Here is a 115,343-nt window from a genome sequence, read left to right as displayed (position 1 = left end):
CAAATGATGTTAAACCAAGCCTTGTTGAAACTAATAGTATTTCAATCAGTGACTTTAAACTTCTGTTTGTTTTGTTTTGATCCACTAAAGTATTCCTCCTATTTAAGTTCATAAGCTTTCTTTCCGGCTTCCATAAATATTTCCTTTTTCAGTGGTCGAATAAATAATTTTCTTATTTTCCCATCGACGTTTCGTTCCTCATTTATTAAAAGTCCATCAGATTCCATTGTGTATAAAGTACCTGAATTGACGGTTTATCCATGTCATTTCAGTTCTTAGAACATCCAAAGACCAAAATCGATTATCTATAATGAAGTATACTATTTATAAATATTTAGTTTCTAATTCCAACAATTAATTTACACACACTTAATATTTGCTCAACCTAACATTATTTATCAAAAAATGGAAACATTTATCGACCTTAATGTTTAGGTAAATCCATAATGAAGTTCATTACCGGAAGCTGATCAGCAGCTTCTTTTCTTTTGGAGAAAAAAAGCAGTATTTAAAAAGATGAGGTATTTAACACTTAGCGTACTACTTTTTTTAAGTGAGACGGTTAGCTAAGATCAATATGGGAAATACTAAGAGAATGAAATTCTTACCGAATTTTCAGAAAAATACATTGACGGGAAATTAAGGTTGTTATATATTATTAATAAGTTAAATTTATTGTTATATAACAGAAGGAGGGATCTAGATGATGAACATTTATGATAAAGCTTATGAAAGTTATTTAAAGATTTGTGAAAGGTATGAAATCGAGTCGATAAACATTGACCATTTCATCAAAAATTTAACTAAAGATCAGTTGGATGAATACAGTAAATTAGCCGTTTAAACGAAAGGAAGTGATTGCAAAGATGGACCTCCCGGTTGATGTAGATGTAGAAGCCAGTTAGAAACCCCACCAGTTGCTATGGGAACAGGTGGGGTTTTGTCATATGTTTTAAGATCTTATTTTTAATAGGATAACTCGGCATGTTGCACAGATGTTGTTGGCAATTTATACTCACGATGGCCCTCTTTATTTGTTGTTGAGCACTTTAATGGCTCGCCCGATGACAAAGGTAACTATCAATATGTTCATCGTATTCATGGTCATGTTTGTGAAAGAACCTTCTATTGTTCGGGGACGTGTATAGGGTAAAGCCGGTATGATTAATAGGTAGCTTGCAATTGCTGGTGTTTTATTAGTTCATCTGATCTTATAAAAATCAAAGCAATAAAATATCAATTACTATTACATTACTAGTAAAAGAGAAAGGCTGTGTCATAAACTTTAGGGGGGGAAGGATGTAAAATTCAGAATTTTCTTGAAAGTGATTCATGCACATGTTAGAATTCATTTCAGGTAGGAATATTATAAATAAGATGATTTTGATTTCTCGTTGAAACTAGGTTTCTTAATAAGCAACGAAAACCGATAATGAAGGGACTAAAGAATCTATCTAGGAAATAAAGTCTATGGCGACGCCTTCTTGCCTAGTACCTTAAAACAAAAAATCAGTACAATGATTGTTATACAGTTCGACATAACTAATCATTCTTTTTATACAAAATTTTTTGGTTATAGAAAGGAACAGTGTTGCTTATTAGGAAACTAGAAGTGTTGATTAAACATCTTCAGTTTTAATATTCTTCAAGGCTATTTATAAGGGGGGAGAAAGATGATTTGAAGTGCTTCATTGGACAGGAAATAATAGGTAATAAAATTAGTTTACAGCACCGATAAAAGTTATGGCGATGTATGTTAATGATTTATTTTGTGGAATGGAAGAAATGTAAGCGCTTGTATAAAGGTTATCAGTTGGTAATGTACCGTGTTTTTACTGTAACACCGTAACTAGTTTAGAAAAGGCACAACTTTACATGATGGAAATGAAATCATTCAGGAGGTTGTTGTTTAATGAACAAACAACTGCAGCTGAAAAAGAAATCTAAATGGAAAGTTCGTTATACTGTCTTATTCGTATTATGGTTATGTTGGCTGTTTTCTTTCCTGGACCGAATGGTAATCACTATTGCATTGCCATATATTGGTGAAGATCTTAATCTTACGGCAACAGCTCAAGGGTTACTGTTAAGTATTTTCTTTGCGGGGTATGCACTGTTCCAAATTCCGGGCGGGATGTTATCAGATAAATTTGGCTTTCGTCGTGTGATGAGCATTGCGATTGTTTGGTGGTCAATTTTCACATCATTGACTGGTTTTATTTTTTCTTATCCACTTATGTTACTTATTCGATTCGTTTTCGGTTTAGGAGAGGCATGTTTACCAGGTGCTGCTTATAAAGGAATAGCTAATTACTTTCCCAGTAAACAACGAGGAACAGCTACTGGAATTCAGTCAACAGTTAATACTTTAGGACCGGCTATTGCTGCTATTGCTGCTGCAGCAATTATTGGGGCATTTGGATGGCGTACCGTTTTTATCGTAATGGGTATTCCGGGCATTATACTCGGTCTGTATATCTGGTTTAAATTCAAAGATAATCCGAAAGATCATCCTAAAATGACGAAAGAAGAGCTTGCAGAATTAGAGGAAGACATTGAGAATGAAAAATCGAATGAAGAAAAAAACTCAGGAGTTTCCTTTAAGGAACTATTTAAAAAACCGATTTTATGGCAAATGGCGTTCATTTGGTTCTTCTTTGATATTACTTTCTGGGGCTTCACTTCTGGCTTCCATCTTATCTGATAAATGTTAGAGGGCTTTCTTTAATGGATACTGGCATTTTCAGTGCCTTACCGTATTTAGTAGGTACAGTCTCCATTATTCTTGGTGGGTACTTGTCAGATAAAGTAAAAGGAAAGAGGAAATGGGTGTTTATCCCTAATGCTGTAATTAGTGGGCTGGCATTATTATTAATGCTTCAATCTACTTCCACTGCAGTGGTCATTACGTATCAATGTGTTGCTGCATTCTTCATGTTCTTAGCTCAAGGAGCATTCTGGGGACTGGTTGTTGACACGCTTCCTGCGAAAATAATGGCTGCAGGTTCATCTACTGTTAACTGTTTCGGATCAATTGCAGGATTTATCTCCCCGTTATTAATGGGTTATATGATTGAAAGCAGCGGTGGTTCGTACAATTCAACTTTCATATTAATGATTGCAGCCATCATTGTAGCAGCAATTATTGCCCTTACGATTGGCAATAATACCGAAAAAGAAAATTCATTAAAGTCAGAAACAATAGTGGAAGCCTAATTTGAATTTTCAATTTAGTAAGTAAATGGATTCATTTATCTTTGTTAAATGTTTTTTTACGTGGTAATAGCATTATATTTAGAATACCCTTGTTGAAAAGAGGCTGTCAGATGCCGAATCCTGTACATTGAAATACAGACGCTTTTTTTCAGATAGTGGGTAAGAAAGAGGGGGAAATGTTGGCTTTCAGAAAAGTATTTAAAATTAAAAGGGAACACTGTTGCTTATTAGGTAACATAAAGGGCGCGAATGAACGAAATAAGTTAAATCATCTTTTTTTAGGGAGTTTGAATGAATGAAAGTAAATTTAAAACCAAACAATGTCAGTTCATTAACAAAGGTACTTGCAGTAGCTACGCAAAATCAATTTGCTGTCGGTTCGTTTACTCCTAGAGCTACAAAGATGGTAGCTCCTATACTTAGAGCTGCCCAAGAAAAGAAATCTGCGGTTATTGTTCAAACTTCTGAGAGGGAGCAGGAACGATATGGAATTAATTTAGCGGAATTTAGCCGAGAGTTTTATCGTGTGATCCAAGAGGAGAATATTACGATCCCTGCTGTGTTACATTTAGACCATACGAAGGATTTCAATGTAATTGCAGAAGCCATCGAAGTTGGTTTTACATCCGTTATGATTGATGCATCAGAGCAACCATTCAATAAAAATATTGAGATAACAAAAAAGGTTGTTGAGTATGCACATTCAAAAGGCGTAACTGTAGAAGCTGAATTAGGCAAGATAGGGACAACCGACTTTATTGAAACCGACGTTGATGAAGAACTATTTACAGAGCCTGAAGAAGCAAAACAGTTTGTTGAAGAGACCTGTATTGATGCATTAGCGATTTCTGTCGGAACTTCACATGGGGTTTATCTCGTTAAAGATCCAAAAATTGATATTGATCGTTTAATGGAAATTCGTGCATTAACATCTGTACCTTTAGTGTTACATGGCGGTTCAGGCACTCCTTCAGAGATGATAAAGAATGCAATTCAAATTCCTAATGGTGGAATCAGTAAAGTGAATATTGCAACAGATTTAGAACATATGATGATAAAAACCCTTAATCGAGAAATTCATGTTACAGAAAAAGAGTGGTCGGAACTACCGACTGAAACATTGACTTTAGTCCAAAACGCAGTTCAGAACGTAGTAAAAGAAAAAATTGAAAACTTTTTAATAAGTAGTGATAGTGCTTCTTACTATGTTTAAGGAGTAATATGATACGAACCTTTGAACAGTACCCCATATTTTTAGACACATGGATAAACCCTTTAACCACATAATTTATGGCTATACTGCTTATCGTTGAAGATAACTTTTTTAGAAGAATTGCTAAGGTAATAGGAGGAAAAATAATATGTCTATAGAAAGATCAAGTATAGTAACATTTGCTGGCAATCCAGTTACGCTGATTGGGAGTGAAATTCGTGTTGGGGATAAAGCGCCAAATTTTGAAGTGTTAGCAAACGATCTCTCAAAAGTTACACTTGAAGATTCAAAAGGGAAAGTCCGCCTTATCTCATGTGTTCCCTCTCTTGATACAGGAGTATGCGACGCACAAACACGGCAATTTAACCAATCAGCTAGCAATCTAGGAAATGATGTAGAAGTGTTAACAATTAGTGTAGATCTTCCATTTGCACAAAAAAGATGGTGTGGAGCAGCAGGAATAGAACAAGCCCAAACCCTTTCCGATCATTTTAAGATGTCATTTGGAACAGCTTATGGCACATATATAAAGGAACATCGTTTAGAATGCCGTGCAGTATTCGTTGTAGATGAAAATGATATCGTACAGTATGTTGAATACGTTCCGGAAATTACGGAACATCCGAACTATGAAGCAGCTATAAAAGCAATTAAATCATTATAAAAGTTAAAAAGTGATATAAGTAAGCAATATACCATGTTTAAAGATCCTAAGAAGTAAAATGTTACTGCATTAAAATCTTTTTTTCTCAGTAGATAGGCTGCCTTTCAAAAGGTCAGCCTCTTCTCCTATATGGTTATTAATAATGGGGTGGTGAGGTGCAAAAGTTGTTATTACCTTAAAGGAATAGGTTTAAGTAAAAAAATTGCATCCTGCTAGAATAGTATTTATTTTATGTTAATAAGGAGATGGCAATATTCTGAATTTTGCATTTTTTTGTTGAAAAACTAAATTAGTGGTGATAGTATAAAAAATGCGAAATATAGAATAAAATGTTATATTTTACTCACTTATTGAAACAATGTTGCTTATTGAGGGACAGGAAGGGCGGCTAGTTCTTTTGAGATTTGGCAATGTTCTTTGAAAACAGACAGATTGAAGCATTTTAAACAACTTAATTTAAATGATCAGGTTTATAAAATTTAGTACAATCATTCAGTTTAAATTTTTTTACCCAGTATTGTATACAATAATGCATTCAATTTTGAATTCTTCATTGAGGGGAGGTATAAAGTGTTGAATAGTTTAGAAATGGATATCTATAAAAAAATCAAGCAAGCTATTATCCAGCAAAAGCTTCGGCCAAATATGCAACTCATAGAAAAGGATCTTGCTGAATCGTTTGGCGTAAGCCGTACCCCTGTTCGAAATGTTCTGCGCAGATTGGAATATGAAAAATTAGTGAAAATTAAAGAGCATAAAGGTACTTTTGTCTCCTGTTCAACAATTGAAGAAGCAAAAGAAGTATTTGAAATGAGGAGAATCTTAGAAGGGGAAGCAGTGCGAAGAGCATGCAGACTCCATAATGAGGAACAATTAAAAGAACTAGAGACTCTGGTAGAAGAAGAACGACATATTTATGGTAGTCTGGATTTTTATGAATCTTTAAAAGTCTCTGGGGATTTTCATTTGAAAATAGCTGAAATCGCAGGGAATTCGTATTTTTATCAATATCTGGAAGACTTGATTTCCCTGACTTATGTGATTATAGCAATCTATGGAAGAGGTAAAATGGAAACATGTGGTTCTCACGATCATTTGCAAATTTTTAATGCCATTAAGCAAAGGGACGGTGATCTTGCAGAACGCTTATCTCTCATTCATCTTAGTGAAATTGAGTCGAATCTGCATTTTAATGAGGAATTACAGATTTCTTCTTCCTTGTCAGATATATTTCTTTAAATGTAATTTGATATACAATTATTGAAAGCGCTTACCATCTGGGTTTTTAAGGAGGTGATACAGTCCTTCGAAAGCATTTTCAAATTTAAAGTGTTGTCATGTGTTTTTTTTGCAACTTTAAAGAAACAATGTTGCTTAATACACAACAAGTAATCGGGTAATCGATGGGAAATAGTACTAAAACAAATTCGCATTTTAATTCCTGTGAATGATGAACGGAAAAGACCACTTAGAAGGTAGTTTGTAACATATCATAGCTTGGCAAACATCTAAGACCTAACTTGTTAACCAATGCATTAAAATGCGGCAAACAATAAAAAAAGGGGTTGGATGTATCATGTCTACAAATTTAGAAAGTTACGTTCCACAAGAAACGCAGATCCAACATGATACGGGTGTGGATGAATCACTTAATCCGAAAACCGAGGAAGGTAGGACGGTAAGTCCGGTAGACTATATTTTCATGTGGGTTGGTGACGGTGTTAATCTAGGTAATATGACGCTTGGAGCCAGTATGATTGTAGCGGGAATCGCTACGTTAAACATCTTTCAGACATTTGCCGCAGCTATCATGGCAATTGGTATCATTTCAACTGTTTTTGCTTTAAATGATAGGCTCGGATACAGAACGGGTATCCCATATGTTGTACAGCTTAGAATGTCCTTTGGCCTGAAAGGTTCCGTAATATCATCACTGATGCGCGGTATTCCCGCCATCGTTTGGTACGGTTTTCAAAGTTGGATTGGCGGTACTGCCTTAAATGAAATTGCGAAGATTATGACGGGCGGCGCCTTTGATAATGTTGCTATTTGCTTTATCGTGCTGCAGTTGGTGCAAATTGGGCTTTCGCTGTATGGATTCCATGCCATTAAATGGGTGGAAACGCTTGCGTCTATTGTTATTGTACTTGCGCTTCTCTATGTATTTGGCGTTCTACTAACCTCCTATAGCGATGTTATTGCAGAAAAATGGGTTCATGCAGAAGGATCATGGGGCTTACCTTTCTTTGCATTGATCATGATGTTTATGGGGAATTATGCGGCTATCTTTTTAAGTGCAGCGGACTATTCAAGAGAGCTAAAAACCGGTATTAGCGACAAAAAACGCGGGTTTTTGTACTTTCTTCCTATTTTAACAGCGTACGGCTTGACACTTACAATCGGTGGTATGCTTGCTTCCGCAACCGGCATCAACAATCCTGTAAAAGCATTTGCGGTCGTGGTGGATAACTCGTATATTACCCTCTTTGTATCCGCATTTATTGTTTTGGGTGCGGTGGCAGTAAACATGGTTGCCAATATCATTCCGCCAACCTATGTTATTACATTGCTTACAAAAATGAAATATAAACCTGCAGTTACCATAACCGGACTGCTTGCATTTTGTTCATTCCCTTGGGTTCTTGTGCAGGATTCTTCGGCAAAGGGTCTTGGAATCTTCATTCTTATATATTCCGCATTTTTAGGACCGATTGTTTCTATATTATTAGTCGAATATTATATATTAAGAAAGCAGAAGGTGAATGTTGCAGATTTGTATAAGGAAGACGGTCCATTTGCCGGGTATAATCCAGCAGCGGTGCTTGCATTGCTAATCGGCGCCGGTGCAGCATGTTTGAAAGTGGAGCTGGCATGGATTATCGGCGTTGTTGTGGGAGGCAGTGCATATTTGCTTTTGATGAAATTTGCATTTAAAGATTCAAAATTCAAAAAGGGTACAATTTTTGAAAAGTAGACTTGTATTTCTATGTTTCAGGGGGCTATTCTCTCTGTCTATTTATAATGGATTGATGCAATCTGAGGAGGAAATGAACAAGGCAATTGTATAATGTCAATATACTGAAAATTGCAAAAAAGGAGTTGGGAGAATGAAGTTTGATTTAGTTATAAAGAACGGAAATGTAGTAATTGAAAATACAGTGGAACAACTAGATATCGGTATACTTCACGGTAAGATTGCAGAAATTTCAAAAGAAATAACCGGAGAATCTGCTGAAATCATAGATGCTGCTCATCAATATGTCATGCCTGGGATGATAGATGCCCATGTCCATATTTGCGAGCCAGGCAGAACGGAGTGGGAAGGGTTTGTAACAGGAACTCAAGCACTGGCTGCAGGAGGGACAACATCATTTGTAGATATGCCATTAAACGCTTTGCCGGCAACGACTACAAAGAGTTCACTGCATTTAAAAATAAGATCTGCTGAAAATAAGGCGTATGTTGATTATGCTTTGTATGGTGGATTAGTTCCTGATAATCTCCAAGATTTAGAGGACCTTTCTAACGAAGGTGTTGTGGCTTTCAAATGTTTTATGGCAACATGTGGCAGTGAGGAAATTGGAGATTTTAAAAATGTCGATGATTTTACTTTATATCAAGGAATGAAAAAACTATCGGAATTGGGGCATATTTTATCTATACATGCTGAGAATGCAGAGCTTACTGATAAACTGGCAATTGAAAAGAAAAAACAAGGGAAAACAACAGCAAGAGATTATGTAGAGTCCCGCCCCATTTTTACTGAGGTTGATGCTGTAAAACGTGCTTTGTTATTGGGGAAAGAGACTGGATGCAAATTGCATTTTGTTCATATTAGCAGTGAAGAGGCTGTGGAAGAAATCCTTAACGCACGTAAACTAGGCCAAGAGGTTACGATAGAATCGTGTCCTCACTATTTCACGTTGGATATGGAAACCTTTGAAAGGATAGGACCTGTTGCGAAATGCGCCCCGCCGCTTCGTACTAAAGCAGAACAAGATAAATTATGGGAAGCACTTAAGGAAGGGAAAATTGATATCCTGGCCTCAGACCATTCCCCATGTCCACCAGAAATGAAGCAGAGCAACACCAATAATATGTTTGAAGTGTGGGGAGGGATTAGTGGCTGCCAAAATAATGTTGATTTAATGTTTGACGAGGCTGTTAAGAAACGTGGGGTTTCTGTAAGTAATTTTTCAAAGATGATTGCGACAAAACCTGCAGAAATATTTAACTTAAGAAATAAAGGAAGCATTAAAGTTTCCTATGATGCTGATATCATTCTTCTTGATCCAAATAAATCATACACCATTCAGCCAGAAGATTTGTATTACCGTCATCAACAAAGCCCTTATGTTGGGAGAAAGATTAACTGTCGAGTGACGAAAACGTTTGTAAGAGGACAACTAGTATTTGATTTTGAAAAAGGGATTGTAAGTCATCCAATTGGGAAGTTCATTTCGGCAAAAAGTAGTTTCGTACAAGCATAAAGTTATGTAAAGAAGGTTGACCCAAAAGGGCACTTTAGTTGCCCTTAATGGCGTCATACCTTCTTTTTTTGGGTTATTTTTTGACTGGTATTATGTCTGGGTATTGCTCTTGTGGTAATATAAAGAAACAGGATCAGTAATATAGGATTTAATCGGAGGTTAATATAAATGGTTAAGTCAGTAGATAGGGCATTAACAATTATTTCATTAGTGAGCAAGCGTAAAGAAGGGATTGGGGTTACTGAGCTGGCCTCCAACCTAGATTTAAATAAAAGCTCTATATTCAGATTATTAAGTACTCTTGTAGATCATGGATTCATCGAACAAAATCCTGAAACTAAAAAATATAGATTAGGCTATAAATATTTAGAATTAAGTTCGATGCTGCTTGAATCTATTGACTTGAGAACTCAAGCTAAACCATTTCTGGAAGAGTTAGAATCACATATTAATGAAGTGATCCACTTGACCGTATATGATCAAGGAGAGGTAATCTATATTGAAAAACTTGAGGGAAGTGAAACCCTTAGAACACATTCCCAAGTAGGGAGACGTGCCCCAATGCATTGTACGGCAGTTGGGAAGGTAATCTTGGCCCATCTGCCATTAAATGAGATCGTAGATATAATTGACAAGCATGGTTTACCAAAACATACTGAACAGACGATTACCGATAAAGAATCCTTTTTTAAAGAATTGGGAAAAATAAGGAATGAAGGTATTGGTAGGGAAATTGAAGAAAATGAACAAGGAATCACCTGTATTGCAGCGCCAATTTTTGATAATCGTAAGAAAATTACAGCTGCTGTTAGTATATCAGGACCAAGCATCCGAATGACTGAAGAAAGATTAACTGAAATTAAACCAATTATAATGGATATTGGTAAAAAGATTTCCAAGAGGCTTGGTTACACAGATAATTAAATCATGTGAAAAAGAATTGGTATAATGCCAATTCTTTTTTTGTGAACAAAAGGGGTTCGGGATTTTTTCCTTCCTTATCAAATTTATCAGGTGGAAAAGGCTTCTTTCCATGGGTTTGTCCAATCCTTGATTTAATTCATTTGAAGGCATCCTACCTCTTAATACAAACCTTTCACCAAGTCATAAATGAAAGTGAAATCAATGGCAGCCTCCATTTTACGACTAATGGTTCGGTGGCACCAGTTAATCTAAATAATCATTTCAAGTTGATCTCGCTGAATAGAATCATGTTTGGAAAGCATCCTCATCACCTCAGGTATTAATACTTCTATTTTAAAACAAATATGACTCTAGGCAAAAGTGTTCTATCTAAAAGGTAAGACAAAGTTGATTGGAGCGGGTGTTCGAGACTCCTGCGGGAAAAGCGCGTCTAGGGGAGACCCCGCAGGCGAAAGCCGAGGGCCGACCGCCCGCGGAAAGCGAGTGCCCTACGTTCCAATAAACGTCAAATTGTACAAGCCAAAAAAATAGACAAACTCAATTTTCATCGAGTTTGTCTACAGTCTGAAAGAATTGGTTTAAGACCAATTCTTTTTTTTTTAGACAAAAGAGGTTCTAAAAAGGAACGGAGGGTGCGATACTTCTGCTGGAAAAGCGAGTGCCCGGAGAGGAGAACGTTCAAATTGTCTACAGTCTGAAAGAATGTATAAGACCAATTCTTTTTTTGTGGAAATTTATTGAATCAAGTTTATCTTTGAATAGGAACTTTGGTGTTTTGCCCTACGAAAATTTTTATAAAAAATTTAATGGTAAAATACTTGAAATATTCAAAAAACGGTGATAATATCAAAATAAGAAACAAGGTTAGTTAATAAGCAACAAATTACTTATTCTTATTTTTTTAACCATTTAATGAAACGACGTTGCTTATTGTGCGACTAAAAGGAGGAGTAAATAGTGGATTTTTCTAAAGAGAAAGGCGAATTTTATAATAATCTAACGAAAACGATTCGCCGGCACATAGTTAAAATGACGAACCATGCTGGAAGTGGTCATCCTGGTGGTTCTTTATCGGCAACTGAATTAATGTCCGTCCTATTTTTTGAACACATGAATGTTGATCCTGACAACCCAGATTGGCAAGACCGAGATTGTTTCTTCTTATCTAAGGGGCATTGTACACCTGTATTTTATTCAGTATTAGCTGAAAAAGGTTTCTTCCCGGTTGAAGAATTAATGACATTCAGGGATGTTGACGGTAGGTTACATGGACATCCATGTGGAGAGCATATTCCAGGTGTAGACATATCTTCAGGATCACTTGGTCAAGGATTATCGGTAGCTAATGGTGTTGGATTAATTGCAAAACTGGATGGCAGCAATAGAAGATCATATTGCATGATAGGTGATGGAGAATTACAAGAAGGTCAAGTTTGGGAAGCGGCAATGACAACTGCACATTACAATCTTGATAACGTTTGTGCGATTATCGACTGGAACAAAATTCAACTTGATGATTTTGTTGAAAATGTAAAAGGTGTAAAAAATCTTGGTGATAAATTTAGAGCTTTCGGTTGGCACGTTGTTGAAATTGATGGTCATGATATTCATGCAGTTAATGAAGCGTATAAAGAAGCTAAACGCACTAAAGGCAGACCTACTGCAATTCTGGCTCATACGGTTAAAGGCAAGGGAGTTTCATTTATGGAAGACACCCATGATTGGCATGGAATGGCTCCGAATGATGAGCAATTAGAAATCGCTTTAAAGGAGTTGGCTTAAGATGGCAAATCAAGAAGCACCACGTAAAGGTTTTGCTGATGCACTAATTAGACTTGGAGAAAAACATGACAATTTAGTGGTACTTGACGCGGACTGCGCAAAATCGAATATGACAAATCTATATAAAAATAGATTTCCAGAACGCTTTTTCAACATCGGTATTTCTGAATGTGATTTAGTAGGTACCGCAGCCGGTATGGCAGTGGCGGGTAAAGTACCATTTGCCAATGCTTATGCAAACTTCCTTACTGGGCGGGCATTTGATCAAATGAGGATTTCAGTATGTTATTCAAATAACAATGTGAAAATTGTCGGTCATAACGCTGGTACATCAGCTGCTCAAGAAGGTGCAACACATTTACCGCTTGAAGATATTTCTTTAATGCGCTCACTTCCACGTATGACGGTAATTGTTCCAGCTGATGCGGTTGAAATGGAAAAAGCAGTAGAAGCTGCATATTACCATGAAGGACCAATTTACCTCCGTGTTGGCAAATTGCCAGTACCGATCGTTACCAAAAAAGAAGAACCATTCAAAATAGGTAAAGCAATTAAATACCGTGAAGGATCAGATATAACAATCATCAGTACTGGGATAATGCTTGATGAATCACTAAAAGCAGCAGGTGAATTGGAAAAGCAAGGTGTAAGCGCCGAACTTTTACACATCCATACAATTAAACCTATTGATAAAGAAGCCATTATTGCATCTGCTGCGAAAACAAAACATGTCATCACAGTTGAAGAGCATTCAATTATAGGCGGATTAGGCAGTGCTGTTGCTGAAGTATTATCGGAAAACCAACCAGCTAAATTAAGAAGAATCGGTACAAATGACCGTTTTGGGGTTTCTGGAAAAATGGATGAATTACTTGATTTATTTGAATTAAGAGCACACCGTATTATTTCTACTGCAAATGAATTATTAGGGCACAGAGTAACTAGCTAATCACATTTTTAGATAATGAAAGGGGGAGGGTTTTTGTCAAACGCAACCCAATATCTAAGTTTAAAGGATACTTTAGACCTCTTCTCTAAATCGGATGACAGCCTTCGTGGTGAAATCAAAGCTCATTTAAATCAAACAAAACATAAGTTTATCGTTTTAGATGATGATCCAACCGGTGTCCAAACGGTACATGATATTTTTGTCATCACGGACTGGGGAAAAGACTGGATTAAAAAAGGATTATCTGATGAGAGAAGTGTACTTTATATTTTAACAAACACAAGAAGTCATAATGCAGAAAAGACGGAAAACATCAATAGGGAGATTGTCCAAAACATTGTTGACGTTACTAAGGAAATGGGAATCAATTATTCAATTATCAGTAGAAGTGACTCAACATTAAGAGGGCATTATCCACTTGAAATTAATGTGCTCCAAGATGAATTATTAAAAACTGCTGATGTACAAATTTCAGGTCATTTAATCATTCCGGCTTTTTTTGAAGCACATCGTTATACCATAGATAATATTCATTATTTAGGTGTGGACGGCCAGCTTGTCCCAGTAAATGAAACAGAATTTGCGAATGATTCCGTATTCGGTTTCAAAACCGCTAATTTGCCAAAATGGATTGAAGAAAAGACAAATGGAAGCGTAGCTTCAGAGTCAGCATTGATCATTTCACTGGAAGATATTCATGATGGCGGCATTGATAGAGTTTATGAGATTTTACTATCTGCTAACAATAATGCCCCTATTATAGTAAATGCTAAATCTTATTATGATTTGGACATCGTATCATTAGCTGTCCTTAAAGCAATTGATTCTGGCAAGCAATTCTTGTTTAGAACTGCAGCATCTATTGTAAAATCGATTGCGGGAATTCAGGATCGTCCATATTTATCAGCTAATGAGATTGTTTCAAATGATGAAAGCCAAAACAATGGTGGCTTTATTATAGTAGGTTCTCACACGAATAAAACTACGGAACAAATTAAGGAACTAATGAGTAAATATCCGATTGAACAAATCGAAATGAGTGTTGTGAAAGTTCTAAATGAAGAAACAAGAATTGAAGAGCTAACACGAGTATGTCAATTAGTAGATCAAAATATTTCTTCTAATCGCGATACGCTTGTATATACGAGTAGAGATTTAATTAGTGCGAAAGATAAGGAAGAAAACTTAAAGATTAGTCAAACTGTTTCAAGTTCTTTAGTTAAAGTTATTCGCTCACTAAAAGTAAAGCCGAAATTCATCATTGCAAAAGGTGGTATAACTTCGAGTGATGTGGCAACTGACGGCTTAGATATTAAATATGCAAAAATTTTAGGGCAAGCGATCGCCGGTGTTCCAGTATGGTTAACCGGAAGTGAAGCTAAGTTCAAAGATACACCTTATATCGTATTTCCGGGCAACGTTGGGGTTAAAGATTCAATTGCTCAAATCTTTGAAAATATAAAAAAGGATCAAAAGGGAGAGATATAAATGGCTAAACAAAAAATGACAGCTGCTGAGTTAATTGCCTTGTATTTAGAAAAAAGAGGGGTGAAACATGTTTATGGTGTACCGGGAGCTGCGATTTTACCATTCTATGATGCAGTAAAAGAATTAACTAAAATTGAATCATATATTGTTCGTCACGAACAAACGGGTGCTTTCATGGCTGATGGTTATTCAAGAGCAACTGGTGAAGTAGGCGTATGTGCTGCCACATCAGGTCCTGGCGGAACTAACTTCTTAACTGGCCTTTACGGTGCATGGATGGATTCCATTCCAATGATAGCCATTACCGGTCAACAAAAAAATAGTTTAATTGGAACCATGCAATTCCAAGAAGCGCCTATCGTTGAAATGGCAAAGCCTGTAACGAAAGCTGCATACCGCTTAACTGACGGTTCGAAAGCTGCTGAATTTATCCATGAAGCATGGGTAACAGCTACTACTGGCAGAAAAGGTCCAGTTCTTCTTGATTTACCAGTTGATCAACAAAAAGTTGAAATAGAAGTCGACTTAGATGTGCTTATCGGTTCTACTCCAGTCGATAACTTACCACAAGCTTCTGACGCTGATATAGAGAAAACATTGGAATTATTAAAAGATGCTAAAAGACCGGTCTTACTGTCTGGTGGAGGGGTCAACATTGCAAACGCTACCATTGAATTGAAAGCGTTAGCTGAAGAACTGCAAATCCCTGTAGTAACTTCTGGCATGGGGATGGATACTTTCCCTAACGATCACCCTTTATTCGCTGGACGTATGGGAACGATGCTTGATACTCCATTCGGTAACAAAACAATTGTTGAAGCTGACTTAGTAATCAACCTTGCCGGACGTTTCGCTGATCGTTCAACTGGTAATGTTTCTGTATTCACACAAAACGGTAAGAAAATTATCCACGTTAATCTTGATAATAAGGAAATTGGTAAAGTAGTACCAACGATTTTAGGTATCGTTTCTGATGTTAAAACATTCATGGTTAAACTTGCAGAAGCCCATAAAGCACTCGGTGCTCAAGTAGCTGCAACTGCCGAAGTAGGTACTAGGGTTAACTTAACTGAAGAGCGTAAGAAATGGGCACGAAAAACGGATTACACAACACTTCCAATCAGACAAGAACGTGCATTGCGAGAACTTCGTGAATTCTTAGATCGCGATGCCTTCGTATCACATGACTGCGGTATCAGCCAAATCTGGTCTTCTCAATTATTTGAAACGTATGTACCAAGAACCTACTTATTAACTGGTGGTGCGGGGACAATGGGTTGGGGCCTTGGTGCAGCAATGGCAGCGAAACTTGCATTTCCTGAAAGACAAAGTGTAAACATCCTTGGTGATGGAAGCTTGGGGATGTCATTACAAGATATTGCTACAGCTGCAAAGCATGATATTCCGGTCATTATTTTCTGTATGAATAACTCATTAATGGGATTAATTCGTCAACAACAAAACTGGTTCTATAATGGACGTCAAATTTCTACGGACTTAATTTACAAAAATGAATTATGTGATAATGAAGAGCGAGGAATCGACTTTGTTAAAACGGCTGAAGGTATGGGTGTTCGTGGTGAGCTTGTTACACATTATGATGATATCAAACCAGCTCTGCAACGTGCAGTTGACTCAGGTAAACCATATTTAATCGAAGTTATAGTTGATCCAGATCCTAAGAACGCATGCGAATTCTCTAATAACGGTGCACTTAACGGCTTCAAATACTCAGAAAAGATTGATTATTCTAAATAATCATCACTCTTGATGGAAGTGTTTTTTGAAGCAATGGGATATAACCTATTGCTTCAAAAAACATATTAGTAATGAAAAGCAGTCTTGACTGTACTTAAATAATGAGTTCATTAAAGGAGGGAAGCCGAAAAATCGGCGAAACAATGTCAGCAAATCTTCATAATTCTATGAAAGTCGGAATTGTTCACTTCATGGCTTATCCGGAAACGATGGGTGGAGATGGCCCAGCTGTTGAAACAATTAAGAAAATTGTACAAGATGATTTTTTCTCTGGAATTGAAATTACATCTATTAACAATCCTGAAGAACGTAAAGAGGCTGCTCAAATTTTACAATCCGGTGGAATGAATGTAGGATTTGGTGCACAACCGATTCTATTAAGAAACAAAGGAAACCTTAATTCTTTTGATGAAGCTGAGCGTAGAAGGGCTATCGATTTAGTAAAAGGCGGAATTGACCAGGCTTACGAAGTAAATGCTGCTAAACTTGGTTTCTTAAGTGGGGCTAAACCAGATACTCAACAAGATGTTGCCTTACAATTACTAACGAATTCTATCAAAGAATTATGCGATTATGCAAAATCTAAAGGTGATTTAGTACTCTCACTTGAAACATTTGATGATGAGACTGATAAGAAATGTTTAATCGGTTCGAATAAACTTGCTGTTGAAGTTGCAAAAGAAGTTCGTAAAGTAGATCCCACTTTCGGTTTAATGCTTGATTTAAGTCATTTACCAATGCAGCGTGAAACGTCTCATGATGCATTAACGTTAGCTCGTGATTATATTAACCATGCCCATATCGGAAATTGCTATATTAAAGATGCTTCTGATCCTGCTTACGGCGATCAGCATCCGCGTTTCGGATATCCAGGAAGTGAAGTTGATGTTCCTGAATTAGCGGAGTATTTACGATCTCTATTAGAAATTGGTTACATCGGTGAAGGTATAAAGAATATAGTCGCTTTTGAAGTAAAACCTGTCGGTACAGAATCATCTGATATTGTAATTGCACAGTCAAAACGTACTCTCGTTGATGCATGGTCATTATTACATTCAAAAAAAGGGCGTTTAGTTAGTTAACCTATATATATGTACGATATGTATTGAACGGTGACAAGTGCTTTTGCTTGTCACCGTTTAATCTAACTTTTAATTAGCTTATCATGCAGAATTCCTATTGAGCAAAGACTAAATAAAGTGTTAATATGACTTTGCATATTAAGTAACTGGATTTAAATAACAAAAATTTTACTTAGAGATTAAATTGGCAGGGAAGTGATCGATTGGTTAAACTTCAGAAGGATGTTGATGCTATAAGAATCAACACTAGAACCGAAGAACTTGCTGCTTGTTCATCCACAACTGTTGGTGTCACTAGACTACCTTTCACAGTGGAAAGTTTAAAAGCAGAAAGTCTAGTTGAAGAGTGGATGAAAGCAGCTGGGATGACGGTAAGAAAAGATGCTCTTAATAATATAATCGGACGTTATGAAGGGAAAGATCCCACAGCTCCAGTTTTAATGATTGGTTCACATTTAGATAGCGTGATTGAAGCAGGTAAATATGATGGGATTCTAGGAGTTATAACTGGAATAGAAGTTGTTCAAACTCTTAAGGATAATGGCATTATATTATACAATCCAATCGAAGTGGTAGGTTTTTGTGATGAGGAAGGAGTAAGGTTTCACTCAACTTTCCTTGGTAGTAAAGCGATTGCAGGAACTTTTACTGCTGAAGATTTAGAAAGAGCAGATGAGCAAGGAATAACAATTGCTGAAGCGTTAAAAGGAATTGGTATGGCTGACCCATATGCTTATAAAGACGCTAGTCGTACTCCAGAAGAACTTCTCGCTTATTTGGAACTTCATATCGAACAGGGGCCTGTGCTTGAGAAGGAGAATGAACCTGTCGGCATAGTTCGTGGGATTGCTGGTGCTACAAGATTTTATTTTGAAATTATCGGGAAACCTGGACATGCAGGGACAGTTCCTGTTGCCCTTAGACAAGATGCGCTTTTAGGAGCTAGTGATCTCATTTCCTACATTGAGAACATCGCTATCCAAAATGAACCATTAGTGGCGACCATCGGAAAACTTACTGTAAGTCCGGGTGCTAGTAATGTAATACCTGGCCTTGTAACAGGAACGCTGGATATCCGTGATTTAAATGTGGATCGTAAGAAAAAAGCCATTGATGCCATATTAACTGAAGGTGAAAGAGTAGCAAAAGCTAGAGGACTCCAAATTCATTTTGAACAGGTCATGGAAGCTGATCCTGTATACTGTGATGAACAATTGATTAAAGTAATCGAGGAGACCATTAGCGAATTGGATGGCAGTCCTATCAGTCTTGTAAGCGGTGCTGGTCACGATGCAATGGCCATGGCGGATGTAACGAATGTTGCAATGATTTTCGTTCGTTGTAAAGATGGTCTCAGTCATCACCCAGATGAATTCGTGACTGTAGAAGATATGGGTGCAGGAGCTAGAGTCCTTTACTCTACAGTGATTAAGATAGCCACAAAACAATATTGAGGAACTTATAAGTTTTAGCTATCAACTAAAAGAGAACTTACAAAAAAACTCGTGATCCGACTGTATCGGAACACGAGTTTTTTCAAAATGAATACATTTCAATTATAGGACAAAGATCCTTCATTCGATGAAACAGTCATGCGTATCGACAATGATCCAATGTAATTTAAAAAAGCCACTGAAATTCCTGGATTCCTCCATAATCCAAGACACTTCCAGAAAATAAAGTCGAGATTTACTCTTTATATTGATCTCTGTCTGCGTGGAGCAGTTTACCTTCAGTCAATATCTGCTTTAGTAGTGATTACAATAACTTATTAATCACTATTACCCCTGAAAATTGAACTCATGAGTAAAGCTATACGTAAATGAAGTGAGTTTTTTGCATCATGAACGGAATAATTCAACATGTCCTCACATTTGGCAATTCGGTATTTAACGGTATTACGGTGAACAAACAGTTTCCTGGATGTAATAGCAAGTTCGCAATTATTATCCAAATATACCAATAAGGTATTAACTAAGTCTTTTTCATCTTTATTTTTCGGGTAGGATAAAGAACGTAAAGTATTTTCATAAAATTTTTTTAAATCTTTTTCGGGAATTAACCGAATCAGTTCGATTAATTGCTTGGTCTCGTAAAAGTTGATAAATTTATTTTGAAACAGTTCAGCCCCATTTGTCCATGCCTCCACTGCCTCTTCGTATGTAAGGTGGATATAGGTAAGGTCATTAGAAAAGTTACCAACTCCAAACGACAACGAAATTTTTAGATTTGAATAAGCCTCATTCTGGAACTCCTTCAGCCGTTCTTCTATTATGCTTTTAATCGAATCATTAATATTCAGAGGAGCTTGCATCAAAATAACAAAATATCCATCTTTCATAAAAACGATGTTGTTAGTATCTATTTTTAAAAATGATTTATGTAAAAATTTATATAAATAGTCGTATAATCTATTCATTATGTCTGCACTTTTTTGTAAAGCGTTTTGTTTATCATCATCAATCTTACATACAATGCATACATATTTCATATTGTCGATTAAGCCATGCTGTTTTCCCCTATGAATAATTTCTTGTTTGTTAGAAATCTTTCCATCAACAAGGGAAGCAAAAAAGTTATTTTCTAACAAACGACTGTTTTCTCTAATAGCCTCGTTTTTAAGCAGCGTGAATGAAATGACTGTTGATGCTTGTTCTATAGCTAATTGTGAAGATGGATATGAAAGCTTCTCAGGGTGAAGAATTAATAGAAAATAGGGATAGGGACGCATTGTTTTCACCCGAAACATTTTTATAGAAATGTCCGTATTTTGGATGTCGATAGTAAGCTGGTTTTTCTCTAGGTATGTTTCTATATCACGTTTAATTTGTTCTTGAACATTTTTCATAACGATTTTCATATTTCCTGTACGAAAGTGATGAGAAAAGGATGTCACATCACCAATAGGATCAAGTAGGAGAACAGGACATTTTAATAGGGAGCCAAGATTTTCAATTAAAGAATTCAGACTGTAGCCTTTTATCATCATATTGGTAAATTCCTTGTGAATATGCATCGCATAGAATAACTCTTCAATTTGGTTATCCCATATAAAGCTTAATAATTGATGAGCAACCGCACCTAATGTTAATGTCTCTGGAATTTGAATAATTGGAAATTCTAATGAATCGGCCAATTCGATTACATCCTGGGGGATCTCATCAATGAATCTTTTAAGTTTAATGGCAATCCCTGCACATGGAAGTTCATTAATTTGGGAAATGAGATTGCATAATGCATGGGGGTCGTTTTTAAAAGCGTATCCTGTTGTCAATAATAGGGAGTTCTTAGCTAAAAAATTGATGGCATCTGGTGTTTCTGAAATCTCAATTGATTCTACTTTCCTTTTAAGTCCGGCATGTCCAGCAATAATTTTGGCTTCTTGAAACACATCAACGATAAATAAATCTTCTACCTTTTTCATCATACACCTTCTAATTCTACATTTTGTCAGTTTTTATTACTAGAAAGGGAAGCAAACGAATCTTGTTAAATTTGGACAAAAATTTAAATGGAAATTGTTTACATCGCATAATGATTTTGTGAATGAATCCGCTTATAATCAATTGTATAGAGGATTGAAGGTTAATGAAACTGTTTTCAAGATTTTTTTTTACATTCCATAAATCCCAAGTTCTTATTATATTTAGAAACTATATTTATATTTTGAAGCGTATACAATCCGCCAGTTCTCTATCATTTTTCTCAGGTACGATGCTCGCATTCGTTCATCTATATTGTTTTTGTTTAAGGCTGTTTTCGCATACTTTGTTGCTATTTACGAAGTAGTGCAGTGTGGTTGATTTCCCCTCCAGGTGCTCGCTTTCCGCGGGGCGGGCGGTGAGCCTCCTCGGCGTAAACGCCTGTGGGGTCTCACCTGTCCCGCTGCTCCCGCAGGAGTCTTGCACTTCCGCTCCAATCAACCTAAAATAGTTTCGTTTTAAAAACAACAATCTTTACAAAAAGAGCCTTGTTTAAAAAGCGCAACAGAAACGAGAGGATGTGGTTAAAGGGGCTTAATTGATGGAAACGTGAAATAGTCAGGAAAAGAGTCCGAATATTTAAAAAATGGATCAGTGTTGACGGCCTTTGTGAGGGTGCCGTACAAAACCAGATAACAGCCAAGGCTGCGCATCTCGCTTCCTGTCTTCATAAAGGTGGATGCGATTAAGTTGGGGAGATGGATTGTGAGTTTCATTCCAAAATTGCTTGATAGAAGTTTTAGCGGAATCTACTAAATCTCAAAACGATGTTCAGAATGTAATAGTTGTATTTAATTCCGAATACGATTTCAGCTGCCCAAAGCAAGATGTTCGTTTCTTCATTATGCAACTTGTAAAAGAGGATTCTCCTTAAAAGTTTTTATAAAATTTGATTTCCCACAGAAAGGAATGAACCTATGGCTACATATGATTTACTCATTAGAAATGGAAATCTTGTAATGTTTGATTCGATTGTTCAAGGAGATATTGCAATTAAGGAAGGGAAAATTAAAGAAGTGACTATCGGAAAAAACATTGATGCTTTAGCAACAAGAGAAATTAATGCTGAGGGGCAGCACATCCTCCCAGGATTAATTGATACTCATGTTCATTTCAACGAGCCAGGCAGAACTGAGTGGGAAGGTGTTCAAACTGGTAGCAGAAGTTTAGCGGCAGGTGGGGTGACAACCTATTTTGATATGCCATTGAACAGTACACCACCAACCATCAATAAAGAATATTTGGCATTAAAGAGAGCTTGCTCCGAAGAAAAGTCGGTAGTCAATTGCCGCTTTTGGGGTGGACTTATACCGGAAAATATTGAGAATATTAAGGAACTTGATGAAAATGGAGTAATTGGATTTAAAGCTTTTATGTCACCGAGCGGAATTGTCGATTTCAATCATGTCGATGATAGTACGATTTTTAAAGGGATGAGAGAAATTGCCTCTGTAGGTTCACTTTTAGCCGTTCATGCTGAAAGTACAGTGATTTGTGATCAGCTTGCACAAGAAAAACAAAGACAAAAAAAGACGACTGCAAAAGACTTCGTCGAATCAAGACCGATAATTTCCGAAATTGAAGCGGTAAGAAGAATAATTTCATATGCAGAAGCTACAGGGTGTAAACTGCATATTGTTCATGCGAGCAGCCGCAAAGTAGTGGAAGTCATCAATCAGGCAAAACAAAGAGGCCTGGATATTACGGTAGAAACATGCCCTCATTATTTATCTTTGACATTAAAAGACTTAGAGGAAAAAGGCGGATTGGCAAAATGCTGCCCTCCACTGCGTGATGATGAAGAAGTAGAACAATTATGGGAAGCTGTAGCAAACGGTGAAATTGACGTAATAGCATCCGACCATTCACCAGCACCTGCCTCTATGAAAGAAGTAATAAATGATGACTTTTTCAGTGCCTGGGGTGGGATTTCCGGTGCCCAATCTACGCTCAATATTATGTTGACAGAGGGGCATTTCAACCGTAATCTTCCTCTGGGGAAAATTGTTGAATTAACATCAACGAATCCAGCTAAGCTATTTGGCCTTTATCCCCATAAAGGGATAATAGCCGTTGATAGCGATGCTGATCTGGCGATAGTTAATCTGAACAAAAGCTTCGAGCTGAAAAAGGAAGATTTGTTCTACCGCCATCAGCAGTCGCCTTATGTTGGCAGGACATTCAAAGGGCAAGTAACAACAACGATCGTCAATGGGGATATTGTTTTTGAAAATGGAAGCATTACCACTGTGGAAAAAATTAAAATCTAGGATTGTTAAGCATAAAGGACTGGAGAAAATCTTTTTATCTATAATGAACAAAAATATAAAACGTTTTTATCAATTAGGCATAAAGACTAATTAAATGAAAGCGGTTAATATTTATATAAGGGACTTAATTGTTTCTAACACAAGCTAATAATATATGAAAAGAAGCTACAATTATAAGTTTATTAATAGCGGGAAATGGGCACACCATGAGTCACATATTTCAAATAAAATACGATTAAAAGGAGAGTTTAAAAGATGGGTTATCCTAAAGATTTATTAGCAAGCAGATCAATAATTGAGCACGGTAAATATGCGTTAATTGCACCTGAAGGATTGGTTAATAATGTTATTCCGGGATTTGAGAATTGTATCATTTCCATTTTGGGTTCTCCAAAGCTTGGAGCAAGCTTTGTCGATTACATTGTGACAATGCAAAAGGATGGAAAGAACAGCGAGGGGTTTGGTGGACAAGAAGATGTTGAGACATTTGTCTATGTTATTGAAGGGAAAATAAAAGCTGCTGCGGGTGAACAGGAGTTTGTCCTCGATGAAAGCGGTTATTTATATTGTCCGCCCGGAACAAAGATGTATTTAGAAAACCAATCTGATGGAGATTCTAAACTTTTCCTATATAAGCAAAAGTATCGTCCGCTTGAAGGACGGAGGCCATGGGTTCATTCAAACCATGCGAACAACATCGAATTCAGGATTTATGATGATATGCATAATGTCCATCTCAAGGATCTTTTGCCTGCTGATATAGATTTTGATATGAATTTTCATATTCTTTCCTTTGATCCTGCTGCATCTCATCCATTCATCGAAACACATGTGCAAGAACATGGAGCCTACTTACTCTCGGGAGAAGGGATGTATAATCTGGATAATCAGTGGGTTCCTGTAAAGAAAGGAGATTACATTTTTATGGGTCCATATGTACATCAAGCAGCCTATGCGGTAGGCAGAGAAAGTTTAACATATGTTTACTCTAAAGATTGTAATCGTGATGCATCCTTGTAAAAGGTCACATCATATAGAAGAAATGAGTAGATGACAACTTCAAGAGATTTAATGCGGGCAGAATTGTATTTTAGGGAGATCCGGTAAGTGTAATTCAAAACCATTAAATATAAAAGAGGTGCTGAGGTATGGACCAGAATGTAATTTTGAACAAAAAGTCGATAATAGAGGAAAGAGTTTTTGAAATCGATAAAATAGCAAAATTCGATTCTAATGCACCACAAAAAAATTATTTCTATGAAACGGATAAAACTGTTGGGGCAGTTTGGTGTCTTGAACCTGAGCAGGAAGTATATTTACATTCCCATTCGAATGTTGATGATATTTGGGTCTGCATTGAGGGGGAAGGAACATACTTCCCTGACCTCGAGAATGAGATCACGATCAGAAAAGGAATGGTAGTATTGGCCAAGCCTAATCAAATTCATGGAATGCGAAATACAGGAAACAGCCGATTCATGTTTGTAGGCTTTGCTGCAGGGGCATTGCCTATGGATATAACAAGATATTAAAAAAATGCTAAGTTTATTAAACTTTACAAAATAATTTAAGTTTCTTCTTTAAAAAAACAAAAAAGTGATTAAGGCGAAGCGATTGTTATGAAGACAGCGCTTCGCTTATATTTTTATTTATAAAAAGTGATGATTTTGTAATTTCTACGATTGGCTTCCTTAAAAACTAGCAAACAGATTTTATAAAAATCCAGAAATCGGAAATGGTGATGATTAAGATGAAACAGCAAGGAGTTACTGTAACATTATTCTCCTCTTTACAGTGGCTTTTTTTTATTTTTGCCAATACGGTTGTCGTACCAATTTCTGTAGGAGCAGCATTCCAGCTTCCTACAGAAACAATTGAAATGACGATAAGGTGCTCCTTTATCTTTACCGGAATATCCTGTATTCTGCAGGCATGGGTTGGGCATCGTTATCCATTATTGGACAGCCATTCAGGGCTAATGTGGGGTCTGATGATAAATATGGGCATCTCTGCATCTGCACTCGGATTGGATTTTGCAACCGTAGGGGGAGGTATTGCAACAGGTATTTTGCTGGCTGGAGCTGTAACCGTATTGCTAGCGGCATTTAACCTGATTTATATCATACAAAAAGTAATTAAGCCGATGGTGATAAGTGTTTATATATTTTTACTGACCTTTCAGCTCATCTTTATTTTCTTCAAAGGCATGTTTAAAATAACCGAAAGTGGAACAATTGATCTCCCTGTCAGTTTGTTTTCAATCTTGATTGTCATCTTCGTCGGCTTTTTAAAGATTAAAGGAGGGAAAATACTAGGCAATTTTTCAATCCTGATCGGAATTATCGTAGGTTGGTCATTATATCGAATTATTTTCCCTTCAGATCTTCCGACGGCTAGCTCTTCAGGTATGGCATTCACTTTCTTTCCCCTTGGAACTCCAAATTTGAATATTGGTATTATTTTTGTTTCCTTTTTTGCTGTCCTTCTGAATTTAACGAATTCTTTCGCTTCTATTCAAGCAGTTGCCGATGTTTACAAGGAAAAGGTGGAACATAGTCAATACAGGAGATCTATTTTTGTAACAGGTATTTTTGCGTTTATCACTTCGATTTTTGGCTTGGTCCCTTTTACACCATTTACATCTACGATAGGTTTTTTACAAAGTACCAATTTATTCAAACGAAAGCCATTCATTATAAGCGGATTTTTGTTTACTCTCCTTGGAGTTATTCCGCCATTAGGGAGATTCTTAGGAACAATGCCATTAACAATAGGTAACGCTGTTTTATTTGTCGCATACCTTCAATTGTTCGGGACCGCATTAAACAGTCTGAAAGGAACGTTATTCAACTCTGAAACGATACTCCGTTTAGCAGGGCCGGTCCTAGTTGGAGTTAGCATTATGAACATCCCGCCAGCATTATTCGGCAGTATACCTGTCCTCTTGCAGCCTTTCATTACAAATGGTCTCATTATGGGTGTCATTATATCGATCTTTTTGGAGAAATTCATTAATTGGAATAAATTAATGAATAAGTTGGAGGTCGGGCAGTAACCGATCTATCTACCTGAAGATGGAAAAGTAAAGTGATTATTTTAAAAAAAATGGGCTTTCATTTTGCGAGTGAAGAAAAAAGGTGTTTATACCATACTGACTATATTTGACATCTCTAACGATAAACTTGAAATTGATTATAAGAAAACAAAACAATAAATTTGAGAACTTGAAATCGAAAACAAACTAAGTATTGAACCCGTTCAAAGGGAGGAGAGATTACCTGGTTTAAGAAAATTATCTCGGCGTATACCGGGAGTCAAACTAATTTTAGAGGAGGAATACATCATGGGAGAATATGTGAAAGTAGGTAATCTTCAAGTGGCTTCGATACTTTTTGAATTTATCAATAAAGATGGGCTGCCTGGAAGCGGACTGAATCAGGAACAATTTTGGGATGATTTTGAAAAATTGGTACATGACATGTCTCCAAAAAACAAAAAATTATTAGCTCGTCGTGATGAAATTCAAACCAAAATCAATACATGGCACAGGGAAAATAACGAGATGGACTTTGCTGAATATAAAACATTTTTACAAGAAATTGGCTATCTCGAACCTGAAGGAGAAGACTTTCATATTACCACAGAAGGGGTAGATGATGAAATTGCCTTCCAAGCCGGTCCGCAGCTAGTTGTCCCGGTTGATAATGCTCGTTATGCTATTAACGCTTCAAATGCAAGGTGGGGAAGCCTTTATAATGCCCTATATGGTACAGATGTTATTAGCGAAAAAGAAGGAGCCTACCGAGAAGGGAGCTACAATGAAGTACGCGGTGGAGAAGTCATTTCATTTGCAAAGGATTTTCTTGATCAAGTAACTCCTTTAAAGGATCATTCACATAAAGACGCTGTGAAATATACAGTAGTAGATGGGAAATTAGCTGTTACACTCAAAAATGGAGAAATTACGAGTTTAGTAGAGGAATCTAAGCTAGTTGGCAATCAAGGTGAATACGGAAAGCCATCGGCGATATTATTAAAAAATAATGGGTTGCATTTTGAAATTCAGATTGATAGAAGTCATCCGATCGGTAAAATAGATAAAGCAGGCGTTAAGGACATTCTAATGGAATCTACTCTTACGACCATTATGGATTGTGAGGATTCTGTTGCGGCAGTGGATGCTGATGATAAAGTCCTGGTCTATCGAAATTGGTTAGGTCTTATGAGGGGGGATCTGGCTGTAACTTTCAAAAAGGATAATAAATTGATGACACGTACAATGAACCCGGATCGTTTATACAGAGCTCCAAATGGAGAAGAATTCTCTTTACCTGGCCGTTCACTTATGTTTGTCCGTAACGTGGGACATTTAATGACCACAAACGCAGTCCTGGATGAAAATGGTGAGGAGATTCCTGAAGGGATTATGGATACAGTCATGACTAGTTTACTTGCCAAACATTCCTTGTTGGGGAATGGTAAATATCAAAATTCATCTAAAGGATCAGTTTATATCGTTAAGCCAAAAATGCATGGATCCGAAGAGGTGGCTTTTGCAAATGAGCTCTTTGATCGTGTGGAAGACATGCTTGGTCTACAGCGAAATACACTGAAAATTGGTGTTATGGACGAAGAACGTCGAACTTCATTGAACTTGAAAGCTTGTATCCGCCAAGTTAAAGAAAGAGTGGCATTTATTAATACAGGGTTCTTAGATCGAACGGGAGACGAAATTCATACTTCTATGGAAGCTGGACCTATGATCCTCAAAAATAACATGAAAGGATCAAAATGGCTACAAGGTTATGAAAAATCGAATGTCAATGTAGGTCTAGCAACCGGTTTTCAAGGTCGAGCTCAAATTGGTAAGGGAATGTGGGCAATACCTGACATGATGGCGGAAATGCTAACGCAAAAGATTGGCCATCTGAAAGCGGGGGCGAATACAGCATGGGTGCCTTCACCGACTGCAGCGACATTGCATGCTCTTCATTATCATCAAGTGGATGTAAAAAAGGTGCAAGATGAGTTGAAAAAGAATCCAGTAAATTTACGTGATGATATTTTGGAAATCCCGGTGGCTCAAAACCCCGAATGGAGTCCGGAAGAAATTCAGCAAGAGCTGGATAACAATGCCCAAGGTATCCTCGGTTATGTTGTACGTTGGGTAGAACAAGGAATTGGTTGTTCCAAAGTACCAGATATCAATAATGTAGGGTTGATGGAAGACCGTGCCACACTAAGAATTTCGAGTCAGCATATCGCTAACTGGCTTCACCACGGAATTTGTACAAAAGGACAGGTTTTGGAGACTTTACAACGAATGGCTAAAGTAGTGGATGAACAAAACAGTGGAGATTCAGCCTATCAATGTATCGCGGATAATTACGACAGCTCAGTGGCGTTCCAAGCTGCATGCGACCTAGTGTTTCAAGGCTATAACCAACCAAGTGGGTATACTGAGCCTATCCTGCATCGACGACGCATTGAAGCGAAGGAAAATAAGTGTAAACATTAAGTGATTTCTGGGGCATCAGACCAACCAGATGCAATGTTATTAAATACATGAGGCTTAGCATAGTGTCAGATCTTAACTTCTACCAGTAATTCATACGGGGCTTCGGATAAAAATGAGTGAGTATTCGATAAAATGGGGAACAAGTAATCACGATTACTTGTTCCCCATTTTGGTCTAATTCTTTATAAAAAGAAAAAGCAAATAAAACATATGTGAATTAGATGTAACAAAGATTAGACATCATCTTTTTAGGTTTGCAGTCCATCAAAAGTTAATTTGGCCGGCATAAGTGGAACTAGCATCTCAATTAACCAAAAAAACCATTTAATATGATGAGGAGCTGCCTGTAATAAAAGTTCTCATAGAAATCTGTATATATACACATTATTGGTTGTCTTTCAGTTGGTTATTTTGCACAAAAAAACACCGAAATACTAACAAAATTGTCAATGAAGTTAAATGCGAAAGCAAGTAAAATAATAGATGATATAAATTTTGTGCATGTTCATGACATCAAAGGCTATTGCGAAGGGAAGCGATATGATGGGCAATCAAAATGAAAAATTAATAGATGAAAAGGATGATGTTGCGTTCGATGATAGAATGGTTGGCATTTTTCGGGGCAACAGAGAGTAATGGGGTGACACGGATATTATATTCCAAGGAAAGGATGAGCGCTCAGCAGGCAATGAAAGCTGAGGATGGGAAAAAACTTATTATATATTTTGTTAGTGTATGATTTAGGGGGTCCCTCCGGTGGAATCATTCCGACCAGTTCCCATATGGAAACGGACAAGGATGGGGCGTCACCGCCTTTATACGGTGAAAATCATTAAGAGTGATCATGCGGGCACCACTCCCATTGGATACAGGAAGGATGCTGTCTTCTGGCTTCGGAATTCAATGTTCCGAATGGCATCGGAGAGGAAGAGGTTTTTGAAAGGTTTTGTAAGGACATTTTCGACTCTCGATTCCCTGGCAAAGAAAGCGGAAATGAGGCTGGGGTGGGGTTTCACAATGGATGGGTGTCAAACCTGTTGCGATGGATATGGATAAGGGAATCGGATTTTTGAATGAAATACTTTATAAAATAGCCTTTTGAAGGAGTTGGTAAAAATGGCATATTCAGAATTGAATGCACCGATGAGAACGATCATGACACCAGGACCGGTCGAAGTTGACCCGCGTGTTTTAAGGGCGATGAGCACACCGATATTGGGGCAATTCGATCCTGCATTCACCACTATCATGAATGAAGTGATGGAAATGCTGCGTTTGGTTTTTCAAACTAAAAATAAATGGGCGTTCCCGATAGATGGCACCTCAAGATCCGGTAATGAAGCGATTCTATGCAGCATCATTGAGCCGGGGGATAAGGTACTGGTTCCTATATTCGGAAGGTTCGGTCATTTATTGGTGGAAATCTGTGAGCGATACGGAGCTGAAGTCCATACGATGGAATGTCCTTGGGGAGAAGTGTTCGAACCGCAAGCAGTCATTGCGGAAATCAAGAAAGTCTCCCCAAAAATAACAGCAATCGTGCATGGGGAAACCTCCACTGGTTGTATGCAGCCTTTGAAGGAAATCGGGCGGGCCTGCCGTGAATTGGGTGTCCTGCTTGTTGTGGATGCGGTTGCCTCCATCGGGGGCACAGATGTTAAGGTGGATGAATGGTGTATTGATGGATTGATAGGAGGGACACAAAAATGCTTGTCCGTTCCTTCCGGTATGGCACCGATTACGTATAATGAGCGAATAGAAGAAATCATCCAGTCCCGCAAAAAGGTGGAACGTGGTATTGCCACGGATGAAGACAACCAACAGGTTTCGCTCAGCCTTCCGATCGCCAGTAATTATTTCGATTTAAGCATGCTGCAGGATTATTGGGGACCGCGTCGTTTGAATCATCATACAGAAGCAACTTCCATGATTTATGCGTTACGTGAAGGATTGCGCCTTGTGCTCGAAGAAGGTCTGGAAACGCGCTTTGCCCGTCATGAACTCCACGAAGCTGCTCTCGTTGAAGGGATCAAGGCAATGGGACTAATGTTATTCGGGGATGGGAAAAACAAACTTCCATGTGTAACTTGCATTGAAATTCCAAAAGGAATCGATGGTGAAGCTGTAAGAGACATGCTGTTGAATGAATTTGGCATCGAAATCGCTTCCTCATTTGGTCCGCTTCACGGGAAAATCTGGAGAATCGGGACTATGGGATTCAGTTGCAGGAAAGAAAACATCCTGTTTGTATTGGCCTCTTTGGAAGCTGTCCTTTTGCGCCAAGGGTTCCAAGTTAATCGGGGAGAGGCTTTGCAGGCTGCGCTTGATGTATATGTAGGAAAGAAGGAGAAAATGGTAGCATCACAAGGGTCTCTTTGATTAATGGATGTCCATGTCCATTTCAGCAATCCTGGCAATGATCATCGAAAAGGCATGGAGGGAAAATCGCTAATCAGACGGATGGGATAAGTGAACGGGAGTGCGGGGAGTCGTTAATAGTGATAGATTCCAGTATTGCGGTCAATAACCAGAAGAAGGGTGATAAAATAGGGGAGGGGGGATTCCAATCGGGAATCCCCCTTTTTTTCTATGCTTACGTATCCTTGGAAAATCAAGGGAGAGGAAACCGGACAAATGGATTGCTTGTCCGGTTTCAAACGTTACTTATTCAACTTGGTCAACGAAATATTGATTTTTCCTGAATACCATCGCTTCCATGGTTGCAATCAATTCCCTTTCATTTAACACGTCTATTTTATACCAGGCCAGTTTATGGTTTTTCTTGATCTCTTCCGCTCTGGCAGTTAAAGTTTCACCCCGTTTGCCAGCTGATAAGAAATTGATGTTGTTTGAAACGCCAACCGCTATTTTGCCATATGAATTGCTGGCTGCTGCGAACACGTAATCAGCAAGTGAAAAGATAATGGCACCATGAACCGTTCCGTGGCTATTTAGCATGTGGTCACTTGGAATCAATTCTGCTTCCGCTGTGCCGGGACCGAGTTTCGTCAATCTCATTCCTAGAAAAGAAGCATATGGTTCGTCGACCAGTACTTGTTTGATTTGATCGTAATGCAATTCGTGAATATCCTTATCTAAATGTGCGGTCATGGAAATCCCCCTTTTTAATGGTCTTTTGCTGAACTTATCCCATATCCGGTGTTTGATTTGAACAGTACTTCAGCAAAACTGTTTTCCTCATCTTTTGCTTTTGACAAGATTGTGCCTAAATAAGCTCCAATAAAGCCGAGCGGCACGGTGAAAATGGTCGGGTTGCTCATCGTGAAGAGGGGATCGCCTGTGAAATCCCCATTCCAGGTTCCGGGTTCCATACATTGGGGCTAAGCATGACCAGTATGATGGAGCTGAGTAACCCGAATGACATTCCTGTGATCGCTCCGGTTGAGTTGAAGCGTTTCCAATATATTGTGCAAAGGATGATCGGTAAATTGGCACTGGCAGCAATCCCAAGCGCGAGGACTGAAAGAAAAGCGACATTCATTGATTGTGCGAATAAAGCAAGTAGAATCGAAATGACCGCTAAGAGACAGAAGCCAATCGGGCAACGAGTACTTGCTGTACTCCCGTAATATTTCCATCCTTGATGATTTCACCATATATATCATGTGCAAAAGCGGATGCCGATGTTAAAACAAGACCGGATACAACCGCTAAAATCGTGGCAAATGCTACCGCAGAAACGAATGCGAATAAAAATTCACCTCCAATGGTTAATGCAAGAAGAGGAGCGGCCATGTTTCCAGCCGGGTTTGCATCGACAATCCGCTCAAACCCGACGAAAGATGCAGCGCCGAAACCAAGGAAAATCGTCATGATGAAAAATACCCCTATAAACCATGTGGAATATACGACGGATTTCCTTGCAGCAGCTGCGTCCTTTACTGTAAAGAAGCGGACGAGTAAATGCGGAAGGCCGGCTGCTCCAAGGACAAGCGACATATTGAATGAAATCATGTCGAGTCCATCGGTGTATTTATTTCCTGGATTCAAAAAATCCTTTCCGAGCGGTGTTGCAGTTTGGACATGTTAAAACGCGAAAATACGATGAACGTCAACACGGCAGAACCGCCTAGCAAGAGAACCGCCTTGGTGATCTGCACCCAGCTTGTCGCTGTCATCCCTCCGAAAATCACATAAATCGTCATCAGTACACCGACAAGCAGTACGGATAGCCAATAATCGATGCCGAGCAAGTGTTTAATTAATCCTCCTGCACCGACAAGTTGGGCAATCATGTAAAAGATTGAAATGACAAGTGTGTTAGCCGCAGCTATCCCTCGCACTTTTTTTGATTTGAAGCGTGCTGAAATCATATCTGCCAGCGTAAACTTACCTAGATTGCGTAGTGGTTCCGACACTAGATACAATAAGACAAGAAAGGCAACAAGGTTCCCGATGCTCATGTAAAAGCCATCAAAACCAATCAGTGCGATTGCACCCGTAATTCCGAGGAAAGATGCGGCTGACATAAAGTCACCTGCCACGGCCAATCCATTCTGCCATGCTGTCAATCCGCCGCCGGCCGTATAAAAATCACTGGCATTTTTCGTCTTATTAGAAGAGTAATAGGTTATAGTAAGCGTTAACAAGATGATGCCCAAAAAAAGCGTGAGGGATAAAATGCTCATTCGCCAAGCTCCTTCTCATATTTATTCAAGATTTTTTTTGCCATTTTGTCGTACTTCGCTGCTTTTTTTATATAGACGATTCCCCCTATCCATACGACGGCAAATTGGAGGAGTGCGTATACCCAAGCCCAAGTAATATGGAAGAAGGCTTCGCCTTTCAACACTTCGCTATAAACAGCTAAAATTGGCAGAACAAAATAAAAAGCAAGAAAGAAGAGAGTGACAGGTACGATAAAAGCTTTTTTCCTTTAGATTAGTTCCTTGAATTCTTCCGTTTCAATTAATTGACGATACTTATTTCCTCTGTCATGTCCTGATGGTGAATGCCCATTTTTAGCCTGTGATTCCATGGTAAGCCCCCTTTTAAGTAGTACGTTTTTAAAACGAGTGTTTGATAAAATGATATATCATTGTTAAAACTAACATAGTCTGAAAATTTAGTAAATTAGTATTTTGTCTATTCAGTCATTTTGTCTGAATTATAAAAACATGATTGACAACGTAGAAATGACGTATTAATCTTGAACTAAATCATAACAATAATTTATTCTCCGTTTTATTACTGTTATGAATGTCGGTGGGACAATAGTAAAATTGAGGGGGACTGAAAAAATGTACAATCCGGAAGTTGAAACGGCTTCGCGTGCTGAAATGGAAAGTTTACAAATGGCACGCCTTAAAAAAACGATTAGCCATGTTTATGAAAATGTACCTTATTACAGAGAAAAGTTTAGGGAGATGGGCCTGGAACCAGAAGATATTCAAACTCTAAACGATGTGATAAAGCTTCCCTTTACAAAAAAACAGACGCTTCGTGATCAGTATCCATTCGGTTTATTTGCCGTTCCGATGGAGGATGTAACACGCATTCATGGTTCATCCGGAACGAGCGGAAAGCCTACAATTGTCGGGTATACGAAAAATGATTTGGAAAACTGGGCAACTATCGTCGCACGTGGAATTGTAGCTGCAGGAGGCCGCAAGTCAGATATTTTCCATAACGCATATGGATATGGTCTGTTTACAGGGGGGCTGGGCTTGCATTGTGGGGCAGAAAAGCTAGGAGTTGCGACAGTACCCATTTCAGGGGGGAATACCGATAGGCAGATTACGATCATCAATGACTTTAAACCGCGAGGCATTTGCGGAACCCCTACTTATATTTTGAATATCGCTGAAAAGATGGAAGAGATGGGAATTGATCCTGCTGATAATGGGCTTGAGTACGGGATTTTCGGAGCTGAGCCATGGTCGGAGGCAATGAGGGCAACACTTGAGAGGAAACTGAAATTGAAAGCCATCGATATTTACGGATTGAGTGAAATCATGGGGCCGGGAGTTGCGATTGAATGTCATGAAGCACAGGATGGACTCCATATCGCAGAAGACCATTTTCTTGTCGAGGTCATTAACCCGGACACGCTTGAACCGGTTGAGGACGGCGAAGATGGGGAACTTGTATTCACCAGCCTTACAAAGGAAGCGCTTCCAATCATTCGTTATCGTACAGGGGACATCGCCTCAATTACACATGAACCGTGTAAATGCGGGCGTACGACAACTAGAATGTCCCGTGTTAAGGGCAGAACGGATGATATGATCATAGTCAGGGGAGTGAATGTATTTCCATCTGAAATAGAGCGTGTGTTATTCCAAATGGAGGGAATTGTGCCGCACTATCAGATTCATCTCGTTAAGAAGGGAAATATGGATGGTGTTGAATTGCACATTGAAATTGAAAGCGGTTTCTACAAAGAGATTGAAGAAGACTTAACGCATGGGAATGTAGAGAGATTAAGGAAAACGATTCAGCATCATTTGAAATCCGCATGTCTTGTCACGATGGATATTGTTGTCAACATCCCAAAAAGCATTCCCCGTTCAGAAGGAAAAGCGATTCGTGTCGTTGATAAGCGGAAGGATGAAGTCATTCGTTTGTAAATTCCATGCTCATGAATATGGATGTTAAACCGGACGATTCTGTCGTTCAGTTCTTTCCAGCTGAAGTATCGATTGGAATAAGTGGAGCTGAAGAAATCGAACAAGTAAACGCCATACATAAAGCGGATGCAATCGTGTTTAAATATGGGTTTATCTCTTAATGGAAGAGAAGATGGAGCCAATCATTAAATGGAGAAGGAGGAGGGCCTCTTGTCAAAATATACAGTTGTGGATCAAGAAACCTGCATTGCATGCGGTGCCGCTGCACCTGAAATCTTTGATTCCAATGATGAGGGAGTGGCATTTGTCATCCTGGATGAAAATGAAGGAACTGCAGAGGTCGCGGAAGGTTTATTTGATGATCTGGATGATGCGGCGGAGGGTTGTCCGACAGATTCTATCAAAGTGGAAACTTCGCCCTTTAAAGTTTTAGTGGATTAAAAGATTTAAAGAAAACCAGAAAATTTCCTTTTACTTTAAAAAAGACAGAATAGTCTTGCATTAAGTATAACAGTAAAATATAATAACGTTATATAAACGTTATATTTTAAAAAAAGAGGTGATTTGGATGAACGTTCTTTTAAATGATATGGCAGGAGAAGAAAAGCTAAATCAATTCATTGCCAGAATCGAAGCGGGAGAAAAGATAGAGGCGGATGATTGGATGCCGGAAGAATACCGGGGCACTTTAATCAAATTAATATCAATGCATGGAATCAGTGAAATCATGGGGGCGCTTCCAGAAAAGGAATGGGTACCTAAAGCCCCGACTTTAAATAGGAAACTTGGAATCATGGCAAAGGTGCAGGATGAAATGGGGCATGGGCAATTATTGCTTCGCGTCGCCGAGGATTTGCTAAAGCCTTACAGTAAAAAACGGGATGACCTCATGCAAGATTTGTTTAAAGGAGATTTAAAGTTTCATAATGTTTTCCATATGGAAGCCAAATCCTGGGGCGATGCTGGATTGATTGGCTGGCTGGTTGATGGTGCAGCCATCATTTCCCAGACGAACATGCTTGGCGCCTCATACGGGCCTTATGCCCGGGCATTACAGAGGATTTGCGCGGAAGAAGTTTTTCACGCGCAGCATGGTGAAGCGATAATCATGGCTTTGGCTGAAGGGACGGAAGAACAAAGGAAATTGGTTCAAGACTCCATCAATTATTGGTGGGAATCCTTATTACTTTTCTTTGGACCTCCCAGTAAGAAAGAAGTGGGCACATCCAAACAGGATATAACGATTAAGTACAAAATCAGAACCAGTACGAATGAAGAACTTCGACAAGCTTTTTTTTCAAAATATGTGAAGCGGATCCTTTCACTTGGCTTTAGCATTCCAGATGAAACGCTTAGGTTTGACAAAGAGTCTGAAACCTGGATTTACCAACAACCCGATTGGGGGAAATTGAAGGTGTTCGCAAGGAATGAAGGTCCCCGTTCGCAGGATCGCTTAAGTCTTCGAAGAAATTCTTATGAAAAAAATAAATGGGTACGCGAGGCATTGGCTCCAAAGATCATTTAAGGGAGGGGGAAGGACGATATGGAAACTAGACAAGGAAATTACTTTGAAGAATTTGAAGTATTCAGCCGTAAAACGCAATCATCACCCATTCAATACCACTTCAGCCTGCTCGCCCCGAATGAAGATATCGCCATCATGATGGCACAAGAAAATTTCATGAGACGTGAAGCGGTTGATGATATCTGGGTCGTGAAGAGACGGAATATACGGAAAATGACGGCCGAGGAAAAGAAAACGCTTCAACGTATCGATAATAAAGACTACAGGACCACAAAAGGGTACGGGTATTTAAAGAAAAAATGGCGGAAGTATGAGCAGGGAATGCTCGATGAAAAAGAGATAATGTCTTGGGCTGGAGGTGTGAAAAATGAGGAATGAATCATTGAAGGACATCGCAATCAAGGAGTTGCTGCTTCAACTGGCGGACGATGACTTCATCCATTCATACCGTGGTGCAGAATGGTTGGGACTCGCACCGCATATCGAAGAAGATGTTGCATCCGCCTCGATATCCCAAGACACGATGGGGCATGCAGCCATTTATTATAAGTTACTTGATGAACTCGGTGAAGGGGATGCGGATAAGCTGGCTCATGACCGTCCGGCCAAGGAACGGCGCAATGCGATCATTCTCGAATTGGTCAATGGTCCTGGTCACTATATGAAAGACCCGGATTATGATTGGGCGTTTGCGGTAGTGCGGAATTATTTTTATACCCAAGCCAAAGCAATTAAGGTTCAATCCCTTCATTCATGTTCATATGAACCGCTTGCTGAAGTGGCACAAAAGGTACAGATGGAACTTTACTATCATTTGATGCACTGGAAAACCTGGTTCGTCCAATTGCTGGGATCTGGTCACTTGGAAGCGGTTTCGAGAATGAAAGCGGCGATCGGGAAAACAATGCCCGATTTTGCTGGCGTATTTTCACTTGGACAATATGGAGAGGAAATGGTGGAGCTCGGCTTGATAGAGGGCGAAGCTGTTTTACAGAAAAAATGGATCGAGGCCATCACACCAATTTTTGAAAGTGTCGGCTTGGCAGCAACGATTCAAATAGGGATGGCAAGAGGTGATGGCCGTAATGGCCAGCATACGGAAGATTTGGAAAAGGCGCTAAAAACGTTAAGCGAAGTTTACGCAAGCGATAAAGCAGCTTCATGGTGAATCAATAGAAAGGGGAGGGGTACCATGGCGACCGTACAGTTAAACACAGAAGAAATATATAGGCTCCTGGAAGACGTTAAAGATCCCGAAATCGATACAGTAAGTATTCTGGATTTAGGGATGGTCCAAGACGTGACGGTTTCGGGCCAGGACGTTTCGGTAAAAATGCTGCCAACTTTTCTTGGGTGCCCGGCATTGTCGATCATTCAAAAAAATGTGGAAACAGCCCTTAAACAGCTGCCTGCCGTAAAAAATGTATGTGTGGAATTTTTACGTTCCCCTTCCTGGACATCCGATCGAATTACGGAAAAGGGGAAAGCTGGATTGAAGGTTTTCGGAATCTCCCCTCCTCCTCGACAAATGAAAAGTGATGGATCATGGCATGTGGATTGCCCATATTGTGAATCGACATATGTCACGATGGAAAATATCTTCGGTCCCACGGCCTGCCGCAGCATTTTATATTGTAAGGCATGCAAAAATCCGTTCGAAGCGATGAAACCGATGATAAAAATAATCTAATAAAATGGAGGTTTTCTAAAATGGTAAAACTAATCGCCCTTTATAAACAACCTGAAAACAAGGAAGAATTCGATGAGCACTACTTCAATGTACATGGTCCGATAACGGAAAAAATTCCTGGTCTTCAAAAAATGGAGGTCACTAAAATTGTAGGGACCCCAATGGGCAAAGACTCTGAGTACTACATTCTTTGTGAAATGTATTATGAAGACCATGATGCATTGCAACAAGGAATGCGTTCCCCGGAAGGAAAAGCATCAGGGAAAGACCTAATGGGCTTTGCCGGGAAACTTGTAACGATGATGATCGGTGAAGAGATAAAATGAATGCGCTTCAATTCATCGAAACGTCAATCTCGGATGGAATTGGTTATATCTCTTTAAATCGGCCTAAGCAACTTAATGCCCTTAACAGGATAATGGTTAGGGAAATTGTTTCAAACATGGAAGAATTCGACCGGGACCCGCAAGTGAAGGTGATTTTGCTATCGGGCAATGGAAAAGCATTTTCCGCTGGAGCTGATATTGACGAGATGGTGAACGATGATCCAATCAGTATGGAGTTAACGAACCAATTTGCCGATTGGGACCGAATAAGCCTAGTCAAGAAGCCTGTGATTGGTGCGGTGAAAAGTTTTGTATTCGGCGGTGGTTTTGAACTTGCTTTATCCTGTGATTTCCTGATTGCCGCCAGCGATACCCAGTTTTCCTTTCCTGAAGTGACACTAGGGGTCATGCCTGGTGCAGGAGGAACCCAAAGATTGACGAAATTGGTAGGCAAGACGAAGGCGCTTGAATGGATATTGACGGCTGAAAGGATAAAGGCAAAGACAGCCCTGCAATATGGTTTCATTAATAAGATCGTGGCACCTGAATTGTTAATGGAAGAATCGGTTGATTTTGCTAGAAAGATAGCAAAGCAACCCCCGTTAGCTGTAAGGCTGATCAAAGAATCCATCAATAAGGCCGTTGATTATCCATTAAATGAGGGCATGCAATTTGAACGGAAGAATTTCTATATCCTTTTCGCATCAGAGGACCAAAAAGAAGGAATGAAAGCATTTGTTGAAAAAAGGGAGCCAAAATTCACAGGCGGATAAGGGGTGCTCTATGTACGAAACGATCAAATATAGGGTTGAAAATGGAGTTGCTTGGCTTACTTTGAACCGTCCTGATAAACTAAATGCCTTTACGTCCCAAATGAATAAGGAAATACAGAAAGCGATCAAAATATCCGCAGGGGCAGATGAAGTCCGGGCCATTATCATTACTGGGGAAGGCAGGGCATTTTGTTCGGGGCAGGATTTATCGGATGTTGATGAGGGCATGAATTTAGGCCAGAAGCTGCGTGAGGATTACGGTCCGATGATGGAGCAAATAGCAAACTGTGAAAAACCGATCATTGCAGGAGTCAATGGGGTGGCTGCAGGTGCTGGCTTCAGCCTGGCGTTGGCATGCGATTTTCGGCTTGTTTCTGAAAAAGCCAGTTTTTTAAATGCCTTTGTCAATATTGGATTGATTCCTGATTCGGGGAATCTGTATTACCTTTCGCGAATCGTTGGTCATGCGAAAGCCCTGGAATTATCATTATTGGGCGAAAAGGTTACGGCTGGCGAGGCGAAAAATATCGGGCTCGCTACAAAAGTGATCGGTGTGGATGAGTGGAACGAGCAATTGAAAGCCTTTGCAGAGAATATCGCAAACAAACCAACGAAGGCAATCGGATTAATCAAAAGATACTTAGAGGCGTCCTATCATCTTTCATTGGAAGAATACTTAAAAGAAGAAGCGGAGGGTCAGCGCATTGCTGGCTTAACGAAGGATTATGCAGAAGGTGTGACAGCATTCACTGAAAAAAGGAAAGCTCAATTCATAGGTAAGTAATATAGAAAAGGGAGTGGGATTACATGGTTAGAGTACAAGAGGCGGCATTTGAAAAAGCGGAAATGAAGCGTGATTATTATCATCTGATCATTAATGGAGAAAGAGTGGAAAGCTCGGATGGTTCCACGATTGATGCGTACAATCCTGCGACTGGTGAAATCATTGCCAAGGTTGCAAAGGCGACCAAGGAAGATGCGGAAAAGGCTGTTCAAGCTGCACGTGAAGCATTTGATAACGGGAAATGGAAGAGGACTCCGATTAACAAACGGTCTCGTGTTTTGAACAAAATTGCAGCGATCATGCGTTCACGCTTTAATGAATTGGTTGAATTGGAAGTCCTGAACAGCGGCAAATCCATTTCTGCAGCGCAAGGCCAAGTCATGCAGGCAATTGAAGATTTCGAATTTTATGCAGGAGCGTTAGTTGCACACCGCGGATCTGTGAATAATGTGCCTGGTCAATTCCATAACTATACGGAAAAAGAGCCAGTAGGCGTTTGTGCCCAAATCATCCCATGGAATTACCCTATGATGATGGCAGCGTGGAAAATTGCACCTGCAATCGCGGTTGGCTGTTCGGTGATCGTTAAGCCAGCCTCGTTAACGCCGCTGACGGCCCTTGTTTTAGGGGAAATCTGTTTAGAAGCAGGTGTTCCTTCAGGCGTGGTCAATATCATTCCAGGTCCTGGATCGGACGTAGGGAATTACCTTGTTCAGCATCCGAAAGTGAATAAGGTGGCCTTTACGGGTTCTACGCCAATCGGCAGAGATCTTATGGGCAAGGCTTCTCAGACATTAAAAAGGGTCACATTGGAGCTTGGCGGTAAGTCCCCTAATATTGTTTTTGAAGATGCAGACCTTGAAGCAGCCATCGATGGATCATTATATGGAATTTTCTATAATACTGGGCAGTCTTGCGAAGCTAGATCCCGTTTATACGTTCACGAAGACATATACGATGAGTTCGTTGCCAGATTCGTAGAAAAGACGAAAAAATTGAAATTGGGCAATCCGCTCGACAAAGAAACACACATCGGTGCAGTCATAGATCAAGGGCAATTGGATGTCATCGACAATTATGTCCAATCTGCCATTACTGATGGAGCGAAGATCCTGACGGGAGGAAAGCCAGCGGTCATTGAAGGCTTCGAAAACGGTTATTGGTATGAGCCGACGGTAATAGCGAATGTCAATCATGAAATGGATGTAGTGAAAGAGGAAATATTCGGGCCGGTCGTTGTCATAATGAAATTCAAAGATGAAAAAGAAGCTGTGAGGCTCGCGAATGATACGGAATTCGGTTTGGGTTCAGCCCTTTGGACAAAAGATGGCGGGCGTGCGACTAGAGTGGCCAATCAAATAGAAGCGGGAATCGTCATGGTGAATTGCCCATTCTCCGCATTTCCTGGAACACCTTTCGGAGGGTATAAACAGTCAGGATTCGGCCGGGAACTTTGCATTGAGACACTTGATCTTTATACAGAAACGAAAAGCATCATTTCCTATCATGGAAGCCGTCCCTTAAATCCATTTGGAATTCAATAAAACAAAAAAATAGACGGCTGGCTAAACGGTATGTCGGAAAAGTAATTCAGGTATGGTTGAATGCTGATCTGATTCATCCGAGCCAGCCCTATTTATTTTTGAAGGAGGAATGAACGAATGATTAGTAATCTAGTGGTCGTCGGTTCTGGTGTCATGGGCAGGGGAATAGCTTATGTAGGAGCAATTGGGGGCTTTAATGTAATATTGGTGGATGTGAATCAGGATGCTTTGGAAAGTGCAAGAAACGAAATCGATTCCATTTTTGAAAAGGGTTTGCGCTACCAAAAGATTACCGAGGAAGAAGCGGCAGCTGCAAAAAGCAGATTTACCTATTCTGCCAATCTGAAAGAATCAGCAGCATATGCCGACTTGATCATAGAGGCAGTTCCGGAAAAGGCGGAAATCAAGAGGGCAGTCTTCGAAACGATTGAAGTCCATGCAAAAGAAGATTGTTACTTTGCAACCAATACTTCCACGATGAGTCCGACGGAAATTGGTTCTTATGGAAAGCGTCCCGAAAAAACGATTGCCATGCATTTTTTCAATCCTGTACAAAAAATGCCGCTCGTTGAAATTGTACGTGGTCTTGAAACAAGTGATGAAACGGCAGCCATAATAAAAGAGGTAGCCGAAAAAATGGGGAAAGAGACCGTGGTCATAAATGAATTCCCTGGGTTTGTTACAAGCAGGATCAGCTGTTTGGTAGGTAATGAAGCGTTCTTTATGCTTCAAGAAGGCTTAGGAACACCAGAAGAAATCGATAAGGCAATAAAGTTAGGGCTGAATTACCCAATGGGACCATTTGAGCTAGGAGATTTGGTGGGATTGGATGCCCGCTTGAATAATTTAAAATATTTACATAGTAAACTGGGTGAGAAATACCGCCCGGCTCCCCTCCTTGAACAATATGTTAAAGCTGGCAGGCTCGGCCGTAAGTCTGGTAAAGGTGTGTACGATTATACAAAAGATGGCGAGCTGGTGAGGAAATGAAGGATGTTGTGATCATTGATGCTGTGAGAACACCAATCGGAAGATATAAAGGCGCATTGAAAAGCGTTCGCCCGGATGACCTCGGCGCAATTGTAATCAAGGCGCTGATAGATCGCAATCCAGAGCTGCCGCCTGATCAAATTGAGGATGTCATCTTCGGGAATGCAAATCAAGCGGGAGAGGATAATCGCGATGTGGCCCGGATGTCCGCCCTCTTAGCTGGTCTTCCGGTAAATGTAGCTGGAACGACAATAAATCGTTTATGTGGATCCGGATTGGATGCCGTCATGTATGCAGCGCGCTCCATTGCAGTCGGTGAAGGCGATATTTATATCGCAGGGGGTACTGAAAGCATGACAAGGGCGCCGTACGTCATGGCGAAACCTGAGAGTGAATTTCCGCGGGGTTCAATGGAGCTTCAGGATACAACGATCGGATGGCGTTTCACGAATGAGAAACTTAAAGAAATGTATGGTGCGGATTCCATGCCTCAAACGGCTGAAAACGTCGCCCTGCGTTTTTCTGTTTCAAGGGAGGACCAAGATCAATTCGCTTATCAAAGCCAGCAAAGGGCGAAAAACGCAGTGGAAAATGAGCGTTTCATTAATGAAATCGTACCTGTTCGATATACGGATCGAAAAGGGAATGAGGTCATTATCGAGAAGGATGAACACCCTCGTCCTGACACGACCATTGAAAAGCTTGAAAAACTCAAACCGATCTTTAAAGGCGGCACTGTAACCGCCGGTAATGCTTCAGGTGTAAATGATGGAGCCTCGGCACTGCTTTTGATGAGTGCAGAAAAAGCACGGGAGCTTGGATTGAAGCCTCTGGCCAAATATGTTGTAGGGGCGGTAGCGGGCTTGGAACCGTCCATTATGGGCCTTGGCCCTATTCATGCCACTAAAAAAGCATTGGAGAGGGCAAGTTTGACGATTGAAGACATCGGGCTGGTGGAATTGAATGAAGCATTCGCTTCCCAATCCTTGGAGTGCATCCGCCAATTGAAATTGGATCAGGAGAAAGTGAATGTCAACGGCGGGGCAATAGCTTTTGGCCATCCGCTAGGTGCAAGCGGGGCGCGTATTTTAACAACACTCGTCCACGAAATGAAAAAGCGGAAAGTACGTTATGGCCTTGCGACGATGTGTGTAGGCGTCGGCCAAGGCATATCCGCCATTATAGAAAATATCGATAAAGAATGATTAAGCGTATGGCCCTTATTAATTTTATCTGCATAAGGGTCATTTTTTCAAAAAGGGGAGGAGACTCATGTCCAAGGTTATTTATAAAGTGATAAATCAAATCGGCTATATAACAGTGAATCGGCCCGACGTATTGAACTGCTTCGACTATGAGACACTTTGTGAACTGCAGCAAGTCATCGATGCCGTTTATTATGACGGCGATATCCGTGTCGTCATTTTCACCGGTGCAGGGGAAAAAGCATTCAGCGCGGGAGCGGATTTGAAAGAAAGGAAGTCTTTGAATGATGCCGAAGTAAGAAGGAACGTTAAAGCGATTCGCGATGTTTTTAATAGTATCGCAGGGCTTCCGCAGCCGACAATTGCTGCCGTCAATGGGTATGCATTGGGGGGAGGATTTGAATGGCTGCTTTCATGTGACTTTGCAATTGCTGCGGAAGGTGTTTCTTTGGGGCTCACTGAAACTAGCTGGGCCATTATTCCGGGAGCAGGCGGTACACAGCGGCTGCCGAGATTGATTGGGGAAATGAAGGCGAAGGAATTGATCTTCACCGCTAAAAAATTGACTGCAGAAGAAGCATGTCAATTAGGGATCCTTTTGAAGGTCGTGCCAAGGGATCGTCTAATGTCAGCCTGTGAGGAATTGGCAGCCAATATCATGAAGAATGGGCCGATTGCAGTCAAACAAGCCAAATATGCGATTGACCAAGGAATGAATACGGATTTGCAAACGGGAATGGCTATAGAAGGAAAAGCCTATGAATTGACCATTCCGACTCAAGATAGATCGGAAGCGCTCCTGGCATTTAGTGAACGAAGAAAAGCGCGATTTACTGGTGAATAATATTGCGCTTTCATGTTAAAAAGATATAATAATTATTATGTCTTCCGTGTGAAAATAGTAACAATGTTAGGACGAGGTGAGAAAGATAGGTACTAATACACAATCCATGATTTTTACGATATACGGCGATTATATCCGTAACTATGGAAGTAAAATCTGGATAGGCAGTTTAATTCGTTTGTTAAAGGAATTCGGCCATAATGAGCAGGGCGTTCGTGTAGCCGTTTCACGAATGGTCAAGCAAGGGTGGATTCAGTCAGAGAAGCAGGGAAATAAAAGCTATTATTTTTTGACTGATCGCGGTGTGCAGAGAATGGATGAAGCGGCCAATCGCATATATAAGATGAAACCGAATGAATGGGACGGTAAATGGCGCATCTTAATGTACACGATCCCTGAAGATAAGCGGCAATTACGGGATGATCTCCGCAAAGAATTATTATGGAGCGGATTTGGCAGTTTTTCAAGTGGTTGCTGGATTTCCCCCAATGATTTGGAGAAGCAAATCAATCGCTTGATCGAGAAATATGACATAGATGAATATGTTGATTTTTTCATCTCGGAGTACAAAGGTCCAAAAGAAAACCAATCGCTTGTAGAAAAGAGCTGGCAATTAGAAGAGATTGAAAATAAATATGAAGAATTCATCGAGAAATACAGTAAACAATTCATCGTTCATCAAAGCATCATTAGCAGGGGTGAAATGTCCGATGCAGATTGTTTTGTGGAACGAACGAACTTGGTGCATGAATACCGTAAATTTTTATTCATCGATCCGGGCCTGCCAAAGGAACTTCTGCCTTCTAAGTGGAATGGGAATCATGCTGCTCTTTTATTTAGCCAATATTATCAAGTCTTGGCTGAACCAGCAAGCCGTTTCTTTGAAAGCGTATTTCAGGAAAACAATGATCTATGCCGGAAAGATGAAACCTATGATGCCAAGGACCATCCACTCATCATTAAGTGAAAAAGAGCTTCAGCCAGTCGTTAACAACGACTGGCTGAAGCTCTTTTCAAATTCCTTGCAATAATTAATCGAGTATCCCTTTGAAGTCTTTCCCTTTTTGAACATATGTATCGATGGAAAGTTGGATTAATTCAAGATCTTTATCATTCAATCTGCGAACCACTTTCCCTGGGGAACCAATGACCAGTGAACGTGGAGGTATGATTTTGCCAGAGGAAATCAATGTGTTCGCTCCGACGATGCATTCTTCGCCGATCTCTACATTATCCAATATCGTTGATCCCATACCGATAATGGAGCGTTTACCTATTTTACAGCCATGCAGGATGACATTGTGACCGACCGTCACTTCATCTTCAATGACAACCGGGCATCCTTCAAATAAATGAATGGTGGAGTTATCCTGAATACTGCATTTTTCTCCTATTGTAATTGAATCTTCATCACCGCGCAGTACGGAATTAAACCAAATGGTCGAGTCTTTCCCAATCGAAACATCGCCGATTAAATGAGCACCGGGTGCCACGAAAACGGTATCATCAATGGATGGTTTTTTATTATTGTACGGAATAATCATAGTCTCGCTCCTTTTTTCAAAAAGTCAGAATTGTTTTTCTAATGAATATAGTATAACATTAAATTGACTGGGAGGGATGAAAGTGAAATATATTTGTGAACTTTTTGAGATAAAATATCCAATTATTCAAGGCGGCATGGGGAATATAAGCAATGCAAGTCTTGCGGCTGCAGTATCCAATGCAGGGGGCCTGGGAACAATAGGGTGCGGCACCATGACCCCTGAACAGGTAGAAGCCATCATTCTCGAAACCAAAGATAAAACCAATTACAATTTTGCGTTGAACATTCCAATAAACGTTAGTCCATATACAGATGAGTTAGTGAATCTTGTCCTGAAGCATGATATACCTGTAGTTTCCTTATCTGCAGGTAATCCTGCCCCTTTCATTCCACTATTGCAAAAAAAGAATATAAAAGTGATTGCCATCGTTGCGTCAGTCAAGCACGCACAAAAAGCGCAAGATGCAGGGGCAGATGTGCTGGTCGCGGAAGGGTTTGAAGCCGCCGGCATCAACTCGAACCTGGAAATGACGACGTTTACACTCATTCCGCAAATCAGCAAGCATGTGACGCTTCCCGTTCTGGCCGCTGGCGGAATAGGCAATGGGCAGGGATTGGCAGCTGCATTGATGCTGGGGGCTTCAGGCGTCCAATTGGGAACCAGGCTGATTGCTACACAAGAAGCACCGTTCCATCCATCATATAAGCAGAAAATAATCGAAGCGATGGGCAATGATACAGTAATTTTGGGCAGATCATTTGGACAGGTCAGAAGGGTATTGAAGGACCCATATACCGAGAAAGTGCTGGATCTGGAGAAGCAGGGTCTGTCTCCTGTGAATTATCGTGAAATGACCTCTGAAGTCCATCATATTAATGGAGCGATGAACGGGGATGTTACCAATGGTTTTATGAACAGCGGCCAGGTTGCCGGATTGATTGACGATATACCCACGGTAAAGGAATTACTTGATGGCATGATGAAAGATGCGAAAAAACAAATGGAGGATGGATTGAGCAGGCTCTCTGCCCCTTTTATGATTTGAGTGCGGAAGGTACCTAATTTGCCAAACGTTCATGCCTAGAAGAAACATCTAAAAGTTTATAGATCCTTCCTAATATTATGTAAAAAAAGTTTGAAGAGGGAAAGCCTCTTTGGAATAGTAAAAACAAAAACTAAAAAGTCAATCCATTACAAAAAAGGCGCCATGATCAGGCGCCTTTTTGATTTATGTCATTATTAGCAGCATCCGCCGAAGCCGCCGCCGAATCCCCAACTGCATCCAATGATGATCAGCAAGATGAATAATACGATCAGCAATGCGAATCCGTTATCGAAACCGACGCCACAACATTCGTTACCATTTCCACCCATTTGATTTCCTCCTCATATATATTATGAATAACATACCTAGCAAAACATCTTTACCGGGAATACTTCATACTATGTATTCTAGGCCGAAGTGTTTGCTTATTCATAAAAAATGGGCGTGGGCAAACCAAGGGATTAAGCCCGAATATTTTTTTGATTTCGTTTTGAATGTTATAATATACCATGTGGATTGTGGAGGAAGGGAGCTGAATTAAGTCATGAAAGTTGCCATTATAACGGATGTGCATGGTAATGCTTCAGCGTTAAAAGCCGTCCTTAGGGATATTGATCAAAGGGAAAAAATAGATCGTCTCTATTGTTTGGGAGATATGGTTGGGATTGGCCCGGATACAAATGAAGTCCTTGAACTTTTATTTTCAAGAAATGATTTAACGATGATAACTGGAAATCATGATGAAGCTGTCCTGGCCATCATTAACGGGGAGCCGCATCCGGACGGTCATATTCATGTTAAGGAGCATCATGAATGGATAGCTGAAAGGATGCAGCGGAAATTCATAAATGAATTGGAAAAATTGCCTCGAACCATACATCATATCATTAATGATCACTCCGTTTACTTCACCCATTATCACATGGAATCGAAGAAATTGGATGAGCACATAAGCCAAAATCCATATAGTAAAATCGTTGAACCGAGTTTAAATAACTTGGAAATGCTTTTCAAAGATCAGCATCACGATTTAATAGGATTCGGACATCATCATCCTATCCACCTTTATAAAAATGACCGAACGATATTCCTGAACCCTGGTTCTCTTGGCTGTAATGGTGAACCAGTTGCTCCTTATGCCATTGTTTCAATTGAAAATGCGGGTATTCAGGTAAAGCTTGAAAAAGTGGCCTATGATAATACATCGTTCCTATCATCGTACCAAAGCTTACAAGTTCCAGAGCGTGAATTCATTATACGTGCCTTCCATGGCGGGCAGCAGGCCTAAGACGTTTATAAAAGATGAAGGTTGGGGAAATGTTGAGCATAAAGGTACATGCCTGCGGATACGCTAATAGGCAAACAATATGAAGCTGGAGGTAGGTCATGAAGGAAAATGAACAGGTAATTCAAGAGCAGGAAGAGATGGAACGGCATAGTCTTGTCTGTAATGATGAATTGTTTAATAAGGATCTGTATGCCATTGTCGATGATACGATGCAAGAGGAAAAATAAACGGGGAAAACGCTGCAGGAAATGTCTGTAGCGTTTATTTTTACTTTGAATTGGTTGAAGTCCGATTTTTATTTTTAGTAAAAAATCACTTCCTGCCCGTTTGATCGCTCTTTTTGCAGCCAGTGAATCCCTGAAGTGAATCATTTGAAACCAATCTGGATTTATCCCATACTATATATAAGTTTCAAATCGAGAGGAGGGATGGCATGGGACATCATCATGGTCACTCCCATGATCATGGGCACGGACACCACCATTCTAACAATAAAAAAGCATTGTTGGCATCTTTCTTATTAATCTCCACATTTATGATAGTAGAGGTCATTGGGGGATTCTTGACAAATAGTCTGGCTTTACTGTCGGATGCAGGTCACATGCTTAGCGATGCGGCAGCATTAGGGCTTAGTTATACAGCGATAAGGTTGGGGGAAAGGAAATCGACATCGTCCAAATCGTTTGGGTATAAACGGTTTGAGATCATTGCTGCTTGCTTGAATGGATTGACATTGATCGTCATATCCGTATTCATTTTCTTTGAGGCAATTAAGAGGTTCCTGGATCCTCCTGAGGTTCAAAGCATGGGAATGCTAATGATTTCAATTATCGGCTTACTTGTTAATGTCATTGCCGCCTGGATTTTAATGAGCGGAGATAAGGAAGACAATCTGAATGTGCGAAGTGCTTTTTTACATGTCATTGGTGATATGCTTGGATCTGTGGGTGCCATTGCGGCCGCACTCTTGATTTATTTTTTCGATTGGGGAATTGCAGATCCGATTGCGAGCGTCATAGTCGCGATTTTAATTATTATCAGCGGTTTTAGGGTAGTAAGGGATTCTTTCCATATCTTGATGGAGGGCACACCAGATCAAGTCGATATGGATGAAGTGAAAGCATCCCTGGTAAAATTGGACGGTGTATCCGATGTCCATGATCTCCATATCTGGACGATCACTTCTGGTTTTTTGACAATGAGCTGCCATGTTGTCATAGATGAGAACGGTAATCACGATTCAGTTTTAGCAGAAGCGCAAAAACTACTTCATGATCAGTTTGGAATTGAACATAGTACGATCCAAGTGGAAAGGCAGGAAGCGGGCTGTCCAAATCCACACGAGACATGTAATTGAAAAGGCTGGCTCAGTTTAGAGCCAGCCTCTTTAGAGTGTAATGAGGAGCTCATGGTTTTTCTGTATGATTTTTACGATCACATAGCGGCATTCCTGTTAAAATGAATCGAGATCACTTATACAAAGTTACGAAGTGAAAACACCGGTTAATATTACTGCGAACATAATCCTGACACATAAAAAGGGTAAAATCGAGGGAAAAGGCTTGGTGTTTTTTTATAAATAGCATATACAAAATAATTCCACTATAATTCAGGAAGGAGGAATCCATATATGAAGAAAATTCTTGTAGTAGAAGATGAAATTGCCATATCGATGGTATTGAAAGCATATTTGGAGCGGGAAGGTTTCGATGTAGTCCAAGTTTACGATGGGCTAAAGGCCATTCCGGTGTTTGAAGAAACGAAGCCAGACCTTGTCCTGCTTGATGTCATGTTGCCGGGTAAGGAAGGCTGGGATATATTGAAGGAAATTCGGGAGGACGATACATGTCCGGTTATCATGTTGACTGCACTGACAGATGTCGATTACAGATTATCGGGATTTAAGTCAGGTGCGGATGATTACATCTCCAAACCCTTCGTTGCTGAAGAAGTCGTGGCCCGGGTGCATGCCGTTTTAAGAAGATCATCATCGGTTGTTACGGAAGATGGTCATGTACACGAGTTTGGGAGTTTAATCATCGATGATCTGTCATATATGGTGCATTTGAATGGGGAAGAGATAAACTTGACGCCGCGTGATTTGTCTCTTCTCGTTTTTTTCGCTAAGCACCCTAATCAAATTTTCACGAGGGAACAGCTGCTCGACCAGGTGTGGGGCATGGATTATGACGGCAGTGACCGTGCGGTGGACCTGGCGATCAAACGTATCAGGAAGGCGATAGATGCATGGCCGGTAACTGAGGGGGAAATAAAAACATTGCGTGGATTGGGGTATCAATTGAGTGTCTATGAAAACTAAAAAAAGAACCACTTTACAACGCTATTGGACAAAGAGATACGTATTGACCTTGATTTCCGGTTTGATATTATTGTCTGTTTTTTCCTTATGGTGGATGGAAAAAACGGCTTTGGAATATAGGCTCAGCCTTCTAAAGTACTTAGCGGATGAAACATCCGATCGGGCGATAAAGGAAAATGGCCAGATTGTCGTTGGCCCGATCCTTTCGGAAATTGTTGAGGAACGGGAGAAAATCCTCCATCTGAATCAACAGCCAATCATCTATATCGTCGATCCCGATGCCACCATCATATATACGATGCCGCAGTTGTATATCGATCCGGATGAAAATAAACTCCCGGACGTCATCATGAAAAATACGGAGTTGGTCCAGAAGGTCAAGATTTCCGACAACAAAGTATATGTCGTCAAATCCCCCATTACGTTCAATGATGAGACGAGAGGCTGGGTGGTCATTGCCCAGGAAGAAGGGGCATTGAAGGAAATCAACCAAGATCATGGTTTGTTGGCGATAATGATTGGAGGACTTCTGATTCTCGGAACGGGCGTCATTTATTTTCTTTCCAGGCAGATTTCGCGCCCCATCCAAGACGTAGCTAACGCCGCGGTCCAGGTTCGTGAAGGCAACTATGATATCCATTTCAAAGAGGAAGAGGAAATCAAGGAAGAAGAAATCTATGAACTGATAGAATCATTTAAGGAAATGACCAATCGATTGAAGGTCATGGAGAAGTTGCGGGCGGAATTGCTCGCGGGCGTAACCCATGATTTGAAAACGCCAGTCACTTCCATTAGCGGACTGATACAAGCGGTGAAAGATGATGTCGTCAAGGGAGAGCAAAGTAAGGAATTCCTCGATATTTCATTAAAGGAAACTCAGCGTTTACAAGGTATGATAGAGGATTTACTCAATTATAATGCCATATCGGCAGGCGCTTTTAAAATCCGGTTGCAAAAAGAGAATATCAATATATTCATCAAGGAAATCGCTTATCGCTGGCAGGTGACCCAAGATGATGATCAAGCGTTCGCTTTGGAGATAAACGTTCCTGATGAACCGGTCTTTGGTCAAATTGATTCTTTGCGAATGCAGCAAATCGTCATTAACCTTTTGAATAATGCCAGACATGCACTTGACGGCAAAGGCAAAATAGCGATTCATCTATATGAAAAGGATGAAGAACGAATCTGCATTGATGTTCTGGACAGCGGGCGGGGGATTCCAAAGCATGAACAACAATATGTGTTCGAACCATTTTATCGAGGCGAAAACAAAAAGTTAAAGGTACGCGGTTTAGGTTTGGGACTGCCATTCAGTAAGATGCTCGCAAAAGCGCAAAAGGGAGATCTTGTGCTTAAGGATAGCAATGAACAAGGCACCATCTTCACGATTGTCATAGAAAATGCGGATCAAATATAAAAAAGGGTTGTCCTGGGAATGGACAACCCTCTTATTATGCAGAATGCTAACTAATTAAGCTAATTGGCTGATTGCCCGCCATAATTGTACATGACGGACCTTCCTTGGAAGGAAGCGTCCCATTTCCTCTTCATTATATCCTGCATGCAAGTTCTTATGATCGAAAATGATTGGCCGGCGAAGTAAATCCGGGTTATCTTGAATAAGTTTGCAAAGATCATTAAGCGGTGTATTATTTATATCGATATTGAGGCTTTTGAATTTTTTGGAACGGGTTGAGATGATTTCATCTGTCCCGCCTTCCGTTTTACGTAAAATCTCTTTTATTTCTTCTATGGAAAGAGGTTGGGAATATAGGTTACGTTCATTAAAGGAAATTTCGTTCTTCTTAAGCCAAGCTTTTGCTTTACGACAGGCTAAACTGCTTGGAGTAGTATAAATTGTTACCATTAAAATCGACTCCTTCAAAGTTTTCAAGTTTATTGGAATGAAATAATTTTTATATTTGTGATACTCTTACTTTAACGTTTCTTTGTGTCAGCAAGATGTCAAGAAAAATAAACTTAAATGTTATTTAAAAGGAAAGGGAGAAAATGAAATGAAATCTGCCTTTAATGAAAAAGAAACGGTTTGGGTAATGAAACCGAATAAGGACCTGCATATGCCGATATTTAATAGTGGTGCAGAAGTATCATGACAGGGGATTTTTGGTCACCAGTCAGGCTATCGATACAAGTAGCGGGACTAGCGGGTATCCTTGTTTTCATTTTAGGAATTTTCCTTGCGCGAATGATGGCTAAAAAGCAATTCAGGGGAAGAGTCCTGTTGGAAACAGCGTTTTTATTGCCGCTTGTTTTGCCGCCGTCCGTCATTGGTTTTTTATTGATCGTGATTTTTGGCAAGAATGGACTGCCGGGACAATTCATTGAAAGGGTTTTTGACCAGCCCTTGATGTTCACCTGGTGGGCTGCGGTCATTGCATCTACCGTGGTAGCTTTTCCGCTAATGTACCAATCCGCTAAAACGGGCTTTGAAGGTATAGATGAAGAAATTGAAAATGCAGCAAGGGTTGACGGGGCCGGGGAGTGGAGGTTATTCCTGTTTGTAACCCTCCCATTGGCGGTCAAATCGATCGTCACAGGTACCATCTTGAGTTCTGCGCGTGCGTTGGGGGAATTCGGGGCCACACTCATGTTTGCCGGAAACATTCCCGGACAGACACAAACCATACCGACAGCAATTTATATCGCCATGGACTCCGGGAATATGACATTGGCCTGGCTATGGGTTGCCGTAATCATTGTCATTTCATTCATTATGCTTTTTATCGTGACATACATAAAATGAATGCTGTTTTTCGTAAATGCTTATGGATAGGCGAGGTGCGGCTTCTACGTCCTCTTTATGGGTGAATCCGTTTTTTTCGTAAAGGTTTCGTGCTGGAAGGTTCATTTTACCGGTCGAAACGGAAATTTTTTCCCAGTCGACATGTAATTGAAGAGCATGCAACAATGCGTCCGCAATACCCTGCCGAAAATAATCAGGATGGACGACCATTCGGCAAATTAGCATTTGGCCATTCTCTTTAGTAAAAGATATGGCACCAGCTAAGGCATCACCCTTTAAATAGCATAAAAACGTTTCATGGCAATGTATGAATTGTTCATATGTTTCCAATAGAGGAGGTATATCGGCAAAACCGATCATTTCCGCTTCCACCTTATAGGCTTCTTTCTGCAGTTTAAATAGCTGCTGGCCATAGTCTGATTCCAGGTCCCGAATTCTCATGATCAAATCCTATCACTCCTTTTCATTACATTATAATGGAAGAGGGGGATTATTGTTTCTAATCAGTCTGTGTTATAATCGACAAACAATATGAACTAATGAAATGAGGAAGAAATTTGTTAACATTTGAAGAAAAATTGAGCATCATTGAAACTTTTCCGGAATTACAGCGAAAAGACGTTTCATTGGGACGTGTGAACTTCCATTATCCAGGTAGCGTCCAGGAGAAAAAGATCGTCGTTCAGCACTTGCATCCCAATGGAAATGGGTTCGTTTACGCAGGGCATATGAGAAAAAAAGACACTGACCGTAAAGGGTTTATCAATATACGTGACTATAATGAAGCCGAATTAAAAGAATTGATCCAAAGAAGCGTGGATTACTTATCTGAACCCCCGGCTGAAATCGAAGAAGAGGAAAACGAGTTCGCTAGGTTGGAAGGGGCATGGATTGGCCCTGAAAAGCAAGAGCTTACACTTCAAAAGGAAGACCTGCTTTGGAATGTTTATTCAGGGTCGAATCTTGAGGAATGTTTCGAAAGTCCGGTTGAGGCGGAGCGCTACTTATTGGACGAAGGCTTCCGACAAAGCAAGAAGAGGAATATGTAGAATTTTAGGATAATTTGTCGGTTGATTTACGGCGATAATCTTGTTTTTTTAGGATTTTCCATGATATAATATGAGTAATTATTTTTGTTCGGAAAAGTTTGATAGAAGGATTTACTGTAATAGGATTCCTCTTGAAACATTATCCAGAACCAAAAATAGTAATAAAATGGATTTTTCCAAACACAGGAGGAACTATCATGGTACAAGGTAAAGTAAAATGGTTTAACGCAGAAAAAGGTTTCGGTTTCATCGAAGTTGAAGGCCAAGACGATGTATTCGTACATTTCTCAGCTATCCAAGGTGAAGGCTTCAAAACGCTTGAAGAAGGCCAAGAAGTTTCTTTCGAAATCGAGCAAGGCGCTCGTGGACCACAAGCTGCTAACGTTCAAAAATAATTGAACGCATATAAAAAAAAGACTCCGATTTTGGAGTCTTTTTATTTTTCCTTTTTTTCGGCGATTTCCTTTAATGCTTTGTCCAATTTTTCTTCGATCCGTTTAGTACGATTAAAATGCCCTGACAGGAAAAATACGATGAATATAACGAATGCGACAAGCACTAGCATGAAAAGGACAGGCAGGAACTGGGTTATATTCTCAGTCAATGGATATCATCTTCTTTTTTCTTCCATTATACTTCATGCTTACCGTTGCTATGATTAAGGGAGCCGAGTTTTTAAAAAAACACTGAAAGGGGATATGCGAAAACGCATATCCCCTTTCAGTCAGTTCTGGAATAGCGAGGCGAACTTTTGAAGTCTGTGCAGGTCTGATTCTTGATACATCTGTTCTATCTTCAATGTCACCAATAACTGGCTCTTGGCAAATAGCATGTCCCGGAACTGATCGACCGCCCCACAAAAATGATTATAGTTGGTTTCGCCAGTGCCGAAGACTCCCGTTTTCAGGCGAGCAATAGGCAACTGTTCCAGTTCTTTATAAAAGGCAGCTGATTTAGCGGGAAGCTCCCCATTGCCCCATGTATAGGTGCCGACGATCAAGGCATCGTAATCCGGCAATGTACGTAAATCGAATTCATTCATTCGATATAGAAAAGCCTCAGGTAAAAGGGCAGCGAGGGCTTCGGCAAGCGCTTTTGTATTGCCGCCGGCAGAATGATAGACAATGGCAATTTTACAGCTCATCGAACCCATTGCTGGCATTTACTTGACTGTAAGTCCTTGACTTCTGTTCGAAGAAATCGGTTTTGGTAAGGCCGATGGATTCATCATCGAACGTTTTGATCCATGGCATCGGGTTCTCGCCATACTCTTTATACAAGTTTTCAAGGCCTAGCATCCGTAACCGTTTGTTGGCGATATATTCGATGTACTCATTGAATTCTTCCAAATCGAGATCGGCTTTCGTTTGGATATCTTCGAGCATATATTCAGACCATTCCTTTTCGAGTTCGACTGCCTTTTCAATCGTTGTATAGATGAACTTCGTGTTTTCTTCATTATTTAACTCAGGATATTCATACATCAAGATTTGAACGAGCATGCCAATGAAATCGAAATGGACCATTTCATCACGATGAATATAGGATATCATCGTAGCTGAACCGGTCATTAAATTTTGGCGTCCTAGATTATAATAAAAGGCGAAAGCCAGATAGAAATAAATCCCTTCAAGGTTCGTTGAATGGATCAGTGCCTTGAATAAATGCTGAGGGCTGGGGTCGTCCACGAACGTTTGATAAGCATCAACGATCGGTTGGTTACGCTTAATCACTTCAGGATGTTCTTTGATGCGGTCGAAAAGCTGTTTTTGCTTGCCTACTGGAATCAAGGAAGCAAGGATATAGGAATAAGACTCATTATGGATCGATTCCTGCTGGGCCATGTTGGCCAGGATAGCTTTTGCCGCCGGATCTTTGATGTACCGAAGGATTTCTACTAAAGTGGGCGTTTGAAGACTGTCCATTCCGGCAATCATCGTAAGGATATCGAGAAAAGCGTCCTGGATATCTTCATCCAATTCGCCCCACTGCTTTTTATCCTGAATCATGTTCACGCTCGAAGGCTTCCAAAAGTTATTGATGAGCTGTGTATAGGTATCATAGAATTTTTCATACTGTATATCGTTCCAAAGGAGGAAGCCTGAAGCTTCTCCTTTGAAAACACCGGTTGCCTTTGTTGGATGCGTCGGTTCGAGCATCCGAATTTTTTTTATATGATTGGTCATTCGGGAAAACTCCTTTAAGAATAGATTACTGGGTCATGATTGACATTAACTTGAACAGCTTTCGCAGGCATTGTCATATTCGGAAGACGTCGAACGAACATAATACGTTGATTTCAACCCGCTTTCCCATGCCGTTAAATGGATATCCAACAGGACCTTCGCTTTGATTGTATTGTGAACATACAGATTAAAGCTGATTGCTTGGTCAATATGGCGTTGGCGGGCTGCGTTCTGTCTGATGCTTTCCAGTTGATCCAAATTGAATCGCGTCTTTTTATAATATTCATACGTATTTGGCGTCAAGCCTGGTGCGGTCACCTTGAATTTGAAGTTTTTCTTTTCTTCGTAAAATTCAATTTCATACAAAGGATCGATTCCATCCGTGGAATTACCGATTTTGGCTGTCGATGAATTGGGGGCAATCGCCATTAAATAGCCATTACGGGTACCGTGCTCCTGCACGTCTGCTTTTAATTCCAGCCATTTTTGATCTGTATAGTCACGCAGTTCGAAATAGTCCCCTGTATGCCAATCAGAACCTTCAAAATATGGGTAAGATCCTTTTTCCTTGGCCAATTCGTTGGATGCCTTGATAGTTAAGTAAGCGATCTTTTCGTATAAAGCATCTGCATAGTGAACAGCCTCATCGGATTCCCAATAAATATTCTGTGTGGCAAGTAAATGATGCCATCCAAACGTTCCTAAACCAATTGCCCGGTACCGTTTGTTCGAGATGGATGCTTGTTTGACAGGAAGATTATTCACATCAATGACATTGTCCAGCATACGGATCTGAATGGGAATCAATCTTTCCAGAACATCGCTGGCCACCGCTCGGGGCAAGTTAATGGACGAAAGGTTGCAGACAACGAAATCCCCGCTTTTACGAACCACAACAACATCTCCATCTTCTGTTTCATATTCATCCGTGATCGTCGAAGGGCTTAGGTTTTGGGCAATCTCCGTGCAAAGGTTAGAACAATAAATCATACCTTTATGTTTATTCGGATTCTTCCGATTCACTTCATCGCGGTAGAACATATACGGTACGCCTTCTTCTAATTGAGAAATCATGATGCTTTTCATGATGTCCATCGCATTGATTTTTTCAAAGCTATAGTTTGGAAGCGTGCCATTTTCTGCGGCCTCGACAGCAAGTGCATAATGATTCCTGAAGCTTCCTTCGCCTTTCTTTTCGTCATAAAGATCTTCAAGTGAAAATCCAAGGGTTTGCTTAACGGTATGCGGATCGAAAAGATACCATTCTTTTCTGTCGCGTACAGCCTCCATGAATAAATCCGGTATGCATACACCTGTAAAAATATCATGTGCTTTTAATCGGTCATCCCCGTTTTGAGTCTTCAAATCGAGGAAGCTCATGATATCTTTATGCCAGGCATCCAAGTAAATCGCGATGGCACCTTTACGTTGACCCAATTGATCGACACTTACAGCTGTCTGGTTGAATAGTCGAATCCAGGGCGTCGTGCCGGAACTGTTTCCAGAGAAACCGCGGATATCGGAACCAAGCGAGCGAACCTTACCTACGTAAAGACCGACACCGCCGCCGAATTTAGATACTTTTGCCGCATCGTAGTTTGATAGGTAAATTCCGTCAATGGAATCTTCAATTGCGTCGATAAAGCAGGAGCTTAACTGTCCATGTGTTTTACCTGCATTGGAGAGTGTAGGAGTCGCAACGGTCATATAAAGGTTGGACATGGCCCAGTATGCTTCTTTTATCAGTTGCAGGCGGTGCTCCGTTTTTTCCATTCGCATGATTTCCATCGCGATGATCATGAAACGTTCTTGCGGCAGTTCGAAGACCTTGTCCTTTTTTGGGCGGGCCAGATAACGGTCATTCAATAAGTAGATGCCTATGTAAGAGAATAATTTATCTTTTTCCGGGTCGATCACCGACCCCAATTCCTCAATTTCCGCTTTTGTATATGAAGATAGCAGTTCTGGTTTATAAATGGGATAACGCTGACCTTCCGATAGCTGGGAGAGTTCTGTGATCAGCTCATAGAATGGGCCATAACTCTTGCCTTCATAACCTCGATTGGCTTGTGCATCCCTATACATTGTATTCAATAGTTCTGCTGCAGCAACGAAAGTCCAATCCGGAGCATCGATATCCACGCCTTCAAGAGCGAGCTGAATCAGTTTTTTTGATGCCTGTTCTTCGGTTGAGTCACTTTTGCGATCAAGCCATTTTGTAAAACGCTTTTTGAACTTTTCCATATCGAGACGGCCTTCGAATTCCTTCGATAACATCTCAAGCTGGATGGATTTCGCTTCTGTGCCATTTTCACTTATGGTAGAGTTATATGTTTGAGTCATTAATAATCCTCCTTGTTAACTTCCGCTAAAATAAAAAAACCGCCCAAAGAATTGAGCGGATCAAACGATAGAATAAAAGAGGCATGAAAAAATAGCCGTTATACTATCGTTTCATCATCTCAATCCCCGAAGAATAAGAAACGTGAAAAATTCAAGGTAGGTCTCCTGACTCATGATCATCCTACTTTGAGTCCTTCCCGTATAGAGAGCTATACAGTGGTTTTCTCATTTCGTCACATTTACAGTTGCGGGGACAGTTCCGGGTTTACACCGGATTCCCTTTTCAGCCATCACTGGCACCTTGGATTATAAAAATTCTATATATAGTTATTGGAATTGTTTATGTAATCAATATCTAGTATTTCTGCTTATATTATCGTAAGCCATATACGATGATAATTCAACTAATATATTTGAAAAAAACCAACCCTTATCTATTGACAAAGTGATGGAAGAGGGTGGGCGAATGAAAGATTTTATGGGGGAATGGATAAATCAAGCGCTGATTTTACGGGATTTTGTGTTAAAATAAAGTGTCTAGTAAAGGTGGCTCTCCGTTATTGCACTGAGGGGATTCGCGGAAAAAATATTTATGAAAAAGGGGATAAAATCTTGGAAAAAGTATTAGTTTTTGGACATAAAAATCCGGATACAGACACAATCTGTTCAGCAATCGCTTATGCAGATCTTAAAAAACAGCTAGGTATCAACGCTGAACCAGTTCGTCTGGGTGAAGTGAATGGTGAAACTCAATATGCATTGGACCAATTCAAATTCGATGCTCCCCGTCTTGTGGAAAAAGTTGCAGGGGAAGCTGATGGCGTAATCCTGGTCGATCATAACGAACGCCAGCAAAGCGCTGAAGACATTGACCAAGTCCGTGTGTTGGAAGTTATCGACCATCACCGTATCGCTAACTTTGAAACAAGCGATCCATTATATTACCGTGCGGAACCAGTTGGCTGTACGGCAACCATTTTAAATAAAATTTATAAAGAAAACGGCATTGAAGTCCCTAAAGCAATCGCAGGTCTTATGCTGTCTGCCATCATTTCCGATTCTTTATTGTTCAAATCCCCGACTTGCACGGAGCAGGACGTTGCAGCAGCAATGGAACTGGCTGCCATTGCGGGAGTCGACGCAGAAAAATATGGCTTGGAAATGTTAAAAGCAGGAGCTGACTTGAGCGACAAAACGATTGCCCAGCTCATCACTCTTGATGCCAAGGAATTCTCCATGGGAATGGCTAAAGTGGAAATAGCACAGGTCAATGCTGTTGACCCGAACGAAGTCCTTGCTAAGCAAGCTGAATTGGAAGCAGCGATTGAAGCGGTCATCGCAGTGAAGGAATTGGACTTGTTCCTATTCGTCGTAACGGATATCCTGACTAATGATTCCGTTGCCTTGGCCCTTGGTAAAGCGGCATATGCGGTTGAAAAGGCATATGACGTTTCATTAAACAATAACATCGCCGTCTTGGAAGGCGTTGTATCGCGTAAAAAACAAATCGTGCCGGTCTTAACCGACGTATTCAGCAAATAATACAGGAAAAGGGTTGCTCATTAAAAACATGGGCACCCTTTTTCTGTACATTCAAAAAAAGACTCAACCATCCCATTAAGGGTGTTTGAGTCTTTTTTCTTAATTTAAAGATTCCTTTTCTTTTTCATAGGCGATGACAATCAATTCTTTATTGGCTTCCTCGCCAAGTTTGCTTTCAAAGCTTTTCAGTTCATTCAATAAATCCGGTGACAGATTTGCTGCCGTATAATCCTGCTCAGGTGTCATGCTTTTCGCTCCTTTCAAAAGGAAATGATTCATGTTATCTATTTTGTCGGTTTGAAAAGTTTCTATTCAGCAGAATTTTACTTCTTTAAGATATTTTACTTTCTGAGGTGGCGAGTTTTTCAAGCAATTTCGAACTTTCTTCATCGAGTCCTTGGACTTGGACAGGTATTCCCAAGAGCTGATATTTAAGAATAACCGTATCGACAGCACCGACTGCCGAAGCATCCCAGATCTTGGAATGGGAGAAGTCGATGACGATTGCATCGGCTTTTTCCTTGAAGTCGAACTTTGAAATAAAGTCCTGGACAGAAGCGAAAAATATTTGTCCGCTGATACGGTAAGTGATTTTCTTAGCCTGGATGTCTGCCGTTTTCTCTACTGCCACTTTAGAAATTTTAGCCGAGAAGAAAATCATGCTCAAAAGCACTCCGGCAAATACCCCTTTTGATAAGTCATGTGTATAAAGGACAATGAGGACCGTCACGATCATCACGGCTGCATCCGACTTAGGAGCTCTAGTGAGCCTCTTTAGGGAAGACCAGTCAAATGTCCCGATTGAAACCATGATCATGACTGCGACAAGTGCAGCCATCGGTATTTTGATAAGGACATCATTCAATACCACGATTAATACCATAAGGAATGCGCCCGCTACAAATGTCGAGAGCCGGCCCCTTCCACCAGATTTAATGTTGATACCGGATTGGCCGATCATCGCACATCCTGCCATGCCGCCAAAACATCCGGCGATGATATTCGCAATCCCCTGACCTTTGGCTTCCTTATTCTTATTACTGTCCGTGTCAGTCATCTCATCGACAATTTGAGCCGTCAATAACGATTCAAGCAGTCCAACAAACGCAAGGGCAATGGAATAAGGGAAAATGACCGTCAAAGTTTCGAAGGTCAAAGGGATGTCTGGAAGCATGAACATCGGAAGCGCTTCGGTCAATTGCCCCATATCCCCAACCGTCCGCACCGTAGCCCCCGTGGTAACTGCAACGATCGTCATGAATATGATGGCGACAAGTGGTGAAGGTATGACTTTCGTGATCAGCGGAAAAAGATAAATGATAGCTAATGAAACGGCTGTCATGACATACATGATCCATGTTTCGCCCACGAAATGGGTGAGCTGTGCCGTGAAAATCAAGATGGCTAAAGAATTCACAAAACCAGTCATGACCGGCTTCGGAATGAACTTCATTAATTTCCCGATTTTTAAAACCCCTAGTAAAATTTGCAGCAAACCAGTCAATATTGTAGCAGCAAGTAAATAGTTCAAGCCATGATCTTTAACAAGCCCGACCATGACGAGTGCCATTGCGCCAGTGGCAGCCGATATCATTCCCGGCCTTCCGCCGACAAAGGAGATGACGATGGCAATGCAGAATGAGGCATATAGACCAACCATTGGGTCAACGCCAGCAATGATCGAAAAGGCAATCGCCTCCGGAATCAATGCCAAGGCAACGACAATTCCCGATAGAACATCTCCTCTAACGTTGCCGAACCATTCCTTTTTGTATGCAGATGTATTCAAAGAAACATTCCTTCTTTCTTTTATATGTGTTCATTTCTTTTTTAACGCACTAAATTATAGCATGAGTCCTTTATTCTATCTATATGGATAATATAAACGACAAATCGAGGGCTATTCATTTCTTATCGTACGTAGGAAAAATGCTTTAAGAGAGAAGAATTGGTGCAAAAGGTGATTGAGCTATCATGTGAGGGAAGTCACTTATATGGAGGTAGGCGAATGCATACAGGTCATGCTTGTAATAAAGTCAGTCGAATTGGATTTCCGTTAATGGCTGGCCAGTTTTGACGTAAGGGGCTCCTATAGGCTTTTGTAAAATTCCCGCTAAGGGAGAGTGGAGTAAAACGGTAGAGATCAATTTCATAATTATAAATCAAAATAACATGGATTTCCCTTTCCTGCTAGCTTTACACCACCGGTTGGAACCGATTAATGACATTCTAGAAATGGGTTTTAGAACTATCGAAACGCCGATTCAATCAAATGATTACTTCATGATTTATATCTTATCGAGCCCGTTATAGGTTGACCGTACATTTACCATTCGTATAATGAAAAAAAATCGTGCTTAAACTGTGTCAATATGTGGGCAGGAGGTAAGAGAGTTTTTTTATATATATGGAAGTGGTGAGGATGGAAAGGCCAGCTCTATCAAAGTTTAGGAGTATGAACCGTCCTTGTGTTAAGAGGCTATTCCTCATCGATGATACTGGATTTACATAAAGGACATGTTACTTCTTTATAATGCTTGAACCTGATCTTTCGAAGGTCGCTTCTGGATAACATTGCGAATGCATTATATCTTGTGCCGCATGCACAAGTATTTTTATCTTTAACTATGTGTCTCTCATCCGTAGTAGCTGAATAAATGGTTGGAAAGAACATATATAACCCTCCTTGTATTAATTTTAGGCAAATTAAAAAGGGGCAAGAAATTAATTATAAAGTGATCCATTCAAGAAAAATCTTGGCAACCCGGCTGCCGTGACAACTAAGTTATTGGTTTAGGCCCGTGGCTTTGCGTCTTTTACTTTCATAAAATTTGCCTGAATTAATCTTAACATAAAGTTCGATGGGTTATGAAGTGCTGGAAAAATACTTATCAGTTTGTGGGTGTGTCATAAGGGTTGGTGGACTTTACGGATAAGCATGAACGTGACCCCTTCAAATCTTCTGCCTTGATTTCTCTTCGATCATTTCCCATATACAAAAGGCTCCAGAAGCATCCAGCACACTACAGCTGTATGAGCATTAAACGGGAAAAGCCTGCTTAAAGATGGAAGCAGGCTTTCTTGCCAAAAATGTGATTAATGTGATCTGGCCAACTCCGGATTGCGGTGCATCGCGAAATAGAGGACAAGTCCGGCTATGAGGAGTAACGTGCTGGTCGTGATGAAGACGGCAGAGAATCCGTAGAAACCAGCAACCATTCCGCCCATTGCGGGTCCGATGATATTGCCTAAAAAGCGCAGGCTCGTATTGTACCCAAGCACTTCCCCCTGCATTGCGACAGGCGCTTCTTGGCGAATGTAGGCAATCCTTACAGGGATGATGCCGCCTATTGCCATGCCTAGTATGAAACGTACAAAGACAAGCTGCCAAAAATGATTGATGAAGGCACCGGGCAAGTAGACAAGAGCTGTCAGAAAAAGAAGCAGCACAAGAATCTTCACATGTCCATGCCGATCACCAATCTTGCCCCAGTGACGCGCCATCAATAAATTCCCCAGGCCTGCTGCAGAAAAGGCGATTCCTGAATAAAAACCAAGATTGGAAGTTCCATGCAGCTCACCAACGTATAAAGAAAGAATGGGCTGGATGCTGAAGTGGGCAACTTGGACAAGCGTGGAGATGAGCATGACATTCACCAAGATGGGATTCCTTATGATATGTGAGAGAACCTCCCTGCTTGTATAGCTCGACTTCGTTCCCTCCTGCCGCTCCATTCGGTACTCCTTGGTTGCAAAAACAAGAAGACCAGAGATGAAAATGGTGATGGAGGTGAATTTAAAGGCGGTTGAATAGCCTAGTGTGTCTGCAAGCACGCCGCCAAGCAATGGTCCGAAAAGGGAACCGGTTATATTTCCCGTTTGTAAGGTTCCCAGTACACGTCCGGCAATTTCTTTTGGTGTCTGTGTTGATATGAAGGCCTGGGACATGGAAATGAAGCCAGTGAATATTCCTGTGAACATCCTTAGGACGAATAGCTGCCAAACATTTTCGACGAATCCCATCAGGAAGATGGACAGGCCCATCCCAAAGGCGCAGGCAATCAAGATTTTCTTTCTGCCATACCGGTCACCAATCCGTCCCCAAATGGGTGAAAATAAAAAGGCTGTCACGAAAGTGATTCCAAAAGTCCATCCGGACCAATGCTGGATATATTGAGTCGAATAATCTCCGAATGTACCAATGTATAAGGATATGAAAGGGAGAACCATCGTCATGCTCCCGCCTATGAAGAAATTGGCGAACCACATGATGAAAAGATTCCGTTTTGCTATTTTATGAGCGTTCATTTTACATACAACACTTCTTTCCTCCGAAAAAAACTTCGGGTTCCTAAATAATAGTATACAGAAATTAACTAATTTATTAAACGAATTTGTTTAACAGGTTTTTTAATGAATGGGCAAATGGTATAATGTGAAAATACTGATTTTTCAGAAAAGTCAAATAAACAAAAGGTATACATTTTCCAATTAAAGGAGTTTTAAACATGTTGACGATTTTAGGGTTTTGTATGATTTTAACGTTTCTGGTCTTGGTCATCACGAAGCGTTTATCAGTGGTTGTCGCTTTTATCTTCACGGCGATAGCTTTTGGTCTGATTGGTGGGTTTGCTTCGGAAATGGGAGATATGATGGTTGCGGGTATTTTAAAGGTGACACCGACAGCAGTCATGATCGTTTTTGCTATTCTGTATTTTGGTTTAATGATTGACGTTGGTTTATTCGAGCCCATGATCGCTAAAATACTGAGTTTTGTAAAAGGAGATCCGCTAAAGGTTGTCATGGCAACCGCCATTATAACCATATTGGTAGGTTTGGACGGAGACGGTTCTTCTACATTCATGATCACTGTTTCGGCCATGCTGCCGCTTTATATCAAATTAGGGATGAACAGGCTCGTATTGGCATGTGTCGTTGGTTTGGCCGCTGGCGTCATGAACATGATTCCATGGGGCGGTCCTTTGGTCAGGGCGGCCGCGAGCCTTCAGGTTGAAGTATCGGAGTTATTCATTCCTCTTATTCCGGTCATGGTTTGCGGTCTTTTATGGACGCTTTTTTCGGCATATGTACTTGGCAAAAAGGAAAGGGAGAGATTGGGAGTCAGCTCCTTGGAGACGAACATCCAACCTGGTATGGGCGAGCAGGCTGCAGCTGTTGAATCCGCACCTCAAGGAACATCCAGGCTTTTTTGGTTTAATTGGTTCTTGACGATTTTACTGATGGTATTGCTGGTGATGGAAGTGCTGCCGATCCAAATCTTATTTGCCTCCGCTTTTGCGATTGCACTATTCGTTAACTTTCCTAACCCAAAAGAACAGCAGGAAAGGATTTTAAGTCATGCCAATAGTTTCGTGATGATTTGTACACTCATTTTCGCAGCTGGGATTTTTACGGGTGTATTCACGGAAACAAAGATGATGGACTCGATGGCTGCTTCAATCGTAACTGTCATTCCGGAGTGGCTCGGGGCACATTTGCCACTGGTGGTAGCGCTGACGAGCATACCGATGGGGTTCATTTTTTCACCTGATGCCTATTATTTTGGCATTTTGCCAATCATAAGTGAAACGGCGTCGAACTTCGGCATTGCCCCTGTAGAAATCGGAAGGGCGGCATTATTAGGTCATTCGACTGCAGGGTTCCCCTTATCGCCATTGGTGCCTGCAACATTCATATTGATTGGCCTTGTAGGCGTGGATTTTGGGGATCATCAAAAATTCCTGTTTAAATGGGCGTTTGGGACAACGATCATCATGACGATCGCAGCCATTACTTTCGGGGTCATCACTTTGTAAAAATGTGAGCCCAATAAGCTATATTGTAAAATCCTTGTCTGTGAATTTAGTAAGGTATTCACTCTCATTGGTGTAATCTTTTTTCCTATTTATGACGCTATTTGTTTATTCTTCCATAATAGTGGAAAGTAATAAGAGGAAGATACATATAAGAGAGTGGAGGGAAGTTATCATGAACTATAAACAAAAACTTATACTGCCTATGTGTGCTGCCTTTTTACTGTATGGATGCAATTCAGCGGATGATTCAAATGAGGCCGGTAATGATGCCGAGGACATGACTACAGTGGGACAAGGAACAGATACAGAGGTTGATCCGCAGGTGAAAGCGGAAGTTAAAGATGTAGAAGGTAAAACACTTGGGACGGTGAACTTTACCGCTGAAGAGAATTCTGTAGTGATCGAGACCGCTTTGGAAGGTCTTGAGCCAGGCTATCATGGATTCCATGTTCACGAGAACGCAGCATGTGAGCCGGATGCCAAGGATGGCCCTTTCACTACAGCGGGAGGGCACTTCAACCCAACTGATGAAACGCATTCTAAACACGCAGGTGATATGCCCCCTTTATATGTAAAAGAAGATGGGACAGCAAAATATACGGCAACATTGGATAACATGACAATAGACCAACTGAAGAAAGAAGAGCTGGCTGTAATCGTTCATGCTAATCCAGACAACTTTGCCAATATTCCTGACCGCTATGAAGCCAATGGAGAAAAAGGGCCGGATGCAGATACTTTGAAAACTGGTGATGCAGGCGATAGACAAGCTTGCGGGATTGTTGTAAGTGCAGAGGCAAAATAACATGAGAAGAGCGATTCCCCTAAAGAGGAATCGCTCTTTTTATGTAGGTAAGACTGGTGACCGCTAAAATCTTAAAGCGGAAACCATTCTTTTTACGTTTTAAGAAGGTTTTTTCTATTGTGATATAGAAGTAAGAATGGAAGTAATATTGCAGTAAAAGCAGATGGCATTAAAAGATCATATTTAATTCTTGCAGTGGAATGGAAGTCCAAGGCATAGGTTTAATATAGGAAAATAAGATTTGGTTTCGATAAAAAAACCCGAACAGGGATCATGTCCACTGATTCGGGTTTGCTAAAAATCATTTTGCCGTAATGGAATCTTCGATTAGCTGTAATCTCTCAGCCACTTCTTCTTCAGAAAGGTTATGCTCGACTACATAGCGATTACGCGGATGCACTCGGCATTCATGGGTACAGCTGCGCATATGTTTGTGTTCGTTCTCTTCGCTGCAAAGGATTTTCTTGTTGCATTCAGGATTAGCGCAATTGACATAGCGTTCACAAGGTTCGCCGGAATAAATATCGCGTCCGACAATGACATGTTCCTTTTGATTGATAGGTACGGCAATCCTTTCATCGAAAACATACATTTGGCCATCCCATAGCTCACCTTGGACTTCGGGATCCTTCCCGTATGTTGCGATGCCGCCATGCAGCTGGCTTACATCTTCAAAGCCTTCTTCGACAAGCCAGCCGGAGAATTTCTCACAGCGGATACCGCCGGTGCAATACGTTAGGATTTTTTTGCCTTCGAACATTTCTTTATTTTCCCGTACCCATTCCGGAAGTTCACGGAAATTCGTGATTTCTGGCTTGATTGCACCCCTGAAATGTCCTAAATCAAATTCATAGTCATTTCTGGCATCAAGGACGATGGTGTTTTCATCTTGCATTTGCTCGAAGAACTCCTTCGGGCTCAAGTATTTGCCTGTCGTCTTGTTCGGGTTGATGTCGTCTTCCAAGCGAAGCGTTACAAGTTCATTGCGTGGACGAACATGCATTTTTTTGAAAGCATGGCCTTCAGCTTCATCTATTTTAAACACGATATCGGCAAAGCGGGGATCGCTTTTCATCATGTCCATATATTTTTCGGTTTGTTCGATCGTACCTGAAACCGTTCCGTTGATACCTTCTGAAGCCACCAAGATACGGCCTTTCAATTCAAGGGCTTTACATGCCGCTAGATGCTCGGCTGCGAATTCTTCGTGATTCTCGATAGGTACATACAAATAATAAAGTAATACTCTATATGGTTTTGTTTCCATTTTTTATTTACCACCTATGTTTTATATTTGCAAGATATAAAGGGTGATCATTTAGACACTTTTCTCTTACAGATAATCATTATACCAAGAAAACGTAAAAATGATAAGGGCATGAAGAAAAATCAAGAGGAGTTGTATCGAATGTTGAAAGAGTTAATGAGATATCCAATCATTCAGGCACCGATGGCAGGAGGGGCTTCCACTCCAGAGCTTGCGGCTTCAGTATCCAATGCAGGAGGATTGGGCTTTCTCGCAGCTGGCTATAAGACTGCGGAAGAGATGAAGGACGAGATAGGGCAGACCCGTCAGTTGACTGAACGCCCTTTTGGCGTGAATGTATTTGTGCCAGGCAACGAGCCGGTGGATGAAAATATATTATCTGGCTATCGTGATAAGATCGAAACAGAGGCCGAGAGCGTTGGGGCTGAGATTGGAAAAGCCGATAGTGATGACGATGATTGGGGAAATAAACTAGATGTATTGAAGGGGGCTGGGGTCGCGGTCGTCAGTTTTACGTTTGGATGCCCAACGGAATATGTAATAAGGGAGCTCCAAGATGTCGGTTCCCTTATAGCCGTGACAGTAACCAACCTTCAGGAAGCAAAAAAGGCGGCGGGGGCAGGTGCGGACGTTCTATGTGTGCAGGGGTTTGAAGCAGGGGGGCACAGGGCCAGCTTTGATAACTGCACAGAAGATGATTACGGCCTTTTAGTATTGATTCGGATGATAGGGGCTGAGCTGGACTTACCGATCATTGCTGCAGGCGGACTGATGCATGGAAAGGATATCGCAGCCGTGCTCGAAGCGGGAGCAACAGCGGCGCAATTGGGTACCGCTTTCCTTCGCTGTCCCGAAAGCGGGGCAAGTCCGGTCCATAAGGCGGCGCTGGGAAATCCCCGATTTACCAAGACTGCTGTTACCCGAGCCTTCAGCGGCCGGAGGGCACGCGGGTTGGTGAATCACTTTTTAACGGAATATGATAGTGTTGCACCGGTCGCCTATCCTTATGTCCACCACATGACCAAACAAATGCGAAAAGCAGCCGGACAAAAGAACAATCCTGAATTGATGGCTTTGTGGGCAGGACAGGGTTATAAGTTGAGCAGGGAACTTCCTGCATCGGAATTGGTTGAACTGCTTGTAGATGAATTAAACTGAGGAGGGTTTGGATGCTGATGGAGATAAGGGAATTATTCTTGGAGGAGCCACCCCCGATGCATTTATTGCTTTTGGCAGATCCTTCAAGGAAATTGGTCGAGGAATATTTGGGAAGCGGAACGTGCTTTGTTGCCGTGAGTGATAAACGGATGATCGGCGTTTGTGTTTTACTGCAAAAAGGCCCGGAACTGATAGAGATAATGAACATAGCGGTCGATGAACAGTACCATGGAAGAGGAATCGGCAGGCAATTGATCGAACATGCGATAGGCCATGCAAGGGAACAGGGATATAAAATGATTGAAATCGGAACGGGGAATTCGGGGATAGGGCAGCTTGCCCTTTACCAAAAATGCGGTTTTAGAATAACTGGGGTCGATCGGGATTTTTTTACTAGAAACTATTCCGAGGCCATTTATGAAAATGGGATTCAGTGCCAGGATATGATTCGCTTGTCACAAAGCTTGGACTAAGCAAGGATCATCCAAGTCTGACGGAAAAGCTTTACTGACAAAAGGGTGCTAGGGGGTAATGAACTTGTTCTTTGGTGATATGATTTATCTTCTTTTTGCTTTACTAATGCCATTTTTATTTGCGATTGGTGTTTTCATATTCATTCGATCAACGAAAAGGCAAAAGGATTCTTTATCGGAAATTCGTGAAGTCTCACATGAATAATAGCAGCAAGAGAAAAGAGTGCAAAAAAACGGCACTCTTTTTCTCATTTTCACCTTTCTAAAAAAGCTTCCAAATTCCTTTTCACACTGGGCCATTCATGCTCGAGAATACTATAGACCACCGTGTTCCTGATCCTCCCATCTTGCAGTTTTTTCTCCATCCTCAAAATGCCTTCTTCAAGGGCGCCGAGCCTGGTTATTGCGGCACGCGATCTTTTGTTGCATTCGTCCGTCCTGAATTCAACCCGTTTCATTTGCCACTTTTCAAAAGCATGCTGCAATAACAAGTACTTACATTCAGTGTTAATGGCTGTACGCCATTTGTCGGGATGATACCAAGTCGCGCCGATTTCCAGCGATTGATTATGAAAGTGAATATTCCTTAAGCTCGTGCTCCCAACTACCGAATCAACTGTCCGATCGATAACGACAAATGGATGATGAAGTTCCTGTTCCCTTGCTCGAATGCCTTCCTTTACATAGGAGATCGCCTCTTCATATGACAAAATCTTTGTTGCACTCCATTTCCATATTTCAGATGGCAGGGAAGCGGCGTAAAGCGGTTCGATATGATGTTCCATCATCGGGGTGAGTATCACGTGTTTACCGTATAATTCGAAATGCTCCATAGTTTCCTCCTATTGATTGATATCTTCATTATAAAAATATTCTGGTTCTGCAATAAGGACCAATGCTGATATAATTTATGGAACCAGTTTGAAGGAGGACCAAATGTTTGAAATCACTCTAACCCTAGATAAAACGAACAAAGAAGCTTTATATGTGCAATTGTATAAATACTTTATAAAGGAAATCCAGAATGGACAAATAAAGGCCGGAATGAAACTGCCTTCTAAACGAAAACTGGCCTTGCATTTAGGGATAGGCCTGAATACAGTTGATACGGCTTATCAGCAGTTGATGGCAGAAGGATATGTGGAAAGTCAATTAAGGAAAGGTTACTACGTAGCCGATTTAGAACCGATTTCAGCTTTGAATGAGCCATTGCCTGTTACAGAAGGGATAATGGACCCTCTCAATGAAAGAAATGAGATAGATTACAATCATGGCCGGGTGGACGTGGATTCTTTCCCGCATGCCGTATGGAAAAAATGCTTGAATAATACGTTGTATCTACACGAAAGGGAAATGTTCATGAGCGGTGATCCACAAGGGGAATGGGGGCTTAGGGCTGAGATTTCATCCTATCTATTCCAATCAAGAGGAGTTCGCTGCGGGGCTGATCAAATCATCATTGGGGCAGGTACCCAGTATTTCATCCATCTTCTGCGGTTACTACTTGGAAATGAGCGGGTATTTGGGTTAGAAGATCCTGGCTTTCATCGGGTAAGGGAGGTACTGAGGATGGAGGGGGCTGTTACGGAATTCATACCTTTGGATGAAAGTGGAATGAGTGTGGACTCATTGAAAGAGAGTACAGCGGATGTAGCCTATGTAACGCCTTCCCATCAATTTCCTTCCGGTATGATCATGCCGGTAACTAGACGGGTGGAATTATTGAATTGGGCGGTGGAAAAAAAAGGTTATGTTATTGAGGATGATTATGACGGGGAATTCCGACATGCAGGCAAACCGATTCCGTCGTTGCAGGGGTTGGACACAAATGGAAGGGTCGTCTACCTAGGCACGTTTTCAAAGTCGTTCATCCCATCGATCAGGGTGGGATTTATGGTGTTACCCATGGAGTTGTCTTGCCGATTTCAGCAGAAGTTAATCGGATATAAACAGACCGTTTCCAGACTGATTCAGGAAACGCTCTGTCTTTTTATGAAAAATGGACATTGGGAACGCCATCTGAATAAAATGCGAACGATTTATCGTAAAAAGAATAAGGTGCTGTTGAACGCAATGGAAGAGAGCTTCCATGATCGTGTAGCCATAATCGGTGAAAAGTCAGGATTGCACGTTCTTTTAAACGTAAAAAACGGCAGCAGTGAGACAGAGCTCATCCAAAGGGCTGCCAGTGTTGGGGTTAAAGTCCACCCAACATCGGTTTATCATTCAAAGAAAGTGAAAGATCCGACTATTTTGATTGGGTACGGTGGTTTAACCGAAAGGGAAATCGAAGCTGGAATCCGGCTTTTAAAAAAGGCATGGCTATAGCTTGGTGTGAAAGTGAGGAAATTCCTTGCTTCACACTTATTCTAAAATGATACAAGCTATCCATTTTAGTTTCTTATATTATTGAGGATTTTAAGGACCGTCTGGAAAAATACTTCCTGTTCTTCTTCAGTAATGCCTTCCAAGGCCTTTCCTTCGATTTTTTCTGCAATCTTAAGACATTTTGTATGTACCTCTTTGCCCCGGGGGGTCAGTTCTATTCGTTTTTCCTGTTCATCTTTACCAGGAACTTGTTTAATCATATTATTCTGTTCCATGCTGTTGACCGAACGTGTGATGATCACACTGTCTACATCCAGGTAACTGCAAATATCGGGGATTGTGGAATAGCCACAGTTCTTTAAGTAATTCAGGATTGTCCACTGATTATGGTAAATTTCAAGGGCTGTAATTTGTTCATTCATTTTGCTGACTAATGATCTCGATACTTGTAAATATTGATGAAATAATTGAGTAGGGTTCGTCATATGATTCTCCTTTATAATGGTCGACCAGTCCATTATATTCTTTAATTCTTAAAAGTCTATTGTAAAGAATCATTTATTTCAGTCAATGTTTATTTTTGGAAGCAAAGCGGGGAAGGGTAAAATTCTGGCAATATGAATGAATTGATTGAAAGCTCAGTCTTCCCAAATCTCAAACAACAAAGGGGGAAGCATCTGTACAATCACAAGAAGAACCTTAATCATGATGGAATATATTTCAGCCTAGAGACAAATTCGAGAATTCATGTTTGCCTACAGTTTTTTTGTGGTTTCTCCATTTGGGCATTTATTTCCGTTCCAGGCACTCGCTTTCCGCGGGCGGTCCGGGGAGCCTCCTCGGCTTGCACCTGCGGGATCTCCCTTGGACACGCTTTTCCCGCAGGAGTCTCGAACACCCGCTCCAATCAACTTTGTTATAACATTTAGTTAGAAACCATACCTGAGGAGTTGAAGGTGCTGCCGGTACATCAATTAAAGATAGTTACACTTTCCGGACCCCTTTTAGCTACTGCTTGTAATATATGATGGGAAGAATATATTACTCTTTGAAATGGTCCATAAGTGCCGACGAAATTGGTAAAAGTATAAAACGCACTGAATGCAGTATATCCTGCAAACAAAAACCAGCCTCTAAAAAGTGGCTGGTTTTTGTTTAAAACTTCTCGCTGGTGGAGCGGTGCTTTGTTTCTTTTTTATTTCGTTCTTCTTGATGCTCATATTTAATTTCATCAATTGGTAAATCATCAATGGGCATGACCACTTGATCACGTTCCAGCTGTTTCTCCTGATTTTTCTTGAAGGCCTTGGATTTATCATTACGCTCCTCAAGATACTTTTCTTTATCTTTATTATCCAATGTGAATCCCTCCATCTCTTTGTATCTCTTTTTCCCCTTATTGAGAAAATAAAACGTATAAGCGAAATATATGTGTCCCCGTTTCATAAATATAAGGAGAACAGGAAGGTGCAAGGAGGGTTTGTTCAGTGAATGTCGCTGTCTTTTTTCGCTGGTTTTGGAGGGGAATACTCCTTCTAGTCATATTAATCGTCATTCCCTATTCATGGGCGTTGATTTTAGCGCTGCTCACCGCCATTCTTTTGGATGGGTTGGTCCGCATGATTGGTGAAACGGCAAAGATGCATCGTTTTTGGGCAGTATTGATTTCATTTGTTTTATATGTAGGTGGGCTTATGAGCATCACTTATTATTCTTTTTCAGTATTAATCAAGAAGGTCATTGTCTATTCGGAAGAATTTCCCGGTTTCATACGTGAAGTGTATTTGACGGCTATATTGCCAGTCATTAGGCAATGGGAACGGTATTCGCAAACTTTGCCGACAAACCTCATTCAATCGGTAGAGCAGACGATGGAAAAGGGAGTCATGGCTCTGGAGGGGTTCACAGAGGGCTTTGTTCAGGATATGGTCCAGTTCGTTACACTCATTCCGGGATTTTTCATTGACTTTTTAATTTACTTAATCGCTTTATTCTTATTCAGTCTTGAATTGCCTAAATTAAGAAAAAAGGCAGCCCTTTATTTAAAGACATCCACCTATCAAAAAATTTCGCTAGTTTATCAAGATTTAAGGATGGCAGCCGTAGGCTTCATAAAGGCACAAATCCTGTTGAGTTTAATAACGTTCATCATGGCTTATGGAGGACTATGGTTGTTAAATGTGAAGTATATGATTCCATTGGCAATGTTAATAGTGGTGGTGGACATTCTTCCTATCTTGGGGACGGGATCTGTGCTGGTTCCTTGGGCAGCGATTGTTTGGGCTCAAGGAAATCATCATCTTGGTGTTGGCCTCATCATTCTATTTCTGGTCATTACCATCATAAGAAGGACAATCGAACCAAAAATCTATTCAGCAAATATGGGGTTGAGCCCATTGGCATCGTTGGTCAGTCTTTATTTAGGGTTTAAGATGCTTGGTTTCCTTGGGCTTTTCCTTGGACCTTCGATACTGATTGTTTATGATACGCTAAAGAGGGCAGGTGTCATTAAAACCAACTTCAAAATATGAAAGATTATTAGATGTTTTTGGCCTGATTTCTTAAATTTGACATATCTTTTACGGCTTTACCTTGACCGTTGCAATGATTGCAGTCCCGGGAAAAGAATTGAAGATAACGGGTTTTCCCTTTCCCTTTGCAGTGCTGGCAAATGGTTATGAGTTTCATGATTCTTCACTCCTTCAAAAAGTATCGCTTTTTTATCAGTATGAAACAATAAAGGTAGAACTATACTTCATGTAATCATCCAATGCTAAATGAAGCAGGTTTTATATAATATGTATTTATTTTATTTCATGTACCAGTTGAAAAAAATAACCCCCGCTCCTATTGTTTTAGGAACGGGGGTTATTATCATGAAACGATTTCGGTTTGTGATATGATCGGGAATTCTTTCACTTCGCTTACGACTTTTGCTTGTTTAAATATTTCAATATAACGAATATGGTGATCTTCCATTTCCTTTATCCTGAAGTTATAGGGACCATAAGTCAGGATATCACCTTGTTTGGCCTCATAATCCTCCGTAAGGATCCATCCGCCCATCGTATCAATATCTTCATCATTGATATCCAATCCAAGTAAATCATTCACTTCACTTACTAATACCTTGGCATCGATGATGTAGTGATCTTCTTTTAATTTGCGGACATCGGGAACTTCATCCAGGTCGAATTCATCGCGGATATCGCCAACGATTTCTTCAAGGATATCTTCAACGGTAACCAAACCTGACGTACCGCCGTATTCATCCATGAGGATGGCCATGTGGATCCGTTCCTTTTGCATTTTTAAAAGTAAATCGTGAATCGGGATACTGTCAATGACACGGATGATTGGACGAACATATCGGTCGATCGTTGACGCTGCCTGATTGTTTCTGTCTATCATTTCAGTGAATAGCTCTTTGATATTGACCATTCCGATAACATGATCCTTATCACCATCAATGACAGGATATCGCGTAAAATTCTCTTCCGCCATTACGGTGAAAAACTGCTGGATCGTATCATCTTTGGATACCGTTGCAATTTCTGTACGTGGAACCATGATTTCTTTTGCGATCCGATCATCGAATTCAAAAATCTTATTCACATATTTAAACTCTGATTGGTTAATTTCGCCACTTTTGTAGCTTTCGGAAACAATGATTCGAAGCTCTTCTTCTGTATGAGCCAAATCATGTTCGGAAACCGCTTTTAATCCTAGCATTCTTGTAAGCGTCCTTGCAGAGCCATTCAGTACCCAGATGAATGGATACATGACTTTGTTAAAGGCAATTAAAGGTTTCGAAACCAATAATGTTACTTGCTCCGCTTTTTGAATCGCCAATGTTTTCGGTGCCAATTCTCCAACAACGACATGTATGAACGTAATGAAAGAAAAGGCAATTGCAACCGAGAGTGCATGTGAAGCTGAATTTGGAAGATTCAATTGATTCAAGAGTGGGTGCAAAATGCTTTCAACTGTCGGTTCCCCAAGGAATCCAAGCCCTAGAGCTGTAACGGTAATTCCGAGCTGACAAGTTGAGAGGTATTCATCCAGGTTGGAGATGACCTTCTTTGCTGAAATGGCATTCCTCGTTCCTTCTTCAATTAATTGATCGACCCTCGTGCTTCTCACTTTAACAATCGCAAACTCCGTAGCTACAAAAAATGCTGTTAAAGCAATTAAAATGGCAATAAGAACCAAGTTTATTATGTCCAAATAGTCTCCCTTAACTCGCCTTCGAGACGAATAAGGAGTACACCTCCTACATTTTTAAAATATACAAGTATATTTTTTTTGCCGTGCTGAATATTTTCGGGATTGCTTCAAAAAGGCCTGTGGCCATGGATGTGCAGCCGCTTGAACTCCCATTTCTTTTAGTGATGAAGAGAATAATAGTATATGCCGATTAGCGATGCGTAGACGGGAAATAGAAGAATTTCTGTCTGAAGGAGTGCAGCCATTTTCCAAAAGGATGCACATATCCGTTACGCAAAGCAGCGCCTGTCCGTCAAAACGAACATTCTTTAATGCCCCATCAAATCACCTCAATCTAATTAATTTAAATACTTTCATTATAGAAAGAGTTAATCATTCAGTCAAACAGCTTACGGCACCATAAATCCGGTAAATTGCTTGTAAAGGATCAGTTTGAGCTAATAATTAGCTGTTTTTGACTGTTTTCTCTACTTTATTGTAACATATTATAGAATATTCAGAAAACTAAGGGCCGTTTCATAAAAAATTGTTCAGTTTCATTATTTTTTTGATGGTACAAACATATTCTATAGAAACCAAGACAAGTTTTAAATGCAAGAATTAAAGGGGGTGGCAGCCATGAAAATCATGGAACGGATGGCAGCGATCATTGCCGGCAGCATGCTTGTAGGTGTGGGAATCAATTTTTTTCTGATACCTTATCATTTATTGGATGGAGGCATGATAGGGATTGGGCTGATTTTTCATTACTATATAGGACTTCCGACAGGACTGGGTGTGATTTTGAGCAGCATTCCATTATATATATATGCTTGGTACTTTGAAAAAAAATTATTCCTGAACAGCTTGCATGGCTTGCTTTTTTCCTCTTTATGCATCGATATTTTTTCCGACGCTGTCACAGGATGGAACCTCCCCATTTATGTAAGTGCGATAATCGGGGGAGGGTTGATTGGACTTGGAATCGGTTTAATGCTCCGGTATGGGACCTCTACAGGCGGAACCGATATGTTGGCACAGATCCTTTCCAGGAAAAGTGGACTCAATGTAGGTCTGCTGATTTTTTTCATTGATGGGTGTGTACTGCTTTGCGGATTGAGCGTTGTGGGGACTTCAATCTTTTTATATTCATTTTTAACGATCATCGCGGTAGCCATGCTGACTTCAGTCACCGTAATGCGAACCATTTGATGTAAAATTATGTATAAAAATCTGAAAAAAGGAAAGGATGGGCAATATGAAGAGGACAGATTTTTAGTCTAATAAATAGTAAAGGGAAGTTCATATGAAAAAACTTTATATGTGTACTGCGTTGTTAGTTATGCTGGCAGGGTGTCAAGAGTCTGAAATGCCAGAGGATAAGGAAGTGAACAGTGCTGTTCCAGAATCGATGGATGCATCAATTGTCATTAAAGGGAAGGTGGAGCCTGGAAAAGAAGTCATTCTTGAAACGACAGTGAAACAGGGAAGCCAATTGGTGAATGAAGCTGATGAGGTGCTGTTTGAAGTGAGAAAGTCCGGACAGGATAAACGGGAAATGCTTGAAGCAAAGAATACTGGAAGTGGCATGTATCAAGTGATGCATACTTTTGACGAACAAGGCAAATATATTGTAGTGTCCCATGTAACGGCTGAAGGCCTTCATGTAATGCCTGAAAAAGAAGTTGTCGTTCCAGGACATGAAAGTGAAGGTGCATCGGTTCATCCTAGTACGGATGTATCTATCGGGTTTCAAAGTAACCCTGTAAAGGCAGGAAACAGTTCGAACTTTGAAGCGACGGTTGAATTGAATGGGAAGCCGCTGACAAATGCAGATGTGAATTTCGAGGTGTGGAAGGAAGGCAGCGAAGAGAGTCATTTCACCAAAGCTGAAGAAGATGGGAATGGAACATATCTAAATAAGGTATCTTTCGAAGAAGCGGGAACCTATAAGGTCCAGGTCCATGTTGAAAAAGACGAAGTGCATGAACACCAACTGCAAACCATTCATGTCAATTGATTGTTTTTTGGATCGAATCGATTAAACAGGTTTTATTACTTCGTTAAATGGGAAGTTAAAGGATAACGGTACAGCAGAAAAGGAGGGTAAGCATGAATAATCAAATAATCAACAAGTATAAAGATCTCGGGATTCATATTGAAAAAACGAAATCACGGCAGGAGATTTTCACTAATGTTTCACAAAATGATTCATCCTTACTCACTACCGCTGTTTTTTCTCAAATTTCCCAAAAAGGGGAGCTAAAAGAATATTGATGTAAAGAGACCGGAGTACATAGCAGCTGGTCTTTTTTTGTGCAATCCTGAATGTGGTGCCTTGTGAAACTGGATATGAAAAATCGAATAGAACGTTATGAGCTGAATAGGATAGAAGGACAAACAATTTGAAATTAGCGGTAAGGGGAGTCCGATAGCATGATATCACAGCTTATTATGACGATATTGAATTGGTTTGCGGAAATGGGCTATATGGGGATTTTATTGGGGCTGATGGTTGAAATCATCCCGAGTGAGCTTGTTCTTGGATACGGTGGTTATGTGGTCGGTCTGGGGAAAATGAATTTTTGGGGAGCTGTTCTTGCCGGTGTGGCAGGCGGGACGATGGCACAATTATTTCTCTATTGGGCGGGGTATTATGGAGGAAGGCCCTTTCTCTTGAAATATGGAAAATATATTCTAATTAAAGAAAATCATATTGTACATGCTGAAGAGTGGTTTAAGCGGTATGGCGTGGGCGTGGTTTTTACGGCTCGATTCATTCCGGTTGTTCGTCATGCCATTTCCATCCCTGCCGGAATTGCGAGGATGTCAGTATGGAAGTTTATATTTTATACGGTTGCGGCTGTCATACCTTGGACCATATTGTTCCTGACCTTAGGAAGGATCCTCGGCGAGAATTGGCAGCAAATCCGGGAAATAACTGAACCCTATCTAATACCGGCTGCTGGTTTTTCCTTTATCCTCATCATGCTGTATATCTTATGGAAAAAAAAGAGCACACCTCCAATTGTAACGGTCAAAAAAATGGGACGGTTTCCCGATAAATGAACAAATCGTTAAAAAAACAGCCACGTAAAATAACCTTTTACGTGGCTGTTTTTGATCATTAACCTTGGGTAAGATCCTCTTCAAGAGGAAGATGTACGACCTTTTTTGTAACCTCGATGGAACGGATGGCGTGATCTTCCATTTCAATCACTTTAAAGCAGAATCCGTCTTTTTCCATGATGTCCCCTACCTTCACATCATAGTTTTCAGTAAGGACCCATCCGCCTATAGTATCGACATCATCTTCTTCCAAGTGAATGCCAAGGAGATCATTCACTTCCTTTACAAGAAGTTTAGAGTCCAAAATATAATGTCCTTCTTTAATTTTCCTGATTGAGGCAACTTCATCGATATCGAATTCATCACGAATTTCCCCAACGATTTCCTCGAGGATATCCTCGACTGTGACAAGTCCGGAAGTTCCGCCGTATTCATCCATCAAAATAGCCATATGAATGCGTTCTTTTTGCATTTTTAACAACAAATCGTGAATTGGTATATTTTCCATTACCCGAATGATCGGACGAGCGTAATTTTCAATCGCTTTGATATGGATTTCCCGGTTCTTGATAAGATCCGAGAAAACTTCCTTTAAGTTCACTAGGCCGATGACATGGTCTTTATCACCTTCGACAACAGGATATCTAGTGTATTTTTCCAATTTGGCCACATCGACGAATTCCTGTACCGTTTCATCCTTGGATATGGTCATGATTTCTGTCCGTGGAACCATGATTTCCTTGGCAACTCGATCATCGAATTCAAAGATGTTATTTACATATTTAAATTCCGACTGGTTAATCTCCCCGCTTTTATAGCTATCTGAAAGGATGAAACGCAATTCTTCTTCCGTATGGGCTATTTCGCTTTCGGATGCTGGCTTAAAGCCAAATAATCCGACAACGAATCGGGAAGAATGATTCAAGGCCCAGATGAAGGGAAAGGCTATCTTATGGAAAAAAATCAGCGGGCCGGCAATTGCCAAGGTCACTTGCTCAGCCTTTTGGATGGCAACCGTCTTTGGAGCCAATTCACCTACAACCACATTCAGGAACGTAATCAGGGAAAATGAAATGACAAATGTCAGAATGCTTGTAACTTCTGGTGGGATATTCAAGGCATTGAATAAGGGCCCAACCAATTTGAGGACGGTCGGTTGTCCTAGCCACCCCAGTCCAAGGGCAGTAACGGTAATTCCTAGCTGTGTCGCGGATAGGTATTCATCAAGATCGGATGTGACCTTTTTTGCCGCAATGGCTTTTTTGTTTCCTTCTTCAATCAGTTGATCGATCCTGGAGCTGCGAACCCTTATGATCGAAAATTCCGAAGCTACAAAAAAGGCTGTTAAAGCAATTAAAATAATGACAAATAAAAAACTTAATATGTCCAATTAGTGTGGGACTTTATTGAATCGCCAGATGTGCCGAACGATTTAATTATCCCAGTCACCTCCCAAAACCAATAATGAATGAAATGATATCAGTATATAAAATGTTAGATGGAAAAATAATTCGCTATCTTGTATGAAATCTGGTTTTTATTTTCAATCTATAGGATCATTCACCTCGATCAGTAGTGGAACCTTCCTATTAGTATAAGTAACTGGACGTCAATCAGTCAAAAATTTCACACTAAAACCCTAAGGAAAAAAGGATATTTATCCATTATTTAGTTTTTAATTGTATGGAAAAGGTTGTTAGGAAATCGGTAGAGTGACAGGATAATGTTCCTTGATGCTTTAAAACGATTTCTTTACAGACGAATAATCCCAATCCCGTTCCTCTTTTTTTTGTGGTGATGAATGGCTCAAAAATATTCGGCAGGACGTCGTCAGGTATCTTCGGCCCATTATTCGATATATTTAAAGTAAGAATGCCGGGTGGCGATTCAGAGCCTGAAATGTAAATGGATGGGGAAGGCATCCCTGCAACCACATCAAGAGCATTTAATATAATATTTAGTAAAACTTGACGGAATTCTTCTTTAGAACCCGAAATTACGGCATCCTCGGCAATATTGCATGTAATGGAAGCATTAACTTCCAAAATGCTGGGATATAAAAATTCGATCACCTCATTCACAAGCTGAGCAATGGAAAATAGATCAGCTTGTGTTGTTGAAGTCTCCTTTTTGGAAATATTAAGAAATTGCGTGATCCGGTAATTGAGCTGATCCAATTCCTTTGAAATGATATCAAGGTACTTTATCTCAGGTTGTTCTGCCTGTAATAATTGTATGAACCCCATGATGGAAGTCAGTGGATTTCTGAATTCATGGACAAAGCTTGAGGTCATTTGGCCAAGGAGCGTCAAACGGTCTTTATGGTTTGGGCTTATGAATTGATAGCGTTCTTCAAGTTCCATCGTTTTCAATTCGGTATAATGGGATAATGCAAAATGAATGAGTTTATCGAAGTAAACGTTTACCCGTTTTATTAGAGCCGATATTTCTTCTTTGTGTGCGCCGGAATTCAAAATGTGCTCTATGATGACGGATCTCCCGATGGTTACAGTGGAAAAGAAATTTTCCATATCCAATTGCTTAGTAACGCGATCAGCCGCAATTTTTTCCCCTACGACCTTCAGTACATCGTCTATGTCAGTATCCGATTTTCCAACCTGATCCATTAGAAAATTAAAAATATTTTCCACTTCTCCTTTGAAATACCCCAGATATCCGTCCGGTAAATGCAGCAACTCATCTTTCCATTTGGAAATGATACTGTTTTTTTGAGAAGATAAAAAGTGAATGGTCATTTCTCGATTAGATACCATTTTGCCCTCCATACTATAGGAAAATGAATTTACTTTTGAACCAGAAAGTACTTTATTTGAATGAAATTACAAAATATCAAAATAATTACAACTTGTTTTCATGATAACAGATTACTGTTCCTTTAACATGTGTCAATTGGATAAATATTCGGCAATCAATCAATAAATACCTTTTTTTGACACAGTTTTATTACAGTAATTACAGGAATAAATAACAAAAAAAGGTATCCGTAAAGTTAATGACGGTTACCTTTTTTATGAAATGCATATGGTTCGATGTGTACGATCACATGCTGGATATTATATTCCTTCAAAAGATTTTCTTCGATTCTAACTGTAATATCATGACCTTGGATGACGGTCAAAAGAGGGTTGACATGAACGGTAGTTTCGAGCAGGATTTCACTTCCGTGCATCCGTGCTTTAATTTCACTCATGTCTTTAACACCCTCTGTCAATATAATGGTTTGTCCGATCTTTTGCAGGAGCTGCTCGTCGAAACCATCGGTTAAAGAGATGGACGCATCACGAAAGATATCCCAGGCCGTTTTGCATATAATGACCCCAACGACTGCTGCAGCTATCGCATCCAGCCAAGGGATTCCCAACTTAGTACCGATGATTCCAATGAAAGCACCAACACTGACAAGGGCATCGGAACGATTATCCTGAGCAACGGCATAGATGGAAGAGCTGTTGATTTTTTTACTTAATGTAAGGTTATAACGGTAGGTTCCGTACATGAAGATGGCAGAGAATAGAGCGACATAACCGGTCAGCATACTGGGTACGGTTGTTGAATCTTGGTGAAAGAAGGATTCAATGGCACTGTATATAACCTGAAGGCCCACAGTGATCATGATGAAGGCAGCTACCAATGACGCTACGGTTTCCGCCCGTAAATGACCATATGAATGATTATCATCAGGAGGTCTCTTTGAAATTTTCAAACCAATCAAAACGGCTATGGAAGCGATGATGTCGGTCGTATTATTTAAACCATCAGCCCAAAGCCCTTTAGAATCACCGAAATAACCAAATGACAATTTAAGAGCAGACAAGAATATGTAAGCGGCAATGCTTATGTAGGCGCCTTTTTCAGCTGATATCGAATGTTTATCCATGTCCATTCCCTCCCCAATGTAAATTAGGCTTAATAAAATCAAACCTTAGTGAGTCTATAGAAAAATTGTCGTATTCTAACTTGGTTATCAGCAGGTGTATTGAAAGTCTGTAAAGAAGTTGGATAAACGAAATGATATTTACATGAAATGGTAAAAGGGTGAGTTTCGATGACATGTACAGTTTTTCTTTAATTGGCATTTAAAGAAACTAATAGATATTCTAACCGATGATCGAAAATTAAATACTTCCATAAGGGGAGCCTAAAGGCTGAGGGTGAACGGTTCTGGTTCAGCCATTTTGAACCTGATAGTCAGCACTGATGCAGGATGTGGTTTTGGGCAGCAATTAGCAACCCGGTGTCTTTAGGCTGCTCCGAATGTAATACTGAAAAAATCCGAAAAAGGCCGGATTCTATATGAATCCGGCCTTTTTCGGAGAATGTATGACTCGAACCAATAGGGAAAAACCCGCTCATTCTTCATTTTGCAATGAATACCGAACATGGTGCGTTTTTCGCAATGGAACTACTTGTACTGCCAAGGAAGAATTTTTCCAAACCGCTTTTATCGCTATTGCCGACAACGATAAGATCAGCTGAATTTCTCGCTGCAAAGTCACATACGCTATCTGGCGCATATCCTTCCAATAGTTCGAATTTCCCCGTCACTTGACATTCACTTAACAATCTCAACGTATTACTTTCTGCGTTCTGAATACTATTCTCGAGGGCGGAGGGGGTGTCATTTACCTTTTGATTTCTTGGCTGGTCAACTTCAACAACAGGATGTGTCTGGACTGGATCCACATAAAATCCGGCAGAGGGCACGAACCCCGGCGCGGAGGCGTTACCCATGATACGCTGTTCAACCTTATCATTTAGGACATGAACGACGGTCAACTCAGCTTTTGGAAAGGCCTTTTTCAATGTTGCTCCATATTCGACGGCCCGTTTACTTTCTTCATTTCCATCAAAAGCGACGACAATATGTTTTAAGTCTTTCATTACTATCATCTCTCCCCTTTATAAGACCTTAATAGTGTTATACCCGCTTTTAAATGGCTTCACGCCTTTAATCGGTATATAGATTGCCTTTTACGGGTAAAGGATAGATACGAGCATTGTTAAAATGGTAGGATGAAAATGCTCCTTCAGTTAATTGGCATACTCAGACGATGAAGGGATATCATCGGCAAGGATGCGATTCACGTGTAAAGTGCTACAAGAAATGAGCGCCTTTTATTCAATCGACGATTTTTCTTTAACAAAAAGGGTAAAATATTTTTAATGAAACATGTCGCAGATGGGAAAATGGGGGTACAAATGAGAGGGTTAGTGAAATTAGGTCTAATTATAATATTGGCGATTGTGGTTTTAGGCGCCGGTTCACTATTGTATTTCAGGCAGGGTGCTGATATAAGTCATCTTGAAAATAGTCTTCAGCAACCGACAGGGATCTATGATCTGGATGGGAATCTGGCCAGTACGATCACGGCAAATAAATCCGAGGGCGTTGCGATAGATGAAATACCGGAACATATGAAACAAGCGGTGGTTTCCATTGAGGATCACCGTTTTTATGAACATCACGGCATAGATTATCAAGGGATCATGCGGGCTTTGGTTAAAAATGCGAAGGCTGGAAGTGTTGTTGAAGGCGGGAGCACGCTCACCCAGCAGCTTGTGAAAATCACGATGCTGGAATCAGATCGAACACTGAAGAGGAAGATAGAAGAGTTTTTTCTAGCCCAGGAAGTTGAAAATAAATATACAAAAGATGAAATCCTGGAAATGTATTTGAATCAAGTTTATTTTGGCCATGGGGCATGGGGAATCAAAAAGGCTGCAAATATTTATTTTTCCAAAGAGGTCTCTGAATTGACCGTTGCCGAGGGAGCTTTGCTGGCGGGAGTCATTAACTTGCCATCCAAACTTGATCCATACAAGAATTTGGATGGTGCAGTGAATCGGCGTGATTTGGTTCTTTCGCGAATGGCGGAACATGGTTATTTGACGAAAGATGAAGAAGCGGCCGCAAAAAAAGATTCGGTGACACTTCTTATGGGGGGAGAGGGAGCCGATCCATTAAGAGGTAAGTATCCTTATTATGTCGATCATGTTTTATCGGAAGCATCGAGTAAATATGGAATTAAGCTTGAGGAGCTGCTTTCAAAGGGGTATAAAATTTACACGACCCTGGACCAGTCCATGCAGCAGGCTACAGAAAGCGTGTATGAGAATTCAGCCAATTTTCCGGTTGGAACGAGTACAGAGGAACTGGTTCAAAGCGGGTCTGTCCTTCTTGATCCTGAAACAGGCGGCATAAAAGCACTTGTCGGCGGGAGGGGTGAACACCAATTCATGGGATATAACCGGGCAACCCAACTGACAAGGTCTCCTGGTTCATCCATTAAACCGCTTGTCGTTTACACGCCGGCTGTTGAAGAGGGATATGATATCACTGACCCTTTAAAGGATGAAAAAATGAGCTTCGGTGAATATGAGCCAACAAACCTGAGTGGTCAATATAAAGGAGAAGTCCCCATGTATGAAGCGGTGATGAATTCCTTGAATGTACCGACGGTTTGGCTATTGAATGAGATTGGCATCGATAGGGGGCTTGATTCACTTAAGCGGTTTGGGATTCCATATGACAAGGATGATCGAAACCTGTCTATCGCTTTAGGAGGGATGAAAAAAGGTGTGTCCCCGCTGCAGATGGCAGGAGCCTTTTCTGCTTTCGCCAACGAAGGAGAACGGATGGAAACCCACGCCATTGTAAGGATAGAAAATGCCGATGGAAAAGAGGTTGCCGCCTGGAAAGAGAAAAGCACCAAAGTGACCTCTGTAGGCGCCGTCGACAAAATGAATGCCATGCTGCTTGGAACAGTGGAATATGGCACAGCGAAAAACGCGGCTGTTTCCGGTTATGAAATAGCAGGTAAAACAGGATCTACACAAGTTCCCATCGAAGGAGTATCAGGGGTTAAAGATCAATGGTTCATCGGTTATTCACCTTCGCTGGTCGGTGCTGTTTGGGCGGGATATGATAAGACGGACGCAAAACATTATCTAACGACACACAGCAGTCAGGGAAGTGCACTCATCTTTCAAAAAATAATGTCGAAAGCCTTACAGAATCAAGCTGCTCAATCTTTTAAAGCTCAAGATATCGGTCCGCTTATAGCAGAACAACAGGCACTTATAGCTGAGCAACAGGAGAAGGAAGAAGAGGAGAAGAGGAGACAATATTGGATAGACAAAGGAAATGAAATACGGGAAGGCTTGAATAAATGGAGGGACTGGGAGGTTCCGTGGTGATTCCCAGGTCCGGAAGCATGATCAAGCCTTTCTAAATCAAATCAACAAAAAAGACTGTCAATAATTGACAGTCTTTCATCATTCTTAAAAAATGAGATTTGCTATTATGCCGATTACGACGATTGCGCCTATCACCATTAAAATGGTTCTCATATAAATACACCCTCTTCAAACGTAGTTGGAATCATTTAAATATTTACGGTTTGGTTCGATTGGAAACGAAATGCACTTTCATCATTTTCTTTACAAATAGCCTGTACTTTTTCAAGCATGGCGTGTACATTCTCGCCTTCAAGTATGACTTTCATCGTTGCACACTCTTGAAGAATGAGCACGAAGGATACGAAAGTCGAAAGTTTCTTGGCATCGACCAATTTATGATTGCAGATAAAATATATATTCCCTTTAAATTCTTTTGTAACTTGATATAGGTTCATGATTTGTCGCATGGATAATCTTTTATTTGTTTGAATGTCAGAAGAAATCACTTTATTCATGTCGTTTACTCCTTTTGTTTTTATACTTTTGGAAAAGCATAATCAAGATGTCAATTCAGCTACAACGTTTAAAAATGAAGAAGTATGTTTTGGACTTTTTTTATGTAATTGTTAGCGGGTCATGTTGTATATTTACCCGCGTGAAAGATTTTGAAACCTATTTGAAAATTTCAATTTTTGGAGGGGGAATGGACAATGCTCACGCTTATTAAAAATGGGGAGCTTTATGGACCGGAATATATGGGCCAAAAAGATATCCTCTTGGTAGGAAAGCAAATTGGCTTCATTGAGGACCAGATTGATGTACCTGCCAATTTCGTTGAAATGAAAGTGATTGATGCGAGTGGTCAAATTGTGGCTCCGGGTTTTATAGATGCCCACGTACATATTATCGGCGGAGGCGGGGAAGGGGGTTTTAAATCGAGGACACCTGAAATCCAATTAACAGATGCCACTTTAGCCGGTATAACGACTTTGGTAGGGGTCATCGGCACAGATGGTACGACAAGGACGATGCCTGCACTGCTCGCTAAAGCGAGAGCGCTTGAAGAAGAAGGAATTAGCTGCTTCGTTCAGACTGGTTCGTATCAAGTTCCAGTCAAGACGTTAACTGGTAAGATCGAGGATGATTTGATTCTTGTGGATAAAATTATCGGTGTTGGCGAAATAGCCATTGCCGATCATCGTTCTTCGCAGCCGACTGCAGCCGAACTCGCTAAACTGGCCTCGCAGGCACGTAATGGAGGTCTGTTATCCGGGAAAAGCGGTATCGTCAATATTCATGTCGGCGACAGTCTAGATCATTTGCACGTAATTGAAGAAGTTGTCGAGACAACGGAAATTCCGATCACTCAGTTCTACCCTACACATATAAACCGAAATCCGCATTTATTCAATGCAGGGGTGGAATATGCAAAAAAAGGGGGGTATATAGATTTTACGACAAGTACAATCCAGAAATTCCTTGAAGAAGGCGAGGTCAAAGCAAGTACAGCAATTAAAATGGCACTAGAAGAAGGCGTTGAAATCGGGCAGATCACCATAACTTCAGATGGGCAAGCCAGCCTGCCTGACTTCGATGGAAGCGGTAACCTGCGCGGTTTGAACATTGGTACATGCATGTCGTTATATGATTGTGTTGTCGATGCGGTCCTCGAGGATGGAGTGGCAATTGCCGATGCCCTACGGGTTGTGACAGAAAACCCGGCAAATATTTTAAAGCTTTCTGCAAAGGGAAAGCTTTCGGTAGGTAAGGACGCCGATATCATCATGATGAATCAACGAACTTTAGAAATAAATAGTGTTATCGCGATGGGGCAGATGATGGTCAAAGATGGCCATGCTGTCGTTAAAGGAACATTTGAAAAATAGACCTTTTCTACCTTTGGGTGCAATTCCCGTTGCGGCTCCTACCCCATCATGAAATGCAAAAAGGGTAACATTGATCTAATTTCGGATTTCTGAAAGAGGGTATGTGTAATGATTTCAACTTCATGCACTCGCTTTCCGCGGGCGGGAGCCTCCTCGGTGCGCCTGCGGGGTCTCCCATGCCACGCTTTTCCCGCAGGAGTCTCGCGCCTTCCGTTCCAATCAACTTTGTGTTATTGAAAAAAATGCTGGCTCGTCTTATTCCGAACCATGTTTAATTGACTAGTTTATCCTTTATGTTTTTTCTTGTATTCCTTAATGGATGGAAGAAATATGCGACACTCCTGCCGAAAAACTGGCTAGCCGAGACCCCGCAGACGCTTGTGTCGAGGAGGCTTGGCAGACAGTCGGCGGAAAGGGAGCGGATTTCTGAAATCAACTGGAATTTTTAAAGAAAAAACTGCAGGCTGGTCTATTACGAACCAAGTTTTAGACTAGTTTATCCTTCATGTTTTTTCTTGTACTCCTTAATGGATGGAAGAAATATGCGACACTCCTGCCGAAAAACTGGCTAGCCGAGACCCCACAGACGCTTGGCAGGCAGTCGGCGCAAAGGGATGCGGATTTCTGAAATCAACTGTCTGTTGAAAAAACGTAGGCAACTGATTTCTTGGAGTTTTTTTACAGTCTAAGACCCATATATTAATATAATGGGTCTTTTTTGTGCTGGATACTTTTTGGATGAAGGTTCTAAATCTGTCGGGAGCATATCACATTTTGAAGGTAATCATTATGAAATTTCCCATTAAAGGTTCTCATTTTCAAAATGAAGGCGAAGTATCAGAAAACATCTTCTAAATAAAGGTAATATGTAAAAAATTCATTCTATTTAACATATTATTAAAAACATGGATGTATTATCCTTTTATATAAGGAAATGTAGTTTATGAAACAGCATTTAATCACAGACAGAAAGACCAATAAAAACATTTTGGGCTGTTATTTCATGACTGTTCAAAACCTAGGTAAGTTTGCGAAACAAATCTATCTTAAGGGGAGAAATGAAATGGAAAAGACGGGAAACCCAATAATGAAAGCGCATTCAAGTGGAGTTGAGCCGGAAATGTTTCGTGTATTGACTCCTGATGGGGAAATGATTGAAGCGATTGATGGAAAAATCGATAAATCACTTATGTTAAAGATGTATGAGAGCATGCTCCTGCTCAGAACATTTGACCGAAAATCAATAAATCTCCAGCGCCAAGGCAGGATTGGGACTTATGCACCTTTCGAAGGGCAGGAAGCATCCCAAGCAGGAAGCGCTTTAGCATTGTCGGCAGGGGATTGGATGTTTCCCACATACCGTGATCATGGAGCGGCAATCATTCATGGACAGGAATTATACCGTGTTTTCCTATACTGGATGGCGCATTTTGATGGTTCGATTTGTCCAGAAGGAAAAAGGATATTGCCTCCAAGTGTTCCAATTGCCACTCAAATGGTTCATGCAGTTGGAACGGCTTGGGCAAGTAAGCTTAAAGGCGAAAAGAATGTTAGCATCGCCTATTTTGGCGATGGAGCGACTTCTGAAGGGGACTTTCATGAAGCACTGAATTTTGCCGGCGTTTATAAAACCCCGACAATCTTTTTCTGCCAAAATAATGGCTACGCAATCAGTGTCCCTTTTGAAAAGCAATCGGCATCAAAAACAATATCCCAGCGTGCTGCTGCTTATGACATCCATGGGGTGCGGGTGGATGGAAATGATATTTTTGCCGTATGGATGACTGTAAAGGAGGCTGTCGAAAGAGCGCTTAAAGGGGAAGGGCCTACATTAATCGAAGCCATTACCTTTCGCTATGGCGCCCATACTACTGCAGACAATCCGAACATATATCGCGATCAGGACGAAATTTCAACGTTCTGGAGGGAAAACCGCGATCCCATTACACGCCTTAGAAAGTATTTGAATAAAGAGGGTCATTGGAATGAAGAGCAGGAAGAATTGGTGTTAAAGCAATTCAACGAACTGATCGATGCCCACCTTAAAAAGGCCGAAGCGTATCCGAAATCCGACCCGCTCGAAATGTTTAATCATGTATATGCCGAGGAGACATGGCATCTTAAGGAACAGAAGCAGGAATTGAACCAAATCTTAAGGAAAGGCGGGAAGAAATGATGGGCAAAAATTTAACGATGCTCCAGGCTATTACGGAAGCGCTGGACCAAATGCTGGGTCATGATGATCGCGTGATGATCTTGGGTGAGGATATTGGAGTGAATGGCGGGGTTTTTCGAGCGACGGAAGGACTTTATGAGAAGTATGGAAAAGATCGAGTTGTGGATACGCCATTAGCTGAATCCGGAATCATCGGCTCTGCCATTGGTTTGGCTCTTAACGGAATGCTGCCCATAGTGGAGATCCAGTTTCTCGCCTTTATTTATCCGGGTTTCGAGCAGCTCGTTTCCCATGCTGCCCGTATGAGGTATCGTACTCGTGGGCAATTTGGGGTGCCCCTCGTAATCCGTACGCCATATGGTGCCGGAATCAGGGGTCCTGAACTTCATTCCGAAAGTGTCGAAACCTTCTTTGCCCATACTCCGGGTTTAAAGGTGGTTGCACCTAGTAATCCATATGACGCAAAAGGGCTGCTCATATCAGCGCTCGAAGATCCAGATCCAGTGATTTTTTTGGAACCGACTAAATTGTATCGGGCCTTCAAGGAAGAAGTTCCCGATGAAATGTACCGAATACCAATCGGTCAGGCAAAAGTGGTCCAGGAGGGAAGCGACCTGACCATTTTTGCCTGGGGGGCCATGTTAAGGGAGGCATTGAATGCCGCGAAAAGGATTGAAGCAGAAAAAGGCTGGAAGTGTGAAGTGGTCGATCTTAGAACTTTATACCCTTTAGATAGGGATGCGATCGTTCAATCCATTAAAAAGACAGGTCGTGCATTGATCGTCCATGAAGCCCATAAGACGGCCGGATTAGGTGCGGAGATTATCTCCATCATTAATGATGAAGCTCTTATTTACCTGAAAGCGCCGATTAAGCGTGTAACAGGATTTGATGTACCGGTTCCGCCGTTTACAATAGAAGATCATTATTTACCGACTGTTGACCGTGTAAAACAAGGAATTGTCGAAACGTTATCATTTTAATTGATTTAGGGAGAAAGAGAAGGAGGATGACGCATGATGGAATTTAAACTTCCTGATGTAGGGGAAGGGATGCATGAAGGGGAAATTATCCAATGGCTCATCAAAGAAGGGGATGCGGTAAAACAGGACCAACCCATTGTTGAGGTGCAAACGGATAAAGTCAATGCGGAATTGACAGCTCCGGCAGCGGGAGTGGTCAAGAAAATATTTTTTTCCGTTGGGGATATCGTGGAAGTGGGAACCACTATATTCACAATTCAGGAAGAGAACGATGTACCAGTTCCGGATACAAATATTAGTGAAGAAGAAAACCAAGTCGGGCAATCCGGTGATGTAAAAGTAAATGCGGAGCATATTACGACTAAACAGCACCATCAGGCAGTGCGTGCGTTGGCAACCCCATTCGTGCGTCAAATGGCCAGGGAAATGAAGATTGATATCGAGAAGGTTAAAGGTTCCGGTCCGGCTGGGCGAATTACCGAAAGTGACCTGAAGCAGTTTAAAGAAAATGATTCGATTACACGGGAAGATGCCAATCAGCATGATGACAAGACTGGTCAAGAGATGGCCCCGATGAAGGATGCCGTACTGGCAAATGGTTTGGAAAATGAGCGGGAAGAGCGGATTCCGCTTAAAGGCATTCGTAAAAAAATAGCTGAACATATGGTGAAGTCCGTTTCGACCATTCCTCATGTAACGCATGTAGATGAATTGGAAATGGACCGATTGAAGGAATTTAAAAGTCAATTAAAGGAGTACTCAGATGATAAGGATATAAAATTGACTTTTTTGCCGTTTTTCGTTAAAGCCATTGTCATCGCTTTAAAGGAGTTCAAAACATTAAATGCTTCAATTGATGAAAGAACCAATGAAATCATCCTGAAAAACTATTATCATATTGGGATTGCGACGAATACAAAAGAGGGTCTCATTGTTCCTGTGATCAAACATGCCGATCAAAAAACCATTTTCCAACTGGCTGATGAAATCAGGCAAGTGGCAACCCAAGCCCGTGAAGGGAAGTTGAGTATAAACCAAATCACAGGCAGTACATTTACCATCAGCAATGTAGGACCGATCGGAGGGATGCACGCCACCCCGATCATTAACTATCCGGAAGCTGCCATATTAGCTTTGCATAAAATGGAACATCGCATGGTCGTTCGCGATTTGGAAGGTGTTATCCGTTTAATGATGAATATGTCTCTTTCTTTCGATCATCGTTTGATTGATGGGGTAACAGCGGTGCACTTTACCAATAAAATCAAGGAATTGCTGGAAAATCCAATTCGTTTAGTTGTGGAGATGAGATAAATGGTAGTAGGGGAAGTTGCTGTTGAAACGGATGTTGTCATCATGGGAGGAGGTCCGGGAGGATATGCTGCGGCTATCCGTCTCGGCCAGTTAGGTAAATCGGTCGTGCTGGTTGAAAAGGATAAGTTGGGCGGGGTTTGCCTTAATCGGGGCTGTATACCTTCAAAAGCATTGATTCACGCAGCTGATCAATACCATGGGCTTAACGATTTAGGGAAAATGGGAATCCGGCTGCCTCAGGAAAGAACCACTATGGACCTGGGGGTTTGGCAGGATTGGAAAGGGGGCATCACATCCCAGTTGGGGCATGGTATTGCCCATTTGTGTAAGGAAAACGGAGTGACGGTGGTTAAAGGCCAAGCAACTTTTTTATCTGATGACCGCATTGGAGTTGAAACCGGTGGCGATTTTGAAACCTACAAGTTTGAACAGGCAATTATTGCGACAGGGTCCAGGCCTTTCATTCCATCCTTCATAAAAGTCGATGGGGAATATATATTGGATTCAACATCATCTTTGCAGCTGAATGAAGTTCCAGCGAGCTTGTCGATCATTGGCGGAGGATATATCGGAATCGAGCTGGGTATGGCATTTGCAAAGTTAGGGACTAAAGTGACCATAATTGAGATGGCCAATCGCATACTCCCTCAAGTTGCTGAAAACCTGGTAAAGGACGTCACCCGGAATGCTAAGAAGCTCGGGATCAATATCAAAACATCCTCGAGGGTAGAGAAAGCGAGTGTAGTGGATGGTCAAGTGCATCTTCTTGTTTCCTCGGAAGAACAGGGTACGGAAGCGGTCGTGAGCGAAAAGACCCTGGTTACAATTGGAAGGATTCCTAACACGGAAGAAATTGGCCTGAACAGGGCTGGAGTGACGGTTGGTGAGAAAGGCCATATAGCAGTGGATATGGAATGCCGTACAAATGTGCCGCACATCTTTGCCATCGGTGATACTACGCCTGGTCCGGCACTTGCCCATCGAGCGTCCAAACAGGGGATCGTGGCAGCTGAAGTGATAGCGGGGCTGCCAAGTGCCGTTGACTCGCCTTATGTTCCCTATGTAATCTTCTCGGAACCACAAATAGCTGGTGTTGGTTTAAGCCGTGAAGAAGCCGAACAACAGGGATACAGCGTCAAGGTTGGCAAATTTCCGTTCAGTGCCAACGGAAGGGCGCTTGCAACGAATGAAACGGAGGGGTTTGCAGAAGTCATCGTGGATGCCAATAGTCATATATTGCTTGGAATGCATATGGTAGGTGCTGATGCTTCCAACCTTATAGGTGAAGGGGTCCTTGCCCTTGAGCTGGCGGCTCGGGTCGAAGATATAGCCCTCAGCATGCATCCTCATCCGACCTTGACCGAGGGGTGGCTGGAAGCGGCTGAAGCAGTTTTGGGACATGCAATTCACATCGTAAATAAATAGGAAAAGGTAAATTCATGGGGATTACCAATGTAGTCCCCGATTAGAAAGTTTTATCTTAATGGAGTCAAAGACCCGAAAGGCAAGGCTATCAGTAAATTCACTCCATTTGGAATTATGTCCCGGCGTTTGACCAAACAGGGGCCGTATTGGCCTGCAATGATTCCCTCTTGTAAAACCATCGGCATATTGATATCATTTTTACTTTGGGGAAGTATAGAGTTTTCAATAAGGCTTTGGATCCTTCCACTCCTAAACCATAACGGTTGATGAGATAACAAATCTATTCGCCATTCAACGATTAAATGGGTTTAATTTATACGAGAAAATTATGGAATGAAGGAGGCAAATGTAATGGAGTCAAATGGTGGGTCATTGCAAAAGAAATTATTGCCGAGGCATATTAGCATGATGGCAATGGGAGGGGCAATAGGTACTGGGATTTTTAAAGGAAGTGCCGAAACCATATCGTTAGCAGGGCCTGGAGTCATATTCACTTATATTTTTGCAGGATTGTTATTGCTAGTAGTCATGGGTGCCATAGCGGAAATGGCAATTGTCTATCCAAATACGAATATGAAAGGCTTCGTTCAGAAAGCATTCGGTAAGCGCCTTTCCTTCATCGTAGGCTGGATGTATTGTTTCATGTGGCTGTCCGTTTGTGTCATTGAGGTAGTGGTGGCAGGAAGCTTTTTGCAGTATTGGCTCCCGGCAATCCCGCTATGGATATTAAGTTTAGGGTGTGCGGCCTTCATTATTGGGATTAACATGATGAATGTCAAAAATTATGGTGAATTCGAATTTTGGTTTGCCGGCATTAAAATTACAATGATCATCTTATTCATCATATTGGGAGCCTGTATTTTATTTGGTGTGATCCCAAGCGGCGGATCTAATTATCTGCAAAACTTCACAGGGCATGGAGGATTTTTCCCGAATGGGTGGATGTCCATCTTTTCGGCATTACTGATCGTCATGTTCTCCTATGGCGGTTCCGAGTTAATTGGGGTGACGGTAACGGAAGCAAAGGATGCAGAACGCATTTTACCTAAGGTCATTAAAAACTATATTTGGAGAGTTGTATTATTCTTCACCTTACCGATACTTGTAATCTGCGGTTTGATTCCGTGGAATGAAATTGGCGACCAGGCAAGTCCGTTTGTACAGGTTTTGTCAATGTCAGGTTTTCAGGGATCTGCACATATCATGAATTTCATTTTGATTACGGCCGTCTTATCAGCCGCTAACTCTGGAATATATGGGTGTACTCGAATGCTGCATTCTTTAGCTGCAGAAGGGGAAGCTCCCAAGTCGTTCTCTTATGTATCAAAAAATGGCGTTCCCTTGTACAGTTTGCTATTAAGTGCAGGTGTATTGTTCGTCGGCTCCATGATTACTTTTGTTGCACAGGACAAGGCATTTACTCTATTAATGGCGTTTCCGGGTTTTGTAGTATCACTTGTATGGATCAGCATCTGTTTAGCGCAGCTTAAACTTCGCAATTCATATCCCAAAGCTCCCAGTTTTAAATTGTGGGGATTTCCATATATAACCTTGTTTACCGTAATCACGTTAAGCATCATTTGTGTCACGTTCGTGTTCAGTGATCAGAATCGAATCAGTATCATTACTTGCCTGATTGTGTTGGCTGCCTTAATCTTGATTTCAATTTTTAAATTTAAAAGAGTGGACATACAGGAAACACCTATAATAGAAAAAAATATCGCTAAATAAATCCGCATAAAAGATACGACATGGGCAAAGGCGTCCATGTCGTATCTTTCATTACTGATCACTTATATTCTGCAACTTCATTTCGATTGGTCATTTCCAGATGTTTTCTTGATTATATGTTGTAAGGATGCTATGAATCTCTCGTTCTCAAGCGGAGTGCCGATTGTCACGCGGATGGTATTTTCATAGCCTAGCAAATGACCTGAACGGATGATGACACCCTGAATTAATAACTTCTCAAAAATGTCCTTGCCAGGCTGGTTCAATTTAACCATCAAGAAGTTGGCATGTGAAGGGAAGAATGTCAAACCCATCTTGCTTAGTTCATTTTCTAGATATCTTCTTCCTTCCTCATTCTTACGAACACAATTCTCAACAAATGGATGGTCGTCGAGGGAAGCGAATGCCGCAGCCTGTGCCAAACGATTGGTATTGAAGGGTTCCTTCACTTTAACTAGCTCTTGTATGATGGAAGCATCCATTAAACCGTATCCGATCCTTAAAGCAGCCAATCCATATATCTTTGAAAAAGTGCGTAAGATAACCAGATTTGAATGCATATTGAGAAGCGGTAAGGTTTCTAAAAATTCTGCATCATCGACATATTCATAGTATGCTTCATCAACGATCAGTAAAATATGCTTCGGCACCTTCTCGATGAAAGAGCGTAACTTTTCTTTTTGAACGATCGTTCCTGTCGGATTATTGGGATTACAGACGAATATCATTCTTGTTTTTTCTGTTATGGCTTCATACATACCCTGAAGGTCATGTACACCATTGGTAAGAGGAATCTTTACAGGTGTGCCGCCGTCAATCAATACATTCGTTTCATAGCGTGGAAATGTCACATCAGCCATGATGACTTCATCATTTTGTTGGATATAGGTTCTTGTCAACAAACGTATCACTTCATCAGATCCATTGCCCAAAATGATATGATCTTTATTGATATTCAAGTTTCTTGCCAGTTTTTCAGCTAATGCAGGCGCCATGCCTTCAGGATAAAAGGAGGTTTGCTCCATTTCGTTAAGCATGGCTTCTTTTGCTAGAGGTGAGTAACCGAATGGGTTTTCATTGGATGCCAATTTAACGATCGTTTCAAGACCAAGTTCACGTTGCACTTCTTCAATTGGTTTGCCGGAAACATATGGGCTAATGCTTTCGATGTTTTGTCGAACCGGGATTTTTGTAAAGGTCAATGCAGGTTCCTCCCTTTGGTAAAGTTCTGAATTTTCTTTTTCTATTTGATTATTTTAATGATAGAATATTAACTGTTAAAATTACATACAAAAAAGAACGTATTTTTCGCTATCCATACAACATTTTAAAGAAATATATGCTTATATTCCTTCATTATGAAAGGCGGTTGCTTCATGGATGAAATAGATGTCAGTTTACTGGAACTTTTACAAAAAGATGGACGCATTACGATTAGTGAACTATCGAAGAAATTGGCTCTCAGTCGACCTAGCATCTCTGAACGAATGTACCGCCTGCAAGAAAAGGGGATCATTGAGGGGTTCAGCGCAAGGGTTTCCCCTTTGGCAATAGGAAGGGGTGTACTTGTGTTCATTCAGGTGAGTGAACTTAAAGTCCCTGTTTCCGATTTTGAGCAATTAGTGAAAAATGATTTAGACATTATCGAGTGCCACCGTGTAACAGGAACAGTTGGATATTTTTTGAAAGCGGCTTTAGCTGATATGGACAGCATGAGATTACTGATAGATCGATTAATACCCTATGGACATCTGAATACATCTGTGGTTTTGACATCCCCGGTACCTTCCCGCTCCATTCTTCCAAGGATCAATGAAATGGAGGATCATGGTGCGAAATCCTAGGCGGTCATTCAACTGATGTATCGTTCAAACTAATGAAGGGTAGAATGTAGGTTTTTTACAGAAAGGAACGAGGCGGAAGGCCTGTTCCTTTTTTTGTGTTATTTTAAATCCATCAAAGCGCCGAAATATTGCTGGGCGGTTGTAAAACAAATGAATGCCAATAGTTCAGAAACCTCTTCATCACTGAACACTTCCTTCAATACTTGGAAAAACTTTTCCTCCGTTTTTTCACGTTGCAAGAGAAATACTTCCGCAAAGGCAATTGCATAGCTTTCTTTCATATCTTCCGGCTTTAGCGGAGTCCCTTTTCCCTGACAGTATGAGCAGCCATTACCGTATGCCAGCACCCTTCTGACGTTTTCCTTCAATTTCTCCGAAAGTTTCCCATCTGCAGATATGCAATCTGAGAGGTCCGACCATTTATGCGAAATCTCTTCAGAATGAAATAATCTTTGAAATGGACTGGAGCCCTGTGATGATTTTTTTATTCTTGTCATGAACATCTCTCCTTTGAGATAATCCTAATATAAAAATCCAGAAATTTTAATTCCGTTTGTAAAGAAATGTGGTTTAATAATGAACGAATGTAAAGAGACAAAGGGGAATAATTTAAAAATGAAAATAGATGAGAAAGACCATAGCATCCTTGCCGAATTAACGTTGAATAGCCGAATTTCCATGAGGGAATTGGCAAAGAAAGTAAACCTTTCGGCCCCCACCGTTGCCGAACGGGTACGGCAAATGGAGTCGTTCGGGATCATTAAAGGGTATGTTGCCGAGATTGATCATAAAAAGATCGGTTTTCCAATTGAGTGTATCGTGGAAGCTACGATAAAAAATGGGGAATATGAGAAATTCAAAAAGTATATCTCCAAGGTGCCGAATGTTGACTTTTGTTATCGAATTGCCGGGCAGGCTTGCTTTATGCTGAAAATCCACACTCAGAGCCTTGAAGAAGTGGAGGAATTCATCAATCGGACCATTCCTTTTGCGGCAACCGTTACCCATGTTATCCTTTCACAGGTGGAGCCGGGACAGGAATGAGTATTTTTATAATGCAGAAAAAGAGATCTGTATATGCCGATCATTTTGAACGGTTCTAGAATTAATGGATAAAATCACGTGTCCATAAAGATATGACATATGTTTGCAGCGCCAGGTTTTTTTTGCAATCAATGCTTTCGGTGATTCAAGAAAGAATAAGCTAATGGAATAAGGGGTACATGTAATAATGGATTATAATCTGAAAAGGTGGGGTGAGGTATCATGGAAGGAACCGACGACTACAAACCTGAACTGGCCAGGGAAGCAGTAAATATGATTGAAAATGTAGCAGGAACACATCCTGGTTATCGGCGCGTGCATGCAAGGGGATATGTTTATGAGGGTGTTTTTACCCCAAACGGAAAAGCGTCCCCATTAACGGTGGCTTCGCATCTTCAGGATGAAGCCGTGCCGGTGATCATTCGGTTTTCAAATAGCTCACCGATTCCAAGCCATCCTGATGCCATTTCCCCTGTAAAGGGCATGGCAGTCAAGTTTCATTTGCCGAATGGAAAGGTGTCAGATCTTATTACTGTGACCATTCCGTTATTCTTTGCGAAAACACCGCAAGCGTTTGTTGATATTGCTGGCTTTTTCCAATCTGTAAAGGAAGGTTTCCCCAATCTGAAAGAGCTTGCAAAAATCCTGTGGAAATACCCTGAAAGCAAGGCAAGCTTGCAAATGCTTAAAGAAATGCGTTCTCCAGCCAGTTTTTCAACGTGCCAATATTACTCCATTCACGCATTCTATTTCATTAACAAGGAAGGAAGGCGACAGGCAATCAAGTATGAGTGGGTGCCAGATGCCGGCCTTAGTATGTTAGAAAAAGGGGAGATTGCCGAGCATTCGCCGGAGTATCTGGATGAAGAAATGGAAAAGAGGCTTAAAGAAGGACCGGTGGGCTTTAAATTGAACATCCAAATAGGAGGGGAAAATGACCCGACTGACGATCCGACTATTGCTTGGTCGGAAGATAAACAGGTAATCACGATAGGGCATTTAATGATCTCCAAAAAATCGGAAGTGTGTAAAGATACTTTATTGTTTGATCCAACCAATATCCCTGAAGGAATCGAGTGCTCGGAAGACCGGATCTTGCATTTTCGCCATAGTGCGTATGCCGTTTCATATGAACGTCGGATAAATAACCAATGAATCAAATCAAGAAAAACCCCCTATACCAAAGGGGTTCCTTGAATGTAGACAAACTCGATGAAAATCGAGTTTGTCTATTTTTATGGCTTGTACAATTTGGACGTTGATTGGAACGTATGGCACTCGCTTTCCGCGGGCGGTCGGCCCTCGGCTTTTTAAGTGAGTTACATTTTTCCGGATCTGAAAATAGTGTAGAGCATGAGTAAGAACATCAGGGTTGCAACGACAAAACCAATTTCGATAACCGGTATCTTCCAAAGGATCAAGGTTTCCCCGCCTATTGCAGAGCCGATAATGAGACCGACCATGATAATGCTGAATGCAAGCAGGATGATACTGAACGACAGCCGGTTCGAGATTTGATCAAGCTTATGTAAAAAAACTTGAAGTTCGGGGATGTTGATATCGAGCCGCAATTTCCCTTTTTTAATGATACCTGTCACTTCCCTGATATCCTTGGGCAGTTCGGCAATGGCTTCAGCAGACTCGATGAATTGATTCCAGGCGTTCTTCGCAATGTTTTTTGGGTTGTAGCGTTCTTTAAAAAGCCTTTCCCCAAAAGGTTCAGCTGCCTTCATGATGCTGAAATTCGGATCTAATCCTTCGACAATGGCCTCCATGGTAAGCAGAGCCTTGCCGAGCATCGTGAATTCGGGTGGGATTTGGACTTGGTGACGATTGGCAACCGTGAACAGATCATTGACTGCTCCGCCTAAAGAGATTTGGCTCAATGGGATATCATAATATTTATTTCGCAGTTCATCAATATCCCCCCTTAATGGGGCCATATCGATTTCGTCCGTCAAGAGACCCATATCTGAAAGCGTCTTGATCAATCCATTGGTGCTTCCGCGTTTCAGATTGATGACAAGCGAGGCGAACTGATATTTCGTTTCTTCCTCGAGACGTCCCACCATTCCAAAATCCATGAGTGCGACGACATTCCCAGGCAATATGATGATATTGCCTGGGTGGGGATCACCGTGGTAAAAGCCATCGATCAATATTTGATGAAGCATGGAGTTCGCTAATCTTTCCGCGATTTGCCGGCGATCATAACCTTCATCATCAAGCTGTTTATAATGATTGATCTTAATTCCCTGAATGAAATCCATTGTCAGGACCCGTTTTGTGGAAAACTCCCAATGGATCCTTGGTACCTTAAACCCTTGATCATCGATGAATTGCTTGGCTATTCTTTCACCGTTTCGACCCTCGGAGTTATAATCAAGTTCTGCGCGGAGTGATTTAGCGAATTCATCAATCATTTTTCTGATTTGGTAGCGTCTTGCCCAAGATATGCGTGCTTCCATAAGTCTTGCCAAATCATCGAGAATTTCCAAATCCGTTTCCACAGTCGGCAGAATATCTGGCCGCTGCACTTTGATTGCTACGACTTCTTGTGATGGAAGCCGAGCCGTATGGACCTGTCCAATCGAGGCGGTTGCCAGTGGGGTTTCATTAAATTCAAGGAAAATGTTTTCCAAAGAATCACCCAATTCGGCCTCGACAATTTTACGGACCCTATCAAATGGAAAGGGGGTGACCTGGTCCTGTAACTTTTCAAGCTCGCGGACGATTTCGTCAGGAACGAAATCACGCCTCGTACTTGCAATCTGACCAAGTTTAATGAATGTAGGTCCCAAGCTTTGTAATATCGTATGCAGCCGCTCTCCGATTGAGCGGAGGTTCAGGTTTTCATCGGGTTGGAGTTTCGATCCCGCTTTACTCTCGGATAATCCCAGGCGGTAGATGAAGTAACCAAACCCATTTTTCAAAAAGGCATTAATGATTTCTTGGTAACGATGTGCGTGTTTCAGCCGCTTGCGAAACATTCAAGTACCTCCTGTCACGGTTGTAAGTTTTGGTTCTGTTTCTCCAAAATTACGATACGGCGCTCCAATTCCTCGACTTCTTCTTTAGTTGCCAAGTTTAGGCCATTGAGCGCTTGATTGGCCTTGGCCTTGACGGAATCGTCCAGCTGCTTTTGGGCTTGCTCCCCTTTTTCGACCCATTGCTTAATAAGGATCTTGGAGTCTTCTTTGCTGATATCGCCTTTTTTGACAAGAGAGTCCACCGCTTTTTCAATTTGCTCTTTTGTAGCAGCGGCAGCACCTAATCCTAAAGAAAACACATTTTTTAATAAGTCCATTTTTACATTCCTCCAATATAAATTTTTACACTGTAAGAAAGATAATAGCGGATGCCTTTCACTCTGGTTCATTCTTGTTGTTACCATCTATCATACATCACTTTAGGGCAGCTACAAAAATATAAGGGTCCTGCGATTATTGATGGAAAAGAAAAGGATCTTTATATAGCTCAAAATTGTTTGAAGTGGAGAGGATTGGATATTATGATAGGGAAAAGCGGCTGTGAAAGTGAGGTTGGAATAATGGGTTTCAAAAATAAAACGGTGATTGTAACAGGTGCTTCGAATGGGATAGGGAGAGGCGTGGCAAAGGGATATGCAGAAAGCGGCGCTTCAGTCGTTCTCGCAGATTTGGACGAGCGGGAAGGACTTCTGTGTGTGGAAGAGCTCAAAAGTAAGGGTCATGAAGCCATGTTCGTTAAAACGGATGTACGCAAGGAAGCTGACATTCAACAATTGATGGATGTAACTCTAAAAACATATAAGACCATTGATATATTAATCAATAATGCAGGAAAGGCATTATTCAAATCGCTTTATGATCTGACGATAGAGGAATGGGACGATATGATGAATACGAATTTGCGCAGTGTTTTCCTTTGTTCCCGGGCCGCGGCAGAATCGATGCGGAAAAATGAAATGGGAGGTGCGATCATCAATATAGCATCAACCAGAGCGATGATGTCTGAGCCTGATTCGGAATCCTATGCAGCAACCAAAGGAGGGATCAAAGCACTGACACATGCGCTTGCCGCTTCTTTGGGCAAAGAGAAAATTACGGTCAATTCGATTTCTCCGGGGTGGATTGAAACGGGAGATTATGAATCGCTGAGGGATGAAGATCACCAGCAGCATTTTTCCAATCGGGTTGGCAAACCGGACGATATTGCAAGGGCCTGTCTTTATTTGACGGCAACGGAAAATAATTTCGTTACGGGTGAGGATCTTATCGTCGATGGAGGCATGACAAGAAAAATGATGTACGAGGAGTAACTCATTTTCTTCGGTAGAGATATTGCAGTTCAGTCCCGAGCTCACGGTTGAGCAGCTGTTCCATTTCTTCAAGCTCTTTTATGCCGATAGGGGCATCGGCAGCTGTCCAGTGAACGGTATAAACAAAATAGTAATCTCTTATTTTTCGGAAAATAACAGGCGAATTCGGGAATTGATCAAAAATTGCCCTGATATTATAGCGTCTCATGTAGGACCACTTAACAAGCTGCATGTAGCTACCCATCCTTTTCAGATCAATGACTGCCAGGATGGCAGCCATTGGTCCGGTTCTTATTTATCGTTGAATAAATTGAATAAGCCTCTAGCTACGCTGCCTTCTTCGGATGATCCTCCATTTTGCGGCGCTGCAGCAAATACACGGCTGGCTAGCCGGCTGAATGGCAAAGATTGCACCCATACTGTTCCGGGTCCTTTTAATGTTGCAAAGAATAAACCTTCGCCGCCGAACAAAGCGGTTTTCACACCCTTTACAGTTTCAATATTATAATCTACCCCGCTAGTCATTGCCACTAAACATCCTGTATCGACGCGTAAAATCTCCCCTGCTGCCAATTCCTTTTTATGGATCGTGCCGCCGGCATGAACGAAGGTCATTCCATCTCCTTCTAGTTTTTGCATGATGAAGCCTTCACCGCCAAAGAAGCCTGCCCCTATTTTTCTCTGAAACTCAATTCCGACCGAAACGCCTTTTGCGGCCGCCAGGAATGCGTCTTTTTGACATATGATTTTCCCGCCCAGCTCGCTTAAATCCATCGGGATGATTTTACCTGGATATGGCGATGCGAATGAAACGTGTTTTTTATCTCGTCCTTCATTCGTAAAAGCCGTCATGAAAAGACTCTCACCAGTAAGGAGCCGTTTCCCGGCCCCGAATAGCTTACCCATCATTCCGCTGTCACCATTTGAAGACCCATCACCAAAGATGGTTTCCATCTTGATTTGATCTTCCATCATCATTAAGCTTCCAGCCTCGGCAATCACCGTTTCCTGAGGGTCCAATTCCACTTCTACAAACTGCATGTCATCTCCATATACCTTAAAATCTATTTCATGATTATTCAATTTTCATTCCTCCTATCCGCTTATTTTCATTGTAAAAGATAAACTCTTAACCTGCCAATATTATTCAGTTTTCTGCTGTAGTTTATATATTTTTTGTTTTCACGGGTATATCTAGTAAAATGTAGAAAGAAAAAACAGCATGACACTTAAGCTGAAATGAACCTTTTTCTTAAGTGCAGGAGGAGACAGCCATGGAGACTTACATACTATCATTGGACCAGGGAACGACAAGTTCCCGGGCCATTTTATTTAATAAAAGCGGGGAAGTTTTGCATATTGCCCAAAAGGAATTCACCCAATACTTTCCGAATCCAGGATGGGTGGAGCATAACGCCAATGAGATTTGGGGTTCCATCCTATCGGTAATCGCTTCCTGTCTATCGGAAATGAATGTAAAGCCTGAACAGATCGCTGGAATTGGCATAACGAATCAACGGGAGACGACCGTGGTATGGGATAAGGAAACAGGTCAGCCGATTCATCATGCCATCGTCTGGCAATCCCGGCAGACAAGCGAAATTTGTACGCAATTGAAGGGTGAAGGCCTCGATGACTTATTTTTGCAGAAAACCGGATTATTGATTGATGCATATTTTTCCGGAACGAAGGTGAAATGGATTCTCGACCATGTAGATGGGGCACGGGAAAAGGCTGAAAACGGAGACTTATTGTTTGGTACGATCGATACGTGGCTGATATGGAAACTTTCGGGTGGTAAATCACATGTAACCGATTATTCGAATGCTTCAAGGACGCTGATGTATAACATTCATGACCTGAAGTGGGACGAAGAGCTGCTGGAAATCCTGCAAGTTCCGCGGTCGATGCTTCCGGATGTTCGTTCTTCATCGGAGGTATACGGGAAAACAGCGCCACACCATTTCTTTGGGCATGAAATCCCGATTGCCGGAGCAGCGGGAGATCAACAGGCCGCATTGTTCGGCCAAGAATGCTTTGAAAAAGGAATGGCTAAGAATACGTATGGCACCGGATGCTTCATGCTGATGAACACAGGAGAAAAGGCAGTGAAATCAGAGCATGGCCTGTTGACCACGATTGCATGGGGGCTGAATGGAAAAGTCGAATATGCCTTGGAAGGAAGTATTTTTGTCGCAGGTTCGGCCATACAATGGTTAAGGGATGGACTGAAACTCTTGAATGATCCGAAAGACAGTGAAAAGTATGCTTTGCGGGTCACTTCAGCCGATGGTGTCTATGTAGTTCCCGCATTTGTTGGATTAGGCACCCCTTATTGGGATAGTGATGTCAGGGGAGCTGTATTCGGACTGACAAGGGGGACAGCGAAGGAGCATTTCGTCCGGGCAACATTGGAAGCATTGGCCTACCAGACAAAAGATGTCCTTAGCGCCATGGAGATTGATTCAGGGATTAACCTAAAGGCATTGAGGGTCGATGGCGGGGTTGTCAAAAACAACTTCTTGATGGAATTCCAAAGCGGCCTCCTGAATGTACCAGTCGAAAGACCCGTTATTAGTGAAACGACAGCGTTAGGAGCGGCGTATTTGGCTGGGCTCGCTGTCGGATATTGGGAAAGTCAGGAAGAGATTTCAAAGCTATGGGCGGTCGATAAGAAATTCGAACCCGAGATGGAAGAACAGGAACGGAAGGATTTATATAATGGCTGGAAAAAGGCAGTTCAGGCGGCAAGGGTTTTTAAATAGAGTAAGTAAGGGTATTAATAGGGAGAGATGAATACAGAACGTACAAACTTAAAAAAGGGGTGGTATTATGTTAGTTAAGGATTTCATGATAAGGGAAGTCTTTGTAGCCCGTCCTGATTTTACATTAAAGGAAATTCTGCGGATCTTGATCGAAAATAAAGTTGGCGGGGTCCCCGTCGTGGATGAACAGGATAAGCTATTGGGAATGGTGACGGACGGGGATATCCTTCGTTACTTGACACCTGCAGAGGAAGCCATCATGGGGTATTTCACCTACATTACGGTTCTTCCCGGTGAAGAATTGGATGAAAAAGTTACATCCAAAATGAATGATAAAGTCTCACAAATCATTAAAAATAATAAAAGGATTACAAAGCTATCTCCCGAAGATCCGTTAGATGAATTGATAAAGGTCCTTTCCAAGCATCATTTCAAGAAAATCCCCGTCGTGGACAAAAATGATAAAGTAGTCGGCATCATCAGCAGGGGAGATGCACTTAGGGCCCTTTATAAGGAATTCGTTCAAAAGCTGGAATAAATGGGCATCATAAAAAGGCCTGCTCGATTACGAGCAGGCCTTTTTGTAATCATCATTGAGTGCTTTCTACTGCTTTACCTGCATCAGATTCACCTTTTGCTCTTTTTTCCTTCAATTTAAAGTAGGCGTCCATTACGTCCCGCCCGATCCGTTTGTTAATATCATCAGAGGGCTGACCTTGATAAACCCATGGAACGACGACAGAAAATGCCACTTCCGGATTATTGTGAGGTGCATAACCTACAAGCGTCAAATTGATAGTCGGGACTGGCGCGCTATATTGATTCCTCCGCGGTCCGTCGTAAAAGGCTTCGGCAGTACCCGTTTTTGCTGCCGCACGGTAAGACTTCCCGCCGAAATATTTATATGCCGTCCCGCCTGGCTCCTGGGCGACCTGCCTGAATCCTTCCTGGACACGCTGTAGCCAAACGTCTTTCCCGCCTAAATCGTTTAACACTTTGGGACTCATTGTTTTAAAGACGCTGCCCAATTCATTGTGTTCGTTGGATGGATTCCTGATTTCCCTGACCATATGGGGCTCAAGCCTTTTTCCGCCATTTGCAATCGTTGAAACATACTGTGCCAATTGCATGGGGGTATATGTATCATACTGCCCGATCGATAAATCCAGCAGCAATCCGTCTGTTGACATATCGACTCCTTTAAACCCGACGGATTCATTTGGCAGGTCGATGCCGGTACGGACACCCAAGCCGAATTGGGCATAATGATTCCGCATGATGGAATAAGCTTCCCGGTTGATTCCTAACGGCCGGTTAGGGATATAATGACCGCCGGCAATTTTGATTGCCGTCATGAACATATAGACATTCGACGATTTCTTTAACGCGGAGACATCGGTTACATAACCCAAATCACTATAAGATCCTTTCTTAGGAGCCCCTGCTAAATGGAGTTTCCTGTCAAAAAAAGCTGACCCTGGTGCGATGGCTCCTGTCTGAAAGCCTGTGTAGACAGTGGCTCCTTTAACAGATGATCCCATCGTATAGGAGGTCGTAATGTTTCCAAGGGCAAAATCGTTCATTTCGGTCAATCCGGTTTTACTGTTGCGGCCGTATTGCCTGCCGGCCATCGTAAGCACCTCGCCTGTATTCGGGTCCATTAAAACGACGAAGGCACGATCCAATAAGTAGGTATTTCCCTTAGCTTTGGTTTTGCGCAATTCGTTCTCGAGGATTTTTTCAACCTGCTGTTGCAGCTCCATATCAATTGTAAGGACCAAGTCCTTTCCGCTTTGCCCTTCAGTGAGGGTATTCGTTTTGATGACTTCCCCTTTGCTCAGCACATTTTCAATCCGCGTCTTTTGACCGCGCAGGACATCTTCATATTGTTTTTCAATATAACTTTTTCCGACCCGGTCATTCCTGGTATAGTCGCGTGCCAGGTAATAGTCGATATTTTCACTGGGAATGCCTTCTTCGGAAGAAGAGACCTTGCCAAGAACCGAGCGGAGGGTCTCGTCATACTTATAGGTCCTTTCCCAATCCGTCGTTACATCCACGCCTGGCATTTCATCCAAATGTTCACTGACCCTGGCGAATTCCTTAGTGGTGACATCTTTATTCTTTACGATTGACGGTGCGAGGGCATAGCCGCTATTGAATTCCCGGAAGATGGCGATCACTTCCAATTCATCTTTGGAGAATTCCTTGATATTCTCATCGGTTATCCGCTCCATTTGAAGTTTGTATAAATCTTTTTGCTCCAGTTTCTTTTCGATGACTTTCTTCTTCTCGGCCTTGGTGATCAAGGCTTCGGCTTCTTTCGGATGTTTTAAAATCCAAAAATCCTTTTTATCCGGCAGGGTTACCTTTTTGGTATCTTTTTCTATCAAGGTGGCAAGGACCTCTGCCGTCTTCACCATATCTGCCGTTTTCGTATTCGGGTATTTCGTATAGGTGATGGCATTACGCGGCTCATTATCAACGACCGGATTCAAGTTCCGGTCATACATCTTACCACGGGGAACGGGGGTATTGGCCACATCGTTTTCCGTTCTGTCGACTTCACGGAGGTAATCGTCCCCATACACGATTTGGACGATGCCAAGCCGGATTATTAAGCTTGAAAATAAAATGAATATTAAAAAGAACATAAAGTTCAGTCGGAAAGGAATTGGGGTTTTTTTCTTTTTTTCTTTGGCCATCATTAACATTCCTTTCTAGTAAAAGTAAAAAATAAGAAAATTCCTATCTCCAATGATATATAAAATTAACTTATTTTTCTATGCTTTATCCGTAAATTTATCTATATTTCCAAAAGAATGTTTTGAAGCTATATAATTCCTAGTAATCTTATAATTGGGAAAATTGATATACATATAAGGTCAATGGGGGTTTTAATAGATAGAGAGAGGGCGAAGCGGCAAAGCGACAATCATGAGGAGAAAAGCATATATGAGTCGCTCTTGTGGCCAAAGCGCTTTGAAGGAAATTTTGTAAATGAATGAAAAATGTCTTTAAACCTTAGTATCCATTCGCAATGACTAAAGTACCATGATAAGCATCAATTTGATTCATATGCCCTAACGGGAGGAGTTTGAGTCGTGACAGTGATAACCTCTTTGAAATATCCGCTTAGCTCAAGCCACTTTTCAGGGTAAATATAGTTGAAGCGTTCGATCGTTTCCAGGGAATGAAGCACAAGGGAATCGATTTGCCCCGTTTTTTTACTTTGTAAATTGGATAGAAGCTCATGCGGGATGGTGTAATAAGGGTGGATTTGATACGGATTGAGTATGACCGGGGAAATATTATTCTCTTCCATATACCTGTCCGTCACGATCTTTTGGATTGCAAAGCTTTCATCCATATGTAAATCCCAAATTTTGTAATTTGGATTCAATAGTACAATGCCTCTCATTTGATTCACCCATTCTTTTTTGCTAACCATTCTTGCCAAATGGGGGATGGGATATTCAAAGTAAGAGGCATCATGCTAGAAAATGGCTTTCATTCCGTTAAGGGTTTTGAGCTGCTTGACATTTTCGAGCACCTCGTTGGTCAGGTCCTCCTTTTTAATGATTGGTAAACTTCGTAAATCTTCCATGTAGCTTTCATTCGTGAACCAATCAAAGGAATGGGGAGGAAAGAATAGTTGATCTTTCCATGCATCATGAAGAGTGGGGCTGTAGATTTTATCATCTTTTGACGTGGATCCATCAGAGGTATATATGCTTGCCCAATAATCCTCTCTGGAACCCGTGTGGGGAATCTCTTTTGTAAAATGGCCAACTCCGCGAAAAACCACCGGATGCTGAAAAAGAAGCCCATATAATAATTTCCCCGTTTCAATGCGCTGTTTCGGGTCGGCAAAGCGTTCGACGGTAAGTCCTGTCAAGGAATGAAGTCCTTTTTGCTTGTTTGCATAAGGAAAGATCACCTTCATGAAGCCTAAGTATTCCTGAAGCTGAAAATCAAGCCTGCGGAGGATTTCACCATGACGGGTGCGTTTTAATATCCTTTCCTGAAGCATTCTTTGTTCATTGATGATAAGGGCCGTTGTCAAAATGGGTGAATGGGGCTCTTCGATGAAAGATTCCCAAATCGGGGTCATGAATCTTGAAATGCGGAATACTGGTAAATACCTTCTTAGCGGAAGTTCTTTTTGTTTAGAATGTTCATATAAAAGAAGTTGGGGGAAGGCATCTGCAAATATGGCTGAATTGGCACGCTCAAGGAAAAGGAAAAATTTTTGCCGTTCCTCTCTGTCAAGGAGATGGGTCATGTTTGAACTTTTCAAGTCAGTCATATGGTATCCTCCATTCCTCGAAACCATATGTGCTAAAAAGGCCCAGTGAACCTCTGGATTGCGATTGTAAAAGGCAAGATAGGCTTGAGTTCTTGTGATATTGTTCCGGTTCAAGGCAGCCGTTTCGGTTCGAATGCTTTTTATCAGGGCGGCTTCCTCGGGGAAAAAAGCTTTTGACTCATCAACAGGCTGAAAGAGCTCTTTTTGTAAACGGGATTTTAGCGTGTCAAATCTTTCAGCATCGATGATCGGTTTTGTTTTGGCAGGGTGTTTACCCAACAGCTTTTGAAAATATTGGGAAAGCATACATTTCACCACGAATGTTTTTCGATCATTATATGCATAGCCATCAAGAAAGGGGCGTTGCATTTGCAACCCCCCAAGGTGATGTCATCTTTTATTCTTCTTTTCCCGGTACAATAAAATATAATAAACTATCCAGAAAAGAAACACAGGAATGAAGGATAAAAATCTATATTGGACCGGTACGGCAAATAAGATGAAAATGGCTGATAATAAAAAGGGAACCGCCAGGAGTATATATTTTCTCCATTGCATATGCTGAACCTCCTTAGGTTGCGTCATTCTTATTAGAATAAAGGATTATCCATCAATAATCTAGAAAAGTCACAATTGACAAAAATATGCAAACGTAGTAGTCTTTAAAAACAAGTTAAAAATTACCATTAATCAATGGAAAAGGAGGCGAACGTCATGACTAAATCAGTTAAGCACAGTGATGTCACAATTGAATATCATACGTCCGCCTGCCCTGAGACCTTGTCTTTCCAGACATAGGATTCCTCATTTCCATTCATGATTTTAAAGCGCAGGTTGTGGAATTTTCGCGGCCTGCGCTTTTATATGTGTTATTACGCATCTAAAAAAGCTTCCGCTAATCGGCGGGGGCTTTTTGGCATTTTGGATCCAGGTGCATTAGCACCCTTTCCATATACAGGATAGGAGGAAATATAAATGAGACAAAAGACATTGGAAATCTTATTGCAGCCGGGAGATCCAGAAAGCGGTTAGCGAGCGAAGGGTTTGACCAAAAGGGAGGGGAATTCATGTTTGCAATTTTTAAAAAGCTGTCCTGGTTCTTTAAAGAACAGTGGCAGCGTTACACCTTGGCGATTTTATTTCTATGTCTAGTGAATATCTTGGAGGTTATCCCGCCAAAACTTGTCGGGAATGCCATCGATGATATGAACAATGGCAGCATGACACAGGAAGGGGTCATGAAATACGTTATTTATTTGCTCATGGTACTGATCGGCAGTTACCTATTTGGTTACTTATGGAGTTATCTGTTATTCGGCGGCGGAAACTTGGTCGAACGGAAACTAAGGTCAGGGTTTATGGGCCATTTGCTGAAAATGACGCCGAGTTTTTATGAAAAAAACCGTACAGGAGATTTAATGGCAAGGGCAACCAATGATTTAAAGGCAATATCCCTCACTGCTGGTTTCGGGATACTGACCCTCGTAGACGCGGTGCTGTTCACCATCACGGTAGTGGTCATGATGGGAGCCACGATCAGCTGGCAGTTGACGATTGCGGCGGTGCTCCCGCTTCCAATCATGGCAGTGCTGATGCAAATTTACGTGAAGAAAATTTACAAACGTTTTACGGATGCACAAGCAGCCTTTGGCACTTTAAATGACAAGGTCCTGGAATCCATTTCCGGTGTCCGTGTTATCCGGGCCTATGTCCAGGAGCGGGAAGATGAAAAGCGATTTGAGGAAATGACCGAGGATGTATATAGCAAAAACCTAGCCGTGGCAAGGATCGACGCCCTCTTTGATCCGACAATCAGCATTATCATCGGCATCAGCTATTTAATCGGGTTGGGCTATGGGGCTTATCTTGTGTTTCAACAGGCCATAACGCTTGGCGGACTTGTTTCGTTCAATGTGTACCTAGGCATGTTAATCTGGCCGATGATCGCGGTGGGTGAACTGATCAATGTCATGCAAAGGGGAAATGCTTCGCTAGATCGTGTTCAGGATACCCTTTCGTATGAAGCGGATGTGAAGAATTCAATGGGGCTGGAGAGTATTACGAACCCGGGGAATATCCAATTCAATTCAGTGCATTTTACATACCCTTCCTCAACGGTTGTGAATCTATTCGATATTTCCGTTCAGCTTGAGCGCGGTCAAACATTGGGGATAGTGGGGAAAACAGGTAGTGGAAAAACGACATTCGTGAAGCAATTGCTGCGGGAATATCCTTTAGGTACAGGTGAAATCGCTTTTGCAGGCATGCCGCTGGAGCAACTGCACCTTGAAGATATCCGTAAATGGATCGGATATGTTCCACAGGACCATTTTTTATTCTCGAAGACTGTTAGGGAAAATATCTTATTCGGTAAAATGGATGCAACGGAAGATGAACTGGCTGAAGCTATCCGGCTGGCGGATTTTGAGAAGGATTTAATGATGCTTCCAAATCGTCTAGAGACACTCGTCGGTGAGAAGGGTGTCGCTCTGTCCGGTGGGCAAAAGCAGAGGATCTCGATTGCCAGAGCATTGATCAAAAATCCGGAAATCCTTATATTGGATGATTCCTTATCCGCTGTCGATGCAAAAACGGAAACGACGATCATCGATAATATCCAAAATGAACGGGCAGGGAAAACGACCATCATCACAACCCACCGCTTATCAGCCGTTCAGCACGCGGACAGGATTATCGTATTGGACAGCGGGAAAATCATCGAAGAGGGGACTCATGCGGATTTACTGCTGAATGATGGCTGGTATAGCGAGCAATATGAACGACAGCAGGTTGACGAAGGGACGGAGGTGAAGGCATGAAGGTCGTAAAGAAACTTTTTAATTATGCTGCCCTTTATAAAAAATTGATCATTGGCGCCCTGATCATGCTTGCTCTTTCGGTAGCGGCCGATTTAACGGGTCCTTTCGTTGCCAAGAAAATCATCGATTCACATATACTTGGCATCGAATCTTCCTGGTATGAAGCAGGTAAAGGAAAAGATGCAGTTAAGTATGATGGAAATTGGTATAAACGTGCTGATTACTTTGCAAAAGGTGAGAAGAAAGGCAGGGAAGTCCATGTTCTGCAGGTTGGCAATCAATTTGTCTTCGTAGATGAAGCTGTCCCTATCGATGGGCGCAGAACCTTGGAGAACCAATCATTGAGCATCAAGAAAGACGGGAAAGAGCACCGTGCGCAAGCAGTGAAATTGACGAGTCAGGAAGTGATGGGATTTTATCAACCGGAAATCCCGCGGATCATTAAGCTTGTGGCTTTTTATTTCAGCCTTGTCATCCTTTCCTCCATTTTTCAATATGGCCAGAGTTTTTATTTACAGAAAGCGGCGAACCGAATCATACAGAAGATGCGAAATGATATATTTAGGCATATTTCCCGTTTGCCGATACGTTATTTCGATAATATGCCAGCGGGTAAAGTTGTAGCCAGGGTCACTAATGATACGGAAGCGATCCGGGAATTATATGTAACCGTGCTCGCCAACTTCTTCTCGAGTACCATTAATATTTTCGGCGTTCTAATTGCTTTGTTTATTCTGGATCCACGAGTCGGTACCATTGGCCTTATACTTATTCCGATCATCGTTATCTGGACGATGGTATACCGTAAATTCGCCTCGAAATATAATCACATCATTCGGGAACGGGTCAGCGATATTAATGGAATGATCAATGAATCCATTTCTGGTATGAGCATCATTCAGGCATTTGGACGTGAAAAGGAGACGAAGCAATCTTTTGAAAATCTGAACCGGGAGCATTTTTCCTATCAAAATAAAATGCTCCATTTGAACTCGTTGACGGGTGGAAACTTGATTGGCGTCATTAAGGTTTTGGCGCTGATGGCCTTCGTCTGGTATTTCGGCGGTATTTCCCTTACAGTGGGTTCGGCCGTTTCCTTAGGGATGATGTATGCAATTGTTGATTTGATCAGCCGCCTGCTACATCCGCTTCACGGAATCGTCAATCAGTTCGCTAATCTTGAACAGGCGCTTGTTGCAGGGGAGAGGACGTTCAGCTTATTGGATGAAAA

105 protein-coding genes, 4 pseudogenes and 2 riboswitches (2 of these 111 running past the window's edge) are annotated in these 115,343 nt (G+C 41.1%); of the genes and pseudogenes, 73 read left to right on the top strand and 36 right to left on the bottom strand.

The genetic code is table 11. The features are described 5' to 3' along the window. Positions 1 to 112, bottom strand: partial view of a chromate transporter gene (locus tag A6755_RS21885; protein WP_063591939.1) — the start only. The gene continues 1,109 nt to the left of window position 1, outside the view; 112 of the gene's 1,221 nt are visible here — the first part of the coding sequence; it begins with the start codon at positions 110 to 112; its stop codon lies off the left edge, out of view. A gap of 591 nt (positions 113 to 703) precedes the next feature. Between A6755_RS21885 and A6755_RS27285 the strand changes: the two genes are divergently transcribed. From A6755_RS27285 to A6755_RS21810, 14 genes and pseudogenes are all read left to right on the top strand, one after another. Further along, positions 704 to 844 carry a hypothetical protein gene (locus tag A6755_RS27285; RefSeq protein WP_153246179.1) on the top strand — a complete coding sequence of 47 codons (141 nt, stop codon included), beginning with the start codon at positions 704 to 706 and terminating at the stop codon, positions 842 to 844. Between the two features lie 1,068 nt (positions 845 to 1,912). Beyond that, positions 1,913 to 3,216 (top strand): annotated as a pseudogene (locus A6755_RS28375) (MFS transporter). A 295-nt stretch (positions 3,217 to 3,511) separates the two neighbouring features. Next, entirely contained in the window at positions 3,512 to 4,429 is a 918-nt protein-coding gene (locus A6755_RS21870; RefSeq protein WP_063591938.1) for a class II fructose-bisphosphate aldolase, read from the top strand. Between the two features lie 148 nt (positions 4,430 to 4,577). Then, positions 4,578 to 5,093 carry a thiol peroxidase gene (tpx, locus tag A6755_RS21865; protein WP_034314973.1) on the top strand — a complete coding sequence of 172 codons (516 nt, stop codon included), beginning with the start codon at positions 4,578 to 4,580 and terminating at the stop codon, positions 5,091 to 5,093. Positions 5,094 to 5,666: 573 nt separating this feature from the next. Continuing rightward, the gene (locus A6755_RS21860; RefSeq protein WP_244889705.1) at positions 5,667 to 6,332 is read left to right on the top strand and encodes a GntR family transcriptional regulator; all 666 of its coding nucleotides are present in this window, start codon (positions 5,667 to 5,669) and stop codon (positions 6,330 to 6,332) included. Between the two features lie 337 nt (positions 6,333 to 6,669). After that, positions 6,670 to 8,067, top strand: a complete 1,398-nt coding sequence (locus A6755_RS21855) for an NCS1 family transporter (RefSeq protein ID WP_063591937.1) — start codon at positions 6,670 to 6,672, stop codon at positions 8,065 to 8,067. A 133-nt stretch (positions 8,068 to 8,200) separates the two neighbouring features. Further along, a complete protein-coding gene (gene allB, locus A6755_RS21850; protein ID WP_063591936.1) occupies positions 8,201 to 9,583 on the top strand; it encodes an allantoinase AllB in 1,383 nt (460 codons plus the stop codon). Positions 9,584 to 9,751: 168 nt separating this feature from the next. Continuing rightward, positions 9,752 to 10,507, top strand: coding sequence for an IclR family transcriptional regulator (locus A6755_RS21845; protein ID WP_053533978.1), 756 nt, complete (start codon positions 9,752 to 9,754; stop codon positions 10,505 to 10,507). A 957-nt stretch (positions 10,508 to 11,464) separates the two neighbouring features. Next, positions 11,465 to 12,289: a transketolase gene (locus tag A6755_RS21835; protein WP_034314956.1), complete on the top strand. Its 825-nt coding sequence runs from the start codon at positions 11,465 to 11,467 to the stop codon at positions 12,287 to 12,289. A 1-nt stretch (position 12,290) separates the two neighbouring features. Beyond that, positions 12,291 to 13,238, top strand: a complete 948-nt coding sequence (locus tag A6755_RS21830) for a transketolase family protein (RefSeq protein ID WP_034314953.1) — start codon at positions 12,291 to 12,293, stop codon at positions 13,236 to 13,238. A gap of 33 nt (positions 13,239 to 13,271) precedes the next feature. Next, positions 13,272 to 14,726 carry a four-carbon acid sugar kinase family protein gene (locus A6755_RS21825; protein ID WP_174878756.1) on the top strand — a complete coding sequence of 485 codons (1,455 nt, stop codon included), beginning with the start codon at positions 13,272 to 13,274 and terminating at the stop codon, positions 14,724 to 14,726. After that, positions 14,727 to 16,484, top strand: a complete 1,758-nt coding sequence (locus A6755_RS21820; protein ID WP_057275699.1) for a thiamine pyrophosphate-binding protein — start codon at positions 14,727 to 14,729, stop codon at positions 16,482 to 16,484. Positions 16,485 to 16,627: 143 nt separating this feature from the next. Further along, the gene (locus A6755_RS21815) at positions 16,628 to 17,566 is read left to right on the top strand and encodes a sugar phosphate isomerase/epimerase family protein (protein ID WP_034314946.1); all 939 of its coding nucleotides are present in this window, start codon (positions 16,628 to 16,630) and stop codon (positions 17,564 to 17,566) included. Between the two features lie 203 nt (positions 17,567 to 17,769). Next, positions 17,770 to 19,020, top strand: a complete 1,251-nt coding sequence (locus tag A6755_RS21810) for an allantoate amidohydrolase (protein WP_063591933.1) — start codon at positions 17,770 to 17,772, stop codon at positions 19,018 to 19,020. A gap of 317 nt (positions 19,021 to 19,337) precedes the next feature. Here the strand turns inward: A6755_RS21810 and A6755_RS21805 are convergent, their stop codons facing one another. Continuing rightward, entirely contained in the window at positions 19,338 to 20,990 is a 1,653-nt protein-coding gene (locus tag A6755_RS21805) for a PucR family transcriptional regulator (protein WP_063577191.1), read from the bottom strand. Between the two features lie 975 nt (positions 20,991 to 21,965). Here A6755_RS21805 and A6755_RS21800 point away from each other — a divergent pair. The 8 genes and pseudogenes from A6755_RS21800 (at position 21,966) to A6755_RS21770 (ending at position 31,215) form a co-directional block, all read left to right on the top strand. Next, positions 21,966 to 23,318, top strand: a complete 1,353-nt coding sequence (locus tag A6755_RS21800; RefSeq protein ID WP_034314938.1) for an allantoinase — start codon at positions 21,966 to 21,968, stop codon at positions 23,316 to 23,318. A gap of 255 nt (positions 23,319 to 23,573) precedes the next feature. Further along, the gene (gene allE, locus A6755_RS21795; RefSeq protein ID WP_063577190.1) at positions 23,574 to 24,338 is read left to right on the top strand and encodes a (S)-ureidoglycine aminohydrolase; all 765 of its coding nucleotides are present in this window, start codon (positions 23,574 to 23,576) and stop codon (positions 24,336 to 24,338) included. A gap of 128 nt (positions 24,339 to 24,466) precedes the next feature. Then, positions 24,467 to 24,850, top strand: coding sequence for a cupin domain-containing protein (locus tag A6755_RS21790; protein ID WP_194719361.1), 384 nt, complete (start codon positions 24,467 to 24,469; stop codon positions 24,848 to 24,850). 218 nt (positions 24,851 to 25,068) lie between these two features. Further along, entirely contained in the window at positions 25,069 to 26,373 is a 1,305-nt protein-coding gene (locus A6755_RS21785; RefSeq protein WP_063591932.1) for a uracil/xanthine transporter, read from the top strand. A 288-nt stretch (positions 26,374 to 26,661) separates the two neighbouring features. Beyond that, a complete protein-coding gene (locus tag A6755_RS21780) occupies positions 26,662 to 28,836 on the top strand; it encodes a malate synthase G (RefSeq protein ID WP_063591931.1) in 2,175 nt (724 codons plus the stop codon). Positions 28,837 to 29,431: 595 nt separating this feature from the next. Beyond that, positions 29,432 to 29,536, top strand: a pseudogene (locus A6755_RS27780) (hypothetical protein); the annotation flags it as partial. Between the two features lie 56 nt (positions 29,537 to 29,592). Next, positions 29,593 to 29,892, top strand: coding sequence for a hypothetical protein (locus A6755_RS21775; RefSeq protein WP_063591930.1), 300 nt, complete (start codon positions 29,593 to 29,595; stop codon positions 29,890 to 29,892). A gap of 60 nt (positions 29,893 to 29,952) precedes the next feature. After that, positions 29,953 to 31,215 carry a pyridoxal-phosphate-dependent aminotransferase family protein gene (locus A6755_RS21770; protein WP_034314927.1) on the top strand — a complete coding sequence of 421 codons (1,263 nt, stop codon included), beginning with the start codon at positions 29,953 to 29,955 and terminating at the stop codon, positions 31,213 to 31,215. A gap of 285 nt (positions 31,216 to 31,500) precedes the next feature. On the opposite strand, the gene A6755_RS21765 is transcribed toward A6755_RS21770, so the two are convergent. The 3 genes and pseudogenes from A6755_RS21765 to A6755_RS28165 form a co-directional block, all read right to left on the bottom strand. After that, positions 31,501 to 31,947, bottom strand: coding sequence for a PaaI family thioesterase (locus tag A6755_RS21765; protein ID WP_057275710.1), 447 nt, complete (start codon positions 31,945 to 31,947; stop codon positions 31,501 to 31,503). 14 nt (positions 31,948 to 31,961) lie between these two features. Then, a pseudogene (locus A6755_RS21760) lies at positions 31,962 to 33,485 on the bottom strand (solute symporter family protein). After that, a pseudogene (locus A6755_RS28165) lies at positions 33,482 to 33,721 on the bottom strand (DUF485 domain-containing protein); the annotation flags it as partial. The pseudogenes A6755_RS21760 and A6755_RS28165, both read right to left, overlap by 4 nt. Before the next feature lie 376 nt (positions 33,722 to 34,097). Here A6755_RS28165 and A6755_RS21750 point away from each other — a divergent pair. The 15 genes from A6755_RS21750 to paaX all read left to right on the top strand — a co-directional run bounded on the left by A6755_RS21750 (position 34,098) and on the right by paaX (position 46,074). Then, a complete protein-coding gene (locus A6755_RS21750; RefSeq protein WP_034314919.1) occupies positions 34,098 to 35,426 on the top strand; it encodes a phenylacetate--CoA ligase family protein in 1,329 nt (442 codons plus the stop codon). An 11-nt stretch (positions 35,427 to 35,437) separates the two neighbouring features. Continuing rightward, positions 35,438 to 35,587, top strand: a complete 150-nt coding sequence (locus A6755_RS27280; protein WP_161784891.1) for a hypothetical protein — start codon at positions 35,438 to 35,440, stop codon at positions 35,585 to 35,587. 49 nt (positions 35,588 to 35,636) lie between these two features. Continuing rightward, positions 35,637 to 35,867: a ferredoxin gene (locus A6755_RS21745; RefSeq protein ID WP_063591929.1), complete on the top strand. Its 231-nt coding sequence runs from the start codon at positions 35,637 to 35,639 to the stop codon at positions 35,865 to 35,867. A 127-nt stretch (positions 35,868 to 35,994) separates the two neighbouring features. Next, complete coding sequence (gene paaA, locus A6755_RS21740) at positions 35,995 to 36,951, top strand: 1,2-phenylacetyl-CoA epoxidase subunit PaaA (protein WP_063591928.1); 957 nt, start codon at positions 35,995 to 35,997, stop codon at positions 36,949 to 36,951. Positions 36,952 to 36,969: 18 nt separating this feature from the next. Continuing rightward, positions 36,970 to 37,329 carry a 1,2-phenylacetyl-CoA epoxidase subunit PaaB gene (paaB, locus tag A6755_RS21735; protein ID WP_063591927.1) on the top strand — a complete coding sequence of 120 codons (360 nt, stop codon included), beginning with the start codon at positions 36,970 to 36,972 and terminating at the stop codon, positions 37,327 to 37,329. Further along, positions 37,319 to 38,119 (top strand): 1,2-phenylacetyl-CoA epoxidase subunit PaaC, encoded by an 801-nt coding sequence (gene paaC, locus A6755_RS21730; protein WP_034314909.1) that lies wholly within the window; start codon positions 37,319 to 37,321, stop codon positions 38,117 to 38,119. Before paaB ends, paaC begins: the two co-directional genes overlap by 11 nt. 24 nt (positions 38,120 to 38,143) lie before the next feature. After that, complete coding sequence (gene paaD, locus A6755_RS21725) at positions 38,144 to 38,641, top strand: 1,2-phenylacetyl-CoA epoxidase subunit PaaD (RefSeq protein WP_034314906.1); 498 nt, start codon at positions 38,144 to 38,146, stop codon at positions 38,639 to 38,641. Between the two features lie 20 nt (positions 38,642 to 38,661). After that, a complete protein-coding gene (locus A6755_RS21720; protein WP_034314904.1) occupies positions 38,662 to 38,967 on the top strand; it encodes an EthD family reductase in 306 nt (101 codons plus the stop codon). After that, on the top strand, positions 38,964 to 39,740 hold the full coding sequence (locus tag A6755_RS21715) for an enoyl-CoA hydratase/isomerase family protein (RefSeq protein WP_057275715.1): 777 nt from the start codon (positions 38,964 to 38,966) through the stop codon (positions 39,738 to 39,740). Before A6755_RS21720 ends, A6755_RS21715 begins: the two co-directional genes overlap by 4 nt. Before the next feature lie 10 nt (positions 39,741 to 39,750). Continuing rightward, positions 39,751 to 40,524, top strand: coding sequence for an enoyl-CoA hydratase-related protein (locus A6755_RS21710; protein ID WP_063591926.1), 774 nt, complete (start codon positions 39,751 to 39,753; stop codon positions 40,522 to 40,524). Positions 40,525 to 40,547: 23 nt separating this feature from the next. Beyond that, positions 40,548 to 42,068: an aldehyde dehydrogenase family protein gene (locus A6755_RS21705; protein ID WP_063591925.1), complete on the top strand. Its 1,521-nt coding sequence runs from the start codon at positions 40,548 to 40,550 to the stop codon at positions 42,066 to 42,068. Between the two features lie 117 nt (positions 42,069 to 42,185). After that, positions 42,186 to 43,058 (top strand): 3-hydroxyacyl-CoA dehydrogenase, encoded by an 873-nt coding sequence (locus tag A6755_RS21700; protein WP_063591924.1) that lies wholly within the window; start codon positions 42,186 to 42,188, stop codon positions 43,056 to 43,058. Beyond that, positions 43,055 to 44,263 carry an acetyl-CoA C-acyltransferase gene (locus tag A6755_RS21695; protein WP_034314894.1) on the top strand — a complete coding sequence of 403 codons (1,209 nt, stop codon included), beginning with the start codon at positions 43,055 to 43,057 and terminating at the stop codon, positions 44,261 to 44,263. Before A6755_RS21700 ends, A6755_RS21695 begins: the two co-directional genes overlap by 4 nt. Positions 44,264 to 44,330: 67 nt before the next feature. Further along, positions 44,331 to 45,107 (top strand): enoyl-CoA hydratase-related protein, encoded by a 777-nt coding sequence (locus A6755_RS21690; protein ID WP_063591923.1) that lies wholly within the window; start codon positions 44,331 to 44,333, stop codon positions 45,105 to 45,107. 85 nt (positions 45,108 to 45,192) lie between these two features. Next, the gene (gene paaX / locus A6755_RS21685) at positions 45,193 to 46,074 is read left to right on the top strand and encodes a phenylacetic acid degradation operon negative regulatory protein PaaX (RefSeq protein ID WP_095391064.1); all 882 of its coding nucleotides are present in this window, start codon (positions 45,193 to 45,195) and stop codon (positions 46,072 to 46,074) included. A gap of 64 nt (positions 46,075 to 46,138) precedes the next feature. Here paaX and A6755_RS21680 read toward each other — a convergent pair whose 3' ends face one another. Further along, entirely contained in the window at positions 46,139 to 46,651 is a 513-nt protein-coding gene (locus tag A6755_RS21680; protein WP_034314889.1) for a gamma carbonic anhydrase family protein, read from the bottom strand. An 82-nt stretch (positions 46,652 to 46,733) separates the two neighbouring features. On the opposite strand from A6755_RS21680, the gene A6755_RS21675 reads away from it, so the two are divergent. After that, positions 46,734 to 47,699: an NAD(P)H-dependent flavin oxidoreductase gene (locus tag A6755_RS21675; protein ID WP_134402171.1), complete on the top strand. Its 966-nt coding sequence runs from the start codon at positions 46,734 to 46,736 to the stop codon at positions 47,697 to 47,699. Positions 47,700 to 47,893: 194 nt separating this feature from the next. Here the strand turns inward: A6755_RS21675 and A6755_RS21670 are convergent, their stop codons facing one another. Further along, positions 47,894 to 48,028: a YjcZ family sporulation protein gene (locus tag A6755_RS21670; protein WP_063591921.1), complete on the bottom strand. Its 135-nt coding sequence runs from the start codon at positions 48,026 to 48,028 to the stop codon at positions 47,894 to 47,896. A 215-nt stretch (positions 48,029 to 48,243) separates the two neighbouring features. Between A6755_RS21670 and A6755_RS21665 the strand changes: the two genes are divergently transcribed. From A6755_RS21665 to A6755_RS21650, 5 genes are all read left to right on the top strand, one after another. Then, positions 48,244 to 48,987, top strand: coding sequence for a metallophosphoesterase family protein (locus A6755_RS21665; RefSeq protein ID WP_063591920.1), 744 nt, complete (start codon positions 48,244 to 48,246; stop codon positions 48,985 to 48,987). 98 nt (positions 48,988 to 49,085) lie between these two features. Then, complete coding sequence (locus tag A6755_RS28015; RefSeq protein ID WP_255256801.1) at positions 49,086 to 49,214, top strand: hypothetical protein; 129 nt, start codon at positions 49,086 to 49,088, stop codon at positions 49,212 to 49,214. A 206-nt stretch (positions 49,215 to 49,420) separates the two neighbouring features. Continuing rightward, positions 49,421 to 50,344 carry a cation diffusion facilitator family transporter gene (locus A6755_RS21660; RefSeq protein WP_034314883.1) on the top strand — a complete coding sequence of 308 codons (924 nt, stop codon included), beginning with the start codon at positions 49,421 to 49,423 and terminating at the stop codon, positions 50,342 to 50,344. 273 nt (positions 50,345 to 50,617) lie between these two features. Next, positions 50,618 to 51,307, top strand: a complete 690-nt coding sequence (locus tag A6755_RS21655; protein WP_034314880.1) for a response regulator transcription factor — start codon at positions 50,618 to 50,620, stop codon at positions 51,305 to 51,307. After that, positions 51,297 to 52,727, top strand: a complete 1,431-nt coding sequence (locus tag A6755_RS21650) for a HAMP domain-containing sensor histidine kinase (RefSeq protein WP_241637007.1) — start codon at positions 51,297 to 51,299, stop codon at positions 52,725 to 52,727. Before A6755_RS21655 ends, A6755_RS21650 begins: the two co-directional genes overlap by 11 nt. A 54-nt stretch (positions 52,728 to 52,781) precedes the next feature. On the opposite strand, the gene spx is transcribed toward A6755_RS21650, so the two are convergent. Continuing rightward, complete coding sequence (gene spx / locus A6755_RS21645) at positions 52,782 to 53,177, bottom strand: transcriptional regulator Spx (protein ID WP_034314875.1); 396 nt, start codon at positions 53,175 to 53,177, stop codon at positions 52,782 to 52,784. Positions 53,178 to 53,420: 243 nt separating this feature from the next. Between spx and modB the strand changes: the two genes are divergently transcribed. Next, positions 53,421 to 54,074: a molybdate ABC transporter permease subunit gene (modB, locus tag A6755_RS21640; protein ID WP_034314873.1), complete on the top strand. Its 654-nt coding sequence runs from the start codon at positions 53,421 to 53,423 to the stop codon at positions 54,072 to 54,074. Here the strand turns inward: modB and A6755_RS21635 are convergent. Next, a complete protein-coding gene (locus A6755_RS21635; protein ID WP_063592656.1) occupies positions 54,036 to 54,515 on the bottom strand; it encodes a GNAT family N-acetyltransferase in 480 nt (159 codons plus the stop codon). The two genes, modB and A6755_RS21635, sit on opposite strands and share 39 nt — an antisense overlap. A 116-nt stretch (positions 54,516 to 54,631) precedes the next feature. Between A6755_RS21635 and A6755_RS21630 the strand changes: the two genes are divergently transcribed. Together A6755_RS21630 and A6755_RS21625 are read left to right on the top strand one after the other, a co-directional pair. Next, on the top strand, positions 54,632 to 55,123 hold the full coding sequence (locus tag A6755_RS21630; RefSeq protein ID WP_063591918.1) for a hypothetical protein: 492 nt from the start codon (positions 54,632 to 54,634) through the stop codon (positions 55,121 to 55,123). A gap of 197 nt (positions 55,124 to 55,320) precedes the next feature. Beyond that, a complete protein-coding gene (locus tag A6755_RS21625) occupies positions 55,321 to 55,518 on the top strand; it encodes a cold-shock protein (RefSeq protein ID WP_028393295.1) in 198 nt (65 codons plus the stop codon). 41 nt (positions 55,519 to 55,559) lie between these two features. On the opposite strand, the gene A6755_RS27275 is transcribed toward A6755_RS21625, so the two are convergent. The 4 genes from A6755_RS27275 to A6755_RS21610 all read right to left on the bottom strand — a co-directional run bounded on the left by A6755_RS27275 (position 55,560) and on the right by A6755_RS21610 (position 59,652). After that, positions 55,560 to 55,727: a hypothetical protein gene (locus tag A6755_RS27275; RefSeq protein WP_174878755.1), complete on the bottom strand. Its 168-nt coding sequence runs from the start codon at positions 55,725 to 55,727 to the stop codon at positions 55,560 to 55,562. A gap of 120 nt (positions 55,728 to 55,847) precedes the next feature. Then, the gene (locus A6755_RS21620) at positions 55,848 to 56,267 is read right to left on the bottom strand and encodes a flavodoxin domain-containing protein (protein WP_063591917.1); all 420 of its coding nucleotides are present in this window, start codon (positions 56,265 to 56,267) and stop codon (positions 55,848 to 55,850) included. After that, on the bottom strand, positions 56,257 to 57,309 hold the full coding sequence (locus A6755_RS21615) for a ribonucleotide-diphosphate reductase subunit beta (RefSeq protein WP_063591916.1): 1,053 nt from the start codon (positions 57,307 to 57,309) through the stop codon (positions 56,257 to 56,259). The genes A6755_RS21620 and A6755_RS21615 overlap by 11 nt, the downstream gene beginning before the upstream one ends. Before the next feature lie 45 nt (positions 57,310 to 57,354). Continuing rightward, complete coding sequence (locus tag A6755_RS21610) at positions 57,355 to 59,652, bottom strand: ribonucleoside-diphosphate reductase subunit alpha (RefSeq protein WP_084738036.1); 2,298 nt, start codon at positions 59,650 to 59,652, stop codon at positions 57,355 to 57,357. 138 nt (positions 59,653 to 59,790) lie between these two features. Next, positions 59,791 to 59,971, bottom strand: a riboswitch (cobalamin riboswitch). A 293-nt stretch (positions 59,972 to 60,264) separates the two neighbouring features. On the opposite strand from A6755_RS21610, the gene A6755_RS21605 reads away from it, so the two are divergent. After that, positions 60,265 to 61,194, top strand: a complete 930-nt coding sequence (locus tag A6755_RS21605) for a manganese-dependent inorganic pyrophosphatase (RefSeq protein WP_034314865.1) — start codon at positions 60,265 to 60,267, stop codon at positions 61,192 to 61,194. A 99-nt stretch (positions 61,195 to 61,293) separates the two neighbouring features. Here A6755_RS21605 and A6755_RS27270 read toward each other — a convergent pair whose 3' ends face one another. The 3 genes from A6755_RS27270 to A6755_RS21590 form a co-directional block, all read right to left on the bottom strand. After that, a complete protein-coding gene (locus A6755_RS27270; RefSeq protein ID WP_153246080.1) occupies positions 61,294 to 61,440 on the bottom strand; it encodes a hypothetical protein in 147 nt (48 codons plus the stop codon). A gap of 85 nt (positions 61,441 to 61,525) precedes the next feature. Further along, complete coding sequence (locus A6755_RS21600; protein ID WP_063591915.1) at positions 61,526 to 62,983, bottom strand: SulP family inorganic anion transporter; 1,458 nt, start codon at positions 62,981 to 62,983, stop codon at positions 61,526 to 61,528. Between the two features lie 966 nt (positions 62,984 to 63,949). Then, positions 63,950 to 64,040, bottom strand: a riboswitch (cyclic di-GMP riboswitch). A 250-nt stretch (positions 64,041 to 64,290) separates the two neighbouring features. Continuing rightward, positions 64,291 to 65,502 carry an MFS transporter gene (locus tag A6755_RS21590; protein WP_063591914.1) on the bottom strand — a complete coding sequence of 404 codons (1,212 nt, stop codon included), beginning with the start codon at positions 65,500 to 65,502 and terminating at the stop codon, positions 64,291 to 64,293. Between the two features lie 200 nt (positions 65,503 to 65,702). Here A6755_RS21590 and A6755_RS21585 point away from each other — a divergent pair, with 200 nt between their 5' ends. Next, the gene (locus A6755_RS21585; protein WP_063591913.1) at positions 65,703 to 67,010 is read left to right on the top strand and encodes a CitMHS family transporter; all 1,308 of its coding nucleotides are present in this window, start codon (positions 65,703 to 65,705) and stop codon (positions 67,008 to 67,010) included. A 172-nt stretch (positions 67,011 to 67,182) separates the two neighbouring features. Then, entirely contained in the window at positions 67,183 to 67,815 is a 633-nt protein-coding gene (locus A6755_RS21580) for a superoxide dismutase family protein (protein WP_063591912.1), read from the top strand. 301 nt (positions 67,816 to 68,116) lie between these two features. Here A6755_RS21580 and trhO read toward each other — a convergent pair whose 3' ends face one another. Continuing rightward, complete coding sequence (gene trhO / locus A6755_RS21575) at positions 68,117 to 69,082, bottom strand: oxygen-dependent tRNA uridine(34) hydroxylase TrhO (RefSeq protein WP_063591911.1); 966 nt, start codon at positions 69,080 to 69,082, stop codon at positions 68,117 to 68,119. 141 nt (positions 69,083 to 69,223) lie between these two features. Between trhO and A6755_RS21570 the strand changes: the two genes are divergently transcribed. The 3 genes from A6755_RS21570 to A6755_RS27265 all read left to right on the top strand — a co-directional run bounded on the left by A6755_RS21570 (position 69,224) and on the right by A6755_RS27265 (position 70,918). Further along, the gene (locus A6755_RS21570) at positions 69,224 to 70,240 is read left to right on the top strand and encodes a nitronate monooxygenase (RefSeq protein WP_244889704.1); all 1,017 of its coding nucleotides are present in this window, start codon (positions 69,224 to 69,226) and stop codon (positions 70,238 to 70,240) included. A gap of 17 nt (positions 70,241 to 70,257) precedes the next feature. After that, a complete protein-coding gene (locus tag A6755_RS21565; protein ID WP_063592653.1) occupies positions 70,258 to 70,713 on the top strand; it encodes a GNAT family N-acetyltransferase in 456 nt (151 codons plus the stop codon). A gap of 64 nt (positions 70,714 to 70,777) precedes the next feature. Beyond that, on the top strand, positions 70,778 to 70,918 hold the full coding sequence (locus A6755_RS27265) for a hypothetical protein (RefSeq protein ID WP_161784889.1): 141 nt from the start codon (positions 70,778 to 70,780) through the stop codon (positions 70,916 to 70,918). Positions 70,919 to 70,967: 49 nt separating this feature from the next. Here the strand turns inward: A6755_RS27265 and A6755_RS21560 are convergent, their stop codons facing one another. Then, positions 70,968 to 71,546: a GNAT family N-acetyltransferase gene (locus A6755_RS21560; protein ID WP_063591910.1), complete on the bottom strand. Its 579-nt coding sequence runs from the start codon at positions 71,544 to 71,546 to the stop codon at positions 70,968 to 70,970. A 103-nt stretch (positions 71,547 to 71,649) separates the two neighbouring features. On the opposite strand from A6755_RS21560, the gene pdxR reads away from it, so the two are divergent. Continuing rightward, positions 71,650 to 73,041, top strand: a complete 1,392-nt coding sequence (pdxR, locus tag A6755_RS21555; protein WP_063591909.1) for a MocR-like pyridoxine biosynthesis transcription factor PdxR — start codon at positions 71,650 to 71,652, stop codon at positions 73,039 to 73,041. Between the two features lie 65 nt (positions 73,042 to 73,106). On the opposite strand, the gene A6755_RS21550 is transcribed toward pdxR, so the two are convergent. Then, positions 73,107 to 73,526 carry a MarR family winged helix-turn-helix transcriptional regulator gene (locus A6755_RS21550; protein WP_034314851.1) on the bottom strand — a complete coding sequence of 140 codons (420 nt, stop codon included), beginning with the start codon at positions 73,524 to 73,526 and terminating at the stop codon, positions 73,107 to 73,109. A 670-nt stretch (positions 73,527 to 74,196) separates the two neighbouring features. Continuing rightward, entirely contained in the window at positions 74,197 to 74,400 is a 204-nt protein-coding gene (locus tag A6755_RS21545) for a hypothetical protein (protein ID WP_057275739.1), read from the bottom strand. 128 nt (positions 74,401 to 74,528) lie between these two features. On the opposite strand from A6755_RS21545, the gene ytvI reads away from it, so the two are divergent. Further along, the gene (gene ytvI, locus A6755_RS21540; protein WP_084738031.1) at positions 74,529 to 75,572 is read left to right on the top strand and encodes a sporulation integral membrane protein YtvI; all 1,044 of its coding nucleotides are present in this window, start codon (positions 74,529 to 74,531) and stop codon (positions 75,570 to 75,572) included. Positions 75,573 to 75,915: 343 nt separating this feature from the next. On the opposite strand, the gene A6755_RS21535 is transcribed toward ytvI, so the two are convergent. Then, positions 75,916 to 77,268 carry a hemolysin family protein gene (locus tag A6755_RS21535; protein WP_034314845.1) on the bottom strand — a complete coding sequence of 451 codons (1,353 nt, stop codon included), beginning with the start codon at positions 77,266 to 77,268 and terminating at the stop codon, positions 75,916 to 75,918. Positions 77,269 to 77,886: 618 nt separating this feature from the next. On the opposite strand from A6755_RS21535, the gene A6755_RS21530 reads away from it, so the two are divergent. The 4 genes from A6755_RS21530 (at position 77,887) to uptA (ending at position 80,316) form a co-directional block, all read left to right on the top strand. Continuing rightward, the gene (locus A6755_RS21530; protein WP_048678063.1) at positions 77,887 to 78,459 is read left to right on the top strand and encodes a YitT family protein; all 573 of its coding nucleotides are present in this window, start codon (positions 77,887 to 77,889) and stop codon (positions 78,457 to 78,459) included. A 94-nt stretch (positions 78,460 to 78,553) separates the two neighbouring features. Further along, positions 78,554 to 79,267, top strand: a complete 714-nt coding sequence (locus A6755_RS21525; protein WP_063591908.1) for a FixH family protein — start codon at positions 78,554 to 78,556, stop codon at positions 79,265 to 79,267. A gap of 92 nt (positions 79,268 to 79,359) precedes the next feature. Beyond that, entirely contained in the window at positions 79,360 to 79,524 is a 165-nt protein-coding gene (locus A6755_RS27260; protein WP_156319568.1) for a hypothetical protein, read from the top strand. Between the two features lie 162 nt (positions 79,525 to 79,686). Continuing rightward, positions 79,687 to 80,316 carry an undecaprenyl phosphate transporter UptA gene (gene uptA / locus A6755_RS21520; protein WP_063592651.1) on the top strand — a complete coding sequence of 210 codons (630 nt, stop codon included), beginning with the start codon at positions 79,687 to 79,689 and terminating at the stop codon, positions 80,314 to 80,316. Positions 80,317 to 80,374: 58 nt separating this feature from the next. Here uptA and A6755_RS21515 read toward each other — a convergent pair whose 3' ends face one another. From A6755_RS21515 to A6755_RS21500, 4 genes are all read right to left on the bottom strand, one after another. Beyond that, positions 80,375 to 81,706 carry a hemolysin family protein gene (locus A6755_RS21515; protein WP_063591907.1) on the bottom strand — a complete coding sequence of 444 codons (1,332 nt, stop codon included), beginning with the start codon at positions 81,704 to 81,706 and terminating at the stop codon, positions 80,375 to 80,377. 274 nt (positions 81,707 to 81,980) lie between these two features. Then, a complete protein-coding gene (locus A6755_RS21510) occupies positions 81,981 to 83,090 on the bottom strand; it encodes a sensor histidine kinase (RefSeq protein ID WP_063591906.1) in 1,110 nt (369 codons plus the stop codon). A 236-nt stretch (positions 83,091 to 83,326) separates the two neighbouring features. After that, positions 83,327 to 84,220, bottom strand: coding sequence for a cation diffusion facilitator family transporter (locus A6755_RS21505; protein WP_063591905.1), 894 nt, complete (start codon positions 84,218 to 84,220; stop codon positions 83,327 to 83,329). A 473-nt stretch (positions 84,221 to 84,693) separates the two neighbouring features. Continuing rightward, the gene (locus A6755_RS21500; RefSeq protein WP_063591904.1) at positions 84,694 to 85,218 is read right to left on the bottom strand and encodes a universal stress protein; all 525 of its coding nucleotides are present in this window, start codon (positions 85,216 to 85,218) and stop codon (positions 84,694 to 84,696) included. Between the two features lie 318 nt (positions 85,219 to 85,536). Here A6755_RS21500 and A6755_RS21495 point away from each other — a divergent pair, with 318 nt between their 5' ends. Further along, entirely contained in the window at positions 85,537 to 87,534 is a 1,998-nt protein-coding gene (locus tag A6755_RS21495; protein ID WP_244889703.1) for a transglycosylase domain-containing protein, read from the top strand. 188 nt (positions 87,535 to 87,722) lie between these two features. On the opposite strand, the gene A6755_RS21490 is transcribed toward A6755_RS21495, so the two are convergent. Then, positions 87,723 to 88,031 carry a hypothetical protein gene (locus tag A6755_RS21490; RefSeq protein WP_034314818.1) on the bottom strand — a complete coding sequence of 103 codons (309 nt, stop codon included), beginning with the start codon at positions 88,029 to 88,031 and terminating at the stop codon, positions 87,723 to 87,725. Positions 88,032 to 88,226: 195 nt separating this feature from the next. Between A6755_RS21490 and iadA the strand changes: the two genes are divergently transcribed. The 6 genes from iadA (at position 88,227) to A6755_RS21460 (ending at position 97,031) form a co-directional block, all read left to right on the top strand. Then, the gene (gene iadA, locus A6755_RS21485; RefSeq protein ID WP_063591902.1) at positions 88,227 to 89,402 is read left to right on the top strand and encodes a beta-aspartyl-peptidase; all 1,176 of its coding nucleotides are present in this window, start codon (positions 88,227 to 88,229) and stop codon (positions 89,400 to 89,402) included. A gap of 1,063 nt (positions 89,403 to 90,465) precedes the next feature. Then, on the top strand, positions 90,466 to 91,578 hold the full coding sequence (pdhA, locus tag A6755_RS21480; protein WP_241636849.1) for a pyruvate dehydrogenase (acetyl-transferring) E1 component subunit alpha: 1,113 nt from the start codon (positions 90,466 to 90,468) through the stop codon (positions 91,576 to 91,578). Next, complete coding sequence (locus A6755_RS21475; protein WP_063592649.1) at positions 91,578 to 92,561, top strand: alpha-ketoacid dehydrogenase subunit beta; 984 nt, start codon at positions 91,578 to 91,580, stop codon at positions 92,559 to 92,561. The genes pdhA and A6755_RS21475 overlap by 1 nt, the downstream gene beginning before the upstream one ends. Before the next feature lie 33 nt (positions 92,562 to 92,594). Beyond that, positions 92,595 to 93,875 (top strand): dihydrolipoamide acetyltransferase family protein, encoded by a 1,281-nt coding sequence (locus A6755_RS21470; protein ID WP_063591901.1) that lies wholly within the window; start codon positions 92,595 to 92,597, stop codon positions 93,873 to 93,875. Further along, positions 93,876 to 95,300, top strand: coding sequence for a dihydrolipoyl dehydrogenase (lpdA, locus tag A6755_RS21465; RefSeq protein ID WP_063591900.1), 1,425 nt, complete (start codon positions 93,876 to 93,878; stop codon positions 95,298 to 95,300). A 351-nt stretch (positions 95,301 to 95,651) separates the two neighbouring features. Then, the gene (locus tag A6755_RS21460; RefSeq protein ID WP_063591899.1) at positions 95,652 to 97,031 is read left to right on the top strand and encodes an amino acid permease; all 1,380 of its coding nucleotides are present in this window, start codon (positions 95,652 to 95,654) and stop codon (positions 97,029 to 97,031) included. A gap of 77 nt (positions 97,032 to 97,108) precedes the next feature. Here the strand turns inward: A6755_RS21460 and hisC are convergent, their stop codons facing one another. Further along, entirely contained in the window at positions 97,109 to 98,233 is a 1,125-nt protein-coding gene (hisC, locus tag A6755_RS21455) for a histidinol-phosphate transaminase (protein ID WP_063591898.1), read from the bottom strand. 174 nt (positions 98,234 to 98,407) lie between these two features. On the opposite strand from hisC, the gene A6755_RS21450 reads away from it, so the two are divergent. Beyond that, positions 98,408 to 98,875 (top strand): Lrp/AsnC family transcriptional regulator, encoded by a 468-nt coding sequence (locus tag A6755_RS21450; protein ID WP_034314805.1) that lies wholly within the window; start codon positions 98,408 to 98,410, stop codon positions 98,873 to 98,875. A 98-nt stretch (positions 98,876 to 98,973) separates the two neighbouring features. On the opposite strand, the gene A6755_RS21445 is transcribed toward A6755_RS21450, so the two are convergent. Further along, complete coding sequence (locus A6755_RS21445; protein WP_063591897.1) at positions 98,974 to 99,372, bottom strand: carboxymuconolactone decarboxylase family protein; 399 nt, start codon at positions 99,370 to 99,372, stop codon at positions 98,974 to 98,976. A gap of 118 nt (positions 99,373 to 99,490) precedes the next feature. Here A6755_RS21445 and A6755_RS21440 point away from each other — a divergent pair, with 118 nt between their 5' ends. Continuing rightward, positions 99,491 to 99,919 carry an Lrp/AsnC family transcriptional regulator gene (locus A6755_RS21440; RefSeq protein WP_063592648.1) on the top strand — a complete coding sequence of 143 codons (429 nt, stop codon included), beginning with the start codon at positions 99,491 to 99,493 and terminating at the stop codon, positions 99,917 to 99,919. Positions 99,920 to 100,141: 222 nt separating this feature from the next. Next, a complete protein-coding gene (locus A6755_RS21435; RefSeq protein WP_034314802.1) occupies positions 100,142 to 101,074 on the top strand; it encodes a catalase family peroxidase in 933 nt (310 codons plus the stop codon). 164 nt (positions 101,075 to 101,238) lie between these two features. On the opposite strand, the gene A6755_RS21430 is transcribed toward A6755_RS21435, so the two are convergent. Further along, entirely contained in the window at positions 101,239 to 102,909 is a 1,671-nt protein-coding gene (locus A6755_RS21430) for an ABC1 kinase family protein (RefSeq protein ID WP_053534040.1), read from the bottom strand. Positions 102,910 to 102,923: 14 nt separating this feature from the next. Further along, positions 102,924 to 103,226, bottom strand: a complete 303-nt coding sequence (locus A6755_RS21425) for a phasin family protein (protein WP_063591896.1) — start codon at positions 103,224 to 103,226, stop codon at positions 102,924 to 102,926. Positions 103,227 to 103,469: 243 nt separating this feature from the next. Between A6755_RS21425 and A6755_RS21420 the strand changes: the two genes are divergently transcribed. Then, entirely contained in the window at positions 103,470 to 104,219 is a 750-nt protein-coding gene (locus A6755_RS21420) for a glucose 1-dehydrogenase (protein ID WP_063592647.1), read from the top strand. Position 104,220: 1 nt separating this feature from the next. Here A6755_RS21420 and A6755_RS21415 read toward each other — a convergent pair whose 3' ends face one another. Together A6755_RS21415 and A6755_RS21410 are read right to left on the bottom strand one after the other, a co-directional pair. Continuing rightward, positions 104,221 to 104,451, bottom strand: a complete 231-nt coding sequence (locus A6755_RS21415; protein ID WP_053534042.1) for a hypothetical protein — start codon at positions 104,449 to 104,451, stop codon at positions 104,221 to 104,223. 59 nt (positions 104,452 to 104,510) lie between these two features. Further along, positions 104,511 to 105,302 (bottom strand): TIGR00266 family protein, encoded by a 792-nt coding sequence (locus tag A6755_RS21410; RefSeq protein ID WP_057275762.1) that lies wholly within the window; start codon positions 105,300 to 105,302, stop codon positions 104,511 to 104,513. A 191-nt stretch (positions 105,303 to 105,493) separates the two neighbouring features. Between A6755_RS21410 and glpK the strand changes: the two genes are divergently transcribed. Beyond that, positions 105,494 to 106,984 (top strand): glycerol kinase GlpK, encoded by a 1,491-nt coding sequence (gene glpK, locus A6755_RS21405; RefSeq protein ID WP_063591895.1) that lies wholly within the window; start codon positions 105,494 to 105,496, stop codon positions 106,982 to 106,984. A 67-nt stretch (positions 106,985 to 107,051) separates the two neighbouring features. Continuing rightward, the gene (locus tag A6755_RS21400) at positions 107,052 to 107,522 is read left to right on the top strand and encodes a CBS domain-containing protein (RefSeq protein ID WP_063591894.1); all 471 of its coding nucleotides are present in this window, start codon (positions 107,052 to 107,054) and stop codon (positions 107,520 to 107,522) included. Between the two features lie 52 nt (positions 107,523 to 107,574). Here A6755_RS21400 and A6755_RS21395 read toward each other — a convergent pair whose 3' ends face one another. The 4 genes from A6755_RS21395 to A6755_RS27255 all read right to left on the bottom strand — a co-directional run bounded on the left by A6755_RS21395 (position 107,575) and on the right by A6755_RS27255 (position 111,851). Next, entirely contained in the window at positions 107,575 to 109,689 is a 2,115-nt protein-coding gene (locus tag A6755_RS21395; RefSeq protein ID WP_084738023.1) for a peptidoglycan D,D-transpeptidase FtsI family protein, read from the bottom strand. Positions 109,690 to 110,048: 359 nt separating this feature from the next. Next, complete coding sequence (locus tag A6755_RS21390; RefSeq protein WP_063591892.1) at positions 110,049 to 110,405, bottom strand: hypothetical protein; 357 nt, start codon at positions 110,403 to 110,405, stop codon at positions 110,049 to 110,051. Positions 110,406 to 110,480: 75 nt separating this feature from the next. Beyond that, positions 110,481 to 111,662 (bottom strand): DUF2515 family protein, encoded by a 1,182-nt coding sequence (locus A6755_RS21385; RefSeq protein WP_063591891.1) that lies wholly within the window; start codon positions 111,660 to 111,662, stop codon positions 110,481 to 110,483. A gap of 21 nt (positions 111,663 to 111,683) precedes the next feature. Continuing rightward, positions 111,684 to 111,851, bottom strand: a complete 168-nt coding sequence (locus A6755_RS27255) for a hypothetical protein (RefSeq protein ID WP_174878754.1) — start codon at positions 111,849 to 111,851, stop codon at positions 111,684 to 111,686. Positions 111,852 to 112,360: 509 nt separating this feature from the next. On the opposite strand from A6755_RS27255, the gene A6755_RS21380 reads away from it, so the two are divergent. Then, positions 112,361 to 114,112, top strand: coding sequence for an ABC transporter ATP-binding protein (locus A6755_RS21380; RefSeq protein WP_063591890.1), 1,752 nt, complete (start codon positions 112,361 to 112,363; stop codon positions 114,110 to 114,112). Next, positions 114,109 to 115,343, top strand: partial view of an ABC transporter ATP-binding protein gene (locus tag A6755_RS21375; protein WP_063591889.1) — the 5' portion only. Its footprint extends 784 nt past the window's final position; 1,235 of the gene's 2,019 nt are visible here — the first part of the coding sequence; it begins with the start codon at positions 114,109 to 114,111; its stop codon lies off the right edge, out of view. Before A6755_RS21380 ends, A6755_RS21375 begins: the two co-directional genes overlap by 4 nt.

It is taken from the genome of Peribacillus frigoritolerans, from assembly GCF_001636405.1.
Taxonomy (GTDB): domain Bacteria; phylum Bacillota; class Bacilli; order Bacillales; family DSM-1321; genus Peribacillus; species Peribacillus frigoritolerans.
The sequence above is the reverse complement of the archived record's forward strand: the minus strand, read 5'-3'. Positions and strand labels throughout refer to the sequence as shown.

Coding starts and splice junctions, on each gene's coding strand:
- A6755_RS27285 (WP_153246179.1), top strand. CDS start 704: ATGATGAACATTTATGATAAAGCTTATGAAAGTTATTTAAAGATTTGT.
- A6755_RS21870 (WP_063591938.1), top strand. CDS start 3,512: ATGAAAGTAAATTTAAAACCAAACAATGTCAGTTCATTAACAAAGGTA.
- tpx (WP_034314973.1), top strand. CDS start 4,578: ATGTCTATAGAAAGATCAAGTATAGTAACATTTGCTGGCAATCCAGTT.
- A6755_RS21855 (WP_063591937.1), top strand. CDS start 6,670: ATGTCTACAAATTTAGAAAGTTACGTTCCACAAGAAACGCAGATCCAA.
- allB (WP_063591936.1), top strand. CDS start 8,201: ATGAAGTTTGATTTAGTTATAAAGAACGGAAATGTAGTAATTGAAAAT.
- A6755_RS21845 (WP_053533978.1), top strand. CDS start 9,752: ATGGTTAAGTCAGTAGATAGGGCATTAACAATTATTTCATTAGTGAGC.
- A6755_RS21830 (WP_034314953.1), top strand. CDS start 12,291: ATGGCAAATCAAGAAGCACCACGTAAAGGTTTTGCTGATGCACTAATT.
- A6755_RS21820 (WP_057275699.1), top strand. CDS start 14,727: ATGGCTAAACAAAAAATGACAGCTGCTGAGTTAATTGCCTTGTATTTA.
- A6755_RS21815 (WP_034314946.1), top strand. CDS start 16,628: ATGTCAGCAAATCTTCATAATTCTATGAAAGTCGGAATTGTTCACTTC.
- A6755_RS21805 (WP_063577191.1), bottom strand. CDS start 20,990: ATGAAAAAGGTAGAAGATTTATTTATCGTTGATGTGTTTCAAGAAGCC.
- A6755_RS21800 (WP_034314938.1), top strand. CDS start 21,966: ATGGCTACATATGATTTACTCATTAGAAATGGAAATCTTGTAATGTTT.
- allE (WP_063577190.1), top strand. CDS start 23,574: ATGGGTTATCCTAAAGATTTATTAGCAAGCAGATCAATAATTGAGCAC.
- A6755_RS21790 (WP_194719361.1), top strand. CDS start 24,467: ATGGACCAGAATGTAATTTTGAACAAAAAGTCGATAATAGAGGAAAGA.
- A6755_RS21785 (WP_063591932.1), top strand. CDS start 25,069: ATGAAACAGCAAGGAGTTACTGTAACATTATTCTCCTCTTTACAGTGG.
- A6755_RS21780 (WP_063591931.1), top strand. CDS start 26,662: ATGGGAGAATATGTGAAAGTAGGTAATCTTCAAGTGGCTTCGATACTT.
- A6755_RS21770 (WP_034314927.1), top strand. CDS start 29,953: ATGGCATATTCAGAATTGAATGCACCGATGAGAACGATCATGACACCA.
- A6755_RS21765 (WP_057275710.1), bottom strand. CDS start 31,947: ATGACCGCACATTTAGATAAGGATATTCACGAATTGCATTACGATCAA.
- A6755_RS21750 (WP_034314919.1), top strand. CDS start 34,098: ATGTACAATCCGGAAGTTGAAACGGCTTCGCGTGCTGAAATGGAAAGT.
- A6755_RS27280 (WP_161784891.1), top strand. CDS start 35,438: ATGAATATGGATGTTAAACCGGACGATTCTGTCGTTCAGTTCTTTCCA.
- paaA (WP_063591928.1), top strand. CDS start 35,995: ATGAACGTTCTTTTAAATGATATGGCAGGAGAAGAAAAGCTAAATCAA.
- paaB (WP_063591927.1), top strand. CDS start 36,970: ATGGAAACTAGACAAGGAAATTACTTTGAAGAATTTGAAGTATTCAGC.
- paaC (WP_034314909.1), top strand. CDS start 37,319: ATGAGGAATGAATCATTGAAGGACATCGCAATCAAGGAGTTGCTGCTT.
- paaD (WP_034314906.1), top strand. CDS start 38,144: ATGGCGACCGTACAGTTAAACACAGAAGAAATATATAGGCTCCTGGAA.
- A6755_RS21720 (WP_034314904.1), top strand. CDS start 38,662: ATGGTAAAACTAATCGCCCTTTATAAACAACCTGAAAACAAGGAAGAA.
- A6755_RS21715 (WP_057275715.1), top strand. CDS start 38,964: ATGAATGCGCTTCAATTCATCGAAACGTCAATCTCGGATGGAATTGGT.
- A6755_RS21710 (WP_063591926.1), top strand. CDS start 39,751: ATGTACGAAACGATCAAATATAGGGTTGAAAATGGAGTTGCTTGGCTT.
- A6755_RS21705 (WP_063591925.1), top strand. CDS start 40,548: ATGGTTAGAGTACAAGAGGCGGCATTTGAAAAAGCGGAAATGAAGCGT.
- A6755_RS21700 (WP_063591924.1), top strand. CDS start 42,186: ATGATTAGTAATCTAGTGGTCGTCGGTTCTGGTGTCATGGGCAGGGGA.
- A6755_RS21695 (WP_034314894.1), top strand. CDS start 43,055: ATGAAGGATGTTGTGATCATTGATGCTGTGAGAACACCAATCGGAAGA.
- A6755_RS21690 (WP_063591923.1), top strand. CDS start 44,331: ATGTCCAAGGTTATTTATAAAGTGATAAATCAAATCGGCTATATAACA.
- A6755_RS21680 (WP_034314889.1), bottom strand. CDS start 46,651: ATGATTATTCCGTACAATAATAAAAAACCATCCATTGATGATACCGTT.
- A6755_RS21670 (WP_063591921.1), bottom strand. CDS start 48,028: ATGGGTGGAAATGGTAACGAATGTTGTGGCGTCGGTTTCGATAACGGA.
- A6755_RS21665 (WP_063591920.1), top strand. CDS start 48,244: ATGAAAGTTGCCATTATAACGGATGTGCATGGTAATGCTTCAGCGTTA.
- A6755_RS28015 (WP_255256801.1), top strand. CDS start 49,086: ATGAAGGAAAATGAACAGGTAATTCAAGAGCAGGAAGAGATGGAACGG.
- A6755_RS21660 (WP_034314883.1), top strand. CDS start 49,421: ATGGGACATCATCATGGTCACTCCCATGATCATGGGCACGGACACCAC.
- A6755_RS21655 (WP_034314880.1), top strand. CDS start 50,618: ATGAAGAAAATTCTTGTAGTAGAAGATGAAATTGCCATATCGATGGTA.
- A6755_RS21650 (WP_241637007.1), top strand. CDS start 51,297: ATGAAAACTAAAAAAAGAACCACTTTACAACGCTATTGGACAAAGAGA.
- spx (WP_034314875.1), bottom strand. CDS start 53,177: ATGGTAACAATTTATACTACTCCAAGCAGTTTAGCCTGTCGTAAAGCA.
- modB (WP_034314873.1), top strand. CDS start 53,421: ATGACAGGGGATTTTTGGTCACCAGTCAGGCTATCGATACAAGTAGCG.
- A6755_RS21635 (WP_063592656.1), bottom strand. CDS start 54,515: ATGAGAATTCGGGACCTGGAATCAGACTATGGCCAGCAGCTATTTAAA.
- A6755_RS21625 (WP_028393295.1), top strand. CDS start 55,321: ATGGTACAAGGTAAAGTAAAATGGTTTAACGCAGAAAAAGGTTTCGGT.
- A6755_RS21620 (WP_063591917.1), bottom strand. CDS start 56,267: ATGAGCTGTAAAATTGCCATTGTCTATCATTCTGCCGGCGGCAATACA.
- A6755_RS21615 (WP_063591916.1), bottom strand. CDS start 57,309: ATGACCAATCATATAAAAAAAATTCGGATGCTCGAACCGACGCATCCA.
- A6755_RS21610 (WP_084738036.1), bottom strand. CDS start 59,652: ATGACTCAAACATATAACTCTACCATAAGTGAAAATGGCACAGAAGCG.
- A6755_RS27270 (WP_153246080.1), bottom strand. CDS start 61,440: ATGACACCTGAGCAGGATTATACGGCAGCAAATCTGTCACCGGATTTA.
- A6755_RS21590 (WP_063591914.1), bottom strand. CDS start 65,502: ATGAACGCTCATAAAATAGCAAAACGGAATCTTTTCATCATGTGGTTC.
- A6755_RS21585 (WP_063591913.1), top strand. CDS start 65,703: ATGTTGACGATTTTAGGGTTTTGTATGATTTTAACGTTTCTGGTCTTG.
- A6755_RS21580 (WP_063591912.1), top strand. CDS start 67,183: ATGAACTATAAACAAAAACTTATACTGCCTATGTGTGCTGCCTTTTTA.
- trhO (WP_063591911.1), bottom strand. CDS start 69,082: ATGGAAACAAAACCATATAGAGTATTACTTTATTATTTGTATGTACCT.
- A6755_RS21570 (WP_244889704.1), top strand. CDS start 69,224: ATGTTGAAAGAGTTAATGAGATATCCAATCATTCAGGCACCGATGGCA.
- A6755_RS21565 (WP_063592653.1), top strand. CDS start 70,258: ATGGAGATAAGGGAATTATTCTTGGAGGAGCCACCCCCGATGCATTTA.
- A6755_RS21560 (WP_063591910.1), bottom strand. CDS start 71,546: ATGGAGCATTTCGAATTATACGGTAAACACGTGATACTCACCCCGATG.
- pdxR (WP_063591909.1), top strand. CDS start 71,650: ATGTTTGAAATCACTCTAACCCTAGATAAAACGAACAAAGAAGCTTTA.
- A6755_RS21550 (WP_034314851.1), bottom strand. CDS start 73,526: ATGACGAACCCTACTCAATTATTTCATCAATATTTACAAGTATCGAGA.
- A6755_RS21530 (WP_048678063.1), top strand. CDS start 77,887: ATGAAAATCATGGAACGGATGGCAGCGATCATTGCCGGCAGCATGCTT.
- A6755_RS21525 (WP_063591908.1), top strand. CDS start 78,554: ATGAAAAAACTTTATATGTGTACTGCGTTGTTAGTTATGCTGGCAGGG.
- A6755_RS27260 (WP_156319568.1), top strand. CDS start 79,360: ATGAATAATCAAATAATCAACAAGTATAAAGATCTCGGGATTCATATT.
- A6755_RS21510 (WP_063591906.1), bottom strand. CDS start 83,090: ATGGTATCTAATCGAGAAATGACCATTCACTTTTTATCTTCTCAAAAA.
- A6755_RS21505 (WP_063591905.1), bottom strand. CDS start 84,220: ATGGACATGGATAAACATTCGATATCAGCTGAAAAAGGCGCCTACATA.
- A6755_RS21500 (WP_063591904.1), bottom strand. CDS start 85,218: ATGAAAGACTTAAAACATATTGTCGTCGCTTTTGATGGAAATGAAGAA.
- A6755_RS21495 (WP_244889703.1), top strand. CDS start 85,537: ATGAGAGGGTTAGTGAAATTAGGTCTAATTATAATATTGGCGATTGTG.
- A6755_RS21490 (WP_034314818.1), bottom strand. CDS start 88,031: ATGAATAAAGTGATTTCTTCTGACATTCAAACAAATAAAAGATTATCC.
- iadA (WP_063591902.1), top strand. CDS start 88,227: ATGCTCACGCTTATTAAAAATGGGGAGCTTTATGGACCGGAATATATG.
- pdhA (WP_241636849.1), top strand. CDS start 90,466: ATGGAAAAGACGGGAAACCCAATAATGAAAGCGCATTCAAGTGGAGTT.
- A6755_RS21475 (WP_063592649.1), top strand. CDS start 91,578: ATGGGCAAAAATTTAACGATGCTCCAGGCTATTACGGAAGCGCTGGAC.
- A6755_RS21470 (WP_063591901.1), top strand. CDS start 92,595: ATGATGGAATTTAAACTTCCTGATGTAGGGGAAGGGATGCATGAAGGG.
- lpdA (WP_063591900.1), top strand. CDS start 93,876: ATGGTAGTAGGGGAAGTTGCTGTTGAAACGGATGTTGTCATCATGGGA.
- A6755_RS21460 (WP_063591899.1), top strand. CDS start 95,652: ATGGAGTCAAATGGTGGGTCATTGCAAAAGAAATTATTGCCGAGGCAT.
- A6755_RS21450 (WP_034314805.1), top strand. CDS start 98,408: ATGGATGAAATAGATGTCAGTTTACTGGAACTTTTACAAAAAGATGGA.
- A6755_RS21445 (WP_063591897.1), bottom strand. CDS start 99,372: ATGACAAGAATAAAAAAATCATCACAGGGCTCCAGTCCATTTCAAAGA.
- A6755_RS21440 (WP_063592648.1), top strand. CDS start 99,491: ATGAAAATAGATGAGAAAGACCATAGCATCCTTGCCGAATTAACGTTG.
- A6755_RS21435 (WP_034314802.1), top strand. CDS start 100,142: ATGGAAGGAACCGACGACTACAAACCTGAACTGGCCAGGGAAGCAGTA.
- A6755_RS21430 (WP_053534040.1), bottom strand. CDS start 102,909: ATGTTTCGCAAGCGGCTGAAACACGCACATCGTTACCAAGAAATCATT.
- A6755_RS21425 (WP_063591896.1), bottom strand. CDS start 103,226: ATGGACTTATTAAAAAATGTGTTTTCTTTAGGATTAGGTGCTGCCGCT.
- A6755_RS21420 (WP_063592647.1), top strand. CDS start 103,470: ATGGGTTTCAAAAATAAAACGGTGATTGTAACAGGTGCTTCGAATGGG.
- A6755_RS21415 (WP_053534042.1), bottom strand. CDS start 104,451: ATGCAGCTTGTTAAGTGGTCCTACATGAGACGCTATAATATCAGGGCA.
- glpK (WP_063591895.1), top strand. CDS start 105,494: ATGGAGACTTACATACTATCATTGGACCAGGGAACGACAAGTTCCCGG.
- A6755_RS21400 (WP_063591894.1), top strand. CDS start 107,052: ATGTTAGTTAAGGATTTCATGATAAGGGAAGTCTTTGTAGCCCGTCCT.
- A6755_RS21395 (WP_084738023.1), bottom strand. CDS start 109,689: ATGGCCAAAGAAAAAAAGAAAAAAACCCCAATTCCTTTCCGACTGAAC.
- A6755_RS21390 (WP_063591892.1), bottom strand. CDS start 110,405: ATGAGAGGCATTGTACTATTGAATCCAAATTACAAAATTTGGGATTTA.
- A6755_RS21385 (WP_063591891.1), bottom strand. CDS start 111,662: ATGCAACGCCCCTTTCTTGATGGCTATGCATATAATGATCGAAAAACA.
- A6755_RS27255 (WP_174878754.1), bottom strand. CDS start 111,851: ATGCAATGGAGAAAATATATACTCCTGGCGGTTCCCTTTTTATTATCA.
- A6755_RS21380 (WP_063591890.1), top strand. CDS start 112,361: ATGTTTGCAATTTTTAAAAAGCTGTCCTGGTTCTTTAAAGAACAGTGG.